The sequence below is a fragment of the Bradyrhizobium embrapense genome, from assembly GCF_001189235.2.
GTDB lineage: Bacteria > Pseudomonadota > Alphaproteobacteria > Rhizobiales > Xanthobacteraceae > Bradyrhizobium > Bradyrhizobium embrapense.
In genome coordinates this window covers 1-114,063 of the sequence record NZ_LFIP02000004.1, presented here as the reverse complement: position 1 = coordinate 114,063, position 114,063 = coordinate 1, and the positions used below count along the sequence as shown (strand labels likewise).

The window sequence follows — 114,063 nt, the reverse complement described above, 5'->3', positions numbered from 1 at the left end:
TTACGCCGGCAGTCGCTGAAGGAGCTGGTGCCGTTCGGCAGCCCGCTGCTCGCGCTGATCGAGCAGGTGCGGGCGAGCGGCTCGCCGGTCAACGAATACAAGGTCGATCTCGGCACGCCGCGGATCGGCGGCGATCGTCAGGTTGATCTGCACGTCGCGCCGCTGACCGAGCGGCCCGGGCATATCGTGGTGATGCTGCAGGAGCGCACCATCGCCGACAAGATGGACCGCCAGCTCACCCATCGCAGCGCGGCGCGCTCGGTGATCGCGCTGGCGGCGATGCTCGCACACGAGATCAAGAACCCGCTGTCGGGCATCCGCGGCGCCGCGCAGCTGCTGGAGCAGCAGGCGTCCTCCGAGGACCGGCTGCTGACGCGGCTGATCTGCGACGAGGCGGACCGTATCGTGACGCTGGTCGACCGCATGGAAGTGTTCGGCGACGACCGTCCGGTGGCGCGCGGCCCGGTCAACATCCATTCCGTGCTCGACCATGTGAAGCGGCTGGCGCAGTCCGGGTTCGCCCGCAACGTCCGCTTCATCGAGGATTACGATCCGTCGCTGCCGCCGGTTCTGGCCAATCAGGACCAGCTGATCCAGGTGTTCCTCAACCTCGTGAAGAACGCGGCCGAAGCGGTCGCCGATCTCGGCACCGATGCCGAGATCCACCTCACTACGGCGTTCCGGCCGGGCGTGCGGCTGTCGGTGCCCGGCAAAAAATCGCGGGTCTCGCTGCCGCTGGAATTCTGCGTCAAGGACAACGGCTCAGGCGTGCCGGAAGATCTGCTGCCGAACCTGTTCGATCCCTTCGTCACCACCAAGCAGACCGGAAGCGGGCTCGGCCTCGCGCTGGTCGCCAAGATCGTCGGCGATCACGGCGGCATCATCGAATGCGAGTCGCAGCCGCGCAAGACCATCTTCCGCGTGCTGATGCCGATGTACAGCGCCGCCAAACACCACGACCAAAGCAACCGCGATGACGTTCCGGGTACGTCCTCGCCTGCCTCTCAGGATACACGATGAGGAACACCAATGCCTGCAGGTAGCATACTTGTCGCTGACGACGACACCGCCATCCGGACCGTCCTGAACCAGGCGCTGTCACGCGCCGGCTACGAGGTGCGTCTGACTGGCAACGCTGCCACGCTGTGGCGCTGGGTCAGCCAGGGCGAGGGCGATCTCGTCATCACCGACGTGGTGATGCCGGACGAGAACGCGTTCGACCTGCTGCCGCGCATCAAGAAAATGCGGCCGAATCTGCCTGTCATCGTGATGAGCGCGCAGAACACCTTCATGACCGCGATCCGCGCCTCCGAGCGCGGCGCCTATGAATATCTGCCGAAGCCGTTCGACCTGAAGGAACTGATCACCATCGTCGGCCGCGCGCTGGCCGAGCCGAAGGAGCGGGTCTCCAGTCCCGCCGACGATGGCGAGTTCGACTCGATCCCGCTGGTCGGCCGCTCGCCTGCGATGCAGGAAATCTACCGCGTGCTGGCGCGGTTGATGCAGACCGATCTCACGGTGATGATCTCCGGCGAGTCCGGCACCGGCAAGGAGCTGGTCGCCCGCGCGCTGCACGATTACGGCCGGCGCCGCAACGGCCCGTTCGTCGCGGTCAACATGGCGGCGATCCCGCGCGACCTCATTGAGTCCGAGCTGTTCGGCCATGAGCGCGGCGCGTTCACCGGGGCCAATACTCGCGCCTCCGGCCGCTTCGAGCAGGCCGAGGGCGGCACGCTGTTCCTCGACGAGATCGGCGACATGCCGATGGAGGCGCAGACCCGTCTGCTGCGCGTGCTGCAGCAGGGCGAATACACCACCGTCGGCGGCCGGACCCCGATCAAGACCGACGTTCGCATCGTCGCGGCCTCCAACAAGGACCTGCGCATCCTGATTCAGCAGGGCTTGTTCCGCGAGGATCTGTTTTTCCGCCTCAACGTGGTACCGCTGCGGCTGCCGCCGTTGCGCGAGCGCATCGAGGATTTGCCCGACCTGATCCGGCATTTCTTCTCGCTTGCCGAGAAGGACGGCCTGCCGCCGAAGAAGCTCGATGCCCAAGCGCTGGAGCGGCTCAAGCAGCACCGCTGGCCGGGCAACGTCCGCGAACTGGAGAACCTCGCCCGACGGCTCGCCGCGCTCTATCCGCAGGACGTCATCACCGCCTCGGTCATCGACGGCGAGCTGGCGCCGCCGGCGGTGACCTCGGGCAGCACCGCGACTGTTGGCGTCGACAACCTCGGCGGCGCGGTCGAGGCCTATCTGTCCTCGCACTTCTCCGGCTTCCCGAACGGCGTGCCGCCGCCGGGCCTCTACCATCGCATCCTCAAGGAGATCGAGATCCCGCTGTTGACCGCCGCGCTGGCGGCGACCCGCGGCAACCAGATCCGGGCCGCCGACCTGCTCGGATTGAACCGCAACACCCTGCGCAAGAAGATCCGCGACCTCGACATCCAGGTCTACCGGAGCGGCGGGTAGCGGGCGCGGGCGCGAGGACGCACGCCAGTCATTGACTAGTCACAAATGGTTTTGCGGACACCGCGCTGCACCGCGGTTTGCGCCGCGGAAATGTCGCAATTCGGCAACATTGTGATATGATTGCATCAGTTCGCAATTCCCGCGGGCGATCGCACTCAGCTCAATTGCCGGTATGACCAGCGCAGAGACCACCGCTTCAACGTTACACGCGTCTACGGCCGAGCCCACAGCAGAGGCGCGGGGCTTCCCGCTGCGGCGCTGGCTGGCGCCGTTCGCCGTTGCGATCGCGCTGTTATCGGCCTTCCTGACCTTCGTGGTGCTGACCGGCCTGACCCCGATCGAACCGACTTCCGAGGTTGTCCGCTCCTTCCTGATGATCAACGCCGCCACCATCCTGCTGCTGGTCGGCATCATCGTCCGGGAAGTCTGGCAGATGGTGCAGGCGAGGCGGCGGGGCCGGGCGGCGGCAAGGCTGCACGTCCAGATCGTCGGCCTGTTCTCGGTGATCGCGGTCTTGCCGGCCGTGCTGGTGTCGATCGTCGCCAACGTCACCATCGAGCGCGGCCTCGACCGGCTGTTCTCCGGCCCCACCAAGCAGGTGATCCAGAACTCCCTGACGATTGCCAGCGCCTACATGCAGGAGCACGCGCAACTCATCAACGGCGACACGCTGGCGATGGCCAACGATCTCGCCCATGCGCGGCCGCTTTACGACCAGGATCGCATGACGTTCCTGCAGCTGATGACGGCCGGCGCCGAGGCGCGCAACCTGCCGGTCGCGGTGCTGATGGACAAGGACGGCAAGATCGTCGCCAGCGCCGAAACCGGCGTCCGCCTGAACTATGAAGCGCCGCCGCCGGACATCCTCAAGGACATCAACGAGACCGAGCCGAAGATCTCGGTCTTCCCCGAGAACTACGTCGCCTCCGTGGTCCGCCTGCGGGCCTATGACGACATGTTCCTGTACGTGGCGCGGCTGCTCGATCCGGCTGTCGTAGCCCAGCTCAAGCAGACCCAGACCAGCGCGGCCGAATACGCCCAGCTCGAGACCCGCCGGCTCGGCATCCAGGTGGCGTTCGCGCTGATGTTCGCCGTGATCGCGCTGACCATCCTGATGGCCTCGGTGCTGATCGGCCTCAACTTCGCCAACGGGCTGGTATCGCCGATCCGCCAGCTGATGGGGGCGGCGAGTGAGGTCTCGACCGGCAACCTCAATGTCCAGGTGCCGGTCCACAAATCGGCGAGCGACCTCGCGCTGCTCGGCGAGATCTTCAACAAGATGACCCAGGAGCTGCGCACCCAGCGCAACGAGCTGGTCGACGCCAGCGAGACCATCGACAGCCGCCGCCGCTTCATCGAAGCGGTGCTGTCGTCGGCCAGCGCAGGGATCATCGGGGTCGATGCCTCCGGCAGCGTCGGCATTCTCAACCGCTCAGCGGAGAAGCTGATCGGGCATGCCGAGTCGGAGACGCTCGGCCATCCGCTCTCGGACGTGCTGCCCGAGCTCGACGAGATGATGAAGACGGCGCGCGAGGGCACGCAGCGCCTGGTGCAGGGACAGGTCACGATCCTGCGCGACGGCAATGAGCGCAATCTGTCGGTCCGCGTCTCGGCAGAGCAGACCAGCCAGTCGCGCGACAGCTACATCATCACCCTCGACGACATCACCGAATTGGTCTCCGCGCAGCGCACTTCGGCCTGGGGCGACGTCGCCCGCCGCATTGCGCATGAGATCAAGAATCCGCTGACGCCGATCCAGCTGTCCGCCGAGCGGATTCGCCGCAAGTTCGGCAAGACCATCACCGAGGAAAAGGACAAGTCGATCTTCGAGCAATGCACCGATACCATCGTGCGGCAGGTCGACGACATCAGGCGCATGGTCGACGAGTTCTCGCGCTTTGCCCGAATGCCGAAGCCCGTGATGGAAGGCGAGGACGTCGCCGACGTGGTGCGCCAGGCGGTGTTCCTGATGAAGGTCGCCCATCCCGACCTCGACATCGAGGCCGACATCAAGCAGTCGCCGCTGCCGGCGCAGTTCGATCGCAGGCTGATCTCGCAGGCGCTGACCAACATCATCAAGAACGCGACCGAGGCGATCGAGCAGGTGCCGCGCGAGGAGCTCGGCAAGGGCCGCATCGACGTCGTGGCGCAGCGCGAAGGCGACGACATCCTGATCGATGTCGTCGATAACGGCATCGGCCTGCCGAAGGTCGCCCGCGCGCGTCTGCTCGAGCCCTACGTCACGACGCGGGCGAAGGGGACCGGCCTCGGCCTTGCGATCGTCGGCCGCGTTCTGGAGGACCATGGCGGCCGCATCGAGCTCAAGGACGCGTCCGATTTCCGCGAGGGCCAGCGCGGTGCCTGGATGCGGCTGCGCTTTGCCGTCACGGGCCAGGCGGCCAAACCTGAGAACAAACCGGAGCACAAGGAACAAAGGCCGGACGTGACTTCATCCGACCCCGACAGTGAAAAAAATCCACTGCAAGAGCCGACCAACGGCCCGGCACAGGCGACCAACAATGAGCCAAAATCCGATCAGCAAGAACCAAATAACCAAGAGCCAAATGCGCAAGAGCCAACAAGCCAAGAGCCAAAAATCAAAGCCGCGACGGGCGACTGACAACGCAGGTGTAACCCATGGCAAGTGACATTCTGATTGTCGACGACGAAGCTGACATTCGTGACCTCGTTGCGGGTATCCTGGACGATGAGGGGTTCTCCACGCGCACCGCGCGCGACAGCGATTCGGCGCTTGCCGAGATCGCCAACCGCCGCCCGAACCTGGTCTTCCTCGACATCTGGCTGCAGGGCTCCAAGCTCGACGGCCTGCAGCTGCTCGAGCAGATCAAGAAGGACAACGCCGATCTGCCGGTCGTGATGATCTCCGGCCACGGCAACATCGAAACCGCCGTCGCCGCGATCAAGCGCGGCGCCTATGACTTCATCGAGAAGCCGTTCAAGTCGGACCGGCTGATCCTGGTCGCGACACGGGCGCTGGAGACCTCGCGGCTGAAGCGCGAGGTCAAGGAGCTCAAGCAATTGGCGCCGGCGGCCAGCGTCCTGACCGGGCGCTCGGCCTGCATGAACCAGCTGCGCCAGACAATCGACCGCGCCGCCAAGGCCAACAGCCGCATCCTGATCGTCGGACCCTCCGGCGCCGGCAAGGAACTCGCCGCGCGCACGCTGCATCATGCATCGGGACGCGCCGAAGGACCGTTCGTGGTGATCAACGCGGCCGCGATCACGCCGGAGCGCATGGAGATCGAGCTGTTCGGCATCGAGGGATCGAACGGCGAACAGCAGCGCAAGGCCGGCGCGCTCGAGGAGGCGCATGGCGGCACGCTGTTCATCGACGAGATCGCGGACATGCCGCGCGAGACCCAGAACAAGATCCTGCGCGTGCTGGTCGATCAGACCTTCCAGCGCCAGGGCGGCACCAGCAAGGTGCATGTTGACGTCCGCATCATCTCTTCGACCGCGCGCAATCTGGAGGAAGAGATCGCCGCGGGCCGTTTCCGCGAGGACCTCTATCATCGCCTCTCGGTGGTGCCGATCCGGGTGCCGCCGCTGTCGGAGCGCCGCGAGGATATCCCCGAGCTGATTGACTACTTCATGGATCAGATCTCGGCCGCCACCGGCCTGCCCAAGCGGCAGATCGGGCAGGACGCGATGGCGGTGCTGCAGTCGCATGTCTGGCCGGGCAACGTCCGCCAGCTCCGCAATAACGTCGAGCGGGTGATGATCCTGGCCGGCGGCGGCCCTGAGGCGATCATCACCGCCGACATGCTGCCGCAGGACGTCGGCTCCATGGTGCCGGCGATGCCGACCTCCAACAACGGCGAGCACATCATGGGCCTGCCGTTGCGCGAGGCGCGCGAGGTGTTCGAGCGCGATTACCTGATCGCCCAGATCAGCCGCTTCTCCGGCAACATTTCGCGTACAGCCGAGTTCGTCGGCATGGAGCGCTCTGCGCTGCACCGCAAATTGAAAGCGCTCGGGGTCGGCTGACGCTGATATACCTGGGCCGGCAATTGCCGGCGGCTCGGCGCGAAGCCCCGGCGGTCACCCCGCCGGGAAAAAAGGACAGTTGAGCCGGCCAGCGAGGTAGGGCAGGGCCGGTACAACCGGGGGATTTATCCACTCTCCACGAGAATATTCGTCTCTTTCCCTGCACTTTCTTAGAATTGCCACCGTGTTCCTACCGACTGCACCGCGAACCGGCTTGCCTAAAAAGCGCGCGTGGCCTCTAATCCTACCGCTACGCCTGCCAGAGGGGGATCTCAGGGCAGGCGGGCAGCCGGAGGAGGCTCCGTCAGAGAGCCGCAACCGGTTCAATAAAAAGAAGCACAAGCTTGCGGGACAAAAACAATGGCGGCAGACCGCGCACAAAATCTACAAGACACCTTCCTTAATCACGTTCGTAAAACAAAGACGCCACTGACGATATTTCTGGTCAACGGGGTAAAGCTGCAAGGCATTGTCACATGGTTCGACAATTTCTGCTTGCTGCTGCGGCGCGACGGTCACTCGCAGCTTGTCTACAAGCACGCGATCTCGACCATCATGCCGGGAGCTCCGATTCAGCTGTTCGAAGGTGGCGAGGACGCACCGGCTTGAGAGTGAACTGATTGGAACCCTTCAATCGTGAAGGGGGCGCCGACCGGACCAAGTCTAGGCCTGGGTCGGCGGGGGACTTGAGCACCGGGCGGGTGATCGTCATCGGCCCGTACATGCGCGCGCGCCGTGACGACGGCGGTGCGCAAACGGATTCGTCTGTCCGCGACTATGAAGCGCGGATCGAGGAGGCCGCAGGCCTCGCCGGTGCAATCGACCTCATCGTGGTGGAATCCGTCGTCGCACCGATCAGCCAGATCCGGCCGGCAACCTATCTCGGCAAGGGCAAGGTCGAGGAAATCAAGGGCCTCGTCGCCGGCGACAAGGTCGAGCTCGTGGTGATGGATTGCGCGCTGTCGCCGATCCAGCAGCGCAATCTCGAGAAGGCCTGGAGCACCAAGGTGCTCGACCGCACCGGCCTGATCCTGGAAATCTTCGGCCGCCGCGCCAAGACCAAGGAAGGCGCGCTACAGGTCGAGCTCGCCCATCTCAATTACCAGCGCAGCCGCCTGGTGCGGTCGTGGACCCATCTCGAGCGCCAGCGCGGCGGCTTCGGCTTCATGGGCGGCCCCGGCGAAACCCAGATCGAGGCCGACCGCCGCCTGATCAGCGAACGCATCACCAAGCTCGAAGGCGAGTTGAAGAAGGTGCAGGCGACGCGGCGGTTGCATCGCGCCGGACGCCAGCGCGTGCCGTACCGCGTGGTGGCGCTGGTCGGCTACACCAATGCCGGCAAATCGACCCTGTTCAATCGCCTGACGCGCGCCGACGTGCAGGCTGCCGACATGCTGTTTGCGACGCTCGACCCCACCCTGCGCGCGCTCAACCTGCCGCATGGCGGCAAGGCGATGCTGTCGGACACGGTCGGTTTCATCTCCAATCTGCCGACCCAGCTGGTAGCTGCTTTTCGCGCCACGCTGGAGGAGGTGCTGGAAGCCGACATCATCCTGCATGTCCGCGACATCTCCCACGAGGATGCGGAGGCGCAGGAGCGCGACGTCGAGGCGGTGCTGCACCAGCTCGGCATCGATTCCGACGCCGATGGCGGCGAGCGCATCATCGAGGTCTGGAACAAGATCGACCGCTTCGACCCCGAGGAGCGTGACAATCTGCGCAACATCGCCGCGCGCCGGCCGCCGGAGCGGCCGTGCTTCCTGGTATCGGCCGTCACTGGCGAGGGAATCGAGCAGCTCCTGACCGCGATCGAGGATCGCCTCGCGGCCAAGCGTATCACGCTCAATCTTTCGATCGACGCCTCCGACGGCGCCGGGATCAGCTGGCTGCATCGCAACGCCGAGGTCCTGAACAAGGAGCTCAAGGGCGAGCGCTTCGACATGACGGTGCGGGTCGACGAGACCAAGCGCGACATCGTCATGTCACGATTCGATGCTCTGCCGCACGGGACGTAAACGTCCCGGACATCCGTGGCGGCAAGGGGAATCGAAGGGGGATCGATGTTCAACCGTCGAACATTGCTCGGCGGTGGCCTGGCGAGCGCTGCGGTCGCAGGGATTTCAACGCGTGGGGTTGCCGACAACGCCGCATTCCTCGATGCACCCGCGCTGCGGCCGGTCCTTGCGCGTCCGGACCGGATGTTTCGTGTCACCGTATGCCTGCGTCCGTTCCGCGCCTCGGGTCCGCGCATCGAAGCGGAATGGATCGACAGTAAATATGTCGTGCACAACTACGGCCACGGCGGCAGCGGCTGGTCGCTGTCCTGGGGCGCCGCGCAAGAGGCCGTGCCGCTCGCCCTGCAATTGAGCGCGCGCAACATCGCCGTGCTCGGCGCCGGCGCGATCGGTCTGACGACCGCGATCACGGCCCAGAGGATGGGCGCGACCGTCACGATCTACGCCAGGGAGCGCTTCCCCCAGGTGCGCTCGGCACGTGCGACCGGGGACTGGTCGCCGGACTCGCGGATCGCGATGGAAGCGGACGTCGCGCCTGATTTTGCCGACCGCTGGGAGCGGATGGCGCGCGCGACCTTTGCCACCCACCAAAGCTATCTGGGCCTTGCCGGCAATCCGATCGAATGGACCGATCGCTATCTGCTCTCCGACGATGCGCCGGACGCCGATGGCCGTCCGCACCGGCGTCAGCATGCCGCCGGGGAGGGTCAGAAGAAATTCCTCGAGCTGCGCGGCCGGATCAGGTCGCTCACGCCGCGATGGGAGTTGCTGGCCGCCGGATCAAATCCGTTTCCCGCGCCATACGCCTGGAAGAGCGCCTCGCTCACCTACAATGTCACGGATCTCTACCGTCAGCTCGAAGCGGAGTTTCAGCGCGCCGGCGGGGTGTTCGTACCGATCGAGTTGCACACCCCGTCCGAACTTTCGAAGATCCGCGAAACCGTCATCGTCAACTGTACCGGCTATGGTGCCCGTGCGTTGTTTCATGACGAGAGCATCGTTCCGGTGCGCGGCCAGATCGCCTGGCTCATTCCCCAGCCGGATGTCAATTACGGCGTCTTCTACCGTAACCTCAGCGTCCTCGGCCGGCGCGACGGCATCGTCGTGCAGCCGGTCGGCGAGAACGACTATTTCGGCTTCAACGACGACAACGAAACCCCGGATATCGCCGCCGCGCGCCAGGCAGTGGACGACGCCGCGAAACTGTTCAGCCGGGCCTGACCGGCCGGCACGGCACCTCGCGATCTCCCGAAATGTGACGATGCCGTGACGCGACCGCACTCGACCGCGCCTGCGACGTGCCGCCGCACTTTCCGTTTGAAATCTGCGCCGCCTTGGTTCATTGCGCTGCCGGACGCAAAGCCGAGGCCGATCGATGCAGGACACCGAAACCATCACCCACGACACGATCGCCGGCCGGGACGGGGATCTCGCTCACGCCCGGGCGCCGGAGATCGTCGATGCCCTCAATGCCCGGGAGCCGGCGGATGCGGCGAAGCTGCTGCAATCGCTGCCGGCCGAGAAGGCGATCGAGGTGCTCGACCTGCCCGGGCTCGACAACACCTGCGAGATCCTCGCCGAGTTGCCGCAGGACGCGGCCGTGTCGCTGCTGTCAGGCGTCTCCGACGACCGCGCCGCCGACATCTTCAAGGAACTGGTCGAGCCGCTGCGCACCACGCTGCTGAACGGCCTCAATCCGGATACCCGCAACGTCATCTCCGGGCTGTTGGCCTATCCCGAGCGCAGCGCCGGCAGCATAATGACCACCGAGTTCGTGAGCGTGCCGTCGAACTGGACCATCGCCGAGGTGCTGCATCACATCCGGATGGTCGAGCGCACCCGCGAGACCGTCTACTCGATCTTCGTGATCGACCCGGTCAAGAAGACCCTGATCCAGGCCGTGCCGTTGCGCCGCCTGATTTCGGCCGATCCGCACGCCAATGTGCTGACCGCGGCGCCGGCACGGAAGCCGCTGATGATCGCGCCCGAGGCCGACCGCATGGAGGCGGCGCGGTTGATCTCGCGCTACGACCTGCTCGCGGTCGCTGTCGTCGACGGCCCCGGCCATATCCTCGGCATCGTCACGGTGGACGACGTCATCGACGCCATCGTCGAGGAATCGACGGAGGACGCCCAGAAGTTCGGCGGCATGGAAGCGATCGACGAGCCATACTTGCGGATCGGTTTCGGCGAGATGATCAAGAAGCGCGCCGGCTGGCTGTGCGCGCTGTTCCTGTCGGAAATGCTGACTGCAACTGCGATGCAGTCGTACCAGAGCGAGCTCGAGAAGGCGATCGTGCTGACGCTGTTCATCCCGCTGATCATGAGCTCCGGCGGCAACTCAGGCTCGCAGGCAACCTCGCTGCTGATCCGTTCGCTGGCGCTCCACGAGGTGCGGCTGCGCGACTGGTGGCGCGTCGCCATCCGCGAACTGCCGACCGGCATCATGCTCGGCTCCATTCTCGGCCTGATCGGCATCATCAGGATCACGCTCTGGCAGACCCTCGGCCTGTTCGACTACGGACCACATTGGGCGCTGGTGGCCGCTACCGTCGGCGGCGCCCTGATCGGCATCGTCACCTTTGGATCGCTGTGCGGCTCGATGCTGCCGTTCATCCTCAAGCGCATCGGCTTCGATCCGGCCAGCGCCTCCGCGCCGTTCGTTGCGACGCTGGTCGACGTCACCGGCCTTGTGATCTATTTCGGCGTAGCGGCAGTCATTTTGCGCGGGACGTTGTTGTGAGGCGAGGGCTTCGCCGGTCGATGACTGGCGCGGTCCTGATATCGTCAACCTATCGATAGATCACACGGTATGGGTCCCTGCTTTCGCAGGGACGACAGCGGCGGCGGCGGTCTTTGCCTCATTCCACAGCGCGTCCATCTCTTCCAGCGACGCGTCGTCGAGTGAACGTCCCTTCGCAGCCAGCGCCTGCTCGATGTACGCAAACCGCAGCTCGAACTTGGCGTTGGTCGCGCGCAGCGCAGTTTCCGGATCGGCATCGACGTGGCGGGCGAGGTTGACCAGTGCGAACATCAGGTCGCCGGTCTCTTCCGCAATCTCCGCCTTGTCGTTGCGGTCGAGCGCGGCCTCGATCTCGTCGGCTTCCTCGCGGATCTTGGCGAGCACGGCGCGCGGGTCGTTCCAATCGAAGCCGACCGTGGACGCCTTGCGCTGCAGCTCCATCGCACGCGTCAGGGCTGGAAGGCCTGCCTTCACGCTGGCCAGCAGGGATGTGTGCGCGGTCTCCTCCGGCGTCCGCCGCGCGGCGCGCTCGGCCTTTTCCTCGGCTTTGATACGCTCCCAGGCGCTCTTGACGCCGGCCGGCTGGATGTTGCCATCCTTGTCGGCAAAGACGTGCGGATGGCGGCGGATCATCTTCTTCGTGATCGCCTCGACCACGTCGCCAAACGCAAAGGCGTTCTGCTCTTCGGCCATCCTGGCGTGATAGACCACCTGCAGCAGCAGGTCGCCGAGCTCCTCGCGCAGATCGTCGAGATCGCCGCGCGTGATCGCATCGGCAACCTCATAGGCTTCCTCGATGGTGTAGGGCGCAATGGTCTCAAAGTTCTGGATGAGATCCCAGGGGCAGCCGGTCACCGGCGTGCGCAGCGCGGCCATGATCTCGATCAGGCGGGAAATGTCGCGGGAAGGGGTCATGGGACACCAGCACGAGTGGGGTTTTGGGTTTATGCCAAAACGTCGCCGCTGATCCCAGCAAAACACGCCGGAAACAGGGCACTGTCCACGGATTGGCCGCGGCATCATCAGGTGCTAAATCGCGTTCCATGACCGATCAGACCAATTCCGACACCGCGCTGGTGCTGTTTTCCGGCGGCCAGGATTCCACCACCTGCCTTGCCTGGGCGTTGGACCGCTTCGCGCGCGTCGAAATGCTCGGCTTCACCTACGGCCAGCGCCATGCGATCGAGCTCGATTGCCGCGACCGGTTGCTGGACGGCATCAGGGCGCTGCGGCCGGACTGGGCAGCAAAGCTCGGCGACAGCCATACACTCGCGATCCCGACGCTGTCGGAGATATCAGACACCGCGCTGACCCGCGACGTCGCCATCGAAATGGGCGCCGACGGCCTGCCGAACACCTTCGTGCCCGGCCGCAACCTCGTGTTCCTCACCTTCGCCGGGGCACTGGCCTATCGGCGCGGCATCCGCCACATCATCGGCGGCATGTGCGAGACCGATTATTCCGGCTATCCGGATTGCCGCGACGAGACCATCAAGGCGTTGCAGTCCGCGCTCAGCCTCGGAATGGCGAGGGACTTCGAACTGAACACGCCGCTGATGTGGCTCGACAAGGCCGCGACCTGGCGGCTCGCGCACGAGCTCGGAGGGGTAGGGCTGGTCGACCTGATCCGCGAGCATTCGCACACATGCTATCTCGGCGAACGCGGCGCGCAGCACGATTGGGGTTATGGCTGCGGCGAATGCCCCGCGTGCAGCCTGCGGGCCAAGGGCTGGCGGGAGTACGTCGCGCAGGGCAGCCCGTAACCGTGGGCCGATCGCCGTCCGCAGGGGCGCACTGCCAAAATATCGAAAACAACCCCATGCACAGTAGCCGGGGGCTGCCGGCGTTCGACGCGGGTGACTGTCCGTAGCGGGTGACTGTCCGTAGCGGGTGACTGTCCGTAGCGGGTGACTTGACACGTCGGGCAACTCAGCGGTAATCTTCTATTATTCCGAAAATGGTGATGTAGCAAATTCAGTGTCGTCCCGGCGAAGGGGAAAGAGCCCCCGCACCACATTGAACCGCTACTCGAAATCCTTGGCCGTCAACACGATCGGCTGGCCGTGCGGGGTACGGTCGGCGGCGTGGCCCCAGGCGTCGCGGTAGCGATGCAGGGTCTCATGCGTCGTGACGCCCTTGGCGGCGACGAGATGTTCGAGCGTCGCCAGCCAATGCTGGTAGTAGGTCTCGCCGGTGTCGGGATCGCCGGCCGCCTGTGCACGCTTGATCTGATCGGCAAGCGCCGCAGCCCATTCGGGCCAGGTGAACACGCCGCGATCATGCAGCGTCAATGCCATGGCGAAGGCCTGCGCCTCCCACGGCGCGCGGAACACCGGACCGTCCTGATCGCGGGGAATGCTGGACACGGCGCTGGTCGCGCGCGCGGCGGCGCCGGCATCCATCAGACCGCCTCCAGATACGGTTCGAACGCGTCGATCGAAACCTTGATGGCTGGGTCAGAGTCCGGTCCCCACAATTCGCGTCCATCGAACACGACGGTGTACAGCCATTGCGGATGCTCGCCGGCATCGTTGGCCACCGTATCGGGGAACACGTGACAGCCATGATCGCGCTCGACCACGCCGACATGCCCTCGGACGTAGCGCGGCAGCCGCGTGTGGGTGGCAGGATGGATGTTCTTCGCCCGCACGCGATCGCCGGCCTTGAATTTCGCCGGCGCCGGGGCGGGGCGGCCGAACTTGCCGCGCACCATGATGCGCTCGACATCGGGAATCGAAAACTTGCCGTGCTTGAGCGATTTCGCCGGCGCCACGGAATGACCGGCCGCGATGTCGTCCTTGGAGATATAGCCCTTGTCGAGCAGCAGCGCTTCCAGCCCGAGCAGCCATTTCCTGTAATAGGAGCTCGACAGATAGACCTGCGGGGGGAGGGTCTCGCGATAGAAGCGCGAGGCGTCGATGTTGAAGGCGCCGGCGGCGCCCATCGCGCGGACCATGGCAAGCACCCGCGACTCCCATTCCTGATGGAACATCGGCTCGTTCGGCTCGGGCTCGACCTTGCCGAACCCGTCCATGCCGCCCATGTCGTGGACGCCGTTCACGATGGGGCTCCCGGGGTCTTCGGGAAGCCGGTGCCGATCATGGAATCGCGCGTCACGAGGTCGGCGAGCTGTTCTTCGCTCCAGCCCTCGGTGCCTGCGGGCCGCATCGGCAGCACCAGGAAGCGTGTTTCAGCCGTCGAATCCCAGACCCGGATTTCCGTCTCCTTCGGCAGGCTGACGCCGAAATCGGCCAGCACGCCGCGCGGATCCTTGACCGCGCGCGAGCGATACGGCGAGGCCTTGTACCAGACCGGCGGCAGACCAAGCATCTCCCAGGGGTAACAGGAGCATAGGGTGCAGACGACCATGTTGTGACGGCCGGGCGTGTTCTCGATCGCGACCAGATGGTCGCCGACCCGGCTGACATGGCCGAGGGTGCCGACCGCCTTGCTGGCGTCCTCGAGCAGCGCCTTCTTGAAGGCGGGATCGCTCCAGGCCTTGGCGACGACCCGGGCGCCGTTATGCGGGCCGATCTTGGTCTCGTAGGCCTGCACGATGGCGTCGAGCGCCGCAGCCTCGACATAGCCCTTTTCGGTCAGGATCGATTCCAGCGCGCGCACGCGCAGTTCGGTCTCCGACAGTTCGGAATGGTCGTGATCGTGGTGGTGATGATCATGTTCGCTCATGCCTACAGAATAGGCGAAATCGCCGTGCTATGTCGAGGCAAGCAGTACACAACAATGCGAGCAGGGAGGTATGCGTGGTTGACGATGTGAACGGTCGCGCCACGGCCTCACCGCGCGCTTCAGGGTACGATGACAGGTGCGCCTAGCGCTTGGTGATGCGATCACGGCCGGCGAGGTCGGCCTCCCAGCCGAACACCGAGCGGCCGTCGAGATCAGGCGAACGCGAGCGCTCGCTGGCGACGTAGGCGTCGAAGGACGGGCCCGTCGCAGTGCGCTCGAGCCTGCGGGCCTGGTCATCCAGGCGCTTCAGCGCCTGCAGCTCCTCGTCGCGGCCGAGCTTGGCCTGCATCACTGCCGATTTCAGCACTCCGATGGTCTCGTCATAGACCTTGATCGGCACCGGAAACGGATGACGGTCCTTGCCGCCATGCGCCAGCGAGAAGCGTGCCGGATCGCGGAAACGGTACGGCGTGCCGTGGACGACCTCGGCGACCATCGCGAGCGACTCCACGGTGCGGGCGCCGACGCCGGGCGTCAGCAGCAGTTCGGGGAAGTCCAGCGGTCCGCGCTCCGCGGCCGCGGCGAGGGTGCCGTGCAGGCGGCGGATGAAGACATCGCTCGAGCGCACGTCGTGATGGGCGGGCATGATCAGGTGCAACAGGTCGCCTTGCGCCTCGACCTGCTCGGTCAGTTCGGCATACTCACGCGCGATGCCGTCGGGACCGAGGCCGGCGAGCAGATCGAGCTGGGCTTGGCGCGAGGCATCGGCGCGGTGGTCGGTCAGATTGACGATCTCGCCCTGCGATGGACCGTCGATCGCGCTGTGCGGCTCGTCGACGAAGCTGCGCAGCCCCTCGGAATGCCAGTGATAGCGCCGCGCTTGCCGCTTGCTGTCGCTCATGCCTTGCTGGACCACGGTCCATTTGCCGTCCACGGTGACGAAGAAACCGTGCAGATAGAGCTCGAAACTATCCTGGACCGCGGCGCTGTCGACCTTGGCGACCAGACGGCTGGCGCGGGTGAGGGCAACCCCATCGAAGCCGGTCCGCTCGCCCAGCGCCATCAGCTCGTCCGGCGTGCGCCGCGAATGCTTGCCGCGGCCGCCGCAGACATAGATGCCGAGCTCGTCCTGCATTGGCGCGAGCCCGCGCTTCAGCGCGCCAATCACGCTCGTGGTGATCCCCGACGAATGCCAGTCCATGCCCATCACGGCGCCGAACGACTGGAACCAGAACGGATGCGAGAGCCGCTGCAGGAATGCGTCGCGGCCGTAGTGATGGACCACCGCCTGCGTGATGATCGCGCCCAGGGTCGCCATGCGCTCCGCCAGCCATGGCGGCACGCGGCCACCATGGAGAGGCAGATCGGCGCTGCCGGTACGTCGGGCCATCGTCGGCAAGCCTCCAAGGAGCGAGAGTCGGGGGCAGACTAACAGGCAAAGCCATTGGCCGTTGCGGATTCCCGCATAAGACCGGCACACAAGATGGAGTTCTTAAGGTTCTTCTGGAAAGGTTCCGCTCACAAAAAAGCGCGAAATCCCCCATAAGAGTGCCGGAACGGGGTGTTTCTCACATAAGATTGCCACGTCTTCCGAAGAAGCTTGGAAAATCCGAAATCATGATCATGGACCCTGGAATTGCCGATGCCGACGCGATGGGCAAGGGCGCTCTGCCTGGGCTTCGGTCGCGGTTCCTCAACCGCCGGGCGTTTCTATTCGGCTCCGCTGCCGGTCTTGCCGCATTCGGCCTGACCGGTTGTGCATCGGACTACATGAGCCTAGCCGAGGCTGAGAAAGTCTACGGGCCCGTGCCTGACGAGAAATTCCCGATCCCTGCGGTCGATGTCAGCAAGGTCAAACCGCAATATTTTCGCAAGACAGTGCGCTACGACAGCGCCGAGGCTGCCGGTACGATCATCATCGATCCCGGCAAGTACTATGTTTACCGCATCGAAGGCGAGGGCAACGCGACCCGCTATGGCGCCAATGTCGGCCGCGATGGCTTCCGCTGGAGCGGCGAGGCTTATGTCGGGCGCAAAGCCGAATGGCCTACCTGGACGCCGCCCAAGGAGATGATCGCGCGCCAGCCGGAAGCGGGCAAATATGCTCGCGGCATGCCGGGAGGTCTCGACAATCCACTCGGTGCCCGCGTGCTCTATCTCTATCAGAACGGGGCGTACACGCTTTACACGATCTATAGCACCAGCGACCCCGAGACCATCGGCAACGGCATTACGAGCGGCTGCACCGGTCTCCTCAGTCAGGACATGATCGACCTCTATTCGCGAACGCCGCTGAAGACCAAGGTGATCGTGCTGCCGGCATAGGCCAACGCCGTCGGCGGCCCAGCGCTGGCTCGGACAGCGCACAGGCGAGGGCCGCTGCCAGAACGGCTCGCTTCATCGCGAATGTCCTCAGGCCGCTTCGGCGTTGATGGCGCTGACGGCGAGCTTGGTGAGGGCTTCATCCGTCTTCTTTTCTTCGGCCAACGTCTGGTCGATGAGCTTGACGGCATCCTTCATGCTGAGCTTGGTGGCCCATGCCTTCAGTGTGCCGTAACGTGCGATCTCGTAATGCTCGACCGCCTGCGCCGCGGAGACCAGGCCCGGATCGAGCGCTGGAGTGTCGGCGTACTCCTCCATGATCTCCTTGCCTTCGTCGAGGATACCCTCGATGGCGTCGCATTTCTTGCCACGCGCCGGCTTGCCCATCAGATCGAAGATCTGCTCCAGCCGATCGATCTGCCCTTCGGTCTCGTCATGATGCTTCTCGAATGCGGCACGCAGCTGGTCCGACCCGGCGGCCTTGGCCATGCGTGGCAGCGCCTTGAGGATCTGCTTTTCGGCGTAGTAGATGTCCTTGAGGGTATCGAGGAAGAGGGCGCTGAGGTCTTTCTCCGACATTGGTGGCTCCGTGAGTTTGGGTGATCCGTACCCAACAACAGGCACTCTGCAACCTCGTTCCTATCTGCGACGGTTCACCCGCGGATCGCGATTGCGTAGCTTTGCCGCAAGCCTTTCAAGGAACGAAGCGTCGGCGCGTCTGTTGGACAGTCTCACCTTTCAACGGAGAACCGCGATGGATTGGAATCGTGTCGAAGGCAACTGGAAGCAGGTCAAGGGCAAGGTCAAGGAGCAGTGGGGCAAGCTGACCGATGACGACCTCGATGTCATTGCCGGCAAGCAGGATCAACTCGAAGGCCGTCTGCAGCAGCGCTACGGCTATGCCAAGGATCAAGCCACGAAGGAAGTGAATGATTGGTACAGCCGCCAGAAATGGTGACCGCTGCGGCATTCGGGGCCCCGCTTGAGCGGGGCCTTTTGCTTTGCGTGGTTTGGAACGGGTGCGAATGGGAAACGTTGAAGAGTTGCCGTCGTCGACGTTAAGCGAGGGCATGCATGCCGATCACGGTCCGACCGACCCAGCCCGATATTGCCATTGCGCGCGCTATCGCGCGGAGCACCACCCCGCCAACAGAACGCGCCGCGTCAATCCTGACGTGGGCCGCGGACGAGCATATCGTCTGCGCCGTGGCACTTGGATGGTGGCTATGGTGTCGGGGCAAGCCCGAGCCGCGGCGCCGGGCGAGTGACCATCTTCTGGTCACGGCGTTGACCGCATCCCTGGTTCCGCATCTGCTCAAATTGGTCTTCAACCAGAAGCGGCCGGACCGGCTCACCGTCGTTGGTCATCTACACGGCATTCCAATCTCAGGCAGGGCCGAGGACTCGTTTCCGTCAGGGCATGCAATTCAGGTCGGCGCCATCAGCTCGGCGGCGAGCCAGCTTCCCGAGGGCCAGCGCGGGATCGTCCGGGCGCTCGGCGCTTGTCTCATATCGACGCGCGTGCTGTTGCTGGCGCATTGGGCCAGTGACGTCGTCGTGGGATCGGCGATCGGGGTTTTGCTCGAGCGGTCGATCCGATGCGTCACGGGGTACGGGCGGCCGGAGCAGGTCTGACACGACCGATCAGCTCAGGTCCGAGTCACAAAATCCATCAGGTCGAGCCAGAGCGAAGCAATGGGATAGCGGCCGGGCGCTTGGCGGCCGCTCCCATATCCATAATTCGCATAAGGTATATTATGGAATATTTATATCTCCAATTAGATCAGATATTTAGTGGGAAATCTTCGCACCAGCCCGCAGCTTGGCGGCTGTCGGGGCTTGTCTCGATCGCTGCTCCGGCTGGTCCAGCCGCGATAGCAATCCACGCCCCACGCGTCTCGGCAGAAAGCCGATATTGCCGCGGCGTACGGACGCTGCAATAAGCGCCAGCTGTGCAGAGATCGCTGGTGACCCCGCGGCATCAGGTCCGTATAGGATTGGCATCTCAGAACAACAACAAGCCTCTCGAGGGAGCAAACCCAATGAGCTTTTCACGACGCACGCTGCTGAAGGCCTCCGCCGCTTCCGCCGTCCTGGGCGGAATTGGCGCGCCGTATGTCGCGCGCGCCCAGTCGGCCGAGTTCTCGTACAAGTTCGCCAACAACCTGCCGGAGTCGCATCCGTTCGTGGCGCGCGCCCGGGAGATGGCCGCGGCGATCAAGACCGAGACCAACGGCCGGTTCGACCTGCAGGTGTTTCCGAACAGCCAGCTCGGCTCCGATACCGACATGCTGAGCCAGGTGCGCTCGGGCGGCGTCGAGTTCTTCACGCTGTCCGGCCTGATCCTGGCGACCCTGGTGCCGGCCGCCTCGATCAACGGCATCGGCTTCGCATTCCCGGACTATCCCACGGTCTGGAAGGCCATGGATGGCGAGCTCGGCGCCTATGTGCGCGGCGAAATCAACAAGGCCGGCCTCGAGGTCATGGACAAGATCTGGGACAACGGCTTCCGCCAGACCACGTCGTCGACCAAGCCGATCACCGGTCCTGACGACCTCAAGGGCTTCAAGATCCGCGTGCCGGTGTCGCCGCTGTGGACCTCGATGTTCAAGGCGTTCGATGCATCGCCCGCCTCGATCAATTTCAGCGAGGTCTATTCGGCGCTGCAGACCAAGATCGTCGAAGGCCAGGAAAACCCGCTGGCGCTGATCTCGGCGGCGAAGCTGTACGAGGTGCAGAAGTACTGCTCGCTGACCAACCACATGTGGGACGGCTTCTGGTTCCTGATGAACCGCCGTGCCTGGGCGGCGCTGCCGGACGATATCAAGGCCATCGTCGCCAAGAACGTCAACGCGGCCGCCGTCAAGGAGCGCGAGGACACCGAGAAGCTCAACGCCACCGTGAAGCAGGAGCTCACCGGCAAGGGCCTCGTGTTCAACCAGCCCGAGGTCGGACCGTTCCGCGACAAGCTCCGCGCTGCCGGCTTCTACGCCGAGTGGAAGAGCAAGTACGGCGAGAAGGCCTGGGATCTGCTCGAGAAGTCAGTCGGCAAACTGTCCTGATCGATCACGCGGGAGGCTTGCCAGGAGGATTGCCATGGCTCATGTCGAGATGACGCCGGCCGTGGCCGGCGAGGCGGCGTCACAGCCCCCTCGCCGCCGCTCCGTTCTCGGTTCCATCGACGCTGCGCTCGGCTGGGTGGTCGAAATCCCGGCGGCGATCCTCGTCGTCGCCGAGGTCGTGATCCTGTTCGCCGGCGTGGTGTCGCGTTACGTGCTGCATGCGCCGCTGATCTGGTCCGACGAGCTGGCGTCGATCCTGTTTCTGTGGCTCGCGATGCTGGGATCGGCGGTCGCGTTCCGCCGCGGCGAGCACATGCGGATGACGGCATTGGTCGCAAGCGCCGGGCCGAAGTTGTGGGCCTATCTCGACGTGGTCGCGACCTGCGCCGCGCTGGCGTTCCTGATCCTGATCGTGCGGCCGGCCTATGAATACGCCTACGAAGAGAGCTTCATCACGACGCCGGCGCTGCAGATATCCAACACCTGGCGCGCGGCGGCGCTGCCGGTCGGCACCTGTCTGATGGGGCTGTTCGCGCTGCTGCGGCTGGCGCGGGTCGGCGATTTCAAGACCTTCCTGCTGGCGGCGCTGACCGTCGTCGCGCTGATCGGCGTATTCTGGCTGGCGCAGCCGATGCTGCGGCCGCTCGGCAACCTCAATTTGATCATCTTCTTCGTCGGCGTGGTCGGCTTCTGCGTGTTCGCCGGCGTGCCGATCGGCTTTGCCTTCGGCATGGCGATCTTCGGCTATCTGGCGCTGACGACGCGGACTCCGTTGATGGTGCTGGTCGGCCGGATGGACGAGGGCATGAGCCATCTGATCCTGCTGTCGGTGCCGCTGTTCGTCTTCCTCGGCCTCTTGATCGAGATGACAGGCATGGCACGCGCGATGGTCGCGTTCCTGGCGAGCCTGCTCGGCCATGTCCGTGGCGGCCTGCATTACGTGCTGGTCGGCGCCATGTACCTGGTCTCCGGCATCTCCGGATCGAAGGCCGCCGACATGGCCGCTGTCGCGCCCGTGCTGTTCCCCGAAATGAAGCAGCGCGGCGCGAGGCCAGGCGATCTGGTCGCGCTGCTCGCCGCGACCGGCGCCCAGACCGAAACCATTCCGCCGAGCCTCGTGCTGATCACCATCGGCTCGGTCACCGGCGTCTCGATCTCGGCGCTGTTCACCGGCGGCCTGCTGCCGGGCGTGGTGCTGGCGATCACGCTGTCGGCGCTGGTGTGGTGGCGCTACCGCGGCGAAGACCTCAGCCACGTCCAGCGCGCCTCCGGCGGCGAGATCGGCAAGGCGCTGGTGTTCGCCTTGCCCGCATTGGCGCTGCCCTTCGTGATCCGCTACGCCGTGGTCGAAGGTATCGCGACCGCCACCGAAGTCTCCACCATCGGCATCGTCTATGCCTTCCTCATCGGCCTTCTGATCTACCGCAAGCTCAACTGGCGGCGGCTGGTGCCGATGCTGATCGACACCGCGTGCCTGTCGGGCGCGATCCTCTTCATCATCGGCACGGCGACCGGCATGGCCTGGGGCCTGACCCAGTCCGGCTTCTCGCGGGCGCTGGCGGCGGCGATGACCGGGCTGCCGGGCGGTTCGGCAGCCTTCATCGCGGTCTCGATCCTGGCTTTCGTGATCCTCGGCAGCGTGCTGGAGGGCATTCCGGCGATCGTGCTGTTCGGGCCGCTGCTGTTTCCGATTGCGCGCCAGGTCGGCGTCCACGAGGTGCACTACGCCATGATCATCATCCTGGCGATGGGCATCGGACTGTTCGCGCCGCCGTTCGGCGTCGGTTACTATGCCGCCTGCGCTATCGGGCGCGTCGATCCGGCCGAGGGTATAAGGCCGATCTGGGGTTACATGCTGGCGCTGTTGATCGGCCTGATCATCGTTGCCATCTTCCCCTGGATATCGATCGGTTTCCTTTAAAGCACCTTGCGGATGGGATAGAGCCATGAGTGCAGCCCAGAACCAGTACTCGATCGGGCTCGACAAGACGCCCGCCAACTACGTGCCGCTGACGCCGCTGAGCTTCCTGGCGCGCTCGGCCGCGGTCTATCCCGACCACGTCAGCGCGGTCTACGAGGGCCGCAGCTTCACCTGGAAACAGACCTTTGAGCGCTGCAAGCGCTTTGCGTCCTATCTCGCAGGCCACGGCATCGGCCATGGCGACACCGTCGCGGCGATGCTGCCGAACGTCCCGGCGATGAATGAATTGCATTTCGCGGTGCCGATGACCGGCGCGGTGCTGAACGCGCTCAACATCCGGCTCGACGCGGCGTCGATCGCGTTCCAGCTCGACCATGGCGGCGCCAGGATCATCCTGGTCGATCCCGAATTCTCCGGCGTGATCGCGGAGGCGTTGACGCTGATGCAGGGCGCAAAGCCGTTCGTGATCGACGTCGACGATGCCACCTTCGCCGGCGGCAAGCGGATCGGCGAGATCGAGTATGAGGCCGCGGTTGCGCAAGGCGATCCGGCTTTCGCCGAGCGGCCGCCGGCCGACGAATGGGACGCGATCGCGCTGAGCTACACGTCGGGCACGACAGGCAATCCGAAGGGCGTCGTGACCCATCACCGCGGCGCGTATCTGAACGCCGTCAGCAACATTCTCGCCGGCAATCTCGGCCAGCATCCGGTCTATCTCTGGACGCTGCCGATGTTCCACTGCAACGGCTGGTGCTTCCCGTGGACCATCGCGGCGACCGCCGGCGTCAATGTCTGCCTGCGCAAGGTGGACCCGGCGAAGATCTTCGAGCTGATCCCGAAGCACGGCGTCACCCACATGTGCGGCGCGCCGATCGTCTACAACACGCTGATCAATGCGCCCGATGCGCCGAAGGGCGGCAAGGCAAAACCCGTCGTCGGCCTGATCGCGGGCGCGGCACCGCCGGTTGCCGTGCTGGAAGGCGCCGAGCGCATCGGCATCAAGCTGACCCATGTCTATGGGCTGACCGAGGTCTACGGCCCCGCCTCGGTCTGCGCCGAGCAGCCCGGCTGGGATGAACTCTCGGCCGATGCCCGTGCGCAGCTGAAGCGCCGCCAGGGCGTGGCCTATCCGCTGCAGGAAGGCGTCACGGTGCTCGATCCCGAGACCATGCGCGAGGTGCCGCGCGACGGCGAGACCATCGGCGAGGTCATGTTCCGCGGCAACATCGTGATGAAGGGCTATCTGAAGAACGAGAAGGCGACGCAGGAAGCCTTTGCCGGCGGCTGGTTTCACACCGGCGATCTCGGCGTGCTCGATGAGCACGGCTACGTCATCATCAAGGACCGCTCCAAGGACATCATCATCTCCGGCGGCGAGAACGTCTCCTCCGTCGAGGTCGAGGATATCCTCTACAAGCACCCCGCGGTGCTGTTCGCTGCGGTGGTGGCAAAACCCGATCCGAAATGGGGCGAAGTGCCCTGCGCCTTCATCGAGCTGAAGGACGGCGCCAAGGCGACCGAGGCCGAGATCATCGCCTATTGCCGCGAGCACATGTCGGGCTTCAAGACGCCGAAATCGGTGGTGTTCGGCGTGATCCCGAAGACATCGACGGGCAAGATCCAGAAGTTCCTGCTGCGCAACACGGTCGGATCGGCCAAGGCGATCTCGGCCTGAGTTTCAGCCTGCCCGATCGAGCGTCAGGCGCATGCCGTCATAGGCCGGGATCACGCCGGCCGGCAGACTCTGCCGCAGCACCTCGTAGTCGAGGTCGGAATGCATGTTGGTGATCACCGCGCGCTTCGGCTTGAAGCGCTCGATCCACGACAGCGCGTCGGCAACGCTGAAATGGCTGGGATGCGGCGCATAGCGCAAGCCGTCGACGATCCATAGCTCGAGTCCTTCGAGCGCCGGCCAGCTCTCCTTGGGAATGTCGTGCAGATCGGGCGTGTAGGCGGCATCGCCGATGCGATAGCCGAGCGCGGGGATCCTGCCATGCTGCACCAGGAAGGCCTCGAGCTCCAGCGGACCGCCCTTCCCCTGCACCGCGTGGCTCTCGCCGGCCTCGATCGAATGCCGGGTCAGGATCGGCGGATAGTCGCTGCCTTCCGGCGAGATGAAGCAATATGAGAACCGCGCCATGATGTCCTTGGCGGTCGACTGGTTGAAGTAGACTGGGATGCGGCGGCGCTGATGCAAAACCACGGAGCGCAGATCGTCGATGCCGTGGGTCTGGTCGGCATGCTCATGCGTCAGGAACACCGCGTCGATATGCTCGACGTTGGCGTCGATCAACTGCTCGCGCAGGTCGGGCGCCGTATCGATCACGACCCGCGTGGTGCCGTGCTCCATGGTGCGCTCGGCCATGATCGAGCAGCGGCGGCGGCGGTTTTTGGGATTGCTCGGATCGCAGGCGCCCCAGCCGAGCGCCGGGCGCGGCACGCCGGCGGATGAGCCGCAGCCCAGGATTGTCAGTGTCAGCGTCATGCAGCAACCTTCGGCGCCGGCACCTTGGAGAACAGCCGGAAGAAGTTTTCGGTGGTCTGCCGCGAGATCTGCTCGAGCGAGACGCCGCGGGTTTCGGCGAGCACCTTGGCGACCTCGACGACGTAGGACGGCTCGTTGCGCTTGCCGCGGAACTTGCCGGGCGCAAGATACGGCGCGTCGGTCTCGACCATGATGCGATCGGCCGGCAGCTCGGCAGCAAGTGCGCGCAGGGCGTCCGACTTCTTGAAGGTCAGGATGCCCGTGAACGAGATCGACAGTCCGAGCGCGATCGCCTTCATGGCGAGCTCGCGGCCGCCGGTGTAGCAGTGCAGCACGGCCTTGAACGGGCCCTTCGCGACTTCGTCCTCCAGGATGCGGCCGCAATCCTCATCGGCCTCCCGGGTGTGGATGACGAGCGGCAGACCGGTTTCGCGCGCCGCCGCGATATGCGCGCGAAAGCCGCGCTCCTGGGCCTCGCGCGAGCCGTGCTCGTAGAAATAATCGAGCCCCGCCTCGCCGAGCGCCACGACCTTGGGATGCCTGGTCAGCTCGATCAGTTCGCTCGCGGGAATGCCGTCCTCTTCGTCGGCATGGTGCGGATGGGTGCCGACCGAACAGTAGACGTCGGGAAACCGCTCCGTGATCGCAAGCAAACCGCCGAGCCGCCTCACCCGGGTCGAGATCGTGACCAGGCGACCGACGCCGGCCGCTGCGGCGCGGCCGACGATCCCGTCGAGATCGTCGGCGAAATCAGGGAAATCGAGATGGCAGTGACTGTCGACCAGCATGAATTTCGAACCACTCATTCGGTCTTCGGTTCCACGTAGCGCGGAAACACGCCGACCGGCGCCGGCAGAACCGTGCCCGGCTTGATCCGCTCCGCGATGGCCGCGAAGTTGCGCGCATCGGCAGGGACGCCGAGGCTGTCGAGCATCTTGCCGCAGGACTCCGGCATCACGGCCTGCGCCATGATCGCGATCTGGCGCACCACTTCAGCGGTGACATACAGCACCGTCTTCTGGCGCGCCGGATCGGTCTTCGCCAAGGCCCACGGCGCCTCGCCGGCAAAGTAGCGGTTGGCCTCGGCGACCACCGCCCACACCGTGTTGAGCCATTGATGGATCTGCTGCGTCGCCATTGCGGTCCGTGACGTCTCCAGCATGGCGTCGGCTTGCGCCAGGATCGCCTTGTCGTTGTCGCTGAACCCGCCCGGCTCCGGCAGCACGCCGCCGAGCTGCTTGGCGATCATCGACAGCGAACGCTGCGCCAGATTGCCGAAATCATTGGCGAGGTCGGCATTGATGCGCGCGACGATGGCCTCGTGGTTGTAGTTGCCGTCCTGGCCGAACGGCACCTCGCGCAGGAAGAAATAGCGCACCTGGTCGACGCCGTACTGATCGGCCAGGTTGAAGGGATCGACCACGTTGCCGACCGACTTCGACATCTTCTCGCCCCTGTTGAACAGGAAGCCGTGCGCATAGACGCGCTTCTGCACGGGAATGCCCGCCGACATCAGGAAGGCCGGCCAGTACACCGCGTGGAAGCGGATGATATCCTTGCCGATGATGTGGACGTCGGCAGGCCAATAGCGCCAGTGCTTGTCGCTCTCGTCGGGAAAGCCGACGCCGGTGATGTAGTTAGTCAGCGCGTCGACCCAGACATACATCACGTGCTCGGGATCATCTGGGACCTTGACGCCCCAGTCGAAGGTGGTGCGTGAGATGGAGAGGTCCTTCAGCCCGCCGCGCACGAAGCTCATCACCTCGTTGCGGCGCGAATCCGGGCCGATGAAATCGGGCTGGCTCTCGTAGAGGTGCAACAGCTTGTCCTGATAGGCCGAGAGCTTGAAGAAATAGCTTTTCTCCTCGACCCAGTCGACCGGCGTGCCCTGCGGACCGCGGCGGACATTGTCCTCGCCGACCGTGGTCTCATCCTCGGCGTAATAGGCTTCGTCGCGGACCGAGTACCAGCCTGCATAGGTGTCGATATAGATGTCGCCGTTGTCAGCCATACGCTGCCAGATTGCCTGGCTGGAGCGGTGGTGCTGTTCTTCCGAGGTGCGGATGAATCGGTTGAACGAGACGTTGAGCCGCTCGTCCATCTCCTTGAAGCGGGCAGCGTTGCGGGTCGCAAGGTCGTGCGGCGTCATGCCCTCGCCGGCCGCGGTCTGGATCATCTTCTGCCCGTGCTCGTCGGTGCCGGTCAGGAAGAACACGTCCTTGCCGTCGAGCCGCTGGAAGCGCGCCAGTGCATCGGTCGCGATCGCCTCATAGGCGTGACCGATGTGAGGTTGGCCGTTCGGGTAGGCGATCGCGGTCGTGATGTAGTAGACGTTGCTGCGGTCCGCAGCAGGTGCCGGGACGGACGCGCGCGGAGTCGCTGCGGGTTTCGGTTGCTTGGGCGCGCGAACCGTTGCCGCCTTGGGAGCCTTCTCGGCGGCCGGAGCTCTCGGCGCCGCAGGCTTCTTTGCGGACGAAGCCACGGCTGCAGCGGCTGGCTTCTTCGGCGGCGCCTTGCGGGCCTTCGCGGCAGCCTTCTTAGCAACCTTCTTGACGGCCTTTTTTGCGACCTTCTTGGCCGCAGATTTCTTCACGCCCTTGGCGCCCGTCTTGGACTTGGCGGCCTTCTTCGCCTTCTTGATGACGCGCACACCCTTCTTGGTCTTGGCAGCGCGCGACTTCGCCGTGGCTTTCCTGGTCGCGCGAGCGGGCGATGCCTTCTTCGTCTTCTTGGCTTTTGTCGACGATGTCTTCTTAGCAGTCGCCACCACGGAATCCTTTGCAGATCGAAACGAGATTGTCGGGAGTGTTGTCAGGCGGATGTGTCTTCGGACGAGTAAGTTTTCGGACGAGTGCGCTTTCAGACTTGGCGTCTATCGGGTCGCGTCCGCGAGCATCGAAAACACCGAGAAAACCAGCGGCTTGCGCTCCAGATTGTAGGCTTCGGTATCGCGCGCGGCGCGGACGATCTTTTCCCATACCTCCGCCAGCCGTGCAAGGCGCGGCAGATTGGCGTTGGCGTCGCTGGTGCGCATGCGCTCGCTCATCCAGCGATCGATGCCGTCGATGAAAGCGGCAAGCGCGACGCGATCGCTGGTACCGAGCGCATCACCCAGTGCATGCAGCTCACGCGGATCGACGCTCGGCAGCGTCGCCAGCAGCGCGGCGGTGCGCTGTTGCAGCTTGAGCGCGTCGCCACCGAGCAACGATAGTGCCCGCCCCACGCTGCCTTCCGAGGCGGCCGCGGCGTCAGCCAGCGCAGGATCATCAGGGGCCATGTCGGTTGCGGCCGCGGCCGCGCGCAACACATCGCCCGTCTCCAGCGGCCGCAGCAGCAATTTGCGGCAGCGGGACAGGATGGTCGGCAGCACCCGTGACGGCGCGTGGCTGACCAAGAGGAACAGCGACTGCTGCGGCGGCTCCTCGAGGATTTTCAGCAGCGCGTTCGCGGCATTGGGATTGAGCTCGTCGACGGTGTCGACGATGCAGACGCGCCAACCATCCACTGCGGCGGTCGAGCCGAAGAACGAGATCGTCTCGCGCGTCTCGTCGACCGTAATCACAGTGCGCATCACGCCGCGGTCGTTGAGGCCGCGCTCCAGCACCAGCAGACCGCCGTGCGCACCGGCGGCAATCTGCCGCGCCACCGGATCGGACGGATCGACCCGCAGCGTCGGCGCTGCCTGGACCTGCGATGACTTCGGATTGCGGAATGCGAGCACAAACCGCGCCATGCGATAGGCCAACGTCGCCTTGCCGATGCCCTGCGCGCCGCCGATCAGCCAGGCATGCGGAATTCGTCCGCTGCGATAGGCATCGAGCAAGGCGGTCTCCGCCTCGCGATGCCCGAACAGATCGGCGGTTTCGCGCGGGTGGCGAGCGGGGCTCTCCTGTTCGACCTTGCGTGCGCTCATGCCGGTGTGTCTGCCGTGAGCGTTGCGCGCAGATGCTCGCGCAGCGCGGCCCATATCCTCGCCGCGACCGTGTCCTGATCCGCCGTCGCATCGATCAGCACGCAGCGCTCCGGGTCTTCGGCCGCGATCCGGCGGTAGGCGTCACGCAAATCCTGATGGAACTTGATGCCCTCGGCTTCGAAACGATCCGCCGTGGCATTGCCGCGGCGCATGGCGGCGCGTTGCAGTCCGACCTCGACCGGCACATCGAGGATGAACGTGAGATCGGGCTTCAGATCGCCGATGGTGACGCGCTGCATGGCATTGACGAGGCCGGCCGGCACCTGCCCGAGCTGGCCTTGATAGGCGCGCGTGGAATCGAAGAAGCGATCGCACAGCACCCAGATGCCCTGGTTGAGCGCCGGCAGGATCACGGTACGGACATGGTCGTCGCGCGCGGCGGCAAACAGCAGCGTCTCGGCCTCCGGTCCCAGCAGTTTGCCCATCCCCGACAGCACGAGGTGGCGGATGATCTCGGCGCCGGGCGAGCCGCCGGGCTCGCGGGTCACGATCACGCGTAGTTTGGCGACGTCGAGCCGTTCGGCGAGCTTGCGGATCTGGGTCGATTTCCCCGATCCCTCGCCGCCTTCAAAGGTGATGAAGCGACCGCGCAAGCTCGGCCGTTGGACTGCTGCTTCCGCCATCTCAGAGCTTCTCGACCCCTGCGCGGAACATTCCGATCACGAGCTCCTGGGCACCGTCGAGCGCGCGGCGCATCGTCGATCCCGTGCCGACGGCATCGGCCGCGAATACCGGAGTCTCCATCGCGACATTGCCGCCGCGCCAGACCCGGACGACGCCGATCTGCTGACCGGCGGTGATCGGGGCCTTGACCGGCCCGCTATAGATGACGCGCGCGAGCAGCTTGTCGTTGCCGTTCTTCGACACCATCACCTTGATCGGATCGGGGCTGACCAGCTTGACCGAGCGGCTCTCGCCGCCGAACACCCGGGCATAGCCGACCGGCTGGTTGGCCGCGATCAGGACCCGGGTCTCGAAGCTGCGGAACCCCCATTCCAGCATCTTCTTGGCTTCGGTGGCGCGGTCTTCGGAATCCTCGAGGCCGTTGACCACGACGATCAGCCGCGTGTCGTTCTGCACGGCCGAGCCGACCATGCCGTAGCCGCCTTCCTTGGTGTAGCCGGTCTTCAGGCCATCGGCGCCGGGCAAGGCGTTCAGCAGCGGATTGCGGTTCTGCTGGCGGATCTTGTTCCAGGTGAACTCCTTCTCGCCGAACAGCTTGTAGCGGTCCGGGTAGGTCAGGATGATGTGACGCGCCAGCACGGCGAGTTCCCGCACCGTCATCTTGTTAGTCGGGTCCGGCAGTCCGTTGGAATTGCCGAAGGTCGACCTGGTCATGCCGAGCTCGCGGGCGCGCTTGGTCATGAAGTCGGTCGCAAAGGTATGCTCGTTACCGGCGATGCCTTCGGCGAGCGCGATGCAGGCGTCGTTGCCGCTCGGGATGATCGCGCCGTGCAGGAGGTCGTCGACCGAGACCTTGCTGTTGATCGCCGCGAACATCGTCGAGGTCCCGGACGGCGCCCCACCCCGCCGCCAGGCATTCTCGCTGATCCGGTACTCATCGGTGAGCTTGATGTCGCCCTTCTTGATGGCGTCGAACACCACCTCGGCGGTCATCAGCTTCATCATGCTGGAGGGCGCGCGCAGCTCGTCGGCGTTCTTCTCGAACAGCACGCTGCCCGAGGATGCCTCGACCAGGATCGCGGTCGGCGCATCGCCGTCGAATCCGCCCTCGTCCTTCTTGGCGCCCTGGACGCTCTGGTTGGCGGCATAGACCAACCCGCCGCAGCCGATCGCCAGCGCGACCGCAGCCGCGACCAGGCCACGCCAGCACCGCCCGGCGCGAGCTGACAACGTGCGGGGAACTGCGGTCTGGGCTGCCATCGGCGATGTCCTGAAAGACTGCGTTCTAACAGCTGGAAGTATCGCAAACAACTGAGGTTTCGCCGCTTGTGCACGGTCGGCTGGATTGCCGGCTGCGCTGAACGCCCGTATCCTTGTTCGTCATCTTTGGAACCAGCTAGCGACAGCAGAACCGGCAAACAAGGCGGAAACGCGAATGTCATCCTCCCGCATCATTTCCGCCAACGGCATCGACATATTCGTGCGCGAGGCCGGGCAAGGTCCACTGGTCGTGCTCTGCCATGGCTGGCCGGAGCTGTCCTACTCATGGCGGCACCAGATCGCAGCACTCGCCGCGGCAGGCTTTCGGGTCGTCGCCCCCGACATGCGCGGCTTCGGCCGGACCACCGCGCCGGCCGATGTCGGCGCCTATACGATCTTCGATACCGTCGGCGACATCGTCGCACTTGTGGCTGCGCTCGGCGAGCAGCAGGCGATGGTCGTCGGCCACGATTGGGGCGCGCCGGTGGCCTGGCACGCGGCCATGTTCCGCCCTGACATCTTCACCAAGGTCGCCGGCCTCAGCGTGCCGCCGCCGTTCCGAGGCCGCGGCCGTCCGTTGGAAACCCTGCGCGAGAACGGCGTCACGAATTTCTATTGGCAGTACTTCCAACCGCCCGGCGTGGCCGAGGCCGAATTCGAGCGCGACATCGCCCACACCATGCGGCTGGTGCTCGGACGCGGTGTCTCCGATCCGAGCTCGATGTTCGTCGACGAAGCTAAGGGCTTCCTCGGCAAGCTGCCGGCCGGAATCCCGCTGCCGGCCTGGCTGACCGAGGCCGACATCGCCGAATTCGCCGAGGGCTACCGGCAGTCCGGCTTTCGCGGCGGCCTGAACTGGTACCGCAATCTCGATCGCAATTGGGAGCTGACCGCGCCCTGGCAGGACGCCCAGATCCATCAGCCGTCGCTGTTCATCGCCGGCTCGAACGATTCGGTGATTACCGGGCTGATCGGTGCGAAGCGCGTCGCGGACATGGAACGTGTGCTGCCGAACCTGCGGCTGAAGCTGATCATCGAGGGCGCCGGCCACTGGATCCAGCAGGAGCGCCCCGACGAGGTCAATGCGGCGCTGATCGCATTTCTGAAGTGATCAGGCCAAAAGCCTGATTCGCAACGACTTGATCCAGTAAGCGGCTTTGTTCAGTAGAGCCCGCGCCCGCTCAGCACTTCAGCCGGCCCACGCGCGTCGATCGGCACATAGGCTGCGGCCGGGCTCGGGGCTGCAGCGTAGCGGGCGTCACCCTCGTAGGAGACTTCGCGCGGATTGTTCGCCACACGGCGGTGCGACCGGCTCGAGGCCGACATTTCCGAGGTGGCGTTGACCGAGGCGTAGTCGGCCTGGGTGTTGCCGAGGCTGTAGGGCCGCCCCTCCGGCAGCGGAACGTCGCCGCGGACCCGGCCCGACGAGGACGACATCTCGGGCACGAACGGCCGGGCCGAGGCGACCCGGACCATCGACGGGGACGGCGCCGGCGTACCGGTGCGCAGGGTCGCCATCAGCTGGCGGTCGTCGGAACCTTCGAGCGGTGCCCGGCCGACATATTCGACCCGCACGCGTGCGACGCCATTGCCTTTGAATTCAAGCAGTTCCGCGGCTTTGTTCGAGACGTCTATGAGGCGATTGCCGTGGTACGGGCCGCGGTCGTTGACGCGAACGACGAGCGATTTGCCGTTGCTCAGATTGGTGACGCGGGCGTAGCTAGGCATCGGCAAGGTCGGATGGGCGGCCGTGAGCGAGCCCATGTCGAACACCTCGCCGTTGGCCGTCAGCCGGCCATGGAAATCATCGCCGTACCAGGACGCCATGCCCTCGGCGCGATAGTTCTCGTTCTCCTCCGGCACATAGGTGCGGCCGGCGACGACATAGGGCTTGCCGATGCGGTAGGTGCCGCCGCCCTTCGGCACGGGGTCACCGAGCGCCACGACGCGCGGGCTCGAGGAGACGCCATATTTGGGATCGATCCGGCTGCTGAGCTGGTTCGAGGAGGCGCAATTGGCAAGCACAAGGCACGAGGCCACCGCAACGGCGCCGCGCGCCGTCCGGATCATCGAATCTGGCCGTCTAATCCCCATCTGCCCCAAGTACCATTCTGCGCGGACCCGCGCCTGCTGCGAGGCGTCGGGATCGATTCTGTCACTGTGCGGCCCACCTCCGCACCGGATGGTGAAGATATCGCAACCGGAACACGGCGGAAATGGGGTGAGCCTTAACGCTATGGCACCTTGGTAAATTGCCTGTTGCGTCGCCTCAGTTGTTCTACGGAGACCGAACCGCCCAAAACGCCCTCGCCTGTCCCGCTATCAGACACACTGTTGCAGCAAATCATCAGTCGGGGCGCTTCTTCAATTCCAACAATTGAATCTTTTTGACTGTGCAAGGCTGCAATCGTTTTCTCTCGGACGTGGGGCGCAAAGGAAGTTTGCGATGATCGAGACGGTTACAGCGGTGATGGGCCTGGTGAGTGCGGCGATCTTCTTGGCGCACGCTGTGGAAGGCTATCGGTACCGGGCCTGACAGTCCGTTGAAGGCGGAAAGACGCGTCACCTCTTTCCAGGAGTGAATGTTCGGAAAGCTTTAATCAATTCGGATGAGCATCGGTTGAAGGCAGGTGTATCATGCGTAGTCACGATTTGGTCTCCGACGGATTTCTGACCCTGACCGCAGCAAGCCTCGTGCTGCTGTGCTCGAGCCTGCTGGCCTTCGCTTTCGGTTGAACCAATGATGCCGTGGGCGCCGTCTGCGCCCATGCGACACGGCCTTGACCACCCTCACCTCATCGCGCGCCGATCGAACCTTGGCTTCAGTCTTCGAGTGCTGGCGATTGCGGCCCAGCACGTGCCGGGCGGTCCGATCTCCACAGCACAGATCCGTGGTCTTTCCCAGCGTCAGTCCTGATGCACCCTCCACCTCCCAGGAGAGCATTCGCGAATGACCGACTCGGTAAGAGAGGGAACGTCCGCCCTGCTCGTCAGCACGGATGGCCGGCTGCTGATGCAATTGCGCGACGACCTTCCCCACGTTACCGATCCCGGCAAGATCAGCCTGTTTGGCGGCCGGCGGGAGGGCAGCGAGACCTTCCTGGAATGCGTGGTGCGCGAGATCCACGAGGAGATCGGCTATTACCTGCCGCCCGAGCGTTTTGAGCTGATCGGTCGCTATTTCGGACCGGATCATTCGACGCCGGGCGGCACCCTTCGCGGCGAGGTATTCCTTGCGCGGGACGTGCCGATCGACCGGTTGAAGGTCACTGAAGGCCGCCTCGAGATCGTGGCCGTGGGTGGCCTCGAGCGCATCAGCGGCAGGCTCGCACGGCCGGCGGAATATGCGCTGGCGATCTTCCTGAAGCGCGAACCGACTACCTGAGCGATGAAACCAGGCCGCGGACGAGATCGTCGATCATCGGCAGCGCGACCGCGGGCTGGGCAACATCGATATCGTGCACATGCCAGTAGGTTACCTTGTCGGCGACCTCGGGGAACCGCCGCTCGATGAGCGGACGATGCTCGGCCTCCTTGAGCGCGATCACCAGGTCCACGCCGTCGAAATCAGCCAATGAACATGGCTGCGGATAGCGCGCCGCGCCCTCCGGAACGATGCCGTTGGCGCGAAGCCGGTCATCAGCAAACACCGACATGGCGCCGACATTGTCGGGCGAGCCCCGTTCGGCGGCGCCTCTCGATGAGGCGCGCCACGGCAGGTTTTCGCCGCGCGCAAGATGATTGAACAACTCCTCTGCGTATCGACTGCGGTAGTAGTTGCCGGTGCAAAGGAAGAGGATGCGCTTCATGGACATCATGATGGCCAATGGCGGTGGTTGCGGTCAACCGTGGTGCGTGCAGGCTTGTCGTCGCGCTCACACGCGGTCGGTTCGCCGCTGGCGGACCGAGCAGACGGCCCACTTCGCTCCGACGTTCTCGCCACGTTCGCGTTGGTTCGGCGGCGCCCGATCCGAATGATCCGGAAGGGTGGCCGCGTAACGGAAACGGCCTCAGCATGGGGATTGCTGAGGCCGTCATTCCGTCTGCTGGGGGCGCGGGCGCCAGTCAGTAGGCCGCCTCGATTCAGCAGAGCGCCGGTACATCCGCGGCAGCCCGAATTGTACTCGACGTCGGAGCGTGCTTGCCGAGGTCTCACGGGGTACCCCGCAGGGCGCATCCGGCAGCCCATGTCCTGCGTCGCACTACTACCGCAACGTAAGTCCCCAGAAGGCGATGAGCAGCAAGGCGCAGGCGCCCAGTCCCATCAGCGGCACGACGGCTTCCAGCATCATGGCCGAATCAACTCCGCCCGTAGCCCAAGCATGCGCGCGAGCGCAGCGTTTGTCGTCGTCCACCTCTGACGCCACCGCAATAAAAACGGCCTCGACGCAGGGCGCATCGAGGCCTCATGCAATCTCCCGCAGTCGGAGTTGGGGCAACTGAGACGGCCAGCTTAGGTCGATCGCAAAGCAGGCCGACGGATAGCCCCTCGGATGGCGTCAGCCAGCACGACCCCTCCGTCGACCTGGTGGCCGGGCGAGCGATCGCGAACGATGACGAAAATGAAGGGAGGAACGCTCCTGGGCCGTTCCAGCGAGCGCTGCTCGCAGAATCATGGCGCACGCTCGAGCATTCGAGGCGACGGGTACGCCTAAAACTTACGTCCGGAGGAGTCCATCTTTTTGCATTCCCCGCTGACTGTGAGGGATTTCCGTTCCGTCGACAGGGTTTTGGTAGCCTTGCCTGACTGCCGGGAAATAGTGATCGAAAGCGAAGCCGTGTGATCCTTTCCACCGATGGTAATGTCTGTCGGGCCATCGAATGAGAAGGAATCTGGGTTCACTCGCCAGCCCGTTGCTGTATCGACGTAGTACTGGAGGGTCGATGCGGCCATGGTCCAATCATCGGTAGAGGCAAGCGGAAAATCGCACTCCAATGATGCGACCAGCGTTTGCGCGTGACCTTCCAAGGTCAACGCTCCCAAGGCCAGAAGCGATAGAAATCCATTCCGTATGACTTGCACCTAACAACTCCTCGAAGCGGCTTATCGTCAAATCGATCGGCGATCTCCTTGTGGCGCGCCTGAAGCGCCCCACTCCATGTAAGCAATCTTGCCCTCTGCATCGAATTCCATATTCGCAGTCGTCGCTCCACGCGGTGTACGAACGATATCGACGTCCCGTTCAGGACTGGCTTGAGATCGCTCAGCCCGGACGGAACGCAGTCGTCCAAACGCTCTTTCCAGAAGGCCATCAATAGGCGTCCGGCCAATCGATCGCTGCGGCCATCGGCTCAAAGGACATATTTCCTCACCTACATCCGTATCGTAGCTGAGGAATAGAGCGCTTCCAGGAGGAACCGATACCTGGAAAAATACTGCCCGGGTGAAAGCTACCTCAGCTGGCGGCGGCGTTCAAAAGCCGCTGCTGGAAATCAATTGGTCGCGCGCCCGCTACGCCCGACCGAACCCACCGTCGGCGGCATCGCAGTTTCGTGAGAAATCCCCGATGTGCACATACTCCGAATTTGACGGTCGCTGCGAACCGACAGTCATCGTGGCGTCGATTCTTGCTTGTAGAGTGATGACGGTAACCGGCGCGAAAGCGCCTCCGAGACACAGGGGGCGTAAATGGATGAACGAAAGATTGCGATGTTGCGCGTGCATGAGCAAAACATCGAGCATTACCGAGGGTTGCTTCGCACCAGGCTTAGCGAAGTCGAGACTCACTTCATCGAGCAGCGCTTATCCGAAGAGCGTTTCGCAATCGAGATGCTGAAGTTTATGACCCGTGGGGACACATCACCCAGGACGGATCTGTTCGTATAAGACGACACCACATACCCCTTCGGTAGTAACCCGTTTTGCGAGGCGAACCCTGGCACGCCTTGTGCCAACCCCTCACATGTCGGGATTTTGCACATCCTTCCCGGGGGCCAGGATCAACGCCGCCAGCGAGCATTTTAAGTCTGGCGGCATTGTTGCGCGTAAGCTCAGGTCATGCCCCTCACGCGAAAGCCGATCGATCCGGCCGCAATTCGCCGGCCAGTTCGCAGCGGACACGCACGCCGATCAAGAAGCGCTACGGCAAAGAATGGCCCGGAGCGACTTCCCAGCCCAACGCGGGTTCCACAACCTCCGGCAATCCGTGCATCCGAGCTGATCGATGCCAGCGTAATACGTTACTGTCTCAATGCGCTTTGGGCATGTGAGGCCGGACATCACCTTGCGCGTCTACGTCCACTTGTTTAGGAACGACGACGGCAAGGCGGCGGCGATCCATGCGATGCTGGCGCGTTAGCTGCCCAAATCGGGTGCCAATTTCGCGGTTCGTGCTCTTGAGTCTGCCGCTAAGCACTTGAAACTGTTGGTTTGGAAGGGTGGCCGAGTGGTTTAAGGCACCGGTCTTGAAAACCGGCGTGCCCGCAAGGGTACCGTGGGTTCGAATCCCACCCCTTCCGCCAGTACGTCCATCCTCCACACGCTGTTGATTTCGTTACATTCTACGACAATTGGCTAGAAACCCACGGTCGAAATCCACGGTGGAAGTGAAGATCGGTAGCCATACTTCAGTTTTGCCTTAAGCTCTGTCCCCAAATTCGATGCAACCCATGAGGGGCAAAGATGAATCGGAGCGGCACTATTGGTGTTGTGACGATTGTTGCAGGATGGTCTTTCTGCGGTCTGCTTGTGTCGGCGCAGGCTACGACGTTCCAAAGTTATCATTGCTCCGACGACACCCGGTTCACCGTCGGATTCTATCCACACGACCCGCACGCATATGTGCATTTCCTCGATGGGCGAGAGACGTTTAGGTTGCGGAAACGGCTTGCGTTTTCCGGTGCGCGCTACTCGGCAAACCGCGTCGTTTTGAAGATCTCGAAGTCGGGTCACACCACAATCAAGCGTCCAAGGCGCCCAGAAACCGCCTGTGAATTGATGTCCACGCGTGGCAGCTAGCGCACGCCGATGCACATCACTGGCTTAGCTAACCACGAGCACACGGCCCACGCCTTGATGCAAAACTGCTGTGTGCTCAGGGTTTCGTCGAAGAGGCTTGCCCGCCCGTCACCTCGGAAATTCGCCTTACAATCCCGTCTAGCGCGGTGCGAACGGAATCGTTGGTATAGGGATCGTCTGGGTGCGGCGGAGACCCCTCCCTGTTGAAATAAGGCCGCTCTCCCATACGTCGTCCCCATTCGACGTCGGCTTGGCGGACAAGTTCTTCAAGGCGATCATCTGAGGCTAGAACCCGCTGGCAATAGTCGGCCAAGGCGCGGAGCGGCTGATCTAGGTTGTTAAGCAGCAGCACGCTTCCTTTGAGTTGGCGCGGTAGGAGTGCCTGCAATGCTCCCGTCGAATCGATAAGATTGCTTCGCAACCATGTATCGATCTCTATCTCGGCCGCCTGCACTCTGGAAACCGCGGAGCCGCCTTTCATCGCGCCCGGACCAAGCATCCGCCCGATGGCTTCCTTCGCCGTGAACTTTCGCCCTTGGCGGATTTCGCGTTCAAGTTCGGCTTCCGCTTTGGAACGCTTGTCGTCATCGCTCATCGAATTGCCCTTTCGCAAGCCCAAGGCCGAGTGCGGCAATGCGGCGGAAGCACACCCTTTCGCCTAGCATGTGACGCCGTCTCTGATCGCTTCGAGCCCGCCGTTTGAATACCGGCGATCGTGCGAGATAATGCCGCCACCGCCGTGTACAAGAGCACACCTTCACCCCCCCTTAACATGAGGGGGCGCTAAGGCTCGTCGAACGTCTCATTTGGCTGAGACCGTTCGTGACTTGTCCTCTCCGAGTTGCTGTCCTTGCGCAAGTCTGCGCTCCAACATGCCCATGACGGTGTTTATTGCGTCGAACGCTCTCGAATGGGAGTCGTCTCCTCCCAGATGCGTCAGATCGAACACCAGGATTTTCTGGCGCGCAATCGCACTCCTGTATGGTTCCTCCTCTGGATTGATGTCTCCCACGCGGTTTGTCCCTCCCGAAATCGACTTTGGGATTTTTAGGGCGACATCATCCTGGGACAAGAACAAGCCGATGCGGGGGCGCCGGGAGCCCATTCCTTCGACAACGTTGATGAACTCGTCAAATGCAACGTCGGGCGCGACCATCGCTACGTTCTTCAGCTTCGACATCGTTCCCCTGCGCGGTGCTTTCACGCGGAGTGCATCAAGAGTCACCAGGCAGCCCATGGAGTGGCACACAAGGGTGATCTCGTTGACGCTGAGATTCAAGGTCACGACATCCAACAGCAGGGCCAACGACACGCCCGATTGCATCGCGACCTTGCGGTCGTGCTCATATGAACCAAGGTTTGCCGCTCCCTGCGACGGCCACGAAAAAAGAACTGGAATAACTGGAAGCCCGCCGTCCTGGACGAACTGGGCGTAGCGGTACACCGCGTCATCGAAGCGATTGTTGAATCCATGAATGAAGATCATTGCCTTGCTGCGATGCTTTGACCTGGCCACGGTAGTGACGGCTTTTTCGAACGCGGCGCGATCCAGATAGTCCGCCGACGTCGTCACGAAGTCTTTGCGTGGGTCGCCTGGAGGGGATATCGGCCACTGTATTTCACCGACCGTACGAGAACCATCTGATGGAATGGAAATCGTGACTTGGCCAAACGCCAGCTCGTTCGACGCCTCTCGGCTAAACATCTCACCAGCGTCGCCGCTAGATCGAGCCCGCGTCGTTCCGACAAGGATGGGTACTTGCGTGGCGGCTTCGACCATCTCGTCGCTTGGCACCAGAACCCCTTGCAGGGGCCGGATCGAGCAAGAGCAGCAGGTCGAGACCGCCAGCAAGGCAATTGCAACTTGAAAGGAAGCGACAGTTCGGACCCGTAGATGCATCCGTCGTGCGCCTTTCCCGTTCGGCTGTTGTCGCTTCGCAGATCTATAAATCCCCGACTTTACGGACGGCCCTCAGCTGTTCCGCTCGCTTATTCCGCTAAAGCAGGCGCCAAAATAGCCGGCGTAGAGCGGAGGCATTTCCAGATTCATTGAGTGGCCGACGCCCGGCACTACGGCAAGCCGGCAGTCAGGCATCGCCGCGGTCATCTTCTGAAGGTCGGCTAGCGCAATCCAGCCATCTCGCTCTCCCCAGACAACGAGATGGGAGTGCCTGATTTCGGACATCCGCCGCTCGAGCTCGCGGCTCTCCCGTTCGCGCGTGAGATTGACTGGGGTGCCAATCCAGACTCCTTCAGAGACGCCAGCCGTCTGATCCAGGATTCGCTCGAACAGGAATTGGATTGCCCCCAGTCCGTCGCGGAACTTGGGCACACCATTCGGCACCATGCTATCTGGAAGGAACAAAGATGATGCAGCCGTTGCCATCACCGCGCGCGTCAACTCACGGCTCGCCATCATCGCACGAAAAAGGTCGATCTGCTCTGCGTTGAAAGCCAACCCGAGGGGCGTCACAGGATCGAGCGCAAGCACTCGCCCGAACCGCTCTGGCTGCATCAGCAGCATGCGCGTCGCGATGATGCCGCCGGTGGAGTGTGTTGCCAGATGACAGAACGGGATCTGCAGCGCATCGAGCGCGGCCAGCATGTCGAGCGCGTGTTGCTGCATTGAGTAGTTGGCGTAGCCGAGCGACGCGGCTGGGCGATCGCTGTCGCCACAACCACGCCAATCGATCCCGACGACCCGAAGGCCGGTCGGGAACAAGGGAGCAGCGAGCTCGATCCAGTCCTTGCTGGCGAGATTGCCATGGATAAAGACGACGGTGGTGTCGCCCTCGCCCCACTCCCGCCAGCCAAGGCTGACATCTCCGGCACGGACTTTGGGCATCGCTACGGACTTGTTCTCTCAATTCGCGACACAGCTTCAGATCTACTTGTTCAACCCGGCGGTCGGATTCGGTCCATCCGGCGTTGGTGCCACAGCCATCGCCGAAACCACACCGTTGATGAGGCGGTCTGTCTCGATCGGTGAACTGGTGTCGAGATTGCCCGTGAGCACGAAATCAGTGACGTCGGCGGGAAACTCCACCGGGTTGTCGGTATGGATGAAATGCCCCGTATCCGGATAGATCTTCAGGAGTGGGCGATTGTTGGCGCGCGTCATCCGCGTCATGAACGGCGTGATGATGTCACGACCCAGGTCCTTCAACCCATTGAAGGGGGTCCCAGGAATGAAAGGTTCCTTGTCGCCGAAGGCTAGAAAGATCGGGGCCTTGATATCGGTCAGCCGCCGATAAAGGTTCTTCGGATCATCCTGCTGCAGCTCGGAAACCATGCCGTAGATGTCGAGGATGTACACATTGGCCCATTGCTCGAGCTCTTTCGGATTCGCCTTGGTCAGGCCGACGCGCTGCTCGGTATGGAACCGTGCATACTCGCTGTCGTTCATGAAGTAGCCACTCTTGCTGCGGCCAACCACGCCGGTGACCGGATCGCGTTTCTTGAAATAGAAGAAGTCGCGAACATTCTGCTCCGGACGAGCGATTTCGTTCGCCAGTATCTGCGTCGGTCCCCACACTTCCTTCCATTTCTCGAAATTGCCCGCAAGCGAGGCGTCGAACAGCTTTGCGGTCTTGCCCGGCGCAATCGTGACTTCGCGCGGATATTCCTCAAGGCCCGCAGGCGCTTCGAGCACCAGGCTCCTGACGGCTCCGGGATATGTCAACGCATAGCCCAGGATCAGTTGGCCACCCAGGGAATGCCCAAGGTAGGTCGCCTGCTTGACCTTGAGCTGGTCGACGACGAGGTCGTAGACCACTTCCCGCATGTCCTGCATGGTCCGCGCCGGGCTCTTGTCGAGGTTTCCGGGACCTGACATGCCATAGTGCGGCAGATCGGGTGCGATCACCCGCAGCCCGCTGCGCAGCGCATACTGCATGATATTGCCGTAGTGGCCGGCGAATGCTCCCTTTCCGTGGATGATGACCAGGACCTTCGGATCCTTGTCGGTGCCGTAGTATTCATCCATGTAGCCGATCTGCCAGGTGGTGCCCTTGGCGTCCTTGGCGTTGGCGTATTTTACGGGATAGGGATAGGTGACGTAGTCCTTCCAGAAGGATTTCTTTGGATCGATGTCGGATGCCACGCCCGGCGTACGGAAGTTCTTGTCGACAAATTGCTGCGCCTTATCGAGGCTGGCAACATCATCCATGAACGACACAAATTTCGGATCGTTCTTGTGGCCATTGATGATAGAAAATACGCCGTAGTGGGCGACCGGGCTCTCCTCGGCAATCAGATCAGCGCCCGGGATGTTTTCGACCGCCTTCTCGGCGAGCTTGAAGTTGAGCCACAGGTCGTTCTTGATGTGCATGACCAGCGTGCGCGACTGGATGCGGCCGAGATCATTATTAATGTTGTGGAGCTCGCCAACCCGATTGCGCCATACCAGATCAACGGCATCATACAGCTTCGATCGATTGATCACGCTGAGTCCGGCCTTCTCGTTCGGCGGATCCCAATAGAAGATTTCGGGCTGCACCGCGGTGAACGACTGCGTGGTCCGGTACGACAAATCATAGCCGGTCAAGCCGAGTACCGACCAGCCGAACGCCATACCCATCAGCGGGTGCTTCTCTTTGGGCAGGTTGTAGTAGTCCCCCTTGGTCTGCTGCCAGACCGGATCGGACTGGATCGCCGCTGTCATCAACTGGAACGTCCAATTTCCGACGGGATCGCCGGCGTCCGACTGCGTGGTGCCGCCGATCGGCATCAGCGCGCTGACATATTCCGGATGCATGACGCCCCAGACGTAAGTCTGCGTGCCACCCATCGAGACACCAGCGGCGAGCGCGACCCTTGCGATCTTCAGATGATCGCGAAGCATTCGGTAGTTTGCCTGCACCATATCGAAATAAGTGTACTGCGGGAATTTGATCCCAAGACCATCCGAGGGCTTGCTCGCACCCCAGGTGCCGAGCGGATCGACCATGACGACGTAATAGCGATCGGTATCGATCGGACGGCCCGGTCCGATGATCGGGACGCCGCCCGAAAGCGCGGCACCCTTGACCCACTGCTCGTACATATCGGTGGAATCGCCGGAGTAATAGGAATTGATAACTACCGCGTTGGTGATCTCGCCAGCAGCGTTGCGCCGTGGCGTACCGATCGCGATGTAAGCGGTACGCAGCTTTCCTCCGCCCAGTGATTCAAGGGTGACGCCCCCCTCACCACCATTCTCCCACTTGGCAGGATTGGCCAGGTCATACTTGCCGCCGAGCTTGAAGTTGGCAATCTCGTAATATTGCTTTAGGCCGTCATGCTGGACTTGCGACGAGCGGCGCGTAAATGGCTGGGCGGTCGCGACCGAGGCGCTTACGGCGAGCAACAACAATCCAATGAAAAGACGCTTCATGGAAAGCCTCCCTGACCAGATTTTAACGAGATTTCTGCCGGATGTGCGCGACCGACATTGACCTAGGTCAAGGGAGTGATCATGCGGCCATCCCAGTTTGGCGATAGAAAGCATCGGGCAAGTGAAGCGAATGCCGTTCCTGTCGCATGGCTCGCACCGCATCCGTTACGAACTGGACGGCCCGACGGACGCGCCGGCCTATGTGCTAGTTAACGGGCTTACCCAGTATTCAGAGCTTTGGGCGGCCTATCGGGACGCGCTGATCGGCAAGGGATTCCGCGTCGCGACTTTCGATCTGCTTGGCCAAGGCGCCTCGACAAAGCCGGAACTGTTCATCAGCCAGCACGATCAGGTTGAGGCACTTGAGCACCTGATTGAAGCACTTGGCTCCGGTCCAATATTCCTCGGCGGCATCAGTTTCGGTGCACTGATCGCGCTGCGCTACGCGATCCTGCGCAGCGACAGGCTGTCGGGGCTGGTGCCCATGAGCGCCTTTGCAGAAATGTCGCCGCAGCTCCTTTTGCTAGGCAATGCGCTGCGCACCGGACTGATCCTGGGCGGAACCAGCTATCTGCAGGACCTGCTGCTTCCGATGAATCTCTCAGACGCGTGGCTCAAGCCACTGCTCGGCAATCTCGACGCAGTGAAGCGACAGGGCTGGTTGATCAACGATGTCTATGCCGTGCAGAACTTGATGGAATCCTTCCTTGATTTTGAGCCTCTTACGCCACAACTGGCGTCAATCAAGACGCCGACGATGATCCTCAATGGTGAATTTGACTTCCTCACCCCACGTTCGCTGCACGAAACCCTGCGCACTCACATTGCCGACAGCTCACTGGTCATCGTCCCCAATGCCTATCACGCCTTCACACTCGAAAAAGCCGCACTGACCGCCGACCTGCTCGCACGCTTCGCCGAAGACGTCCTGGCCGGGCGCTGGCAGGGCAGACAGGCGGTATGGATTGCACCCGACGAAGCGGGTGGCGAGATGACGCCGTTTCCGGCCGGCTTCGATCACCTGCGCGCAATTCCCGTGCAGAGGGCGGCGTCATGAATCCGTTTCTCGGTCCGCTCGACTCTTTAGGGCGCGTGCCGGCGCTGCAACAAACCCGGGTCGCTTCATTCCTGGTCTCGTTGCATGGCGCACTTGCGCGGCAGCTCGCTCTCACCCTGCCGGGTCAGTTCAATGCCGGCTGGCAAACAGAACTGAACACACAGCTGCATCGCGAGACGGAGATCGTTTCCCTTCTCTTGCGCGCGACCTCATGGATGCCGGATATCATGGTTTTCTACAACACCTTGATCTGGGAGGCCGCTTGGGTACCCACCCCGACGGCCGGCATCGCCGATCGGCGCCTTGCCACCACCATCGACATTGCGGCCCTTGGGCATGCCGCGCACGGCGCGATCCGGCCCGCCGCCCTCCTACCCGTCGAAGCGTCCACAGATGATCCATTTGTCGCCGCTTTGCGCCGGATCGAATTTGAAAGCAGCCGTCTGATCCAGGCACAGATCTATTTTCTGAAGAGTGACGAACTCAAATCCGTCCGCGACGCCGTCGGCGCGGCCGTGAATGACCGGCATCGACTGGTACGCAAATTGTGGGCGGATGTGCTGGAAAGCATCGGGATCAAGCCCCGCGCCGATGACGAATGACGCGGGCCTTGACCCAGATCAACGTTGCCGTCGTACCAAGCAGCAGTGTTCGCTGGATCATCCCACCTTTGATCGATTGCGGAGTCTGATCATGAAGGCCGTTTCCGCCGAAGAAGCCGTCGCGATGATCCCGAACAATGCGCGCGTCATGGTCGGCGGTTTCATGGGCGTGGGCACGCCCGAGCGCCTGCTCGACGAATTGGTCCGGCAAAAGAAGTCGGGCCTGACGTTGATCAGCAATGATGCGGCCACGCCTGGCAAGGGCGTCGGCAAGCTGTTCGATGGGGCGCAGGTATCGAGCATGATCGGCACCCATATAGGGCTAAATCCGAAGGCGCAGCAGCAGATGTTGGGCAAGCAGATCACGGTCGACCTGATTCCACAGGGCACTTTCGTTGAACGTATCCGTGCGGGAGGCTGCGGTCTTGGCGGCGTCCTGACGCCCACCGGCGTTGGTACCCTTGTCGAGGAAGGTAAGCAGAAGATCGAAGTCGACGGCAAACCGTATCTGCTTGAGACCGCCCTGCGGGCCGATTTCGCGCTGGTACACGCCTTCTTGGCCGACTACGCCGGCAACCTGTCCTATGCCCTCACCGCGCGGAATTTCAATCCGGTCATGGCGATGGCGGCAGACACCGTCATCGTCACTACCGAACACATTGTTCCGGTCGGCGTGATTGCTCCCGATCACGTCGTCACGCCAGGACCTCTGGTCGACTATCTCGTCGCGAATGGGTGAACCATGGATGCACAAACCATCATCGCGCGTCGCGTAGCGAAGGAATTGCAGCCGGGTAACCTTGTCAATCTCGGCATTGGGATTCCGACCTTGGTAGCGAACTACGTTCCAGCCGGGCTCAGGGTGTTCTTTCAGTCCGAGAATGGCTTGATCGGGACTGGCCCAATTCCCGAACAGGGCTTGGCCCATCCACTACTGACTGATGCCGGCGGCAAGCCCATCAGCGCATTGCCTGGCGCGGCGACCTTCGATAGTGCCATGTCGTTCGGCCTGATCCGTGGCGGCCATGTCGATATCACGGTGCTGGGTGGCCTCCAGGTCGATGCCGGCGGCCAGCTGGCCAACTGGATGATCCCGGGCAAGATGGTGCCGGGCATGGGCGGCGCAATGGACCTCGTCAGCGGTGCCAAGCGCGTCATCGTCGCGATGCAGCATGCGGCAAAGGGAAAGTCGAAGATCGTAGCCAGATGCAACCTGCCACTCACATCAGCGCGTTCAGTTGATCTTGTAGTGACAGATTTGGCGGTGATCGCGTTCCCCGGCGGCAAAGCGACCCTGCTTGAAACAGCGCCCGGCCTGACGGTCGCGGAGGTGCTGGCGGTGACGGAAGCAGAACTCGTGATTCCCGATACCGTCCCCGAAATGACGTTCTGACCAAAGCGAGCCGAAGCCATGAGGATTTTCAACGGATTCAACGAGCTCAAGTCGGCGGTTGGCACCGAAGTCGGAGTCAGCGACTGGATCGAGATCACCCAGGAGCGCATCGACAAGTTTGCCGACGCCACCTGCGACGAACAATGGATCCATGTCGACCAGGAGCGGGCCAAGGCCGAAATGCCCGGAGGTAAGACCATCGCCCACGGCCTCTTGTCACTGAGCCTGACCCCAATGTTCATTCGCTCGGTGATGGGCCTGAAGGGGTTGAAGAACACGCTGAACTATGGCGCGGACCGGATCCGGTATCTGGCGCCTGTTCCGGCTGGATCAAAGCTGCGTGGGCGGGTCGGCATTGCGGAAGCCGAAGACGTGCCGCCGAACGGCCTGAGGGTTCATTACCGCGTGGTGATCGAGATGGAGGGCGGTACCCGCCCTGCCTGCGTCGCGGAAGTCATCGGTCTGCACTACGCCTGAACCGTCACGGTGCGGCTCAGTCGATGATGTGGTAACCGCCATCGATATAGAGCACGCTGCCGGTGATCAGTTTTGCACCGTCGAGAGCCAGGAATGCCGTGGCGTTGCCGACGTCGTCGATGCTGACGAGGCTGCGCGTCGGCGCCTGCGACTGAGCCTTGTCCATCAGCTCGTCGAATTCAGGGATGCCGGATGCCGCGCGCGTGGCGAGCGGACCGGGCGAAATAGCGTGAACCCGAATGCCTTTCGGCCCAAGCTCGGCTGCGACGTAGCGTACCGCGGCCTCGAGAGCGGCCTTCGCGACACCCATGACATTGTAGTTCTTCACCACCATCTGGCTGCCGTAATAAGTCATGGTGAAGATCGTGCCGCCGTTCTTCATCAACGGCTCGGCCAGGTGCGCCATCCGCAGGAACGACCAGCAGGACACATCCATAGTCTTCTGGAAGCCCTCACGATCGACGTCGACGACGCGGCCATGCAGGGCGCCCTTCGGCGAGAAGGCGATCGAATGAAGCAGGAAATCAAGCTGGCCCCACTCCTTCTCGATCCGCTCGAACACCTTCTCGGTCTCTCCTTCGCCCATCACGTCGAGCGGCATGAAAATCGGGGATTCCAGCGCCTTGGCCAGCGGTTCGACGTGCTTCTTGGCCTTCTCGTTCAGATAGGTGACGGCGAGCTCGGCGCCGAGCGCCCGGAACGCCTTGGCACAGCCCCAGGCGATCGACTGGTCGTTGGCTATGCCGACGATCAACCCCTTCTTGCCTTTCAGCGCAACCTTGGTCTCGGGAAATACCGGGATGGTCATGACACTCTCCCGCGGTTCGGGTTTAGCGATTGCTGGTTCATCAGCAGCGTCAGCGTATGCTGCGCGATCATCAACTCTTCATCGGTCGGCACAACGTAGACCGGAATGCGACTGTCCGACCGTGAGATCCTAGTCGCATGCTTGCCATTCTCGACCGGATCGAGCGCGACGCCGAGCCAGGCCAGCCGCTCGGCGACCCGGCCGCGGATCGAAACGGAGTTTTCGCCGATCCCCGCGGTGAAGACGAAACCGTCGAGTCCTTCCATCGCAGCTGCCAGCATGCCGGCGCTGAGGCCGATGCGATAGACGAAATAGTCGATCGCGAATGCTGCGCGCGGGTCGGCGCTGGCCTCAAGCTCGCGCATGTCGTTGCTGACACCGGACAGGCCCTTTAAGCCGCAATCGCGGTAGAGGAAATCCTGAACCTGCGAAACCGACATTCCCTTCAGGGCGATCATGTATAGGACAACGCCAGGATCGATCTGGCCGGGCCGCGTTCCCATCGCGAGACCGTCAAGTGCTGTGAATCCCATCGTGCTCTCGACGCTCTTGCCTGTCTTGATCGCACACATCGAGGCCCCGCTGCCGAGATGGGCGACGATGATTCGTCCGCCGGCAATCTCGGGAGCCACCTGTGGCAGCCGCTTGGACACGTATTCGTAGGACAGGCCGTGGAAGCCGTAGCGCCTGATCCCTTCGTCGTAGAGCGCATGCGGAACGGCGTAATGGTCAGCCAGAGGATGATGGTCTCGGTGGAATGCTGTATCGAAGCAGGCGACCTGGGGCAGGCCAGGGAAATTGGTGAGCAGTGATTTGATAGGCGCCAGATTATGCGGCTGGTGCAACGGCGCCAGCGGCGCGTAGCGTTCCAGCCGGGTCACGACCGCGGGATCGATTAGCACCGGGCGCGCATGATCCGGCCCGCCGTGCACCACACGATGGCCGACGGCGACCGGTTTGATGTTGAGCTCGTCTCTCAGCCAGGCGCCGGCGACCGACATGGCGGCCGGAACATCGGCGACCGTCTTGACCGGATAGGCACGGTCGGCAACAGGCTCACCACTCGAACCGCTAGCGCGCAGCCGCGGCCGGCTGCCGATCCCGTCCATCTGGCCTTTCAGCTGCCGGCGAAGCCTGCCCTCGCCTTCCACCGCGAAGACCTGAAACTTCACGCTGGAGGAGCCGGCATTGACGACGAGGATCGTATCCATGGCGGTCACGCAGCGGCGATGGGCGCGCTGCGGCGTCGCGCATCCGCATAGAGTGCCGCTACCGCGGCTGAAGCCATACGGGACCGTGCGGAGTCGGCGCGCGAGGTCAGCACGACCGGCACACGGGCGCCGAGGACGATGCCGGCGCCGTCGGCCTTGGCAAAATAGGCCAGATTTTTCGCCAGCATATTGCCTGACTCCAGGTCGGGCACGACCAGGATTTGCGCCCTGCCCGCAACCTCCGACTTGATGCCCTTGATCCGCGCCGCCTCCATGTCGATCGCATTGTCAAAGGCGAGCGGGCCGTCGAGCAGGGCGCCGGTGATCTGCTTGCGGTCCGCCATCTTGCAAAGCGCAGCCGCTTCGATGGTTGACGGGATCTTCGACGTCACGGTCTCGACAGCCGACAGGATCGCGACGCGCGGCGTGGTACCGAAACCGGCCTGATTGTAGAGGTCGACAGCGTTCTGGATGATGTCGCGCTTGCCGTCGAGATCCGGGAAGATGTTGATGGCGGCGTCGGTAACGAACACCGTATCGGTGTAGGCCGGCACATCCATGACGAACACATGACTGATGCGTCGGTCGGTGCGGAGACCGCCGACCTTGGCTGTCACGCTGCGCATCAGTTCGTCGGTGTGCAGGCTCCCCTTCATCAGGACCTCGCCCCGGCCCTCATGGATCAGCTCGACGCCTCTGGCCGCCGCGGCGGCTTCCGTCGGCGGCGTATCGACAATCTCGTAACCGGAGATGTCCAGGTCATGCTTCGCTGCCATATCCCGAATCCGTGCCGCCGGGCCGACAAGGATCGCCTTGATGATCCCGGCTTGCGCGGAATCGATCGCACCGCGCAGCGAGCTCTCGTCGCAGGGATGCACGACGACGGTGGAAACTGACGGAACTCCCTTCGCCGTCGTGATCAAGCGATCGTACTTCGATCCCGGCCGGTTCTCGCTCGTTCCGGCTGCCGTGACATCCATTGCTCTGCTCCGCGTAGCTATGAAGCCCGGGCTTTCGGATCGAAAGGGACCGTGTTGTCCTGGCCGTCGAGCCCGAACAGCCCGGCGACCTGTTTCAACCGCCTGGCCACCTCGCCGGATATGTCCGCGCTGGCCGACAACACCTCCTGGATGGCAGCAAACGCCCTGCGGCGCTCGTCCATGTTGTCAGGCAGGAGTTTTGGAATGGCCGCCAGTGCGGCATCCCGGTTGAGCAGCAGCATGAAGAACTGCTCGCGCACCAACTTCTTGAATTCCGCGAGCGTCATCCGCCCGGACTCGTCGCTTCGCCGAAGACGCCGCAACGCCTCAAGGCTACGCTCGTCGACCATGCCACGGGCCGATCCGACATAGACCAAGGCGCGAACGCCGGCCTCTCGGAGGCCGCCGGAGCCCGTTTTCGACGACAGTTCCGCGACGCGGGCTTGCAGACGCTCGCGGTGTCTTGGATCCATCTCGCGCCGTTGTGAGGGTATCGCCTGCGGATCAACACCGACTGCCGCCTGCAATGCGGGCGAACCGTAGATCGCAAGGAACATCGCTTCGCTCAGCGCCTCTTGCAAGTCACGCCACTGATCGAGAGAACCGACGATCTGCTTCGATATCTGCTCCTGGAACGTTAGGAACGGATTGTCCTTGGTGGCAGGTTTGCGCGCGTCGCGCGCCTTGTCCGCGGCATTCTCGACCATCTTCATCCATGGGTTTTCGCTGCTGAACGCCTCGTATTGGAGGCGGAGCGGATGCCAATTGCGCATCATCTCCGCCATCTGCGGCGTCACCATCGATTTGACCCAAGGCTGCAGGTATTTCCGATAGGCGGCGAGATTCATCTCCGATACACGCTTTGCGGTCTCGAACCGCCGTTCATCTTCGGGCGAATTCCCTCCCATCGCCCGGATGTCGTCCAGCGTGCGGGCCTCGCAGCGCATCACCCATTGTCCGACAGCAAGCTCATCATTGAGCGTATCGGCTCCCCTCGCTTCGAATGTGGCCTCGTAGAGGCCGGGTGGCAGGACGTCGATCAAGTCGATGTTGCTCGAGAACTCTGCGTGCTCCTTCTTCGCGACGCCGCCGGAAACGAAAATGCCGAGATGGCCGACCGTCTCATGAACGGTGTAGACGATGGTCTGCCCATGGGCCCTGATTTCGTCGACATCCGCATAAAGATCCAGAATCCAGTTCAGCGCCTGTTGCGGAGGCGTGATATTGTCGCCTTTTGAGCAGAACACCACGATTGGCGACCGGATATTGCGCAGGTCGACTGCGGTTCCGTCGGACATCGTGACGCGACCGGCAGCAAGATTGTTGCCGATGAAGAGTTCATCGACAATGAACTGGATCTCCTCGGCGTTGAGGTTTACGTGCCCGCCCCACCACCGTTCGAACTCCAGATAGCGATCGGCCTCGGTGTCGACCTTGGAGTACACGTTGTACTGCTTGGTCCACAGCGTGTTCGACGGATTCTGGTTCTCGAAGTTCTGGACCAGCCAGGCACCATCGAACTTGCCGGCGCCGAGGTCGCTGGAGAGTGCTGTCAACCAGCTGCCACCGAGCAGCCCCCCGGAGTAACGCATCGGATATTTGCCATGCACGCCAGCCCAATAAGCCAGTGGCGCGCCCGCCACGATCACCGGACCGAATAGTTCCGGACGTAGCGACGCAAGGATCATGATCGCCCATCCGGCCTGGCAATTGCCAATTACGCACGGTTTGCCATCAGCCTCGGGATGCCGCTCGATGACCTTCTCGATGAAGATGGCTTCAGCGCGCGCTATGCGCTCGATGGTCTGGCCCGGCATCGGCTCCGGCAGGAAACCGATAAAGTAGCAGGGATGCCCTGCCCTCATCGCGACGCCAATCTCGCTGTCGGCCTTGAAGCCACCGATCCCCGGCCCATGTCCCGCGCGCGGGTCGACGACGACGAACGGCCGCCGCTCGAGGTCGATCTCCACGCCCTCTGGCGGGATTATGCGCACCAACGCATAGTTGACCGGATGCTCCAGCTTGCGGCCATCCAGGATGAGCTCGGCGGCATAGCTCAGGACGTGGGGTGCCGTCTGGGCAACATGCTCACGATACTGGTCACCGCGCTGGCGCAGGATGTCCAGAAGCAGCACGCTGCGTTGCCCGGCGTCCACCATATATTCCACGGCCTTAGCGACGACTCCTGACATAGGGCCGCCCGGGATTTGCCGATTGTCCAGCGACATCGTTTCGATCCTTCCGCCGAGCCTGAATAGAACCGTTTGGCGCGCCCGGAGCGTTGACTTAAGTCAAGCCACGATCGAGTTCCTGCGCTCTTCCTTGACTCGGGAGTACTGGTCGCGACGATGCCCGAAAATTATGCAGTGAACGAACGTCTGCACGATGGCCGAGTTGTCACCATCCGCGCCTTACGGCCCGACGACAAGGACGACATGTTGTGCGCGATCAGCCGAACCGGCGACCAATCGCTTCAACGCCGCTTTTTCGTTCCCAAACGCCGCTTTTCGGAGAGCGAGGTCGCCTTCTTCCTGAACATCGATTTTGCCAACCACGTCGCCTTAGTCGCGCTTACTGACGAGGACGGACACGAGGTGATCATCGGCGGAGGTCGGTATGTCGTCGCGACGGCCGGAATGGCAGAGGTCGCTTTCGTGGTGATCGATGACTACCAGGGACAGGGCGTCGCTACCTTGCTGATGCACAATCTTGCGATCCTCGCACGCAAGGCTGAGCTCGAGAAGCTAGTGGCTGAAGTCCTGCCGGAGAACACGGCGATGCGAAGGGTTTTCGCCAAATTCGGCTTCGTGTCCGGCCCGGAACGGACCCGCAGGTCGTGCACCTGGCTCTGTCTCTCTAGTGAGGCAGGAATTCCTCACCGAGGAGTTCAAGATCGAGAATTGCTCCTCGAATGCTCACCAATCACCCCGGAGGAACACACCATGAAGAAATCACCTGCCGAAGAACGAACCGGGCGCAGCTTCCCGAAGGCACATCGAAACGAGACGAATAACCTGCCGGAGAGCATTGACGTTCCGCCCAGCATCGAGCCTTGGGATTGTGCGACCGTCGATTTGACTGGATGGCTTCGTGAAAACAGCACTTGGCAAGTCCATCTCGCTAAGCCGCCGCGCGCCCGTCGTTAGTTGTGCATTCACGCCACACCCGAATGCCACAAAATGCACCTTAAAAGGGAGAAGTTTCCGGGCTACGCTTAAGGTACCTCTATTAAGTCATTGGGGTGTGCTTATGGCCGAAATTCTTTTCCGCTCGAGCATCATCATTTTGGGACTTTTCCCTATCGCGCTGGCCGCCCTTGCCTTGTTTGTTTGAAAGTACGGGCGCCACTCGGCTCGTTGCCTGAATCGGGTTGGCAGCGGCCCAGCACTGCCACCCAAGACCCCCAAGGGTTGCTGGGGCTGTGGCAGCCAAAGCGGGCGCTCTACGGGCCGCCGGCATCGCCGCCCGGCAACGATAGGAGCTGCCGCAGCCGAACGCGCTTGCTCGTCGCAAGCCTGGATGGGCTTTCGAATGCGTCCTTGACCGTAGCAGTGACCGTAGCTTCTGAATCGATCATTTCAAAAAGGCGAATCGCTCAATGGGGTTGACGGGACACCCCTTCCGCCAAATCACAGCGACGGTCGCGACTGCTCGGCAACGACCGGGAAGCTCCGTAGAGTCCCGGGTTGCCCTTCGCTCTCGGGTGCGGGAGCCTTTCTGCTCCTCCTGAAGGCGGGGCAAGATGGATATTGCTGCCATCGGCGATCAATGAGCACGGAACGCAAAGCTCAGTCCGACCGTTCCGAACCGCTCGATGCGCTGAGGGGGCTGGCCATTTCGATGGTCATCGCCCGGCACTATTTCGGCTTCAAATACGGCATGCTGGGCGTTGATCTGTTCTTCGTCCTCAGCGGATTTCTGATCGGCGGCATCCTGCTGGATAGCCGCGAACAGCCCGGCTATTTCTCGTCCTTCTATGGGCGGAGAGCGTTTCGGATCCTGCCGCTCTATTGGCTGCTGCTGGCGCTCGTGCCGCCGGATCACTGGGGCTACTATTTGTTCTTCATCCAGGCCATCCCGTGGCTGGAGTTCGGCTACCCGCAGTCCGATTTGACCTTCGTCACCTGGACGCTCGCCATCGAAGAGCAGTTCTACCTGATCCTGCCGATCCTGATTTACTGGCTGCCGCGCCGATGGCTGATCCGCACCATTTGGACAGGCGTGCTGCTGGCGCCGGTCTGGCGCTGGCTGTTTCACGCCTATCTGCCGGACCATTCCTGGCAGTTTCTGCTGCCCGGTCGCCTCGACGAACTGTTCGGCGGCGTCCTTCTCGCCTGCTTCATGCGCGGCTACTGCCGCTCCCGCATTTTGTGGATGGTGCTGGCCTGCGTGCCGCCGCTCTGCGATGTGGCGTATGCCGTCATGGTTGCCCCCTTCGGCTTTCTCTCCATCGCAGCATGGGCTTGCTGCGCGATTGTCTGGCTTGGCGCCAACATGGAACGGACAGAGCTGCTCCGTCCGTTCGTGTGGCCGGGACGCAGATGCTATTCGCTCTATCTATTCCACATGGTCGTCTACGACGTGTTCTTTGACCTCGGCCGCCCGCTGGCAGGGTGCCTTGCGCTTCCGGTCGTCTGCATCCTGGCGGAGATCACCTGGCGTACGATCGAGTCTCCGCTGATCAACTTCGCGAAGCGACGATTTGCGCGAGCCGAGCCGGGGTTGGTCAGGGTCGCTGGAGTCGCTTAGAGCAAATGCAAGGCTGTGACCGGAGCAGCGGCCATGCCAAATGGCCGGGCCCTCATCCTGGTGCCGCGGTTGAATCTCCTGCCGGAACAGACAATTAACGAATCAGCTTAAAATGCGGGGATCATCGCCGGTCTGGCGCTTGGCACCGAGAGGCTGAAATGAATTGGGTCAAGGCACTGCTGCTGCTTTCCGTACTGCTCCTTGGATGCGCAGACCTTGCGACCACCAACAGGATTTTGGAGCTTGGATTCGGCGAGGCGAACCCGTTCATGGAGATGGCGCAGGCCTGGCTCGGTGCCTGGTGGCTGATCCCGAAACTGGGTTTGACGTACCTCGTCATCGCGCTGCTTTGGCGCAGCGAAAGCCTTTCCAAGATTGCCCTTGTGGCGGCGTTCTGCGCAACGCCCGTCATCAACAACCTCGTCATTCTCGCAGGCGCGAGCTGAACCACGCACACGCCAATCGAGATTTGGCGACGTGAGCGCCCTGCCCGTCGCATGCGACAGGGCATTGCCGTCAGGTCTGCCGGATAAATTCCGCGATCAATCGGACGATTTCCTCCGGAGCATCCTCAAAACAGTAATGCCCGACGCCGGCAAGACGCCTGATCGGTGCCGCCGGGAAGATCGCGGAAAACAGCGGCAGGAAATGCTCTGCGTGCAGCGTGCGATCCGCCTCGCCCCAGATGGCGAGCGCAGCCTTGCCGCGGATCGCGCGGTCGGCTGCGGGATCCGGCGCCTCGAACCTGTGCGCGCCGGTCGCAAAGCCTTTGGCCCATCCGATCGCACCGAGGCAATCGGCCGGACGAGCGAAGGGGGCACCGTAGGCGGCTAGCCAGGCGTCGGTGATGACGGCGTTGTTCTCGAAGCCGTTGAGCTTGAGCGTGCTCAGGATGTTGTAGCCGAGTTGGCCGAGCACTGGCTCGAGCTCACCATTGGCTTCGGCTTTTACGATCCATTGAAACCACGGCGAAGTCAGCGCATTGGCGGTGACGCGCTCGAACAGGTCGCTTTGCCCGAACGGCGTCGGCCCGTTGGCCGAGATGATGCGGCGGATCCGATCCGGATGCCTCGATGCGAACCCCATGCCGACCGGCCCGCCGAAGTCATGCATGACCAGCGTGATGTCGGAGAGATCGAGTGCAAGCACCAGCGCTTCGAGATTGTCGACATGGTCCTGCAGCCAATAGCTGCGCTCTGCCGGCGTCGCGCTCTTGCCGAACCCCATGTGATCCGGAACGACCACGCGGTGGGTGGTGCTGAGCGCCGGCACCAGATGGCGAAACAGATAGCCCCAGGTCGGTTCGCCGTGGAGGCACAGCACCACCTCCCCGTCCCGCGGGCCTTCGTCGAGATAGTGCATCCGGAAGCCCGGCGCCGTGCTGAAATGCGGTGTGAACGGAAAGGTGCCGTCAAAGGCGGCGTCGGGCTGGATCATGGCGTGGCCTGCATGGTTTTAATTTGAAACCATGGTGTAGCGCTTGAGGTTTTACTTTGCAACCAGTATATCGGACCCACGACCGGGCGGTCCTTCGGGCCTCCCCTCCGATCAGTGCGCGTGAGGAACGACAGGTGACCGCGATGGCCAAGAGAGTGAGCCACAGGGACTCGATGTGCGGCGTGGCGCGGCCGCTGGATGCGATCGGCGACTGGTGGTCGCTGCTGATCGTCCGCGATGCCTTCGACGGAAAGCGCCGGTTCGGCGAATTCCAGAAGAGCCTCGGGCTTGCCAAGAACATCCTCGCCGCCCGGCTCCGCAATCTCTTGGCGCATGGGATCATGGAGGCCGTGCCGGCAGCCGACGGCAGTGCGTACCAGGACTATGTGCTGACCGAAAAGGGCCGCGGGCTCTTCCCGCTCCTCGTCGCGCTCCGGCAGTGGGGCGAGGATTTCTTCTTCGAGCCCGACGAGTCGCATGTGCTGCTGGTTGATCGAAAGAATGGACTGCCGGTGCGCCGGCTCGAGCTGCGAGCGCAGGATGGACGCGTCGTTGGTGCAGAGGACACGATGGTGCGGCTGCCGTAGGCTTCATATGAGAGCGGCGGCGCACAAGACGCGCGTGCGCCGCGCCGGACCGCTACCAGCAAACCGGATGTTAACCGTCGCTGCCGCAGCATCCGCGCGTGGAGGTTCGAGCAATGCAGACATTCCGGATTTCGTTGAGCGATGGGGAGCGGAAATTCCACACGGCGATTCAGGCGCCGGATCCCGCGTCCGCACGCATCAAGGCTGCCTATTTCTTCGATATATCGAAGTGGCGAATCCTGAGTGTATCGCTGAGCGGAGCCAGCGCCGCCGCGGCGTAGCCGCTGCGCGCCTATGCCATCCGGTCGAGCTCGGCCGTAGCAAGGTTTGCGATCTGCAGGTTGATTTCGGCGAGCGGATCGTCATCGCCGAGCAACAATGCTGCCGACAAGCCGGTCCAGGCGACGATCCATGACAGCAGGCGCCGACGATCCAGCCTCGCTGCTTGCACGACGATGTCGAGACGCCGCGCAAAACGTCCGGGTTCGGTCGCGACCGGCCGTGCCGGATCGGCAAGATCCGGATTGGTGAAGATGTTGGCGTAGTCGAAACCTCGCTCGCCGACGAGGTGCTTGGGATCGATCGCGAGCCAACCGCGCGCCGCCGCCACGCTGGTTCCCTGCGACGCATCGCGGCGGGGCCGTGCCAACCGGTTCCTGACCACCTTGGCCATGTTGGCTGATGACAGCCCCCACCCTTCTCGCGCTACAATGTTGCAGCCGGAGCGACGGAGGGTGTGGTGATGCCGCGAAAGGGAATTACCGGACACGACGAATGGGTGGTCACGGAAGCTCTGGCCACCGCGCTGGTCGCGCTCGAACAGTTGCCATCGAAGCATCAGCCGCGCGCCCATATGGAGGATGTCCGGAAGATCCTGACTGCGAGATGTGAGGCCGGAGCGGTCACGCTGCATCTTGCGCAAGCCAAGTGCCGGTTGTTTCCCGATACCGATCCCCTGACCATCTACGAGGAATACGGCCTCAAGGACGGACTAGGCTAGCAGCCGTCGACCAACGGCTAGGGCATTTTCGCTTCTGATTGAAGCAGAACCGAAGCTCTGGATTCTTGTTTTGACGCGTTTTCTTCGCGCGAACCGGTGTCCACTTCGGTGGGAAACGCTCTAGTCGTGGCTGACGCGCCAGATCGTGCCGTTGCCGTCTTCGGAGACCAGCAGCGCGCCGTCTCGCGCTACGGTGACACCCACCGGGCGGCCCCAGACCTCATTGTCGCCGACGACGAAGCCGGTGACGAAGTCCTCGTACTCGCCGGTCGGCACGCCGTCCTTCAATCTGATACGAATGACCTTGTAGCCGGTGCGCTTCGCGCGATTCCACGAACCATGTTCGGCTGCAAACGCATCGCCGCGATATTCGGCCGGAAAACTGCTGCCGGTGTAGAAGGTGAGGCCGAGCGAGGCCGAGTGCGCCTGCAACAGCACGTCGGGAATGGTCACCTTGTCCTTGAGGTCGGGCCGCGCGCCGGCATGCGCGGGGTCTTCGTTGGCGCCGATATAGTACCAGGGCCAGCCGTAAAACGCGCCCTCGCGGATCCGCGTCACATAATCGGGGACGAGATTGTCACCGCGGCCGTCGCGCTCGTTGGTGGAGCACCAGGGCGTGCCACTTCCGGGCTGGATCGCAAGTCCGACGCAGTTGCGGATACCGGTGGCGAACAGTTTCTGGTTCTTGCCGTCGGGATCGAAGGCGAGCACGGCCGCGCGGTCGGTTTCCGATCCCCAGGCAGCGCCAAGCGCGTGATCGCGGCTCCAGGCCTCGATGCCCTCCGGAGGTCTGCCCAGCCCCTCGCCCGCGTTCCCGGCGGAGCCGACCGACACCAGCATGCGCTTGCCGTCAGATGTGAACACGATGTCACGCGTGGAATGGCCGTAGCCGTGAGGAAGGTTTGCGACAATGGTCTCGGGCTTTCCCGACGGGTTGAGATCGCCGTTGCGATAGGCGAAGCGCACGACGCTGTCGGTGTTGGCGACATAGAGCCATTGCGGATTGTCGCCGCTTGGAAAGAACGCGATGCCGAACGGCCGGTTCAGTCCGGTTGTGTAGACCTCGTTGGTCGCCGGCCTGGTGGCACCGTCGGGGCTGCGCAAGACGCGGATGCGGCCGGAGCCGGTTTCGACGACGAAGATATCGCCATTGGGCGCGGTCCGGACAATACGCGGACCGCTCAACCCGCTCGCAAACAGCTCGATCTTGAAGCCTGCCGGCACCTGCGGCACCGCCGATGCGGGGCGCGGCACGACGCGTGACGAATTGCTGCTGGAGGCTGTGGCGCCTGGTTTGGGCAGGTCTTGCGGTGCGATGAGACGCACCGTGCCCGGCCTGTCGCGCTGCCAGTCACCAAACGCCTCGGCGCCTTTCAGCACAGGCTCGGCGGCCGACCGGGTGATGCCGGTCGCTGCGAGGAAGACAACTGTCAGAGTCACACCGGCAAGCTTGGTCTTCAGCATGTGCTCCTCGCCTGGTGTCCGTTTCCGGCTATGCAGGTCATAGCGCGGTTCGACCGCTAGCTGAGTTCACAATGTCGTCTGCTCTAATCTCCCTCAATGTCCTCTGGGCGACGACGTCTGGTCGACCGGCTTGATGATCAAAGCGAGTGGAACCATCGCAAGGCCGATGAGCGAGAGCAGCCAGAACACATCGATATAGGCGAGAAGATCAACCTGCCGCTGCAAGGTCTGGCCTACCCAGGCGATCGCCTGAGATGCGGCGTCCGATGCATTCGATCCCTGCGACTGGAAGTAGCGCGTCATGGTATCGATGGTCTGCTGATACCCGAGATCGGAGGGCGCGGCATGCTCGATGAGCCGGCTCTGGTGGAATTGTTGGCGTTGCGCCAGCGCGGTCTGGGCCAGCGCAACGCCCATCGACCCGCCGATGTTGCGCGCGACATTGATCAGCGCCGACGCCTGGTTGGTCTTGTCCGGCGGCACGCCATCGTAGGACGCCGTCGTGACCGGCAGAAACAGGAACGGCAGTCCTGCGGAGAGGAAGATGCGGGCCAGCGCGGCGTAGCCATAGGTGATGTCGCCGTTCAGTCCCGTCAGGTGCCACATCGAGAACGCGACGATGCAGCCGCCGATCGCGATCAGGTATTTCGGCTGGACACGACTGACGAGATTTCCGACCACCGGCATCAGGATCAGCGTGACGATGCCGCCGGGCGACAACGCGAGCCCCGCCAGCAGCGCGGTATAATTCAGCTCGGTCTGCAACAACTGGGGCAAGATCTGCGTCGAAGCGATCAGCACCGCGCCGGTGCACAGCATCACCAGAAAGCACGATCCGAACTGGCGCCGTCCCAGCAGGCGAAGATCGACGATCGGCTCCTCACGCGTCAGCTCCCATGGGATCAGCGCAATCAGGCAAACCGCCGAAGCCAATGCGAAGCCCGTGATCATGTCGGAGCCGAACCAGTCCTTGCGCTGGCCTTCGTCGAGCACGAATTCGAGCGAGCCGAGCCCGATCGCGACCAGCACGAATCCGACGTAGTCGACGCGCAGGCCGCCCTTGAGCAGTTCCTTGCGCTCCTCTTCGGCGCCGGACGGCTCCTTGACCAGCGTCCCGACCAGGAACAGCGAGATCAAGCCCATCGGCACGTTGATCAGGAAGATCCAGTGCCAGGTATAGGTGTCGGTGATCCAGCCGCCGAGGGTCGGCCCGATCACAGGGGCCACCACGACCGCCACGCCGTAGATCGCAAACGCCTGGCCACGCTTGGCCGGCGGAAAGGAGTCGGCGAGGATCGCCTGCTCGCTGGTCGCCATCCCGCCGCCGCCGAGGCCCTGGATGATCCGGAACAGGACCAGTGCTTCCAGGCTCCAGGCCAATCCGCACAGCAGCGAGGCGAATGCGAACGTGCCGACGCAGATCATGTAGAAGCGCTTGCGCCCGATCACGGTCGAGAGCCAGCCCGAGATCGACAGTACGATGGCGTTGGCGACGAGATAGCTGGTGATGACATAGGTGCTTTCGTCGAGGCCGACGGCGAGGCCACCCGCGATATGGCGTAGCGCCACATTGGCGATCGTGGTGTCGAGCACTTCCATGAACGTTGCGATTGAGACGACGAAGGCGATCAGATAGGGATTATGCCCGCCGGCAGCCGACCGCTCCGGCGACCACGATGCGCCGCCGCCTGCGGCGACGTCGCTCATCGCACTTTGGTCCAGGGCACGACCGACATGCCCGGCCCGACCGGCACATCCGCCGGCCAGTTGTCGACCACGATCTTCACGGGGACGCGCTGCACGACCTTGACGAAATTGCCGGTCGCGTTCTCCGCCGGCAGCAGGCTGAACGCGGTGCCCGAGCCAGGCTGAACCGAAGCCACGTGGCCGGCGAGCTTGCGCCCCGGATAAGCATCGATCCTGACCTCGACCGGCTGGCCCGGCCGCATGTCGGTCAGCTGGGTTTCCTTGTAGTTGGCGGTGATCCAGATATCGTCGGGAACCAGCATCATGACGCTCTGCGCCGGCGCCACAAAGGTGCCGACCGCGCCGCTCAGTTTGACGACGCGTCCGGACTGGGCCGCAACGATGCGGGTATATTGCAGGTTCAGATTGGCCTGATCGAGCTGCGTCTGCGCCTGCTCCAGCGATGCGTTGCTGCTCCTGAGCTGTGCCTCGAGCGTCTTGACGCCGAGTTCGGCCGCGGTGACCGCCGTTCTGGTCCGGCTGGTATTGGCCTGCTGGGCGTCGAGGTCGGAGCGCGTCTGCTGCTGCCGCTGCACCGTGCCAGCGCCCTTCTCCACGAGGTCTTGGGCCCGCGCGGCCTCCTCCTGCGCGAACTTCAGTTGCGCCTCGGCTTGCTGCTGCTGCGCCTTGGCTTGCTTGATCTGCTCCTGCTGACTGTCGATCTGCGCCTGGACATTGGCAACATTGGCCTGGGCAGCCGCGACTTGCGCGCCGGCCTGATCGACCGCGATCTTGTAGTCGCGCTCGTCGATCCTCGCGAGCAGATCTCCGGCATTGACGTGCTGGTTGTCGGTGACGGGGATCTCGACGACATAGCCGCCGACCTTCGAGGCCACGGCAAAGCTGCGCGCCGCGATGAACGCGTCGTCGGTCGATTCATAGTGGCGGACATTGAGCCAGTAGGCCACGCCACCGACCAGCGCAATCAGGAGCAGACAAGCGCCGGCCGCCGCAAGCATCCAGTGCTCGCGCAACCGGTCGCGCACCGGCGGCTTGCGGTCAGTCTCCTGTTGCGGTGAAGACGAATGCTCGGGCCGCGACTGTTGTTCTTGGGCGCGCTCAAGCTGCCGCGGCTCCTCCACGGACGGCCCGCGCTCTCGGGTTTGGGCATCCACGGCAGCACCTCAGGCTACGAACGGAAGCGATTGTCCCTCGTTAACCGCAGCGTCCGGCGCTTGGTTCCTGTTTCGGAGGACGCGCTACACGGCCCTAGAACCGACCATGGGCTTGCGCTCGGCCGCCGACAGATCGCGGTAAGCCGCCGCCTCTCCAACCGGCGCCTTGAGCGGAACCGTGAGCCGGCAGATCAGGCCCTCGGCACGCCAATCGAAATCGGCCCGTCCGCCTAGTTGGGTCTCGATGCTGGCGATGACACTTCGTGTGCCGAAGCCCTTCTGCTTCGGTTTGGTCACCGCAGGCCCGCCGGATTCCACCCAGGCTAGGATTAGCGCATCGTCATGCACCTCCCAGGTGATCGCGAGACGGCCTGACAGCACCGACAGGCTGCCGTATTTGGCGGAGTTGGTGACGAGCTCGTGCAGCGCCAGCGCCAGCGTCTGCGCCGTCGCGGGCTGCAACTGCACTTCCGCGCCATCGATCTGGATCTGCCCGGCCTCCGAATAGGGCGCGATCTCCTCGGTCACCAGCCGCCGCATCTCGGCGCCCTGCCAGCTCGACAGCGACAGCACGGTGTGAACGCGCGCCAGCGCCGTGATGCGGCCCTCGACCGCGCGCACATAGGCGGTGACGTTCTGGGCGCGCGTCAGCCGCACGATCGACTGCGCCAGCGCGAGCGCGTTCTTGGCGCGATGATCGACCTCGCGGGTCAAGAGGCTCTGCCGTTCCTCGGCCTTCTTGCGATCGGTGATGTCGACGGTGACGCCGCTGACCCGCACCACCCTGCCGCTCCTGTCGCTGGTCGCCGCAGCCGTGCCAACGCACCAGCGGATCTCGCCGTCCGGCCGCACCACACGGAATTCAGCCTCATAGGAGGTTTGGCCGTTGCCGAAGCCGGTCCAGCCCTGGCGGAGTTGCTCGACATCGTCGGGATGAAACAGAGCCTGGATATTGTCCGACGTGAGCTTGAAGGATTTCGGGTCGACGCCGAAGATCTTGTATTGCCCCTCGTCCCACATCCAGTCGCCGTTAACCCAGTCCCAGTCCCACGAGCCCATCTTGCCGGCGGCAATCGCCATGCTGCGACGTGCTTCGCTCTCGACCAGCCGCGTGGTCGACTGCTCGAGCTCGGCGGTGCGCGCGCGGACCCGGTCTTCGAGCTCGGCATTGAGGCGTTCGAGTTGCCGCGTCTTGCGGTACAGCTCGGCGAACACGCGGATCTTTGCGCGCAGCACTTCCGGCACGACAGGCACGGGCACGTAGTCGACCGCGCCCATCTCGTAGCCGCGCAGCCGGTCGATATCGCTGACCTGGATTGCCGAGATGAAGATCATCGCGGTCTTCTGGAAGCGTGGATGCTCGCGGATCATCGCCGCGAGCTCGAAACCGTCGAGCTCGGGCATGCAGACATCGACCAGGATGACCGCGACTTCGTTCTTGAGCAGGAACTCGAGCGCCTCGCGGCCCGACGAGGCGGCGACCAGCGTCTCGCCGAGCTCCTTCAGGATGACCTCATAAGCCAGCAGCTTGGCCGGCTGGTCATCGACCAGAAGGATGTTCACCTTTTCATGGTCCATCATGTTCGATCACCGATCAGCGGTGCAGCCACATGCGGATCGCCAGCAGCAGTTGCTCTGTGTTCACGGGTTTCGCCAGATAGTCGGATGCGCCTGCCTCCAGGCATTTCTCGCGGTCGCCTTTCATCGCTTTCGCGGTCAGCGCGATGATCGGTAGCCGCGCAAAGGCCGGATTTTGCCGGATAGCGCCGATGGTCTGGTAACCGTCCATCTGCGGCATCATGATGTCCATCAGCACGATCGCGATCTTCGGATTGGACTCGACCAGCGAGATCGCCTCGTGACCTGTTGTCGCAGTCAACACCTTCATACCTCGCCGCTCCAGCACGCTCGACAGCGCGAAGATGTTGCGGGCGTCGTCGTCGACCAGGAGCGCGGTCTTGCCAATCAGATCCTCATCGGAACTGTTGAGCTTCTCCAGCATCCTCTGTTTTTCGATCGGCAATTCCGTGATCACACGGTGCAGGAACAGTGACGTTTCGTCGAGCAGACGTTCCGGCGACTCCACACCCTTGACGACGATGCTGCGCGCCATCGTGTGCAGTTCCGCGTCCTCTTCGGCCGAAAGTTCCCGCCCCGTGAACACCACAACCGGAATATTAGAGAGCGTTTCGTCCTTGCGGATCTGATCCAGCACCTCGAAGCCGCTCATGTCCGGCAGGCGCAGATCGAGCACGACGCAGTCGCACGGATGCTCGCGCAACGTCGACAGCGCCCCTGCCCCGGTTCCGCTGGTTACGATCTCGATATCCTCGTGGCCGAGCAACTCGGTGATGCTGAGCTGCTCCGCTGCATTGTCCTCCACGATCAGCAGCCGCTTGCGACGCGGTTTGGCGTATTCCTTGATCTGCGACAGCGCGGCGCTGACGCCCTCGGTCGTGGTCGGCTTGTTGACGAAGGAGAAGGCGCCGCGCGCCAGCGCATGCTGCCGGTCCTCGTCGAGCGTAATGATCTGGACCGGAATGTGACGGGTCAGCGGATTGTGCTTGAGCTGGCTCAGCACCGTCCAGCCCAGCATGTCGGGCAGGAAGACGTCGAGCGAAACCGCGCTCGGCTGGAACTGCTTGGCGAGGTCAAGCGCCTCGGCGCCGCGGCTTGCGACCAGCACCTTGAAGCCCTTGTCGCGAGCTAGATCGATCAGCACCCGCGCGTAATGCGGGTCGTCCTCGACGATCAAGAGGATCGTGTCGCCGGGCTCGAGATCGAGCCGGTCGTCCGGCAGCTGCTCGATCACGCGCTCTTGCACGCTGGACGATTGCAGCGCCGGTGCCGCGGTGTGCGGCATCGCCAGCGCCTGCGGACGCAAGGCCGCCGACGGTCCGGCATATTTCAGCGGCAGATAGAGCGTGAAGGTCGAACCCTTGCCCGGCGCACTGCGCAGATGGATCTCGCCGCCGAGCAGGCCGGCCAGCTCGCGGCTGATGGCAAGGCCAAGCCCGGTGCCGCCATACTTGCGGCTGGTGCCGGCGTCGGCCTGCTGGAACGCCTCGAAGATCAGCTTCTGCTTGTCCTGGGGGATGCCGATGCCGGTATCCGACACTTCGAACGCGACGACGGCGGGTGCTGCGTTCAGGATCGGATGCTCGGCGCTCCAGCCGCCGAGCGCGGCCGACACGGTCAGGCTGACGCCGCCGTCCGCGGTGAACTTGAATGCGTTCGACAGCAGGTTCTTGAGCACCTGCTGCAATCGCTTGGAGTCGGTCACCATGCTGCGCGCGAGATTGGCGTCGACATCGATGCTGAAGGAGAGATGGCGGTTCTCCGCCTCGTGCCGGAACGGCCGCCCGACGGTCTCGAGCAGGCTCGAGGTGAGGATTTCCTCGGCATCAACCGTCACCGTGCCGGACTCGATCTTGGAGAGGTCGAGGATGTCGCTGATCAGGTTCAGCAGGTCGGTGCCGGCGCCGTGAATGGTGCGGGCGAACTCGACCTGCTTGCCGGTCAGGTTGCCGTCCGGATTCTCGGTGAGCTGCTGGCCGAGGATCAGGATCGAGTTCAGCGGCGTGCGCAGCTCGTGCGACATGTTGGCGAGGAATTCGGACTTGTATTTCGAGGTCAGCGACAGCTCGGTCGCCTTCTCTTCCAGAGCGCGGCGGGCCTGCTCGATTTCCTGGTTCTTGCGCTCGACGTCGACGTTGCGTTCGGCGAGCTGCTGGGCCTTCTGCTCGAGCTGGTCGTTGGTCTGCTGCAATTCCTTCTGCTGGGTCTGCAACTCGCCGGCGAGCTGCTGCGACTGCTTGAGCAGCGCCTCGGTCTGCATCGTCGCCTCGATACTGTTGAGCACGATGCCGATGCTGTCGGTGAGCTGTTCGAGGAACGTAATCTGCGAGGTCGTGAACGACGAGATCGAGGACAGCTCGATCACGGCCTTGACCTGGTTCTCGAACAGCACCGGCAACACGACGAGGTTCTTCGGCATGATCCGCATCAAGGCCGAGTTGACCGGCACCGCATCGCCGGGAATATCCGAGACGAGGCGCTGCCGCTTGTCGAGTGCGCATTGGCCGATCAGTCCCTCGCCGAACTGGACGATCTGCGGATGCGGATTGCTGCTGTCGCTGGCATAGGCCGACAGCAGGCGCAGCTGCGCATTCTCGGGATTGTCGACCTGGTAGATCACGCCCATATGCGCGTTGATCAGTGGCGCCAGCTCGGTCAGCAGCAGGCGGCCGACGGTCGCGAGATCCCGCTGGCCCTGCAGCATGTTGGTGAAGCGCGCCAGATTGGTCTTCAGCCAGTCCTGCTCGGTGTTGCGCTCCGTGGTGAGACGGAGGTTGCCGATCATGGTGTTGATGTTGTCCTTGAGCTCGGCAACTTCGCCGCGCACGTCGACCTGGATCGAGCGCGTCAGGTCGCCCTTGGTCACCGCGGTCGCCACCTCCGCGATCGCACGCACCTGGGAGGTCAGGTTGGCCGCGAGCAGGTTGACGTTGCCGGTGAGATCCTTCCAGGTCCCGGCAGCGCCGGGCACATTGGCCTGGCCGCCGAGCCGTCCCTCGACGCCGACTTCGCGCGCCACGCTGGTGACCTGCTCGGCGAAAGTCGCGAGCGTCTCCGTCATGTTGTTGATGGTTTCGGCGAGCGCGGCCACCTCGCCCTTCGACTTCACCGTCAAATTCTGCTTCAGGTCGCCATTGGCGACTGCGGTGACCACCTTGACGATGCCGCGCACCTGCTCGGTCAGATTCGCCGCCATGAAGTTGACGGTGTCGGTGAGGTCCTTCCAGGTGCCGGCGACGCCGCGCACCTCGGCCTGGCCGCCCAGCTTGCCCTCGGTGCCGACCTCGCGCGCCACGCGCGTCACCTCGCCGGCGAAGGCGTTGAGCTGGTCGACCATCGTATTGATGGTGTTCTTCAGCTCGAGGATTTCGCCCTTCACGTCGACCGTGATCTTGCGCGACAGGTCGCCGCGCGCCACGGCCGTGGTCACTTCGGCGATGTTGCGGACCTGGGTGGTCAGGTTGGCGGCGAGCAGGTTGACGTTGTCGGTGAGATCCTTCCAGGTGCCGCCGACGCCTGGCACCACGGCCTGGCCGCCGAGCCGTCCCTCGGTGCCGACCTCACGCGCCACGCGCGTCACTTCGGCGGCGAACGAGCGCAGCTGTTCCACCATCGTGTTCAGGGTGTCCTTGAGCAGCAGGATCTCGCCACGCACGTCCACCGTGATCTTCTTCGACAGGTCGCCGCCGGCGATCGCGGTCGCGACCTCGGCGATGTTGCGGACCTGCGCCGTGAGGTTCGACGCCATGAAGTTGACGTTGTCGGTCAAATCCTTCCAGGTGCCAGCGACGCCGGGCACTTCGGCCTGGCCGCCGAGCTTACCCTCGGTGCCGACTTCGCGCGCGACACGCGTCACCTCGCCAGCGAAGGCGTTGAGCTGGTCGACCATCGTGTTGATGGTGTTCTTCAGCTCGAGGATTTCGCCCTTCACGTCGACCGTGATCTTGCGCGACAGGTCGCCGCGCGCCACCGCGGTGGTGACTTCGGCGATGTTGCGGACCTGCGCGGTCAGGTTGCCGGCCATCGAGTTGACGCTGTCGGTCAGGTCCTTCCAGGTGCCGGCGACGCCGGGCACGTTGGCCTGGCCGCCGAGACTGCCGTCGGTGCCGACCTCGCGCGCCACGCGCGTCACCTCGCCCGCGAAGCGGTTGAGCTGGTCTACCATCGTGTTCAGCGTTTCCTTCAGCTGAAGGATCTCGCCGCGCACGTCGACCGTGATCTTGCGCGACAGGTCGCCCCCGGCGATCGCGGTCGCGACCTCGGCGATGTTGCGGACCTGCGCCGTCAGGTTGCCGGCCATCGAGTTGACGCTGTCGGTCAGGTCCTTCCAGGTGCCGGCGACGCCGGGCACCTCGGCCTGGCCGCCGAGCTTGCCGTCGGTGCCGACCTCGCGCGCCACCCGCGTGACTTCGCCGGCGAAGGCGTTGAGCTGGTCGACCATCGTGTTCAGCGTTTCCTTCAGCTGAAGGATTTCGCCCGACACGTTCACGGTGATCTTCTTCGACAGGTCGCCCTTTGCCACGGCGGTCGCGACCTCGGCGATGTTGCGGACCTGCGCGGTCAGGTTCGAGGCCATCGAGTTGACGCTGTCGGTCAGGTCCTTCCAGGTGCCGGCGACGCCGCGCACCTCGGCCTGGCCGCCCAGCTTGCCCTCGGTGCCGACCTCGCGCGCCACGCGCGTCACCTCGCCGGCGAAGGCGTTGAGCTGGTCCACCATCGTGTTGATGGTGTCCTTCAGCTCGAGAATCTCGCCGCGCACGTCGACCGTGATCTTCTTCGACAAGTCGCCGTTGGCGACCGCGGTGGTGACCCCGGCGATGTTGCGGACCTGCGCGGTCAGGTTCGAGGCCATGAAGTTGACGTTGTCGGTCAGGTCCTTCCAGGTGCCGGCAACGCCGAGCACGTTGGCCTGGCCGCCGAGCTTGCCTTCGGTGCCGACCTCGCGCGCCACGCGCGTCACTTCCGAGGCGAAGGCGTTGAGCTGGTCCACCATCGTGTTGAGCGTTTCCTTCAGCTGAAGGATCTCGCCCGACACGTTCACCGTGATCTTCTTCGAGAGGTCGCCGCCGGCGATCGCGGTCGCGACGTCGGCGATGTTGCGGACCTGCGCGGTCAGGTTCGACGCCATGAAGTTGACGTTGTCGGTCAGATCCTTCCATGTGCCGGCGACGCCGGGCACCTGGGCCTGACCGCCGAGCTTGCCTTCGGTGCCGACCTCGCGCGCCACGCGCGTCACTTCCGAGGCGAACGAGTTGAGCTGGTCCACCATCGTGTTGATGGTGTCCTTCAGTTCGAGAATTTCGCCTCTGACGTCCACCGTGATCTTGCGCGACAGGTCGCCGCGCGCCACGGCGGTGGTCACGTTGGCGATGTTGCGGACCTGGGCGGTCAGGTTGCCGCACATCGCGTTCACGGAGTCGGTCAGGTCCTTCCAGGTGCCGGCGACACCGGGCACGATCGCCTGGCCGCCGAGCTTGCCGTCGGTACCGACCTCGCGCGCCACGCGCGTCACTTCCGAGGCGAATGAACGCAGCTGATCGACCATCGTGTTGATGGCCTCTTTCAGCTGCAGGATCTCGCCGCGGACGTCGACCGTGATCTTCTTGGACAAGTCGCCGTTGGCGACCGCGATCGTCACCTCGGCGATGTTGCGGACCTGGCCGGTCAGATTGTTGGCCATCGAGTTGACGCTCTCGGTCAGGTCCTTCCAGACGCCGGTCACTTCCGGCACCTGGGCCTGGCCGCCGAGCTTGCCCTCGGTGCCGACCTCGCGGGCAACGCGGGTGACTTCCGAGGTGAACACCGAGAGCTGCTTGATCATCGTGTTGACGATGTTCGCCGACTGCAGGAATTCGCCGCGCAGCGGCCTGCCCTCGACGTCGAGCTGCACGGTCTGCAGCAGGTCGCCCTGTGCCACCGCGGCGACCGCCCGGGTGACTTCGCGGGTCGGCCACAGCAAATCGTCGATCAGCGTGTTGACCGAGCTCTCCATATCGGCCCAGGCGCCGCTGGCGAGGCCGAAATTGACGCGCTGGCGGGTCTGTCCCTCGCGGCCAACGACCTGTCCGACGCGCGCCAATTGCTGGGCCATGCGCTCGTTGGCGGCTGCGATTTCGTTGAAGGCGTCCGCGATCTTGCCGTCGATACCGAGATAGTCGCCACGCATCCGGACCGAGAAGTCGCCGCCGCGCATCGCCTGCAGCGATTGCAGCAGATCGTGCGAGGAGTCGAGGCTTCCATTCGATGGTTGGGCGCGGCGTGTATCAGCACGGGGACGAGGCGGCGAACCGAGATCGGTCATGGAATTTCCCCTACGCGCTAGCCACGAATCCGTAGACTCGGAAACGCCAGTGTGACCATAAGAAGGACTGCCTTTGATCTATTCAAGCGGGAAAACGCCAAAACCACGATTTGTGACGCAAACCGAGGACCTTAATCGCCAACGGAACCAAAGGTTCCAATGCTCATTGGAACTTTTCGCCGGCCGGCGGCAGCCTAAGGTCTTGCTCGGTCCGCGCGGCCGCGTGCGAGCGTCTTGGAACATCGGCCCGCGCCCGGCGTTTAGGGCGGGGCAGGACTGATAATGATCAAGCAAACAGATCGTCTCAAGCGGGACATTTTCGAAAGCGAGCGCAGATTTCGGCTGTTGGCCGGAGGGGCGATCGACTACGCCATCTGCATGCTTGGCGCCGATGGCCGGGTGACCAATTGGAATAAGGGCGCCGAGCGGATCACCGGCTATTCGGCCAAGGCGATCCTCGGTAAGCACTTCTCGATCTTCTATCCCGATGATGATCGCGACTCGGGTATCCCCGCCAGGGCGCTGCAAGTCGCACGCAAGGAAAAGCATGTGGCTGCCGAAGGCTGGTGGGTCCGCAAGGATGGATCACAATTCTTCGCCGCTGTCGTCATCGACCCGGTTTACGAGAAGCGCAGGCTGGTCGGCTACGCGATGGTCATCCGCGACATAACCGAGCGGCAGCAGGCGCGCGCGGATCTCGAGGCCAGCGAAAGCCAGTTTCGTCTGCTGGTCAGCAACGTCACTGATTATGCGCTGTATATGCTGACGCCGGACGGCATCGTCGCCAACTGGAACACCGGCGGCGAGCGCATCAAGGGCTACTCCCCCGCCGAAATCATCGGCCAGAGTTTCGCGCGATTCTACACGCCGGCCGACCAGGCCGCGGGCAAGCCGGCCCGTGCGCTCAAGATCGCCGAGGAAAGCGGACACTATGTCGAGGAAGGCTGGCGGGTGCGCAAAGACGGCTCGTTCTTCTGGGCGAGTGTCGTAATTGATCCGATCCGCGACAACCACGGCAAGCTGGTCGGCTTCGCCAAGATCACTCGGGACATCTCCGAGCGCCGCGAAGCCCAGCAGAAGCTCGAGCAGGTGCAGCGTCAGCTCGCGGAATCGCAGAAGATGGATGCGCTGGGCCAATTGACTGGCGGGGTCGCGCACGATTTCAACAACTTGTTGATGATCATTTCAGGCAATTTGCACCGGATCAAACGCGAGGTGATGAGCGAACGCGGCCGGCTTGCGCTAGGCGCGATCGAAACCGCATCGCAGCGTGCGGCATCGCTGACCAGCCAGCTCCTCACCTTCGCACGCAGGCAAAGCGTCAACCCACAGTCCATCAACGTTACCGACAGGATCACGTCGCTGCGTGAGGTCTTGATCAGCGCGCTTGGCGGCGCGATCCGGCTCGACATTGATGTCGAGCCGGCCGTCTGGCCGGTTTTCGCCGATCCGACCGAGTTCGAGACGGCGCTGATCAACCTGGTGGTCAATGCGAGAGACGCAATGGTCGACGGCGGAACTCTCACCATCGCTGCCCGCAATGTGCCTCACCAGGCCCAGGTCGTCGTGAGCGTGACCGACACCGGCGCAGGCATTCCCGACGACGTCCTGAGCAAGGTCTTCGATCCATTCTTCACCACGAAGCCGGTCGGCAAGGGCACCGGCCTCGGACTGTCCCAGGTTCACGGCTTCGCCCACCAGGCCGATGGCCGAGTCGAAATCAGGAGCGCGCTGGGCAAGGGTACCACGGTCAGCATCTATCTGCCCCGGGGAACCGGCAGCGCCGCGATTGCCCCGGTCGACGCTACGGAGCATGGCCCGGCCACTGTTCTGTTGATCGAGGACAATCCCGCGGTCGCGGACGCAAGCATGGGTCTGCTCGAGCAACTCGGCTACGCGGTGCGCTGGGTGTCAAGCGCGGAGGCAGCCTTGTCGGAGATCGATGCAAACGGGATCGACGTGGTGTTCAGTGACATCGTCATGCCTGGCCGGATGGATGGGCTGAAGCTGGCGCGTACGATCCGGGACAGGAAGCCCGATCTTCCGATCCTGCTCACGACAGGCTACAGCGACAGTGCACGCAACGTCAGGTCCGATTTCCCGGTGCTGCGCAAGCCGTATCACATACACGACCTCAGCCGCGAACTCTCGAAGCTGACAGGGCAACGATCTGAAAGTCTGTCAGGCGAGATTGATCCCGCAGGGCAATATGCGCCGAGCAGCGCGCGAGCACGTCGGTAAGAAGAACTTAAGGTTGCTTGTCCGGCCAGCTTCGCCGCACCAGCAGCACCCGTTCAATGCGGCTGCACTGCTCGCAGCGGTATTGGAGAATATCCCTGCCCTTGCTACCCGGAGAGCTGCTCTCAAGCCGCATCGTCCTGATGCAGCTGATGCACGAGATCAGCGTCAGCAGCGGACTGCGATCGTCATTCATCGATTCCCGCGGCGGCGCAGTCGGATCGGCGATCATGGCGCTGGGCGATGCTATGGTGTTGGCTCTCACCACAAGAAAATGCCCACCCCGTGGCTCGGGTTCCCGTCTCGAAACCAGATTTGGGCGCGGGCCCACGCGACGCGCCCGCCCGCTCGTTCGGGTCGATCAAACCCTCGCGTTGCTGTGGCCCGGCCTCCCCTTGCCCTTGTCCGATTTGGCGTGGCTCGGCTTGGCGGTTGCGACCGGACGATCGCCGTAGCTTCGGCTCAGCCGCTCCCGAACCGTGGGGAGACGCTCGCCGCCGCCGGCGGCCTTCCAGCGGCCGACGAGCTCGGCCACTTCGGCGCGCATCGCCATCAGCCGGTATGACGCCTCGCTGCAATCCAGATCGCGGTTGACCTGGTCCCGGATCGACGCCTCGACCAAGGTCATCTCAGCGCGCAAAGTGCTGATCCTGCGACGAATTTCATTGATCTTGTTGTCCATGGCTTGTTAGAACAAAAATAGAACATATTGTCAAGTCACGATCCGGCAAGCGAGGTGAGCGATGAGCATGGCAGCGGTGAGATTTGGCGGGGTTGCGGAGCGGCTTGGCGGGCTGATGTCGCGTGCCCAGGCGCTGCGGTTGAGGAGCCTGGCCGAGGAGGCCTATCAGCCGAACCAGTACGCGCGCGACCTGACATCGGAGGAAGCCGAACGGCGCATCGATGCCCTGAAGGCGGAGATCGCACTGGCGGATTCTTTCTGAACCACCGCACCGGCCGAGCCGGACACTCCCTTAAGGCTTTGATATAGCGGCGCAGCCAGCTCTGTTCTGGTATTGCTGCTTGGGTCTTTGGGGGAGCTTTCGTGCTGGAGTTGGAGAAGCGGTCGCCGCTTGCGTTCCCGATCACGCTGAAAGACGGGCGAACGCTCGCAACCGTCGGCGACGCGGCGGACTATTTGTCAGCATTGAACGTGGATCAGCGCGAGCGCGGGTACTGGAAGATTGCGATCATGATGTTCAACAACGCCATGCGCGAGCCCAGCTATCTGAGGATCGCAACGATCAACTTGCGCTCTGCCCTTGTGTACGACCGCCTCGCTGACGACGACGGCCACTGATTGTGGTGTTGCAGCTACAGCCGAATCGGCGCGCCTTTCGTAAAGCCCGCTCGTTATGGCCGCAAACAAGGTAACGGCGGTACACGCGACGGCCGGGTGCGCATTGCGCTTTCGGCCGGACTCTCGGGCCGCCTCGGAGGGCCAAGGCGGCCCATTTCTTTTCAAAGCAATTTGGCGCGGACGAACAGCGTCCGGAGCGCGTTGGTTGCCTGCACCGTCAGCATGGCATTGCCGGCTGCGCGCTCCAGCGCGACCAAGGCATCGTCATGCAGTGAGCGGAACTCCATCCATTCGACGGCGCTGAGATTGCTGATGAAGCGATAGGCTTGGCCAACGGTCGCGAGCGTTACCGTCTCGCCGTTCAGCCGCACCTTGAATGTCGCCTTCAGCGGCGTGTCGGATTTGGAAGGGTCACCCATGGCGCGGTTGTGCGCCGTGCCGCGTTAATGTCAATCGAATTTCTCTGCTCGGACGCGGGTGCGCCGGCCCCACTGAATCGCAATGTCTGTTAGCGTTTCGTGGGGGTGATTCGTGCCTGATCTTGCCAACACAGCCTATCTCGATGCGCTCAATTCCGAGCAGCGCCGCGCCGTCGAGCACGGCGTCGGCAAGGACGGCATTGTCGGCGCGCCGCTGCTGGTGATCGCCGGTGCAGGCTCCGGCAAGACCAACACGCTCGCCCATCGGGTCGCGCATCTGATCGTCGCGGGTGCCGATCCGCGCCGCATCCTGTTGATGACCTTTTCGCGGCGCGCCGCCGCCGAGATGGCCGGCCGTGTCGAGCGCATCGCGCGGCGCGTGCTCGGCGATCGCGCCTCGATCATGACCGATGCGCTGAGTTGGGCCGGCACCTTCCACGGCATCGGCGCGCGGCTGCTCCGTGAATTCGCCGAACGTATCGCGCTCGACCCGGCCTTCACGATCCATGACCGTGAGGACTCCGCCGACCTGATCAACCTGGTCCGCCACGATCTCGGCTTCTCCCGCACCGAAAGCCGGTTCCCGACCAAAGGCACCTGCCTTGCGATCTATTCGCGCTGCGTCAACGCGGAGATGCCGATCGAGGCCGTGCTGGGCCAGTTCTTCCCGTGGTGCTCCGGCTGGGCCAGCGAGTTGAAGCAATTGTTCGCGGCCTATGTCGAAGCCAAGCAGTGCCAGAACGTGCTCGATTATGACGACCTCCTGCTCTACTGGGCGCAGATGGTGACGGATACGGCGCTCGCAGAAGAGATCGGCGGCCGCTTCGACCATGTGATGGTCGACGAATATCAGGACACCAACCGCCTGCAGTCCTCCATCCTGCTCGCGCTCAAGCCGGCCGGACGCGGGCTCACCGTCGTCGGCGACGACGCACAGTCGATCTACTCGTTCCGCGCCGCCACCGTGCGAAACATCCTCGACTTCCCGAGCCAGTTCAGCCCGGCCGCCGAGATCATCACGCTCGACCGCAACTACCGCTCGACGCAGCCGATCCTGTCGGCCGCCAATGGCGTGATCTCGTTCGCCAAGGAACGCTTCACCAAGAACCTGTGGACCGATCGGACCTCGACCCGCAAGCCTCTGCTCGTCACGATCCGCGATGAAGCCGACCAGGCCCGTTACATCGTCGAGCAGGTGCTGGCCAACCGTGAGGAAGGCACGCTGTTGAAGCATCAGGCGGTGTTGTTCCGCACCTCATCGCACAGCGGACCGCTGGAGGTCGAGCTGACCCGCCGCAACATTCCGTTCGTGAAATTCGGCGGCCTCAAATTCCTCGACGCTGCGCACGTCAAGGACATGCTGGCACTGCTGCGCTTCACCGCCAATCCGCGCGACCGGGTCGCCGGCTTTCGCATCCTGCATCTGTTGCCCGGTGTCGGGCCGGCCTCGGCGCAGCGCGTGCTCGACCGCATGAGCGAGGCGGCCGATCCGATCGCCGCGCTCGCAGCGCTGCCCGCCCCGCCCCGCGCCGGCGCCGACTGGCGGCTGTTCGTCGAGGCAATCGAGAACCTCCGCTACTCGGAATGGCCTGTCGACGTCGAACGCGCGCGCCTGTGGTACGAGCCGCATCTCGATCGCATCCACGAGGACAGCGAGGTGCGCCGCGCCGACCTCATTCAGCTCGAGCAGATCGCCGCCGGCTATCCGTCACGCGAACGCTTCCTCACCGAGCTCACGCTCGATCCGCCCGACGCCACCAGCGATCAGGCCGGCGTGCCGCTGCTCGACGAGGACTATCTGATCCTGTCGACGATCCACTCCGCCAAGGGGCAGGAATGGAAATCCGTCTACGTGCTCAATGTCGTCGACGGCTGCATGCCCTCCGATCTCGGTGCCGGCACCTCGGCCGAGCTCGAGGAGGAACGCCGCCTGCTCTATGTCGCGATGACCCGCGCCAAGGACGATCTGCATCTGATGGTACCGCAGCGCTTTTTCGTCCACGGCCAGGCCGCCAAGGGCGACCGCCACATGTACGCCTCGCGCACCCGTTTCATCCCGGAGCGGCTGCTGCCGATGTTCGAGCGGACCAGCTGGCCGCGAGCCGGCGCCGCGCAGGCCTCCTCCGCCAACCGCGCGCCGCCGATCGACGTCGGCGCCCGGATGCGCGGCATGTGGCGCTGACGCCGGTCCGAAAAGATTCTCCGACCGCCGGGAACGAAGCTGTCGGTCTCGCGTTGAACCCGCGTTCGTAATCGGCAAACGACCATCCCAAACGGCTCCGCCGCGAAAGCGCGGAGCCTTTTTTTGCGCCGCGTCAAGCCGTGCGGAACAGCGTGACAGGCCAGTCGACGCGTTTCGGAACGTGGTCGGAACCGGCGTACGGCGCTCAGGCGGTCGGCACGAAGCTCAGCCCAATTCGCGTCTTCTTGCTCCAGATCACCTGGCACTCGTAGACCACCGAGGCGTCGTTGGCCATCACCAGGCGGAATCTGTGCGGGACGAAGGCCGGATTCTCGACCTCGATGGCGGCGCCCTCCGGCGATATGTTCACGATCGTGCAATGCATGACCGATCCGCCCGACGAGACATAGCCGGGTTCATCGATCTCGGTTCGTGGATGCTTGCGCTTTTCGTCCACCCGGCCTGCCCCTCGGTTTTCGTCACGCGAACGTGGGCGATCGGCATTGCAGGAGTCAACGGCTCCCGCGGCTTACATCGGGCTTTCGCACCACGATTTGTGCGCAGCGGTAAGGCAGATTGCTTGTGCGCCCGTGCAGATGAGCCCCGCGTCGGTGTGGGCTTGCCGTTAGCGACAGCGAGGATAGCCTCACCCTATGGGCGATGCGCTGGCGCGACGCACGCACCCAACAGCAACGAACAGGCGCCATGGGGAGACGCGCCATGTTCGAGATTCTCGATCGCCGGACGACTCTGACCGGCAACCAGATCAAGATCCTTGCGGCGGCCATCATCGGCGATGCGCTGGAGTTCTTCGACTACTTCCTGATCGGCTTTGTGCTCGCGTTCCTGATCGGGCCGTGGAAACTCACCTTCGGCCAATCGGCCACCGTGCTGATGAGTTCCGGCATCGGCGCCATCCTCGGTGCCTATCTCTGGGGCTGGCTCGCCGACCGGGTCGGGCGCCGCATCGTCTTCACCGGCACCGTCCTGAACTTCTCGATCGCGACCGGGCTGCTCTATTTCACGCCCGATAACGGCTGGGTCTATCTGGCGATCCTGCGCTTCTTCGTCGGCACCGGTGTCGGCGGCCTCTATTGCGTCGACCTGCCGCTGGTGCAGGAGTTCATGCCCTCGCACAAGCGCGGCTGGGTCGGCGGCCTCGTCACCTGCGTGATCCCGCTCGGCGTCGGCCTCGGCGCGGTGCTGGGCGCGATCATGGGCACTGATCAGTGGCGGCTGCTGTTTGCGATCGGCGTGCTGCCGTCGGTGATGGTGCTGCTGATCCGGCTCTGGGTCCCGGAATCGCCGCGCTGGCTGTGCCGGCACGGACGCTATGACGAAGCCCGCAAGTCGCTGGCCTGGGCCCTCGAGGTGCCGCCTTCGGAACTGCCATTGCCGAGCGCGGCCGACGCCGGCCCGATCGTCAAGACCAGTTGGTTCGACCTGTTCAAATATCCGCGCAGCCTCATCGTCTCCTGGCTTGGCAATGCGGGTGCGCAGACCGGCGTCTACGGCATCACGCTGTGGGCGCCCGCGCTGTTCGTGCTGCTCTTGAAGGTCACGCCGCAGGAGGCCGCCAAGATGATGATCCTGCTCAGCATCACCGGCTTCCTCGGCCGCATCTCGTTCTCGTATTTCTCGGAACTGCTGGGACGGCGCGTCGCCGGCGGCCTGCTCGGCTTCGGCGCCGGCGCGCTGACCATTATTGCCGGCTACCACTACGACGCGACGCTGTTCGGCATGTCGGCGTTCTGGCTGCTGCTCGGCGCCGCGTTCTTCTTCGCCGACGGCGGCTTTGCGATCGTTGGGCCCTATGCCGCGGAGGTCTGGCCGTCACATCTTCGCACCACCGGCATGGGATCGGCCTATGGCTTCGGCGGCATCGGCAAGATCATCGGGCCGGTCGGGCTTGCCCTGATCGTCGGCTCGAACAACTATCTCAAGCCGGACGTGCCGCTGACCCAGATCCCGACCGCCTTCGTCTATCTCGGCTGCTGGTTCCTGATGGCGGGTGCCGTCTATCTGTTCTTCGGGCTCGAGACGCGGGGCAAGTCGATCGAGCAGATCGACAAGGAGCTCAACGCGGCAGCTGACGTCGCGGCCTCCGCCACCATCCGGCGCGCCTGAGGGAGGCCAGCATGGGCGTGACTTCAGCCGATCTTGCCGGTGATCGCGACGTGATCGCCCGCGCCGAGGCGGTCAGCGACGCGGTTGCAGCGGCCTCCGACACGATCGAGACGACGCGCCGCCTGCCGCCCGACCTGCTCGACCGGCTGCACGAGGCGCGGCTGTTCCGCCTGCTCTTGCCGCGCTCGACGAACGGGATCGAGACCGATCCCGTCACCTTCTTCCATGTCATCGAAACCATCGCCAAGGCCGATGCCTCGACGGCGTGGTGCCTGAGCCAGGCTGGTGGCTGCGCGATGTCGGCGGCCTATCTCGACCTGCCGGTCGCGCAGGAGATGTTCGCCGACCCGCGCGCCGTGTTGGCCTGGGGACCCGGTCCGAAGGTCCAGGCGATCGAATGCGCGGGCGGCTACCGCGTCACCGGGGTGTGGTCGTTTGCATCAGGCGGCCGGCACGCCACCTGGCTCGGCGCCCACTGCCCGATCTATGCCGCGGACGGCTCGCCGCGTCGCGACGCCAATGGCGAACAGGTCGAGCGCACCATGCTGGTGCGGACCGAAGACGTCGAATGGACCGATATCTGGAACACGGTCGGGCTGCGCGGCACCGCCAGCGACCAGTTCGCGCTGAACGATTTCTTCGTCCGTTCGGACCATTCGATCACGCGCGAGTTCGATCGCGAATGCCGCGAGAACGGGCCGCTGTACCGGATGAGCAACCACACCTGCTACCAGGTCGGCTTCGCCGGCGTTGCCTGCGGCATCGCCCGTAGCGCGCTGGACAATTTCGTCGACGTCGCCCGCAACAAGGTGCCGCGCGGCATGCAGAAGGCGCTGCGCGACAATGCCGTGGTGCAATCGGGCCTCGCCCAGGCCGAGGTCAATCTGCGCGCCGCCCGCGGCTTCCTGCTGCAGTCGATGGCGGACATCTGGAAGGACCTGGTTGCCGGCTACAGCATCACGGTCGCTCAGCGCATCACGATCCGGATGGCGGCAACCCACGCCATCCACAAGGCGCGGGAGGCCGTCGACTTCGCCTACAACACGGCCGGCGCCACCGCGATCTTCGACGGCCATCCGCTGGAACGGCGCTTCCGCGACATCCACACCGTGACCCAGCAACTGCAGGGCCGCTTCAGTCATTTCGAGACCGTCGGCGCCTGGATGCTGGGCGTCGAGGCCGATCTCAGCTTCGTCTAACCCTAATTCTCAAGGAGAAGAACCATGCCATTGGGCGGACTGCAGCATTACACAATCGAGCCGCAGGATCTGGAAAAGACCAAAGCGTTCTATTGCGACGTGCTCGGCCTCGAGAACGGCGATCGTCCGCCGCTCGATTTCCCCGGCTACTGGCTCTATTCCGGCGGCCAGGCCACCGTCCATTTGATGGGCAACCGGAAGCCGCGCGACGGCATCGTGGTGCGCGGCACCGAGAAGAAATATGAAGACACCGGCCGGCTCGATCATATTGCCTTCGCAGCCACCGACGTCGACGCCGTGCGCAAGCGCCTGCAGGCGAACAACATCAGCTTCCGCGAGCAGATCGTGCCGCGCACTGGCGACACCCAGATCTTCCTCTACGATCCCGATGGCGGCGGCGTGGAGCTGAACTTCCCGAAGACCTGAACCGGTCTTCGCCGGATTATCCCGCTGCTCAATAGATGGCCGGTGCATGTGCCGGCCACTTTTCACGTCGGCAAAACGGTTCCTGACAAGGCCCCGACTCGGCCATCACTCGGGCGTGATCCGGTCCGTTTTTCTTCAACATTGAATGACGAATTAACCGGGCCGCGCCGCTGCGGCAGAATAGCCGGGTGCTGCGCCTTTAACCTACCCCAGGGCCTGGTGGCCCGGCTATTCGTCCCCACTTCGCCGACGATGGATCCTCAATCGAGCCCGCGTTCGTGGCTGAGGCGGACCATTTCGTTGATGAAGATTTGTTTCTGCTTGTCGTCGAGGCTCGCATAGAGCGGTTCGGCGGCGTCGGCGACGCTGCGCTGGTCGACGGCGCGGTCGTTGAGGAACTGGGCCTCGTTGCGCATCTGCTCGATGATATCGTCAGGCGGATCGCGCTGCGCCCGTGCAATGCGCAGGTTGAGACGGTCGGCGCCGTTGTGCCCGAGATAGTGCATCGCACTGTTGAAGCCGGCCCAATTCTTCTCCTGCTCCGGCGTCAGGTTGAGCTCCTTCTTGATCCGCTCGATGTTGGCGTCGCTGTTGGCGACGATCTGTTCGGCCGTGAGCTGCGGTGCGCCGGCCTGGGTCAGCACGGTCGGCGCTTGCTTTGCGCCCTTGTCCTTGGCGGCGGTGTCTTTGGTACCAGCCTTGGCCGATTTCGCAGCCTTGGCACCCTGTTTGTCACCGGACGCCGGAGCCTGTGCATTCCTGCCGTTGCCGGCATTGGGGGTGGCGTTGTTGTTGCCGGTGAGCACCCCGGTCACGCCGGTCACCACTCCGACGACGCCGCCGATTGCTCCGCCCAGAACGCCGCCGACCGGTCCGGCGGCCTTGTTGCCTTCGCGCGCGCCATTTTCGACGCCCTGCACGATCTGCGCATCGACCATATGAGGCACTGCAAGCAGCGTGACGGTGGCGGCCCCAACCGCGGCGCACAATCTCCATTGTGCTCGCAGCTTCGCAACCGGAATGAGCATGATCGGGTCTCCGTGATCGGTGGTGGATTGCAGGACTGACTCGGCGGGCAGGTTCGACGAATCCGGACTTTATCGTTTCCGACTTCGGCAAGTCTATCGGTCGCGCTCGCCATCAACATGACGGAACACGGCTCGATCCGGCACGGCCGGAAACCTGCGGCTCAACGCCGGTCCGCGTGCGAGCGTCGCTGCGCCGATCTCCGCGTGCGTCGCAGCATGATCATCGGAAGCGCGGCAAACCACGGGCAACTACGGTGATGCCGATGACACTGCCTGCGATTTGACCACAACGTTAGTACTAGTTGGCACAGGCATCTCGTTTCTCGACAGCAGCCGGCAATTCTGTTCTGATCGGTGTGAATGAAATCCCGCGACGTCGCGCGAACGCGACGCACAAAAACAACAACGGGATTCAAAAAAGCCTTTTGTCCGTCGGCTACCAGGGAGGGAATGCCATGTCACGGAAGAAGCTTTCGCGCCGGGAATTCGTTGCAGCGACAGCGCTGTCATCGGCGGCGCTCATTACAGCCCCCTACGTCCGCGGCGCCTACGCAGCCGGCAAGCTCTCGATGGGCTTCTGGGATCACTGGGTGCCGGGAGCGAACAGCGCCTCCACCGAACTCGTCAATGAATGGGCCGCCAAGGAAAAGGTCGAGGTCCAGCTCGACTACATCACCAGCCAGGGCAACAAGAACATCGTCACCATCGCCGCCGAGGCGCAGGCCAAATCCGGTCACGATATCTTCCAGATGCCGACCTGGTGGCCACAGTCCAATGCCGAGCTGCTCGAGCCGGTCAACGACATCATGGAGCCGCTGATCAAGCTGAACGGCGAAGTCAACGGCACGGTTAAGTATCTCGGCCAGGCCGACGGCAAATGGCTCGGCGTTCCCGCCAGCGTCGGCAGCCAGATCAAGGGTCCCTGCTCGCGCATCGACCTGATGAAGAAGTACGCCAACATCGACGTCCAGGAGATGTATCCGGCCGGCAGCCCGCCGAAAGCGGACAACTGGACGCTGGATACGTTCCTCAAGGCGGCTGAGGCCTGCCACAAGGCTGGATTCCCGTTCGGCATCGGTCTCGGCGAAACCAGCGACAGTGTCGATACCGCGGGCGCGATCTTCCAATCGTTCGGCGCGCAACTCGTCGACGCCAAGGGAAATTTGACCGTCAAGACCGACGCGGTGCGCACGGCGCTCGACTACTACAAGAAGCTTCTGGCCTTCTTGCCGCCCGACGTTGCCGCATGGGACGATGCCTCCAACAACAAGTGGCTGGTCGCCGGCAAGGGCGCGATGATCATGAACCCGCCGAGCGCGTGGGCGGTCGCCAAGCGCGATGCGCCGCAAGTCGCGGAGCAATGCTGGACGCACGGGTTCCCGGCCGGGCCGAAGGGACGCTTCGCGCCCTATCTGCCGTTTTTCTGGTCGATCTGGTCGTTCTCGAAGAACAAGGAAGCGGCGAAGAGCCTGCTGTCCTTCCTGTCGCAGCCGGCGTCGATCGAGAAGATGGTGGTGGCGAGCGGCGGATACGACTTGCCGGCCTACGAGAAGCTCACGACGTTGAAGGTCTGGGAGGAGCAAGGGCCGCCGAAGGGCACGCTCTATCACTACCCGAACCCCTACAAGCACCAGACGCTGTCGATCGCGGCCTCGCCTGCGCCGCCAAAGGTCGCGCAGCAGATCTACTTCCAGGCCACCCTGACCAAGATGTGCCTGCGCTACTACCAGGGTGAAAGCATGGAGAAGACGCTCGCCTGGGCCGAGGGCGAGTGCGAAGGCTTCATGCGAAGCTGACGAACGGACGAGCTCGCGCGCGGCCGCCGGTCGTGCCGGCCGCGCGAGGTCTCGTCCTCGTAACCCAACCGCCGAACCGGCGAGCCGTGCAACCAACCCGCGCGAGGGACCAGCGTCATGGTTGATGTCGCATTCCAATCCAGCCGCACCGCTGCGGCCCAGGCAGGGCGAAGGCGCGTCGGCCTGCGCAACGCCTTGCGGCGCAAGTCGATGTCGGCGTTCCTGATGACGCTGCCGCTGATCCTGCTGATCGCCATCCTGGTGATCTATCCGGCGATCTACTCGCTGCATCTGGCGACGCTGAACAAGGCGATGACGAAGTTCGTCGGTTTCGGCAATTTCGAGTTCCTGTTCAAGCGCGACACCTTTTGGCTGGTGGTCAAGCAATCCTGCATCTTCGCGATCTCGGCGGTGATCTTCAAAGCGCTGATCGGTTTCATCGTCGCGCATTTCGTGCACAACGTCCCCGCCAACAAGCAGCGCAAATGGCGCGGCATGCTGCTGGTGCCATGGGTGATTCCGCCGGCGATGAGCACATTGGCCTGGCTGTGGCTGTTCGACCCCTCCTACAGCGCCTTCAACTACACGCTGTCATTCTTCGGCCTCGGGCCGATCCCTTGGACCGGCGACGCGATGTGGGCGCGCTTTTCGGTGATCCTGGTCAACGTGTGGTACGGCGCGCCGTTCTTTATGATCATGTATCTGGCGGCGCTGAAATCGGTGCCCGAGCAGCTCTACGAGGCGGCGGCGATCGACGGCGCCAATTGGTGGCAGCGCATCTGGTACGTGACCCTGCCGATGATGCGCAACATCATCGCGATCACGACGCTGTTCTCGCTGATCGTGACTTTCGCCAATTTCGACATCGTGCGCATTCTGACCGCAGGCGGGCCGCTCGACCACACCCACATCTTCGCGACCTGGGCGTTCCGGGTCGGCATCGAGGGTAGCGACATTCCACTCGGCGCCAGCGTCTCGTTGTTCATGGTGCCGATCCTCGCGATCGCGGCGATCTTCATCCTGCGCGACATCACAAAACGCGGGAACGAATCCTGATGAGCATGGTGACGATCGACAAGTCGGGGCCGACCCGCAAGGTCAAATACGGCAGCATGAGTCGCGACCGGACCTGGGCGCTGCGCTGGTCCTACTTCTTCCTGACGCTGTTTGCGGTCTTCTCACTGGTGCCGCCGTTCTACATGCTGATCACTTCGCTGAAGGGCAGCGCGGAGATCTCGGCGGCGACCAATCCGTGGTGGGTTTATCATCCGACATTCGAGAACTACATCCAGCTCCTGACCTCAAACCAGTTCCTGCGCTTCTTCTGGAACTCGGCCTGGGTCTCGATCATCGTGGTCACCATCACGATGCTGATCAGCGTGCCGGCGGCCTTTGCGCTGGCGCGGATGAAGTTCTGGGGCTCGGCGACGCTCGCGACCGGCGTGTTCCTCACTTATCTCATTCCCGACAGCCTGCTGTTCATTCCGCTGTTCAAGATGTTCGCGGTGTTCGGCGACTGGACCGGAATCCAGCTGGTCAATCGCTGGTACGTGCTGCTGTTCATCTACCCGACGCTGACGGTGCCGTTCTGCACCTGGATCATGATCGGCTATTTCGCCTCGATCCCGAAGGAGCTCGACGAGGCCGCGATCATCGACGGCGCCAGCTGGTTCCAGACCCTGACCCGAATCTTCATTCCGGTCGCCCTGCCCGGCCTGATCGCGGCGACGATCTTCGCCTTCACCGTCTCCTGGGCGCAGTTCCTCTATCCGCTCGTCTTCACCACCTCGACCGATCAGCTCGTGCTGCCGGTCGGCATCATCACGACCCTGATCAAGGGCGACGTGTTCAACTGGGGCCAGATCATGACCGGCGCCCTGCTCGGCGCCGCGCCGCCGCTGATCATCTATGCCTTCTTGATGGACTACTACATTGCCGGCCTGACCGCCGGTGCGACAAAGGGTTGAACGCGACAAAGGTAGGACAAGGGTAGGATTCATGGCCGACGTCAGTTTGCGCAAGGTGGTTAAACGTTACGACGAGGTCGAAGCGGTGCGCGGCATCGATCTCGACATCGCCGACCATGAGTTCGTGGTGCTGGTCGGGCCGAGCGGCTGCGGCAAGTCGACGACGCTGCGGATGATCGCCGGCCTCGAGGACATCTCCGACGGCGACATCATGATCGGCGGCGATGTCGTCAACGACGTGCCGCCGAAGGACCGCGACATCGCCATGGTGTTCCAGAACTACGCGCTGTATCCGCACATGACCGTCGCCGAGAACATGTCATTCGGGCTGCGGCTGAAGCACTACCCCAAGGCCGAGATAAAGAGCCGGGTGACGGAAGCCGCTAGGATGCTCGACATCACCGACCTGATCGACCGCAAGCCGAAGCAGCTTTCCGGCGGCCAGCGCCAGCGTGTCGCGATGGGACGCGCCATCGTCCGCAATCCGAAGGTTTTCCTGTTTGACGAGCCGCTGTCCAACCTCGATGCCAAGCTGCGCGTCCAGATGCGGATCGAGATCAAGAAGGTGCACCAGAAGGTCCGCACCACGACTGTCTACGTTACCCATGACCAGGTCGAGGCGATGACGCTGGCCGACCGCGTGGTGGTGATGAACTACGGCAAGATCGAGCAGATCGGCACGCCCAACGAGCTTTACCACAAGCCGGCGACCCGGTTCGTCGCAAGCTTCATCGGCTCGCCCGCGATGAACTTCGTGCCGTGCCGGCTCGAGGAGGTCGGCGGCAAGCTCAACGTGCGGCTGACCGACCGCCGCGCCTTCCCGCTGCCGCCAACGCGCGCCGCCCGCTACCAGGCCATTTCCCGCACCGACAAGCTGTTGCTGGGCCTCCGGCCCGAGCATGTCATGGAGGCCCGGCCGCATGCCGAGCCCGGCGTCGAGCCGTTCGACGCGGTGCTCGACGTTACCGAGCCGATGGGCATGGAGACGCTGGTCTACTTCACGCTCGAGGGCTCCCAGCTCTGCGGCCGGGTCAGTCCCAACGCAGGCGCGCAGGATGGCAGCCCGCTCCGATTGGCTGTGGACCTCAACAATATGCATTTGCTAAACGAGGTGACCGGCGCCGTCCTTTGACGGCGCACAAGAAACCGCAAGGGCAGGAAATGGCCACCAACAAGAAGAAGATTTTCATCACCCAGACTCTGTCTCAGGGGGCCCGCGTCCTCCTCAATGAACGGGACGATGTAGAACTCGTCGAATTTCCCAACCTGATCTCGGCCAAGGACTTCCAGGCGATGCTCGAGCAGCATGCACCGGTCCATGGCGTGGCGCTCGGCGCGACCCGCTTCGGCGAGGCGGAGCTCGAGGCATCCAAGGGCATGTTGGTGGTGACCCGGATCGGCGTCGGTTACGACGCCGTCGACGTGCCGGCACTGTCACGCCGCAAGGTGCCGCTGATGGTCGCAGGCACCGCGAACTCGCCGTCGGTCGCCGAGCACGCCGTGTTCATGATGCTGACGCTGGCCAAGCGTGCGCAGGAGATGCACGCCATGGTCAAGGAAGGCACCTGGGCGAGCCGCCTCGGCGGGTTGCCGTTCGACCTCTATGGAAAGACGGTCCTGATCGTCGGCTTCGGCCGCATCGGCACCCGCACCGCCAAGCGCTGCCTCGCGATGGAAATGAACGTGCTGGTCTATGATCCCTACAAGCCCGCCAGCGAGATCACCGCGGCCGGCTGTGAGGCGGTGCCGAGCCTGGAGGCTGCGCTGCCGCGGGCGGATTTTGTCACGATCCACTGCCCGAAATCGCCCGAGACGGTCGGCTTATTCAACGCCGCGCGGATCAGGCTGATGAAGCCGACCGCCTATCTCATCAACACCGCCCGCGGCGGCATCGTGGACGAGAAGGCGCTGCACGACGCGCTGGTGTCGGGCAAGCTCGCCGGCGCCGGCCTCGACGTGTTCGAGGTCGAGCCGCCGCCGGTCGGCCAGCCTCTGCATGCCCTGCCGAATGTGATCATGGCACCGCATGTCGCGGGCGTGACCGTCGAGGCTGTCGATCGCATGAGCGAGCAGACCGCGCGCAATATCCTGAGCGTGCTGGACGGCAATCCGCTGCGCCAGAACGTGATCAATCAGGACGTCCTCGGCTGAGCTTTCAGCCTTTCTCGTTGGCGCCGTGGCCGATCCCGCGAGGTCGGCCCGGCGATGCGGAGCACGCACATGGCATTCAAGGAATTCGGCAACTACGATGCGGTCGGTCTCGCCGAGCTCGTCCGCAACAAGGACGTGACGGCAAAGGAACTGCTCGACGAGGCGATCGCGCGCACCGCCGCCGTCGATCCTGACATCAACGCGGTCGTGGTCAAGCACTACGACTACGCCGAGCGCCAGATCGCCAAGGGATTGCCCGACGGCCCCTTCACCGGCGTGCCGTTCCTGCTGAAGGATCTCGATCTGCTCGAAGGCACCCGCACCACGTCGGGCGCCAGCCTGCTGAAGGACTTCGTCGCCGACCACAATGGCACGCTGGCCCAGCGCTTCCTCGATGCCGGTCTTGCGATCTTCGGCAAGAGCGCGAGCCCGGAATTCGGTCTGATGCCGACGACGGAATCCCGCCTGTTCGGCCCGACCCGCAATCCCTGGAATCTCGACCATTCCTCCGGCGGCTCGTCCGGCGGCGCGGGCGCTGCGGTCGCCGCACGCATCCTGCCCGTCGCGCATGCCAGCGACGGCGGCGGCTCGATCCGGATTCCGGCCTCCGCCTCCGGCGTGTTCGGCATGAAGCCGACGCGGGCCCGCAACCCCTGCGGTCCCGATCGCGGCGAGGGCTGGGGCGGCTTCTCCGTGGGCCATGTGCTGAGCATCAGCGTCCGCGACAGCGCGGTCATGATGGATGCGATCCATGGTCCGGAGCCATCGAGCCTCTACGTCGCGCCGGCGCCGGAGCGGCCGTTTTCCCAGGAGGTCGGCCGCGACCCCGGCCACCTGCGCATCAGCTTCACCGACAAGTCGCCCTATGGCGATGCTATCGATCCCGAGATCGCCGCGGCGGTCCGCGACGTCGCCAAGTTGCTCGCGGGCCTCGGCCACCATGTCGAGGAGCGCGCACCGCCGCTTGCCGCCGATCCCGCCACGGTTATGACGACCATCGTCGGCGGCAACACGGCGCTGACCATCCGGCTGCTCGAGCAGCGCGTCGGACGCACGCTGACGTCCGATGACGTCGAGCGGCTGACGCTCGCCAGCGGCCAGAACTCGGTCAAGATGACCCCGGCCGACTACGTCGCAGCCCAGCTTGCGGCGTTCCAGATCTCGCGCGGGCTCGCGACCTTCTTCGAAGGCTGCGACGTCTTCCTCAGCCCGACGCTGTGTGCGCCGCCGCTTCGCATTGGCGAATTGAACACGATGTCCGAGGACCTGACTCACATCGCGCCGGTGCTGCGCCGCTACATGCCAGGCACCTCGATGTTCAACATGTCCGGCCAGCCGGCGATGTCGGTGCCGCTGGCCTGGAACCAGGCCGGTCTGCCGCTCGGCATGATGTTCGCGGCCAAGCTCGGCGAGGAAGGACTGCTGTTCCGTCTGGCCGGCCAGCTCGAGCAGGTCCGGCCCTGGAAGGACCGGCGGCCGCCGGTTTGCGCCTAGCTGACAAAGGGCAGTCAGATCAGGTAGATAGGAAGGACGCTGGCACGATTCCACCGGCGCCATGCCTGGGAGACCGAACCGTGAGTGACCCGACCGACAATGCGCTCGCCGCCATCGCGAGCATTCTCGATCAGACGACGATGCCTCCCGAGAAGTCCAAATCGTCCCATGCCAGGTCGTCCGACAAGACGGCGGACAAGGCGTCTGCGCCTGTCGAAGAGCCGCCTGTCTCGATAGCGATGCCGCCGCCTCTGCCATCATCCGTCGAGGTCATTACCGTCGAGACAGTATCCATCACGACGGTGGCCGTGGAGTCCCCGCCTGCCGAGCCGACGACAGTCGAGCCGCCGTCGCTTGATCAATCCGAGTTAGCGGTCGAACAGTCCGAGCCGAGTGAGGCGAAGCTCAGCGAACCCGAGCCGAGCGAGCCGGAGCCGGTCCAGCCGCCCCGACCGATCGAGGCCAACGGCTATTCCAAGTCCGGCCCCGGCCCGATGGCCGCATTGCGCTTCCGCTGGACGGTGCGCGAGGACGGCGCCCAATACTATGTCGACGAGACCATCGGCGAAGGCTCGACACCGCTGGTCAACGGGCCGATGGACAGAGATGCTGCGATCAAGTTCGTCGACGATCGCGAGGCCGAAGCGCGGCAGCGCTTCGAGCATTTCAAGCACGAGATCGCCAGCCGCACCGCAGCCGCGCTTCAGCTGCGCAGCGACCGCAACGAGGCCTAGAGCCCCGGTTCTGATTGGACCAGAACCGAAGCTCTAGGTTCTTGTCTTGACGCGTTTTCTTCACGCGAACGGGCCTCCACTTCGCTCGAAAACGCACTAGCCCTGTGGCGGTCTCGGTGGTCCCAGAAAGTCCTTCTTCGCGAGATCGACGCCGGCATGGCGCAGGATGTCGTAGGCCGTCGCAACATGGAAGAAGAACTGCGGCACGCTGAAGGTCAGGATCAGCGACTTGCCGATGAACGGTCGGGTCGCACCGCTCCGGAATGTGAACACGACATCCTTGTCGATGGCGCCGTCGATCGTCTCCCGCGGCAGGCCCTGCGCAAAATCAATCGCGGCGGCAATCTGCGCCTTCAGCCCCGCGATGCCGGGCGCCGTGTCGGCCAAGGCCGGCGGCGCGCACCCCGCAAGCAACGCGCAGCTCAGCACGACATGCCGGTTCGCCTCCCCGACCTGCTGGCGCAGGCGGTACATGTTCGGTGAAAGCCGCATGTCGAGCAGCACGTTCGGATCGATCCTGCGAACCCCGGCATGGGCCTCGGCATGATCGAGCAGCGCGGAAAGATTGCGCAGAAACGGCACAAGGACGCCGACGGATGCTTCGTGGAGCGAGATGGTCACTGTTGCGCCCGCTATGCTGGCCCGATCGTCTCATCTGGTCTAAACGGTCCGCAACGACATGTCATCGGAATTGAGGGAGACGTCTGATGTTTCGCGCGCTGGCCGGCCTCGCTCTCGCACTGCTCCTCTCCACCGCGCATGCGCAGCAGGCGCCGTCCCGGCTCGATGAGATCGTCAAGCGCGGCACGCTGCGCGTCGGCATAACCGGCGACTATTTGCCCTTCACGGCGCTCGACAAGGAGACCAAGGCGTTTCGCGGCTTCGACGTCGACATGGCGCAATCGCTCGGCAAGGCGCTCGGCGTCAAAGTCGAGTTCGTGCCGACGTCGTGGCCGCAGATGACCAGGGATTTCGAGGCCGACAATTTCGACATCGCGATGGGCGGCGTCTCCATCACCTTCGACCGGCAGAAGAAGGGCCTGTTCTCGACACCGATCATGCGCGAGGGCAAGACGCCGATCGCGCGCTGCGCCGACAAGGGCAAGTTCGAGACGATTGCCGAGATCGACAGACCCGGCACCCGTGTCATCGTCAATCCTGGCGGTACCAATGAGCGCTTCGCGCGCGCCAATGTGAAGGCCGCCGATATCCGTGTCTTCAACGACAACACCAAAATCTTCGACGAGATCGCCAAGGGTGATGCCGACCTGATGATGACCGACGCGTCCGAGACGCGCTATCAGCAGAAACTGCATCCCGGCGTGCTTTGCGCCGTGCATCCCGACAAGCCCTTCGACTTCGCGGAAAAGGCCTACTGGATGCAGCGCGACGTCGCCTTGAAGGCGTTCGTCGACCAGTGGCTCCACATCGCGCGCGAAGACGGCAGCTACGCGAAGATCTATGCCGCGTGGTTTGAATAGCCTGCGCCAGGTTTGCTGCACCCGTGATGAAAATTGATACGCGCGGTCTGAAACCAGATCGCAATCCGGTGATTTGAACCTGGGGCGCGAGGCCACGACTCATGTTTCTGACCGTGAATTGGGGCACGTTCAGCGAGGCGGCCACCAGATAGCCTTGCGAACGGGGTTCCCTGCACTGGAGGTCGAGATGAGAAAGCTTCTGGCGATCGCCACGCTCGTGCTGGCGAGCACGGCGACAGCGCAGGCGCAATACACGTTCGATTACGGCGGCCGTACCATTCGCATCGATCCGGATCGCGGAACGGTTTCGATCCCGGGTGTCTATGACAACACCGGGCGCAGCACCAAGCGCGCCAAGCACAAAGACGCCGAGCAGAAGCGCGAGACGGCTCCGAAGGACGCCAAGACGGATTCTCCGTCCCTGCCTGCCACGCCACCCGCAGCCGCTGCCTCACCTTCTCCGCCTGCCGTTGATCAGTCGGCGGCTTCGGCAACGACCACACCGCCGGCGCCGCCAGTTGTGCAGCAAAACGCAGCACCGCCGGCGGCAGATCCAATCCCGGCGCCGACGGTCGGCACCGCATCGCCTGTGCCCAAGCCGGCGGCGAACTCGGCGCAACAGGCCAACTCGCCGCTCGGCGTCTGGTTGACCGAAGAGAAGGAAGGCAAGGTCCGCATCGAGCAATGCGGCGCCAATCTCTGCGGTTACTCCGTCGACAAGAAATCGAACGCCAACGGCGAGCAGGTTCTGATCAACATGAAGCCGGGCAAGGACAAATGGAGCGGCCGCATCTTCGATCCGAACAGCGGCAGCACCTACGATTCCACCATCGCGCTGAAAAGCCCCGATACGCTACGTGTCCAAGGCTGCGCGTTCGGCGGCATGTTCTGCGGCGGACAGACCTGGACGCGGGTGAATTGATCGACGGGAAACGGCAACCCGGACTCAAAAAGCCCCGCTTCATCAGCGGGGCTTTTCGTTTTCGCCAGCAACGCCGTCAGCCGAGCTTGCCGTTATACTCCTCGTCGGTGACGTGCTCCATCCAGGTCGAGAATACGCCATCGAGCGCCTCCTGCATGGCGATATGGGTCATGCTGTTGTCGGGCGAAGCGCCGTGCCAGTGCTTCTCGTTCGGCGGAATCCAGACGACGTCGCCGGGGCGGATTTCACGGATCGGGCCACCCTTGGCCTGCACGCGACCGATGCCCGAGATCACGTACAGCGTCTGTCCGAGCGGATGGGTGTGCCAGGCGGTGCGGGCACCCGGCTCAAACGACACGCGCGAGGCATTCAGCCGGGCCGGCGCCGGCGCCATGTTGATCGGGTCCTGCAGCACGCTGCCGGTGAAATGCTCGTTCGGCGCGCGGCGAGTCGGCCGCGAGCCCGAAACGTGGATATCCATGGGGTTACCTCCCTCTCTTGACGTTATTTCTTGGATGCGGCGTAGCGCGCCTTGGTCTCGGCGTTCATCGGATACAGGCCGGGCAGCTGGGCGCCATTGTTCACCTCGTTGACGATCCAGGCTTCCATCCGCTCCTGCTCGGGTCCCTCGGCGAGCACATGGTCGAGGAACGCCTGCGGGATCAGCACCGCGCCGTCCTGGTCGGCCACCACCACGTCGTTCGGAAACACGGCAACGCCGCCGCAGCCGATCGGTTCACCCCAGCCGACGAAGGTCAGCCCTGCAACCGACGGCGGCGCGGCGTAGCCGTCGCACCACACCGGCAGGCCGGTGCCGAGCACGCCCTCGACGTCACGCACCACGCCATCGGTGATCAGCGCGGTTACCCCGCGCTTGACCATGCGGGCGCACAGGATGTCGCCAAAAATGCCGGCATCGGTAATGCCCATGGCATCGACCACGGCAATGCAGCCTGCCGGCATCGCCTCGATCGCGGTACGGGTCGAGATCGGCGACGACCAGGATTCCGGCGTCGCCAGATCCTCGCGGGCCGGCACGAAGCGGAGCGTGAAGGCCGGTCCGACCAACCGCTTCTGCCCGGGCTTCAAGGGTTTGGTGCCGCGCATCCAGATGTTGCGCAGGCCCTTCTTGAGCAGGACCGTAGTGATGGTGGCGGTGGACACGTGCGACAGCGTCGCGATTGCCTCAGTGGACAGTGACATCTGGAAAGCTTGCTCCGATGGAGGAAAAGACCGGCGCATGTTGCCGGGCGAAGGCCCTGCGTCAAGGGCCGTGCGAAAAACCTGCGATCATCCAAATTTATCGCCGGCATGCCGATTACTTTATTGAAGTTGCTGCATCATTTTGCACGAAGCGAATTCCGTTTTTAATCGAAACACGCTAGCTTGATGGCGACCAAAGTCTGCTTGATCCGATGGCCGAACCCTTAAGTCCTCCCCGCCTTTTGCCGAGTGGCGACAGCGCCATCACGGTGGAATTCAGCCGCACCATCGATGACGCCGCCAACCGGCGGGTGCTCGCGCTCGACCGTGTGATTGCGGCCGAGCCGATCTCCGGCATCAGCGAGACCGTGCCGACCTACCGCTCGCTGCTGGTGCATTACGATCCCGTGCAGATCGGCTTCGATGCGCTGGGCGAGCAACTGCTGGCGCGCGCCGCCAAGGCGCCGCCAAGCGAAACCGGCGCGCGGCGCTGGCGCGTTCCCGTCACCTATGGCGGCGAGCATGGCATCGATCTCGAGGATGTGGCGAAGGCACTGCAGACCACGCCCGATGACATCGTCGCACGCCACGCCGCCGGCGACTATCGCGTCGCCATGATCGGCTTCACGCCCGGCTGGTCCTATCTCAGCGGGCTCGACAAGTTCCTGCATATGTCGAGGCGCAAGGACCCGCGGCTCCTGACCCCTGCCGGCACCATCTCGATCGGCGGCATTCAGACCGGCGTGCAGTGCCTGGCCGGCCCGAGCGGCTGGCACCTGCTCGGCCGCACCCCGGTGCGAACCTACCAATTGCATCGCGATCCGACCTTCCTGCTGGAGCCGGGCGATGCCGTCACCTTCACGGCGGTGGATGCCAAGACCTTTGCCGAACAGGACCGCGCCGCCGAAGCCGGCGAATTCGTCGCAGAACTGGTGACGCCATGAGCAAGCTCGTCGTCGCCTCGATCGGCCCGGCCAGTTCGGTGCAGGACGGCGGACGTCCGGGCTCGCAGCGCTATGGCCTGACGCCGAGCGGCGCGATGGACCGGTTGTCGCTCGCGGCCGCCAATGCGCTGGTCGGCAACGAGCCGTTCGCTGCCGTGGTCGAGATCGGCCCGTTCGGCGCCAGCTTCACCGCGCGCGGTGGCGCGGTCCGCGTCGGGCTCGCCGGCGCATCGCGCAATGCCGATATCGGCGGCCGGCCGGTCGCCTTCGACAGTTCGGCAACGCTCGCCGAAGGTGAGACGCTCAATCTCGGTTTTGCGCGCGGCGGCTCGTTCAGCTATCTCGCGATCGAGCACGGCATCGAAGGCGAGCCGATGTTCGGCAGCCTCGCCGTCAACGCCCGCGCAGGGCTCGGCAGCCCTTACCCTCGGCCGCTGCAAAGCGGCGACGAGCTGACGACGAAAGCCGCGAGCGGCGCCGCCGAGCGCCGCATCGAATTGCCGATAGCCAGCGATGCGCCGATCCGCGTCGTGTTCGGCCCGCAGGACGACGAGTTCAGCGAGGAAAACAAGCAGCTGTTCCTCGACAGCGAGTGGACAATCTCGGCCACCAGCGACCGCATGGGCTACCGGCTTGAAGGGGCTGTCATCAAACACCGCGACGGCCATAACATCGTCTCCGACGGCACCGTCAACGGCAGCATCCAGGTGCCCGGCAACGGCCAGCCGATCGTGCTGATGCCGGACCGCGGCACCAGCGGTGGCTATCCAAAGATCGCGACAGTCATCACGGCCGATCTCGGCCGCTTCGCGCAGATCTCCGCCGGCCGGCCGTTCCGCTTCAAGGCCGTGTCGATGGCGGAAGCGCAGGCCGAGGCGGTCAAGTTCCACGCGCTGCTGCACTCCCTGCCCGATCGCCTCCGCGGCATCGACGATTTCGGTCTCAACATCGAGGCGCTGCGGGATGCGAATGTCGCGGGTCAGGCCGTCAGCGCCGTCGATGTGTCGACCTGGCAAGTTGCGTTACCCTGAATCACTGCGAACAACGGACGGATCGATCGTCATGACCTCAACCATCGACCTCAATTGCGATCTCGGCGAAAGTTTTGGACCCTGGGAGATGGGCAATGATGCCGCGATGATCGAGCTTGCGACCTCGGTCAACGTCGCCTGCGGCTTCCATGCCGGCGACGCCGACATCATGCGCAAGACGGTCGAGCTCGCGAAGGCGCGCGGCGTCAGCGTCGGCGCCCACCCTGGCTATCGCGACCTGCATGGTTTCGGCCGCCGCCCGATGCCAGGGCTGACATCCTCCGAGATCGAGAACCTGATCGCCTATCAGATCGGGGCTTTGCAGGCGATCGCAACCGCGGCCGGCCATAAGGTCACCCATGTGAAGGCACACGGCGCGATCTCCAACGTCGCCTGCGAGGACGACATGACCGCACGCGCGATCGCCAACGCGATCAAGGCGGTCGACCGCAATCTCGTCTTCGTGGTGCTCGCCAACTCGAAGCTGGTGCGCGCCGGTGAAGCCGCCAATCTGCGGATGGCGCATGAAGTGTTTGCCGACCGCGCCTACGAGGACGACGGCAATCTGGTGTCGCGCAAGAAGCCCGGCGCGGTGCTGCACGATCCCAAGGCGATCGCCGAACGCGTGGTGCGGATGGTGCAGGATGGCGCGGTCGTCTCGGTCACCGGCAAGGTGATCAAGATGCAGACCGACACCGTCTGCATCCACGGCGACACGCATGGCGCCGTCGAGATCGCGCGCGGACTGCGCGAGGCGCTGAGCAAGGCCGGCATCACGGTCGCGCCGTTCAAGACCGCGCACTGAGCCACGAACGTATCGATCACGAGGGACGGCCACAGCGCCGGCCCTTTAGATTCCGTTAAGAGTCTTCTTAAACCCAAACTTGCCGTTTTGATTGCTAGGTGCAGCTTCCGAGCCTTTGATTGTCCTCTCAGGAAAATTGGGTACGAAAGCATGTTCCGCACCAGCCTCTCCCTCGCAATTGCTGCGGTGGCCACGGCCGCCTTCACCAGTGCCGCCTCTGCCAGCTGCTACAGCTGCTATACGCCGCCGCCGCAGCCCTGCACGACCTGCTATCAGGTGCAGACCGTGCCGCCGCAATATCGCACCGTGCAGGAGACCGTGATGGTATCGCCGGGCCGCGTCATCGCGCATCGCACGCCGGCGCAGTATCGTACCGTGATGGTGCCGAAGACCGTGATGGTTGCGCCCGAGGGCGTCGCCTATGAGCGCATCGCGCCGCAATACGCGACGCAAGAGCGCACCGAGATGGTGTCGCCGGGCTATTCCTACTACGCGCCGGTCCAGCAGACCTGCAGCACCTGCGGCGGTGGCTACGGCTACGGCTACGGGTATGGTCGCGGCTACGGCTACTGAGCCGTCAGCATCCCGACAGCACAAAGCCGCCGCCTGAGGACATCAGACGGCGGCTTTGCAGTTCTCTCAGGGCCTCAGAACGGGTGGACGGAAAGCGTGCCGAACACGATGGCCGCGATCACCGCAAAGGCGCTGTAAAGCGCCGCAGTGTGAATTCCGGTCCCGGACTTCCTTGAAACGTGTCGCGCGTAAAAGTGCAGGCGGGCTTCCGCCGATAGCTCGCGCATGGTCGATCTCCAACGCCCCATTCTCGGGCATATGGAATATCGTTCGCGAGCCAGTTCAAGCGGGTCGAAAAAATAGCGACGCCGTCGCCGCGGTGAACCGGGTTCCCAGAGGAATATTCTTTCCCGCGGGCTCGCCCGAGAAACTTATTCGCTGCAATTCGAGGCGCCGGGAACCCGCACCCGCCCCGTAAACCGAAAAACTCGAAAACAACCCCATGCACAGTAGCCGGAGTGAGACGCTGGCCCGTTCAGGGTTTCCAGCGCCCGATCTTGAAGGCCGCCAGATGGCCGGGAACATCGTTCGGATCGAACGGCGGACCGGCGAACGCGCCGATCGCGCTGGAGGCATCGGCCGATCGCCCGGACGCGGTGTCGTAGAGGTCGGGCCTGAACACCGCCATGGCAGCCTTCAGCGCCTCCGGCCGGTACGGCGTCTGGCCCCAGCGAACCATCTGCGCGTAGAGCCAGGCCGCCTGCCCCGGGTCCGGCCGCGCGGCCGCCTCGCGCCCGACCAGCAGGTAGCGACCGCTTTCGCGCATGGTGCCGTCGGGCGAAATCTTCAGCCGACCGTCGAGCGTCCGCTGGATGACGCTGGCGTCGACGCCGAGCCGCTCGGGCTGCGCCAGGATCTGCGCCACCTCGGCCCTGTTGCCGGGCTGCTCGATGAAGTCAGCGGCGCGCAGATGCGCGCGCACCAGCGCCGCCACGATGTCGGGATGCTTCTCCGACCAGTTCTGGCGCACCGCCAGCACCTTCTCTACCGCGCTCAGCAAAATGTCGGAGACGAAATGCAGGATGTGGCCGACGCCGAGATCGACCGCGATCGAATTCCAGGGCGCGCCGACGCAGAACGCATCGACAAGGCCGTTGGCGAGACTGTCCACCATGTAGGGCGGCGGCAGCACCACGAGCTGGACGTCCTCGTCCGGATCGACGCCGCCGGCGGCCATCCAGAACCGCAATTGATAATTGTGGGTCGAGAACGGGAAGGTCATGCCGAAGGTCAGCGGCTCGGCCCCGCTCTTCCGCCGTTTTGCAACCACGCGCGCGAGCGCTTGCGCGGTCGCCATCGGATCGAAGCGGTCGCCGTCGATCTCCTCCATCAGCGCGGCACGCAGCGCCGGCGACACGGTGATGGCATTGCCGTTGAGCCCGAGATTGAAGGGCGCCGCGATCGGCACCCTGACGTGGCCGAGCCCAAGACTCGAGGCTATGGCCACCGGCGCCAGCAGATGGGCCGCGTCGAACAGGCCGATATTGAGCTTGTCGCGGACATTCGACCACGACACTTCGCGCAGCAGCGTGACGTCGAGGCCCTCAGTCGCCGCGAACCCCTTGTCGACCGCGACAATCAGAGCGGCGGCGTCCACCAGCGGAATGAACCCGATGCGCAGGGATGTGGTCATTTCAGCAGCTCCGACGCCGTCAGGATCGATTGCGCGATCTCGCCGATCTTCTTCTTCTCGCGCATGGCGGTCGAGCGCATCAGCACGTAGGCCTCTTCCTCGGTCAGCCCCTTCACCTTCATCAGGATGCCCTTGGCGCGGTCGATCACCTTGCGCTCTTCCAGCGCATGCTTGGTGCGGTCGAGCTCGTCCTGCAGCTTGGCGAAGGCATTGAAGCGGGAGACGCAGAGATCGAGGATCGGCTTCATCCGCTCCTTCTTGAGGCCGTCGACGATGTAGGCGGAGACGCCGGCTTCGACCGAGGCCTGGATCGAGGCGGCGTCGCTCTGGTCGACGAACATCGCAATCGGTCGGCGCACCGCCCGGCTGACCTGGAACATTTGTTCCAGCACGTCGCGGCTCGGGTTCTCGAGATCGATGACGATGATCTCGGGATCGAGCGCATAGATCCGAGACAGCAGGCTCTGCATCTCGCTGATATGGACAACGTCCGTATAGCCGGCCTCCCGCAGCCCCTCCTCCAGGATGGCCGCACGGATCGGGCTCTCGTCGACTATGACGATCTTGGGAGACGACTCAGCGCTCATCGACCACTCTTAAAGCCCGGCAGACGCATCCATATCATGCCGAACGGCCCGGGAAAGGGTTGTAATTCTCGGCAATTGGGACTAGCTCCTGCCCGTCAATCAGGCAGATTTGGGAAGATATGCAAGAGGCCGCCGCGCCGAAAGTGAGCTTTGTGTCCTTGGGTTGCCCCAAGGCGCTGGTCGATTCCGAGCGCATCATCACCCGGCTGCGCGCTGAGGGCTATGAGCTGGCGCGCAAGCATGACGGCGCCGACATCGTCATCGTCAACACCTGCGGCTTCCTCGACAGCGCCAAGCAGGAATCGCTCGCCGCGATCGGCGAGGCCATGGCCGAGAACGGCAAGGTCATCGTCACCGGCTGCATGGGCGCCGAGCCCGAGCAGATCGCGAGCGCCTATCCCGGCGTGCTCTCGATATCAGGCCCGCAGCAATATGAGAGCGTGCTGGACGCCGTGCACCGCGCGCTGCCGCCGGCGCACAATCCGCACATCGACCTGGTGCCGCCGCAGGGCGTCAAGCTGACGCCGCGCCACTACGCTTACTTGAAGATTTCCGAAGGCTGCAACAACCGCTGCAGCTTCTGCATCATCCCGAAGCTGCGCGGCGATCTGGTGTCGCGGCCGGCCAATGACGTGCTGCGCGAAGCCGAGAAGCTGGTGAAGGCCGGCGTCAAGGAATTGCTCGTCATCTCGCAGGACACCTCGGCCTATGGCGTCGATCTGAAATACGCCGAAAGCCCGTGGCAGGATCGCGCCGTGCGCGCGAAATTCTACGATCTCGCTAAGGAGCTCGGCGAGCTCGGCGCCTGGGTCCGGCTGCAATACGTCTACCCCTACCCGCATGTCGACGAGGTCATCGGCTTGATGACCGAGGGCAAGGTGCTGCCCTATCTCGACATCCCCTTCCAGCATGCGAGCCCCGACGTGCTGCGCGCGATGAAGCGCCCGGCCGCCCAGGAGAAGACGCTGGCGCGGATCCAGAAGTGGCGCGAGCAATGCCCGGAGCTGACGCTGCGCTCGACCTTCATCGTCGGCTTCCCCGGCGAGACCGATTCCGATTTCGCTTATCTGCTCGACTGGCTCGACGAGGCCGGGATCGACCGTCTCGGCTGCTTCAAATACGAGCCGGTCGCTGGCGCGACGTCGAACGCGATTCCAAACGCCGTGCCCGACGAGGTCAAGCAGGAGCGCTGGAATGCGCTGATGGCGCGGCAGCAGAAGATTTCGGCGCGGCGCCTGAAGCGCAAGGTCGGTACCCGCCAGCAGGTGATCATCGACGAGATCGGCCCGACGGTCGCCAAGGGCCGGTCAAAGGCCGATGCGCCAGAGATCGACGGCGCGGTCTATCTCACCAGCCGCCGCCCGCTGAAGGTCGGCGAGATCGTCACCGCGAAGATCGAGCGCTCCGACCAATACGATCTGCACGGCAGTGTCGCCGGATTCTGACGCTTGACACGATCTGGCGTTCGGCTGTATGGGCCTGCGCCATGAAGCTGAACCGGACCCACCGCCGCGCCATTAACCGTCGTCGCACCCGCGACGATGCTGGGCTGCGCCGTGTCCGACGCCATCGCTGATTAGCTAAAATCAGCCAAGGTTTTCGAGAAGGCCGCGCCCGCAAAGCGCGGCCTTCTTGCTTTTCGGCCTGACCATCATCCCCACACCAACCCCAGAGGAGATCGATATGACCAACGCCGCCCATCCGTTCGATGCGCTGATGGACATCACCGCCCGCCCCGAGGTCGTGTTCGTGCGCGGCGCGGGCTCGTATTTGTGGGACAGCAACCGCAACCGCTATCTCGATTTCGTGCAGGGCTGGGCCGTCAATCCGCTCGGCCACTCGCCGGTCATCGTGGCCGACGCGCTGGCCGCGCAGGCCAGGCGGCTGCTCACGCCGAGCCCGGCGTTCTACAACGAGCAGAGCCTGAAGCTGGCCAAGGCGCTGGTCGACAGCAGTTGCTTCGATCAGGTGTTCTTCGCCAATTCCGGCGCGGAGGCCAATGAGGGCGCGATCAAGCTCGCACGGAAATATGGCGCCAAGTACAAGGGTGGCGCGCACGAGATCATCACCTTCGAAGGCGCCTTTCACGGCCGCACGCTCGCGACCATGTCGGCCTCGGGCAAGAAGGCGTTCGAGCCGCTGTTCGAGCCGAAGGTCTCGGGCTTTCGGAAAGCCAGGCTCAACGATATCGAGTCGGTGCGGAAGTTGATTTCGTCGTCGACGGTCGCGGTCATGCTGGAGCCGATCCAGGGCGAAGCCGGCGTGTGGCCGGCGACCGACGCGTTCCTGCAAGAGTTGCGGGCGCTGACCCAGCAGCGTGGCCTGCTCCTGATCGTCGACGAGATCCAGACCGGCATCGGCCGGACCGGAAAGCTGTTCGGCTATCAGCACGCCGGAATCGCGCCCGACATCATGACGCTCGGCAAGGGCATCGGCGGCGGCGTGCCGCTCGCAGCGCTGCTCGCGACCGAACATGCCTCGTGCTTCGATCACGGCGATCAGGGCGGCACCTTCAACGGCAATCCCCTGATGTGCGCCGCGGGGCTTGTCGTGCTCGATCAGATCAGCCGGCCCGACTTCCTGAAATCGGTCGTCGACGCCGGCCTGCTGCTCGAGCGCGAATTGCAGCGGCTGTCGGCGCGGCACGGGCTCGGTGAGATCAGGGGCCGTGGCCTGCTGCTCGCGCTCGATCTCAAGATGCCGATCGGCGCGGCCGTCGTCGCCGAGGCGTTCGCGGCCGGCGTGCTGGTCAATTCGCCCCAACCGGACACGCTGCGCTTCATGCCAGCGCTCAACGTCACGCGGGAGGAGATATCGGCGATGATCGATTGTCTGGATGGAGTGCTGACGAAGGTCGGCGCGGCGCGGCGGGTGGCGTAACGACCGCTGCGCCCGTCATTGCGAGCGAAGCGAATCAATCCACCTTTCCACTCGGGGAAAGAATGGATTGCTTCGTCGCTTCGCTCCTCGCAATGACGGCCGAAACTACGGCCGCAAAATCGCCGCGCCAGTCGTCGCCCGGCTCTCCAGGTCGCTATGCGCCTTCGCCGCATCCTTCAGCGCATAGGCGTGGTTGATCGGCACGTGCAGCTTGCCGTTGATCACGGCGGCGAACAGCGTGTCGGCGCCTTCGAGCAGCTCCTTGCGGGTGCCGACATAGTCGTTCAGCTTGGGCCGCGTCGCGAACAGCGAGCCGTGGTTGTTGAGCTCGGCGAGCGGGAACGGCGGCACCGGACCCGAGGCGTTGCCGAACGAGACGAACAGGCCGCGTGGCCTGAGGCACGACAGCGATCCCGGAAACGTGGTCTTGCCGACGCCATCATAGACGACGTCGCAGAGCTCGCCGCGGCTGATCTGCTTGACGCGTTCGACGAAGTTCTCCTCGTTGTAGAGGATGACGTGGTCGCAGCCATTGGCGAGCGCGAGATCGGCCTTCGCCTTCGAGCCGACGGTGCCGATGACATGCGCGCCGAGCGCGTGGGCCCACTGGCAGGCCAGCAGTCCGATGCCGCCGGCCGCGGCGTGGATCAGCACCCGATGGCCCTGCTCGACCTTGAAGGTCTTGTGCAGGAGGTACCAGACCGTGAGCCCCTTGAGCATCAGCACGGCACCCTGCTCGTAGGTGATGTGGTCGGGCAGTTTGACGAGCTTGTCGGCCGGGATCACGCGCTCCGAGGCGTAACCGCCCAGGTTGTAGTAATAGGCGACGCGATCGCCGGGGTGGAAATTGGTCACCCCGGGGCCGACCGCCAAAACCTCGCCGGCGGCCTCATTGCCGGCGATGAACGGCAGGCCGGGCGCCTTGTAGAGGCCGGTGCGGAAATAAACGTCGATGAAGTTCAGCCCGACAGCATGCTGGCGGATGCGGACCTCGCCGGTCCCCGGCGCCGCCACCTCGACATCCTCATAGGTCAGGACCTCAGGGCCCCCCACCTTGTGCACCCGCACAGCCTTGGTCATGTCGTCGCTCCCTCAGATCTCAGCGTCAGCCGAGCGAATGCCATCGGCGCCGGCTTGTCAACCGAGCTGCCCGGACCAGCCATATCGCCCGCTAGGCCTTCTTACGGTTGCGCTTGGCCATGATGTTGAATGCCTCGACCGCAGCCGAGAACGCGATTGCGAAATAGATGTAGCCGCGCGGAATGTGGAATTTGAAACCGTCAGCCACCAGCGCGACGCCGATCAGCACCAGGAAGGCCAGCGCCAGCATCTTGGTGGTGGGATGCTCCGCGACGAACCGCGCCACCGGTCCCGACGAGACGTACATGATGATACAGGCGATCACGACCGCCGCGATCATGATCTCGAGGTCCTGCGCCATGCCGATCGCGGTGATGATCGAATCCAGCGAGAACACCAGGTCGATGATGATGATCTGCACGATCACCCAGAAGAACGCGTTGGGGCTCGGCTTGTCCTGCTCCTCGACATCGCGCGCCTCGACCTCGGCGTGGATCTCGTGGGTCGCTTTCGCAATCAGGAACAGGCCGCCGCCGATCAGGATGATGTCGCGCCAGGACAGCGCGACACTCTCGATGGTGATCACCGGCTGCGTCAGCCCAATCAGCCAGACCAGGACGCTGAGCAGGATGATGCGGAACACCAGCGCCAGCAGCAGGCCGATCTGCCGCGCGCGGTTGGCCTGGGGTTGGGGAATCCGCGAGACGAGCACCGAGAGGAAGATGACATTGTCGATGCCGAGCACGATCTCGAGCGCAGTCAGGGTCAACAGCGCAGCCCAGGCTTCCGGGCTGGTGATCAATTGCATCATGCTCTGAAGGCTTTCATCCGGCGGATCACGGTATCGCTACCGACGATATAGACGGCAATCGCACAGAGACCGAACGTGATCGGCGCGCCAACCACGAAATCATTGGCGAGCGTATACATGCCGAGCAGCGCCCAGGCGCCGAGCAGCCACAGCGTCAGCCAGCGCAGCCGTACCACGCGGAACGGGTGCAGCACATGGAATGGCGCAAAGGTCAGCGCGATCAGCAGCGCGACCACGATCGTCGACAGCACCGGCGGCAGATGCAGCAGGAACAGGTAGAACGCCGCCGCATTCCACAGCGCCGGGAAGCCGCGGAAATGGTTGTCGTCGGCCTTCATGCGGCGGTCGGCGAAATACAGCGCGCTGGAAACCACGATGCCGATGCCGAGGATCGGTGCGGCCAGCGGCAGCAGCATGCCGCTCGCGGTGATCGCGTAGGCCGGCACGAACACATAGGTGACGAAATCGACCACCAGGTCGAGCACCTCGCCCGACCAGTTCGGCTGCAGTCGCACCACGTCGAGCCGGCGCGCCAGCGGGCCGTCGATCCCGTCGATGATCAGCGCGACCCCGAGCCAGGCGAACATGTTGGCCCAGTGCTCGCGCACCGCCTCCAGCATCGCCAGCAGCGCGACCCCGGCACCGAGCGCCGTGAAAATATGAACGGAGAATGCGGCGGTCCGCATCCGCTCTGGCAACGCATCCGGCTGGCTCGAGTGCTCCATCGGCCGAGTGCTATCAGGAATCGGCCCCGTTTGCATATGCGGTCTTGCGACGTTCCGCCGCGCAGATCGCTGAAAACTCCTGGTGGTTACCGATGGCTTGAAAATCGGGCCAGGCATGTCAAATGTCCTGATATGACCGACAGCTCGCAGGATTATGACGTTATCGTAATAGGCGGTGGTCCGGCCGGATTGACGGCTGCGATTGCCCTCGCCGACGCCGGCGCGCGCACCGCGCTCCTGGCGCGCCGCGCCCCCTATGCCGACAACCGCACCACCGCGCTGCTCGGCGCCTCGACCGAGATCCTGGAGCGGCTCGACGTCTGGCGCCGCTGCAGCGACCAGGCTGCGGCGCTCAAGACCATGCGCCTCGTCGACGACACCGGCCGCCTGATCCGCGCGCCCGAGGTGCGGTTCTCCTCCGACGAGATCGGCCGCGAGCAGTTCGGCTTCAACATCGACAATCGCTCGCTGGTCTTAGCGCTCGAGGAGCGCACCGGCGAGATGGCCGCGCTGACGAGGTTCGACGACGAAGCCGCCTCGGTGCAGCCGGATGACGCAGGGGTCACCGTGGTGACGCGGCAGGGCCAATCATTGCGGGCCCGGCTCGTGGTCGGCGCCGACGGCCGCAATTCGCTGTCCCGCGAGGCCGCCGGCATCGAGGTGGTCAGCCGCGAGCTCGGGCAGTCCGCCCTCACCTTCAACATCAGCCACAGCCGGCCGCACCACAACATCTCGACCGAGTTTCACACCGAGCACGGCCCATGCGTGTTCGTGCCGCTGAGCGGCAACCGCAGCAGCGTGGTCTGGGTCTCGGCGCCGAAGGAGGCCGAACGGCTGAAGGCGCTTGGCGATGTCGAATTGTCCGATGCGGCCGAGCGGCAGTCGCATTCGATCCTCGGCCGCGTCGAGGTCCAGGGTGGTCGTCACGTGTTTCCACTCGCCATCGAGCGGCCTAGGCAATTCGCCAAGGACCGGATCGCGCTGGTCGGAGAATCCGCCCATGTGCTGCCGCCGATCGGCGCGCAGGGCCTCAACATGGGACTGCGCGATGCCGCCGATATCGCCGAGATCACAGGCCAGGCGATCGGCCGCGGCGAGGATCCCGGCGCACCGAACGTGCTGGCGCGCTACCAGGCGGCGCGGCGGCCCGACGTTGCCAGCCGGACCTGGGCGATCGATATCGCCAACCGCTCGCTGCTCAGCGATTTCCTCGGCGTGCAGACGGCGCGGGCCGCCGGCCTGCATCTACTCGGCGCCTTCGGCCCGCTGCGGCGGCTCGCCATGCGCGAGGGCCTCGCGCCGTCGTGGCGGCGATAAAGCGTTTTCGAGCGAAGTGGGCACCGGTTCGCGTTAAGAAAACGCGTCAAATAAAGGCGGCTCGTCTCAGGGAAACACCAGCCGTCCGCTCTGGATGAACCACATCACGCTGGTCAGCGTGACGACCGAGGCGAAGGTGCCGATCAGCACCGCGACCGATGCCGGCTCGATCCAGGTATCGTTCTGCCGTGCGATCACGAACACGTTGAGCGCCGGCGGCAGCGAGGCCATCAGCACCGCAGTCGCGGCCCAGGGCTGCGCGAACGGACCGAACAGCAGCATCAGACCGAACGCCACCAGCGGGTGGATCAGCAGCTTGATTGCGATCACACCCGGCACCTCCCACGGCACCCGCTCGAACGGCCGCAGCGCCACGGTGACGCCGAGCGCGAACAGCGCCATCGGCGCGGCAGCGTTCTGCAGGAACTGGATGGTGCGGTCGAGCGCGACCGGGATCGGGATGTGGAACGCCGCCACCAGCGCCCCGAACACCGCCGACATGATCAGCGGGTTCTGCACGATCTGCCGCAGCACCACGCCGAACGCGTGCAACAGGGAGGGATGGTCGCGGTCGGTGAGTTCGATCAAAAGCGGCACGATCGAGAACAGGAAGATGCTGTCGCAGCAGAAGATCAGCGCGGTGGGCGCCGCCGCCTTGGTGCCGAGCACGGCGAGCGCCAGGCCAGGCCCCATGTAGCCGATATTGCCGTAGGCGCCGGACAGGCCGGCCAGAGTCGCCTCGCGCAGCGTTAAGCCCCCCATCAATTTGCCCGCGATCACCGCCAGGAAGAACGCGATCACGGTTCCGAGCGTGGTGGCGACGAGGAACGGCGGGTTGTTCAGCTCGGCGAACGGCGTCTTCGACATGATTCCGAACAGCAGCGCCGGCAACGAAACGTAAAGCAGGAAGAAATTCATCCAGGCGAGCCCATTCTCGGGCAAACCCTTGGCTTTTCCGCATGCGTAGCCAATGAAGATCAAGCCGAAATACGGTAACGCCAGATTGAGGATATCGATCATTCTGAAAGTAGTTTCTCGGCCGGATTTCGGGTCGTTCTTGCAGGGCGGGAATCGGTAAAGCAGAGGTTAATTCGCAGCTTAGCCCCTAGCATCGGCCACAATGTTGGTCTATCGACGAACCATGATCAAAGCGCGCACCGCCAAGTTTCAGATCGGGCAGATCGTCCGTCACCGGGTGTTCTCCTTCCGGGGCGTGATTTTTGATATCGACCCGGAGTTCAACAACACCGAGGAATGGTGGCTGTCGATCCCCGAGGACATGCGGCCGCACAAGGACCAGCCGTTCTATCACCTGCTCGCGGAAAACTCGGAGACCGAGTACGTCGCCTACGTATCCGAGCAGAACCTCTTGCCCGACGATTCCGGCGAACCGATCCGGCACTCGCAGGTCGCGGAGATCTTCATCAAGGACAAGTCGGGCGGCTACCGTCCGCGCAATCCGTCGCTGAACTGACAGCGGACGCGGGGCGCTCACACGCCCTCGTGCTTGGCCAGCGCCATCGCGATCGCCCAGACCACAAAACCCGCCAATGCCAGTCCAGCGCCGACGACGCCGGTCGACGTCCAGCCGTAGCCGGCCGCAACCGCCATTCCGCCGAGCCACGGCCCCAGCGCATTGGCGATGTTGAAGGCGGAATGGTTGAGCGCGGCGGCGAGGCTCTGCGCCTCGCCCGCGACATCCATCAGCCGGGTCTGCAGCACGGTGGCGAGCGCGCCGCCCAGCCCGATCAGGAACACGTCGGCGCTCAGCGTCCAGAAATTCATCGCCGCCAGCGGATACAGCGCCAGCGTCGCGGCCGACCACAGCAAGAGCCCGCCCGCGGTTGCCATCAGCGCGCGATCGGCGAAGCGCGGCACGATGATGTTGCCGGCGGTGAGGCCGGCGCCGAACACGCATAGCGTGACGGGCACCAGCGCGGGCGAGGTGTGCGTCACCGCCAGCATGGTCGACGCCAGATACGTGTAGACTGAGAACAGCCCGCCGAAGCCGATGGCCCCGATCCCGAGCGTCAGCCAGACATGCTTGCGCCCGAGTGCCGAGAGCTCGCGCAACGGGCTCGCCTTGCGGTCGGCGACGTCACGCGGCGCGAAGATCAGGACCAGGATCGACGTCAGCAGCGCGAGGCCGGCAACGATCGCGAAGGCCCAGCGCCAGCCGATCGCCTGCCCCACGCCATTGGCGAGCGGCACGCCGATCGTCGTCGCGATGGTGAGGCCGAGCAGCACGCGGCCGACCGCCGCCGTGCGCTTGTCGGTCGGGACCAGCGAGGCCGCGACCAGCATGGCGATGCCGAAATAGGCGCCATGCGGCAGCCCGGCGAGGAAGCGCAGCACCAGCATGGTGTGGTAGTCGGGCGCGAGCCCGGAGAGGCCGTTCATCAGCGCAAAGAAGCCCATCAGCGCGATCAAGAGCGTTCGCCGCGTCATCCGCGCCGAGAGCACGGCAATCACCGGCGCGCCCACCACGACGCCGAGCGCGTAGGCGCTGATCGCGTGACCGGCCTGGGGCTCGCTGATGTTGAGGTCGTGAGCGAAGAACGGCAGCAGGCTCATGGTCGCAAATTCGGCGATGCCGATCGCGAACCCGCCCATTGCCAGCGCCAGATGGACGATGCCCGGATGAAAGCTACCGGCGACGTTGTCCTGGTTGAGGCGCCCGCCGGCATCCACCGAAGCGCGGGCGCTCGGTTGCTCCGAAGGCCGGGAAAGCGGTTCCCGCCGCTGCGTGTTGGCTCGCTGGGACATTGCGCGACTTCCATGACTGCGAACGGCGGCCAGGGTTCGCACGGAACCACGCGCGCATCTGCGCACCGAAGGCGCGCTCTCCGCGCTTTCGTCTGGCCTCCCGTGGCGGATTTATGATTGTGTTTCGACGCGGTGTGGCGCGATCGATTTGAGCAACCATCGCACACGAGGCGCGCCCTCACCAGCGCAGCAGGCTGCCACCAGCCAGTCGGTTTCGCATGACAAAAAAGGCGCCCTTCCGGGCGCCTTTTGATTTGCAATGATCTCGCGATCTCGTGAGCGGTTGCTCGAAAGTTTACTTGAAATTCTACTTGGCTGCCGGATTGGCCGGAGCCGCCGGCGCTGCGCCCCCGCCCGCGCCTTCAAGCTTCTTGCGCTGTTCTTCGGCGCGCTTCTGCAGCTCTTCCTGCAGCTTCTTCGAGTTTTCCTCGAACACCTTCGGATCGGTCGGCGGGCCGTCATAGGCCTTGGCGAATTCGGTGTTGAGCGGCAGCGGCAGCGTCAGCGGCGCGCCGTTCGAATTGATCGCCTGGACCACGAGGTTCTGGCCCTTCTTCATGTTGGCGATCAGCTCGGGGGTTGCTTCATAGTCGGACATGCAGCCGTTCTGGAAGCAGATCACATAGGGTGCCTGCTGCGGCGGGTTGCCGTCGACGATGATGCGGGTGCCGTGCACGAGTTGCATACCGAGCGGCAGGGTGACACGCAGGATCTTCTTCGGCTCGCCTTCCGGCTCGATGATCACCGCGGCGATCACCGGCTGGCCGGACTCGATGCGGCCGTCCTTACCGGTGAAGCAAACCTGCTTGGCGTTGGCTTCCTGGCCCTTCAGGCAGAACTTGGTCCAGGGCGCGTAGATGAGCTGGATCTGCTGATCCTGGGGCGGCTGCTGGGCGGCCGCGGCGGGCGCCTGACCTGCGGCCGGTGCTTGGGCGGCTGGTGCCTGGGCTGCCGGAGCCGGCGCCTTCGGAGCTGCCTTCGGTGCCGCCTTGGGCGCAGCCTTCGGTGCCGCAGGCGCTGCCGGCTGCTGGGCCCGAGCGGCAGGAACCAGGAGCGCTGCAGAGAATGCCGTCGCCGCCATCAGGGCGACAATTCGCCCATGCGGCCGGACCGGGGCGGCCAAGATACGGAAATTCATTGCGGAAAACCCTTTCTGAACGGCAGCGCCCGAAACCGCTGCAGGCGCCGACACATAGCCGTTTGGGCGGCTGTCTCCTAGTCAATTGAGGCGGATACGTGACAGGCGTTCCCGCCCTCGAATTGCACGCCTTCAATACAGCGGCGCGCGGAAAGATCAATGCCGACAAAGCGCAATTGCGCACCTGTCACGGCGAGTTTCAGCGCCCTGTGATAAACCTTTGGCGTGACGTTTCGCGAATCAAATCCGGCGCCTGATGTACGTGTTCCCGGTCACGTTTGGCGCGCCGCATTGGCTGCCATCTGCCTCGTGCTGACATCGGTCGTGGGTCTGCTGACGACCGCACTTGCCCCTGCGGCCGCCACCGAGAGCCACGCCATCGCGATGCATGGCGCGCCCGCCCTGGCTGCCGACTTTAGCCATCTACCCTACGCCAATCCTGACGCCCCCAAGGGCGGCCGTCTGGTCCTGAGCCCCCGGGAGGGCACTTTCGACAGCCTCAATCCCCTGATCGTCAGGGGTCTCGCCGTGCAGCAGCTCCGGGGCTACGCCTATGAGCGCGGCTATGTCTACGAGAGCCTGCTGGTACGGAACAATGACGAGCCGTTCACGCTGTACGGCCTGCTCGCCCGCAGCGTCGAGACCGACGATGCCAGAAGCTATGTGACATTCCACATTGATCCACGCGCGCGCTTCTCCGACGGGCACGAGGTCACGGCCGACGACGTCGTGTTCTCGCTCCAACTGCTGCGCGATCACGGCCGTCCGCTGCATCACCAGTATTATTCGAAAGTCGCAAAGGCGGAGGTGCTCGACCCGCTCACGGTGCGGTTCGACTTCGGCGGCGTTCCCGACCGCGAATTGCCGCTGATCCTCGGCCTGATGCCGATCCTGCCGCGCCACGCCACCGACGTCGCCAAATTCGAGGAGACCACATTGGCGCCGCCGATCGGCTCCGGCCCGTATCGCGTGACGGCGGTCAAGCCCGGCACCAGCGTGACCTTCACCCGCAATCCGGACTACTGGGGGCGCGACCTTCCGGTGAACCGCGGGTTCTGGAATTTCGACGAGATCAGGCTCGATTACTACCGCGACGCCAACGGCCAGTTCGAGGCATTCAAGCGCGGCCTCTATGACTTCCGGACCGAGCCCGAGCCGCTGCGCTGGCATGACGGCTACGACTTTCCCGCCGCGAGAAGCGGCGAAGTGATCCGCGACACCATCAAGATCGGCACGCCCGATCCGTCCGAATTCCTGGTGTTCAACACCAGGCGGCCGAAATTCGCGGACGTCAGGGTGCGCCAGGCGCTGCTGATGCTGTTCGATTTCGAATGGATCAACCGCAATTACTATTTCGGACTCTATTCGCGCGCCGGCGGTTACTTCGCCGGCTCGGATTTGTCGGCCTATGGCCACCCGGCCGATGACCGCGAGCGCGAGCTCCTCAAGCCGTATCTGTCGCATATCGCGCCTGACATCCTCGACGGCCGCTATCGCCTCCCTATTACCGATGGCTCGGGCCGCGACCGCACCGTCCTGCGCGACGCGCTCGCGCTTCTGTCGGACGCCGGCTACGCGCTCGACGGCACCGTGCTGAAGCAGCGCGCGACCGGGACGCCGCTCCGGATCGAGATCCTGGTGACGACACGCGAGCATGAGCGGATCGCCCTCGCCTATCAGCGCGACCTGAAGCGGGCCGGCATCGACGCTGCGGTCCGGGTGGTCGACGCGGTGCAGTTCGAGCAGCGCCGCGTCGCCTATGATTTCGACATGATCCCCATTCGCTGGGACCAGTCGCTGTCGCCGGGCAACGAGCAGTGGTTCTACTGGGGCAGCCAGGCCGCCGATGTGCCGGGCACCCGGAACTACATGGGCGCCAAGGATCCGGCGATCGACGCCACGATCGCGGCGCTGCTTGCGGCGCGGGAGCGGCCCGACTTCGTCTCGGCGGTGCGGGCGCTGGACCGGGCCCTGATGTCGGGCTTCTACGCTATCCCCCTATTTAACTTGGGAGAGCAATGGATCGCGCGCTGGAATCGGATAGAACGGCCTTCGGCCACGGCGTTGACGGGCTACCTGCCGGAGACCTGGTGGCAGAAGCCCGGCGCGCAATCCAATTGAGCTGCCGAGTTGAGCGACCAAGTGATTTGCGACCCGACGCGGCATGACCCGGTCCGATCGAAGCGATGCAACCGACGTTGAACCTGTGAACCAGTCGATCACCTCGCCCACGCTCGATACGCTGTTCAAGCGCAGCCTGGCGCGACACCCCGAGGCGCTGGCACTGGTCGACCCGATCAACAAGCAGCGCGTCACCGGACAGACCCGCAAGCGCCTGACTTATGCCCAGGCCGACCGCGCGATCTCGGCGATCGCCGCCCACTTCGTCGAGAGCGGATTGCCGGCCAATACCGTGATCGCGGTTCAGCTTCCCTCGACGATCGAATTCGCCCTGACCGTGCTCGCCGCCCATCGGGTCGGCCTCGTGGTGGCGCCGTTGCCTCTATTGTGGCGGCAGGCCGAGCTGACCGCCGTCCTCAACCGCACCGCGGCGCGGGCAATCGTCACCTGCGGCAGGATCGACGGCGTGTCCTACGCCGACATCGCGATGAATGCCGCGGCGGAAGCCTTTTCGATCCGCCATGTCTGCGGGTTCGGCACCGATCTGCCCGAAGGCATGGCATCGCTCGATGATGCGATCCTGCAGGACTCCCGGACCTCGCGCCCGATGATCCAGGACGGCCGCAAGCCGGCGCTGATCTCCTTCGACGTCACCAGCGAGGGCTTTCGTCCGGTGCCGCGCGCGCATTTCGGCCTGATCGCCGGCGGGCTCGCGATGTCGCTGGAGAGCGACCTGGCCCAGGGCGCGACCATCATGTCGGCCTTCGCGCCGATGTCGTTTGCCGGCATTTGTTCGTCGCTGGTAATCTGGTTGCTGTCGGGCGGAACGCTCGTCATGCATCACCCGTTCGACGAAGAAGCGTTCGAAGCCCAGTTCAACGATCACGGCTGCGACACGCTGATCGCGCCGGCGCAACTCGCGCTGCGGCTCGACGAGTGCGGCCTGTCGGAGCGCCTGCCGACGTTGCGCAACGCGATCGGCCTGTGGCGGACACCGGAGCAGGTTGCCTCCAGCGCGCACTGGACGTCGCGGCGGGTGAGCTTGACCGACGTCTATCTGTTCGGCGAGGCCGGGCTGTTCGGCGCCCGCCGCAATGCCGAGGATGGATCGCCGGCCCCGATCAAGCCCGGCCCGCACAGCGCGCCGCGCGAAGCTCCCGGCGCATCAATCGCCGGCGAGATCCTGCTGACCCCGAAAGGCACGCTGGGCCTGCGCGGCCCGATGGTGCCGGTCGCTGCCTATGCGCCGCCGCCGCCCCCGGGCGACACCCTGATTGCGCCGCCGGCGCGCGATTACGTCGACACCGAATATGCCGCGCGGATCGACCGCGCGACCGGCGCGATCAACATCACCGCCCCGCCGTCAGGGGTCATGACGGTCGGCGGCTACCGCTTCCTCGCCGGGGAGTTGCAGGAGTGGTCGCGCCGTCTCGGCCAGGGCGCCATGTTGACGGCACTGCCCGACCGCCTCAGCGGCCACCGGCTGGCCGGCCGGGCTCAGGACAATGCGCGGGCCCGCGACGCCCTGACAGAACTTGGTCTTAACCCATTGATGGTCGAGGCATTTCGCGACCGCAGCGGCACCGGGGCGCCTTGAGATCTTATCATTGCGTTAGTCTTAGCATTGTGTTGACGCCGCATTAAGCCATGCCGACTAGCATCGCAGCCGTTTGCTGATCTTAAGCATTGGTTTCGAGCGTTCGAATGTCTCAACAAGGTCCGGTCCTCATCGTATCGGCGTCGGCAAAGCCGCCGTTCGCCGCGGTCCTCGATGAGACGAAGCTGTTCCCGGTCGTGCTCACCGATTGGAACGAGGTCGGACGCGCCATCGAACAGGTCAAGCCGGCAGCGATCATCGCAGCCGCCGAGGGTGTCGACTTCGTCACCCTTTCGGGCCTCGCCAAGCGCGCTGCCGCCCGCGCGCCCTATCTGCCGCTGATCGCGGTCGATCCCGCGACCACCCTGCCCGACACGGTCATCGCGTTCTTCCAGCACAAGGGCATGCCGGATCGCCTGGTCGCTCGGCTCAATGCGTCCTTACGCGTTCGTGCCCTGCATGCGACCGTGATGCGCCGCCTGGTGCCCCCGGCGCCGATCGCATTATCGGACATCGATCCGGTCGGCGAGGCCACCGCTCTCCTGATCGGCCGCGGCGGCGCCTACCCGGCCCTGTCGGTCGCGCTCGGCGAGCGCGCCGGCGTGGTCGGTGCGCTGAGCATCGAGGCGGCCGCAAAACATCTTTCCAACCGCGACATCGACGGCATCGTGCTGGCCGAAGGCTTCACCCCGCGCGTGATGGATGCGTTCCTGACGGTGCTGACCGAGGATGTCCGCTTCCGTCCGTTGCCGGTGATCGTCGCTTCCGGCGAGCTGACGCCGCGCTACGAGCTGCCCAATCTCGAGATCGTCACGGCCGGGCCGGCGCGCGTCGGCGACATGGTATTGCCGATGATCCGCCAGCACGCCTTCGAGGCGCGGCTTGGCCGCATGCTCAAGGCGATCGATGCCAAGGGCCTGATCGATCCCCGCACCGGCCTGCTCACCAAGGCCGCGTTCGAGCGCGACTTCGCGACCGCCGTCTACCAGACCGCCGAGCGCGGCGGCGCGCTCTCGGTGGCGCGCTTCACCTTCGACAACACGCAGCCGCGCGCGCAATTCGACGGCGCGCGGATCATCAGCCGGCTGATGCGGCAGGCTGACTTCGGCGCGGTGTACGATGATCGTTCACTCGTCGTGGCATTCGCCGGCACCGACCTGCGCAACGCGCAGGCGATCACGCGGCGCCTGGCGAGCGTGATGCGCCACACCCAGAACGGCCGCCGCGACAAAGCCGAGCCCGCCGTCAGCGTCGCAACGCTGCTGCCCGGTGACTCCGCGCATTCGCTGCTCGGGCGCCTGTTCGGCACGCCGGAGCGCGCGGCGTCGTAACTAGAGCGTGATCGTTTTGGTCTGAATCGATTGGGGATTCCCAAATCAGCGGGGTTCTGATTCAAGATGCTGGCTGGAGGAGGCCAGCATCTGATGGGACGGGCCTATTCTCTTGATTTGCGCGAGCGCGTTGTTGCCGCGGTAGCGGCGGGAGAGAGCTGCCGGTCGGTGGCTGCCACCTTCAAGGTCAGTGTTGCGAGCGTGGTGAAGTGGTCGCAGCGGTTTCGCGCGACCGGAAGCGCGGCGGCGCGGCAGATGGGCGGCAATCGTCCCTACGCGCTACGAAGGCATCAGCTTCAAAAAAAAGCCTGCACGCCAGCGAGCAGGATCGCCCCGATGTCGCCCGGCGGCGGGCGCAATGGCGAAAATATCAAGGACGGCTTGATCCTTCCCGGCTGGTCTTCATCGACGAAACCTGGGCCAAAACCAACATGACGCGCACCCACGGCCGTGCGCCACGTGGCGAGCGACTGATCGCCAAGGCCCCGCATGGCCGCTGGCGGACGCTGACCTTCCTGGCCGCCCTGCGCCATGATCGCATCGAGGCGCCCTGCGTGATCGATGGTCCGATCAATGGCGAGAGCTTCCTGGCTTACGTCGAGCAAATGCTGGTTCCGACACTTAAGCCTGGCGACATTGTCATCATCG

Annotated in this window: 102 protein-coding genes, 1 tRNA gene and 2 pseudogenes (1 of these 105 only partly in view); 58 read left to right on the top strand and 47 right to left on the bottom strand. The window is 64.0% G+C overall.

Annotation, left to right across the window (positions count from 1 at the left end; all coding sequences use genetic code 11):
* From AKN83_RS19375 to mgtE, 8 genes are all read left to right on the top strand, one after another.
* A protein-coding gene (locus AKN83_RS19375; RefSeq protein WP_050404527.1) for a two-component system sensor histidine kinase NtrB crosses the window boundary here: on the top strand, nt 1–1,020 show its 3' portion. It extends 156 nt beyond the left edge of the window; the window shows 1,020 of its 1,176 coding nt (coding positions 157–1,176); its start codon lies off the left edge, out of view; it ends in the stop codon at nt 1,018–1,020.
* A gap of 9 nt (nt 1,021–1,029) precedes the next feature.
* A complete protein-coding gene (gene ntrC, locus AKN83_RS19370) occupies nt 1,030–2,472 on the top strand; it encodes a nitrogen regulation protein NR(I) (protein ID WP_021079341.1) in 1,443 nt (480 codons plus the stop codon).
* 172 nt (nt 2,473–2,644) lie between these two features.
* Nucleotides 2,645–5,092 carry a sensor histidine kinase NtrY-like gene (locus AKN83_RS19365; RefSeq protein ID WP_050404526.1) on the top strand — a complete coding sequence of 816 codons (2,448 nt, stop codon included), beginning with the start codon at nt 2,645–2,647 and terminating at the stop codon, nt 5,090–5,092.
* A gap of 17 nt (nt 5,093–5,109) precedes the next feature.
* Complete coding sequence (gene ntrX / locus AKN83_RS19360; protein WP_021079343.1) at nt 5,110–6,480, top strand: nitrogen assimilation response regulator NtrX; 1,371 nt, start codon at nt 5,110–5,112, stop codon at nt 6,478–6,480.
* Between the two features lie 360 nt (nt 6,481–6,840).
* Entirely contained in the window at nt 6,841–7,089 is a 249-nt protein-coding gene (gene hfq, locus AKN83_RS19355) for an RNA chaperone Hfq (protein ID WP_006020546.1), read from the top strand.
* An 11-nt stretch (nt 7,090–7,100) separates the two neighbouring features.
* Nucleotides 7,101–8,495 (top strand): GTPase HflX, encoded by a 1,395-nt coding sequence (gene hflX, locus AKN83_RS19350; RefSeq protein WP_050404525.1) that lies wholly within the window; start codon nt 7,101–7,103, stop codon nt 8,493–8,495.
* Between the two features lie 45 nt (nt 8,496–8,540).
* On the top strand, nt 8,541–9,716 hold the full coding sequence (locus AKN83_RS19345; protein WP_050404524.1) for an FAD-dependent oxidoreductase: 1,176 nt from the start codon (nt 8,541–8,543) through the stop codon (nt 9,714–9,716).
* A gap of 154 nt (nt 9,717–9,870) precedes the next feature.
* Nucleotides 9,871–11,238, top strand: a complete 1,368-nt coding sequence (gene mgtE, locus AKN83_RS19340) for a magnesium transporter (protein WP_050404523.1) — start codon at nt 9,871–9,873, stop codon at nt 11,236–11,238.
* Between the two features lie 60 nt (nt 11,239–11,298).
* Here mgtE and mazG read toward each other — a convergent pair whose 3' ends face one another.
* Nucleotides 11,299–12,153, bottom strand: coding sequence for a nucleoside triphosphate pyrophosphohydrolase (gene mazG, locus AKN83_RS19335; RefSeq protein ID WP_050404522.1), 855 nt, complete (start codon nt 12,151–12,153; stop codon nt 11,299–11,301).
* A gap of 128 nt (nt 12,154–12,281) precedes the next feature.
* On the opposite strand from mazG, the gene queC reads away from it, so the two are divergent.
* The gene (gene queC, locus AKN83_RS19330; protein WP_050404521.1) at nt 12,282–13,001 is read left to right on the top strand and encodes a 7-cyano-7-deazaguanine synthase QueC; all 720 of its coding nucleotides are present in this window, start codon (nt 12,282–12,284) and stop codon (nt 12,999–13,001) included.
* A 261-nt stretch (nt 13,002–13,262) separates the two neighbouring features.
* Here the strand turns inward: queC and AKN83_RS19325 are convergent, their stop codons facing one another.
* The 4 genes from AKN83_RS19325 to AKN83_RS19310 form a co-directional block, all read right to left on the bottom strand.
* Nucleotides 13,263–13,640 carry a nitrile hydratase accessory protein gene (locus AKN83_RS19325; protein WP_050404520.1) on the bottom strand — a complete coding sequence of 126 codons (378 nt, stop codon included), beginning with the start codon at nt 13,638–13,640 and terminating at the stop codon, nt 13,263–13,265.
* Nucleotides 13,640–14,299: a nitrile hydratase subunit beta gene (gene nthB, locus AKN83_RS19320; protein WP_050404519.1), complete on the bottom strand. Its 660-nt coding sequence runs from the start codon at nt 14,297–14,299 to the stop codon at nt 13,640–13,642. Before nthB ends, AKN83_RS19325 begins: the two co-directional genes overlap by 1 nt.
* Nucleotides 14,296–14,925: a nitrile hydratase subunit alpha gene (nthA, locus tag AKN83_RS19315; RefSeq protein WP_050404518.1), complete on the bottom strand. Its 630-nt coding sequence runs from the start codon at nt 14,923–14,925 to the stop codon at nt 14,296–14,298. Before nthA ends, nthB begins: the two co-directional genes overlap by 4 nt.
* A gap of 142 nt (nt 14,926–15,067) precedes the next feature.
* On the bottom strand, nt 15,068–16,315 hold the full coding sequence (locus tag AKN83_RS19310) for a DUF763 domain-containing protein (RefSeq protein WP_050404517.1): 1,248 nt from the start codon (nt 16,313–16,315) through the stop codon (nt 15,068–15,070).
* 227 nt (nt 16,316–16,542) lie between these two features.
* On the opposite strand from AKN83_RS19310, the gene AKN83_RS19305 reads away from it, so the two are divergent.
* A complete protein-coding gene (locus tag AKN83_RS19305; RefSeq protein WP_050404516.1) occupies nt 16,543–17,250 on the top strand; it encodes a L,D-transpeptidase in 708 nt (235 codons plus the stop codon).
* An 87-nt stretch (nt 17,251–17,337) separates the two neighbouring features.
* Here the strand turns inward: AKN83_RS19305 and AKN83_RS19300 are convergent, their stop codons facing one another.
* Entirely contained in the window at nt 17,338–17,826 is a 489-nt protein-coding gene (locus tag AKN83_RS19300) for a YciE/YciF ferroxidase family protein (protein WP_050404515.1), read from the bottom strand.
* Nucleotides 17,827–18,001: 175 nt separating this feature from the next.
* Between AKN83_RS19300 and AKN83_RS19295 the strand changes: the two genes are divergently transcribed.
* The 5 genes from AKN83_RS19295 to AKN83_RS19275 all read left to right on the top strand — a co-directional run bounded on the left by AKN83_RS19295 (nt 18,002) and on the right by AKN83_RS19275 (nt 23,905).
* On the top strand, nt 18,002–18,205 hold the full coding sequence (locus AKN83_RS19295; protein ID WP_050404514.1) for a CsbD family protein: 204 nt from the start codon (nt 18,002–18,004) through the stop codon (nt 18,203–18,205).
* Nucleotides 18,206–18,321: 116 nt separating this feature from the next.
* Complete coding sequence (locus AKN83_RS19290; RefSeq protein WP_050404513.1) at nt 18,322–18,882, top strand: phosphatase PAP2 family protein; 561 nt, start codon at nt 18,322–18,324, stop codon at nt 18,880–18,882.
* A gap of 407 nt (nt 18,883–19,289) precedes the next feature.
* Nucleotides 19,290–20,309: a TRAP transporter substrate-binding protein gene (locus tag AKN83_RS19285; RefSeq protein ID WP_050404512.1), complete on the top strand. Its 1,020-nt coding sequence runs from the start codon at nt 19,290–19,292 to the stop codon at nt 20,307–20,309.
* A gap of 34 nt (nt 20,310–20,343) precedes the next feature.
* On the top strand, nt 20,344–22,230 hold the full coding sequence (locus AKN83_RS19280) for a TRAP transporter large permease (protein WP_050404511.1): 1,887 nt from the start codon (nt 20,344–20,346) through the stop codon (nt 22,228–22,230).
* Between the two features lie 25 nt (nt 22,231–22,255).
* The gene (locus tag AKN83_RS19275; RefSeq protein WP_050404510.1) at nt 22,256–23,905 is read left to right on the top strand and encodes an acyl-CoA synthetase; all 1,650 of its coding nucleotides are present in this window, start codon (nt 22,256–22,258) and stop codon (nt 23,903–23,905) included.
* 3 nt (nt 23,906–23,908) lie between these two features.
* Here AKN83_RS19275 and AKN83_RS19270 read toward each other — a convergent pair whose 3' ends face one another.
* From AKN83_RS19270 to AKN83_RS19245, 6 genes are all read right to left on the bottom strand, one after another.
* Nucleotides 23,909–24,715 (bottom strand): MBL fold metallo-hydrolase, encoded by an 807-nt coding sequence (locus tag AKN83_RS19270; RefSeq protein WP_050404509.1) that lies wholly within the window; start codon nt 24,713–24,715, stop codon nt 23,909–23,911.
* Nucleotides 24,712–25,503, bottom strand: a complete 792-nt coding sequence (locus tag AKN83_RS19265; RefSeq protein WP_050404508.1) for a TatD family hydrolase — start codon at nt 25,501–25,503, stop codon at nt 24,712–24,714. The genes AKN83_RS19270 and AKN83_RS19265 overlap by 4 nt, the downstream gene beginning before the upstream one ends.
* A gap of 14 nt (nt 25,504–25,517) precedes the next feature.
* A complete protein-coding gene (metG, locus tag AKN83_RS19260) occupies nt 25,518–27,485 on the bottom strand; it encodes a methionine--tRNA ligase (RefSeq protein ID WP_157113468.1) in 1,968 nt (655 codons plus the stop codon).
* 102 nt (nt 27,486–27,587) lie between these two features.
* Nucleotides 27,588–28,628: a DNA polymerase III subunit delta' gene (locus AKN83_RS19255; protein WP_050404507.1), complete on the bottom strand. Its 1,041-nt coding sequence runs from the start codon at nt 28,626–28,628 to the stop codon at nt 27,588–27,590.
* Nucleotides 28,625–29,311 (bottom strand): dTMP kinase, encoded by a 687-nt coding sequence (tmk, locus tag AKN83_RS19250; RefSeq protein ID WP_050404506.1) that lies wholly within the window; start codon nt 29,309–29,311, stop codon nt 28,625–28,627. The genes AKN83_RS19255 and tmk overlap by 4 nt, the downstream gene beginning before the upstream one ends.
* 1 nt (nt 29,312) lies before the next feature.
* Entirely contained in the window at nt 29,313–30,572 is a 1,260-nt protein-coding gene (locus AKN83_RS19245; protein ID WP_050404505.1) for a D-alanyl-D-alanine carboxypeptidase family protein, read from the bottom strand.
* Nucleotides 30,573–30,747: 175 nt separating this feature from the next.
* Between AKN83_RS19245 and AKN83_RS19240 the strand changes: the two genes are divergently transcribed.
* Complete coding sequence (locus AKN83_RS19240; protein WP_050404504.1) at nt 30,748–31,683, top strand: alpha/beta fold hydrolase; 936 nt, start codon at nt 30,748–30,750, stop codon at nt 31,681–31,683.
* Nucleotides 31,684–31,733: 50 nt separating this feature from the next.
* Here the strand turns inward: AKN83_RS19240 and AKN83_RS19235 are convergent, their stop codons facing one another.
* Nucleotides 31,734–32,666, bottom strand: coding sequence for a septal ring lytic transglycosylase RlpA family protein (locus AKN83_RS19235; RefSeq protein WP_083992136.1), 933 nt, complete (start codon nt 32,664–32,666; stop codon nt 31,734–31,736).
* 856 nt (nt 32,667–33,522) lie between these two features.
* On the opposite strand from AKN83_RS19235, the gene AKN83_RS19230 reads away from it, so the two are divergent.
* Entirely contained in the window at nt 33,523–33,957 is a 435-nt protein-coding gene (locus AKN83_RS19230; protein WP_050404503.1) for an NUDIX domain-containing protein, read from the top strand.
* On the opposite strand, the gene AKN83_RS19225 is transcribed toward AKN83_RS19230, so the two are convergent.
* Nucleotides 33,950–34,390 carry an arsenate-mycothiol transferase ArsC gene (locus tag AKN83_RS19225; RefSeq protein ID WP_050404546.1) on the bottom strand — a complete coding sequence of 147 codons (441 nt, stop codon included), beginning with the start codon at nt 34,388–34,390 and terminating at the stop codon, nt 33,950–33,952. The genes AKN83_RS19230 and AKN83_RS19225 overlap by 8 nt on opposite strands.
* A gap of 833 nt (nt 34,391–35,223) precedes the next feature.
* Nucleotides 35,224–35,595: a hypothetical protein gene (locus AKN83_RS19220; protein ID WP_157113467.1), complete on the bottom strand. Its 372-nt coding sequence runs from the start codon at nt 35,593–35,595 to the stop codon at nt 35,224–35,226.
* A 606-nt stretch (nt 35,596–36,201) separates the two neighbouring features.
* Between AKN83_RS19220 and AKN83_RS39770 the strand changes: the two genes are divergently transcribed.
* The 3 genes from AKN83_RS39770 to AKN83_RS42050 all read left to right on the top strand — a co-directional run bounded on the left by AKN83_RS39770 (nt 36,202) and on the right by AKN83_RS42050 (nt 37,530).
* Nucleotides 36,202–36,399: a hypothetical protein gene (locus AKN83_RS39770; protein ID WP_050404502.1), complete on the top strand. Its 198-nt coding sequence runs from the start codon at nt 36,202–36,204 to the stop codon at nt 36,397–36,399.
* Between the two features lie 545 nt (nt 36,400–36,944).
* A tRNA-Ser gene (locus tag AKN83_RS19215) sits at nt 36,945–37,034 on the top strand.
* 160 nt (nt 37,035–37,194) lie between these two features.
* Nucleotides 37,195–37,530, top strand: a complete 336-nt coding sequence (locus AKN83_RS42050) for an MliC family protein (protein WP_083992135.1) — start codon at nt 37,195–37,197, stop codon at nt 37,528–37,530.
* 76 nt (nt 37,531–37,606) lie between these two features.
* Here AKN83_RS42050 and AKN83_RS19210 read toward each other — a convergent pair whose 3' ends face one another.
* From AKN83_RS19210 to AKN83_RS19195, 4 genes are all read right to left on the bottom strand, one after another.
* On the bottom strand, nt 37,607–38,125 hold the full coding sequence (locus tag AKN83_RS19210; protein WP_050404501.1) for a hypothetical protein: 519 nt from the start codon (nt 38,123–38,125) through the stop codon (nt 37,607–37,609).
* A 207-nt stretch (nt 38,126–38,332) separates the two neighbouring features.
* The gene (locus tag AKN83_RS19205; RefSeq protein WP_244522027.1) at nt 38,333–39,310 is read right to left on the bottom strand and encodes an alpha/beta hydrolase; all 978 of its coding nucleotides are present in this window, start codon (nt 39,308–39,310) and stop codon (nt 38,333–38,335) included.
* 192 nt (nt 39,311–39,502) lie between these two features.
* The gene (locus AKN83_RS19200) at nt 39,503–40,375 is read right to left on the bottom strand and encodes an alpha/beta fold hydrolase (RefSeq protein ID WP_050404499.1); all 873 of its coding nucleotides are present in this window, start codon (nt 40,373–40,375) and stop codon (nt 39,503–39,505) included.
* Nucleotides 40,376–40,417: 42 nt separating this feature from the next.
* The gene (locus tag AKN83_RS19195; protein WP_050404498.1) at nt 40,418–42,904 is read right to left on the bottom strand and encodes an alpha/beta hydrolase; all 2,487 of its coding nucleotides are present in this window, start codon (nt 42,902–42,904) and stop codon (nt 40,418–40,420) included.
* Between the two features lie 130 nt (nt 42,905–43,034).
* Here AKN83_RS19195 and AKN83_RS19190 point away from each other — a divergent pair, with 130 nt between their 5' ends.
* From AKN83_RS19190 to AKN83_RS19170, 5 genes are all read left to right on the top strand, one after another.
* Nucleotides 43,035–43,961 (top strand): alpha/beta fold hydrolase, encoded by a 927-nt coding sequence (locus AKN83_RS19190; RefSeq protein WP_050404497.1) that lies wholly within the window; start codon nt 43,035–43,037, stop codon nt 43,959–43,961.
* The gene (locus AKN83_RS19185; protein WP_050404496.1) at nt 43,958–44,563 is read left to right on the top strand and encodes a hypothetical protein; all 606 of its coding nucleotides are present in this window, start codon (nt 43,958–43,960) and stop codon (nt 44,561–44,563) included. Before AKN83_RS19190 ends, AKN83_RS19185 begins: the two co-directional genes overlap by 4 nt.
* Before the next feature lie 91 nt (nt 44,564–44,654).
* A complete protein-coding gene (locus AKN83_RS19180) occupies nt 44,655–45,302 on the top strand; it encodes a CoA transferase subunit A (RefSeq protein WP_050404495.1) in 648 nt (215 codons plus the stop codon).
* 3 nt (nt 45,303–45,305) lie between these two features.
* On the top strand, nt 45,306–45,956 hold the full coding sequence (locus tag AKN83_RS19175) for a 3-oxoacid CoA-transferase subunit B (RefSeq protein ID WP_050404494.1): 651 nt from the start codon (nt 45,306–45,308) through the stop codon (nt 45,954–45,956).
* Nucleotides 45,957–45,974: 18 nt separating this feature from the next.
* Complete coding sequence (locus AKN83_RS19170) at nt 45,975–46,433, top strand: MaoC family dehydratase (RefSeq protein ID WP_050404493.1); 459 nt, start codon at nt 45,975–45,977, stop codon at nt 46,431–46,433.
* 16 nt (nt 46,434–46,449) lie between these two features.
* Here AKN83_RS19170 and fabI read toward each other — a convergent pair whose 3' ends face one another.
* From fabI to AKN83_RS19150, 4 genes are read right to left on the bottom strand one after another with little or no spacing between them, the layout of a single operon-like run.
* Nucleotides 46,450–47,241, bottom strand: a complete 792-nt coding sequence (gene fabI, locus AKN83_RS19165) for an enoyl-ACP reductase FabI (protein WP_050404492.1) — start codon at nt 47,239–47,241, stop codon at nt 46,450–46,452.
* Nucleotides 47,238–48,452 carry an acetate/propionate family kinase gene (locus tag AKN83_RS19160; RefSeq protein ID WP_050404491.1) on the bottom strand — a complete coding sequence of 405 codons (1,215 nt, stop codon included), beginning with the start codon at nt 48,450–48,452 and terminating at the stop codon, nt 47,238–47,240. The genes fabI and AKN83_RS19160 overlap by 4 nt, the downstream gene beginning before the upstream one ends.
* 5 nt (nt 48,453–48,457) lie before the next feature.
* Nucleotides 48,458–49,432: a phosphate acetyltransferase gene (locus tag AKN83_RS19155; protein WP_050404490.1), complete on the bottom strand. Its 975-nt coding sequence runs from the start codon at nt 49,430–49,432 to the stop codon at nt 48,458–48,460.
* Between the two features lie 17 nt (nt 49,433–49,449).
* The gene (locus AKN83_RS19150) at nt 49,450–51,660 is read right to left on the bottom strand and encodes a DUF3141 domain-containing protein (protein ID WP_050404489.1); all 2,211 of its coding nucleotides are present in this window, start codon (nt 51,658–51,660) and stop codon (nt 49,450–49,452) included.
* A 120-nt stretch (nt 51,661–51,780) separates the two neighbouring features.
* Between AKN83_RS19150 and AKN83_RS41875 the strand changes: the two genes are divergently transcribed.
* The 3 genes from AKN83_RS41875 (at nt 51,781) to AKN83_RS19135 (ending at nt 54,627) form a co-directional block, all read left to right on the top strand.
* Nucleotides 51,781–52,578 (top strand): GNAT family N-acetyltransferase, encoded by a 798-nt coding sequence (locus AKN83_RS41875; protein WP_083992134.1) that lies wholly within the window; start codon nt 51,781–51,783, stop codon nt 52,576–52,578.
* A 622-nt stretch (nt 52,579–53,200) separates the two neighbouring features.
* Entirely contained in the window at nt 53,201–54,181 is a 981-nt protein-coding gene (locus tag AKN83_RS19140; RefSeq protein WP_050404488.1) for an acyltransferase family protein, read from the top strand.
* 158 nt (nt 54,182–54,339) lie between these two features.
* On the top strand, nt 54,340–54,627 hold the full coding sequence (locus AKN83_RS19135) for a DUF5658 family protein (protein ID WP_244522025.1): 288 nt from the start codon (nt 54,340–54,342) through the stop codon (nt 54,625–54,627).
* A 70-nt stretch (nt 54,628–54,697) separates the two neighbouring features.
* Here AKN83_RS19135 and AKN83_RS19130 read toward each other — a convergent pair whose 3' ends face one another.
* Nucleotides 54,698–55,618 (bottom strand): alpha/beta fold hydrolase, encoded by a 921-nt coding sequence (locus tag AKN83_RS19130; RefSeq protein WP_050404487.1) that lies wholly within the window; start codon nt 55,616–55,618, stop codon nt 54,698–54,700.
* 143 nt (nt 55,619–55,761) lie between these two features.
* Between AKN83_RS19130 and AKN83_RS19125 the strand changes: the two genes are divergently transcribed.
* Nucleotides 55,762–56,205, top strand: coding sequence for a winged helix-turn-helix transcriptional regulator (locus AKN83_RS19125; protein WP_050404486.1), 444 nt, complete (start codon nt 55,762–55,764; stop codon nt 56,203–56,205).
* A 292-nt stretch (nt 56,206–56,497) separates the two neighbouring features.
* On the opposite strand, the pseudogene AKN83_RS19120 reads toward AKN83_RS19125, so the two are convergent.
* Nucleotides 56,498–56,806: pseudogene (locus AKN83_RS19120) on the bottom strand (aminoglycoside phosphotransferase family protein); the annotation flags it as partial.
* Between the two features lie 141 nt (nt 56,807–56,947).
* Between AKN83_RS19120 and AKN83_RS19115 the strand changes: the two are divergent.
* Nucleotides 56,948–57,205: a hypothetical protein gene (locus AKN83_RS19115; protein WP_028340659.1), complete on the top strand. Its 258-nt coding sequence runs from the start codon at nt 56,948–56,950 to the stop codon at nt 57,203–57,205.
* Nucleotides 57,206–57,325: 120 nt separating this feature from the next.
* Here the strand turns inward: AKN83_RS19115 and AKN83_RS19110 are convergent, their stop codons facing one another.
* The 5 genes from AKN83_RS19110 to AKN83_RS19090 form a co-directional block, all read right to left on the bottom strand.
* Nucleotides 57,326–58,669: a PQQ-dependent sugar dehydrogenase gene (locus tag AKN83_RS19110; RefSeq protein ID WP_063695426.1), complete on the bottom strand. Its 1,344-nt coding sequence runs from the start codon at nt 58,667–58,669 to the stop codon at nt 57,326–57,328.
* 93 nt (nt 58,670–58,762) lie between these two features.
* Nucleotides 58,763–60,376: a DHA2 family efflux MFS transporter permease subunit gene (locus tag AKN83_RS19105; protein WP_050404075.1), complete on the bottom strand. Its 1,614-nt coding sequence runs from the start codon at nt 60,374–60,376 to the stop codon at nt 58,763–58,765.
* Nucleotides 60,373–61,530, bottom strand: a complete 1,158-nt coding sequence (locus tag AKN83_RS19100; RefSeq protein WP_050404076.1) for an HlyD family secretion protein — start codon at nt 61,528–61,530, stop codon at nt 60,373–60,375. The genes AKN83_RS19105 and AKN83_RS19100 overlap by 4 nt, the downstream gene beginning before the upstream one ends.
* 84 nt (nt 61,531–61,614) lie before the next feature.
* Entirely contained in the window at nt 61,615–63,108 is a 1,494-nt protein-coding gene (locus tag AKN83_RS19095) for a sensor histidine kinase (RefSeq protein ID WP_244522049.1), read from the bottom strand.
* Nucleotides 63,109–63,124: 16 nt separating this feature from the next.
* Complete coding sequence (locus AKN83_RS19090; protein ID WP_063695425.1) at nt 63,125–69,409, bottom strand: HAMP domain-containing protein; 6,285 nt, start codon at nt 69,407–69,409, stop codon at nt 63,125–63,127.
* Between the two features lie 282 nt (nt 69,410–69,691).
* Here AKN83_RS19090 and AKN83_RS19085 point away from each other — a divergent pair, with 282 nt between their 5' ends.
* Nucleotides 69,692–71,650 carry a PAS domain S-box protein gene (locus AKN83_RS19085; RefSeq protein WP_083992133.1) on the top strand — a complete coding sequence of 653 codons (1,959 nt, stop codon included), beginning with the start codon at nt 69,692–69,694 and terminating at the stop codon, nt 71,648–71,650.
* 7 nt (nt 71,651–71,657) lie between these two features.
* On the opposite strand, the gene AKN83_RS19080 is transcribed toward AKN83_RS19085, so the two are convergent.
* Entirely contained in the window at nt 71,658–71,879 is a 222-nt protein-coding gene (locus tag AKN83_RS19080) for a hypothetical protein (RefSeq protein WP_050406674.1), read from the bottom strand.
* Nucleotides 71,880–72,008: 129 nt separating this feature from the next.
* Entirely contained in the window at nt 72,009–72,287 is a 279-nt protein-coding gene (locus AKN83_RS19075; RefSeq protein WP_157113466.1) for a hypothetical protein, read from the bottom strand.
* A gap of 103 nt (nt 72,288–72,390) precedes the next feature.
* Here AKN83_RS19075 and AKN83_RS19070 point away from each other — a divergent pair, with 103 nt between their 5' ends.
* Entirely contained in the window at nt 72,391–72,591 is a 201-nt protein-coding gene (locus AKN83_RS19070; RefSeq protein ID WP_063695424.1) for a DUF3072 domain-containing protein, read from the top strand.
* Nucleotides 72,592–72,692: 101 nt separating this feature from the next.
* A complete protein-coding gene (locus tag AKN83_RS19065) occupies nt 72,693–72,947 on the top strand; it encodes a hypothetical protein (RefSeq protein ID WP_050406671.1) in 255 nt (84 codons plus the stop codon).
* Between the two features lie 161 nt (nt 72,948–73,108).
* On the opposite strand, the gene AKN83_RS19060 is transcribed toward AKN83_RS19065, so the two are convergent.
* The gene (locus AKN83_RS19060; RefSeq protein ID WP_050406670.1) at nt 73,109–73,366 is read right to left on the bottom strand and encodes a hypothetical protein; all 258 of its coding nucleotides are present in this window, start codon (nt 73,364–73,366) and stop codon (nt 73,109–73,111) included.
* Between the two features lie 112 nt (nt 73,367–73,478).
* On the opposite strand from AKN83_RS19060, the gene AKN83_RS19055 reads away from it, so the two are divergent.
* Complete coding sequence (locus tag AKN83_RS19055) at nt 73,479–75,548, top strand: ATP-dependent helicase (RefSeq protein ID WP_050406669.1); 2,070 nt, start codon at nt 73,479–73,481, stop codon at nt 75,546–75,548.
* 205 nt (nt 75,549–75,753) lie between these two features.
* Here AKN83_RS19055 and AKN83_RS19050 read toward each other — a convergent pair whose 3' ends face one another.
* Nucleotides 75,754–76,005, bottom strand: a complete 252-nt coding sequence (locus tag AKN83_RS19050; protein WP_050406668.1) for a PilZ domain-containing protein — start codon at nt 76,003–76,005, stop codon at nt 75,754–75,756.
* Nucleotides 76,006–76,268: 263 nt separating this feature from the next.
* On the opposite strand from AKN83_RS19050, the gene AKN83_RS19045 reads away from it, so the two are divergent.
* The 3 genes from AKN83_RS19045 to AKN83_RS19035 are packed head-to-tail and all read left to right on the top strand — an operon-like array spanning nt 76,269 to nt 79,300.
* Nucleotides 76,269–77,675: an MFS transporter gene (locus tag AKN83_RS19045; RefSeq protein WP_050406667.1), complete on the top strand. Its 1,407-nt coding sequence runs from the start codon at nt 76,269–76,271 to the stop codon at nt 77,673–77,675.
* An 11-nt stretch (nt 77,676–77,686) separates the two neighbouring features.
* A complete protein-coding gene (locus AKN83_RS19040) occupies nt 77,687–78,874 on the top strand; it encodes an acyl-CoA dehydrogenase family protein (protein ID WP_050406666.1) in 1,188 nt (395 codons plus the stop codon).
* 24 nt (nt 78,875–78,898) lie between these two features.
* Entirely contained in the window at nt 78,899–79,300 is a 402-nt protein-coding gene (locus AKN83_RS19035) for a VOC family protein (RefSeq protein ID WP_050406665.1), read from the top strand.
* Between the two features lie 260 nt (nt 79,301–79,560).
* On the opposite strand, the gene AKN83_RS19030 is transcribed toward AKN83_RS19035, so the two are convergent.
* A complete protein-coding gene (locus tag AKN83_RS19030; protein WP_050406664.1) occupies nt 79,561–80,328 on the bottom strand; it encodes a Spy/CpxP family protein refolding chaperone in 768 nt (255 codons plus the stop codon).
* A 455-nt stretch (nt 80,329–80,783) separates the two neighbouring features.
* Between AKN83_RS19030 and AKN83_RS19025 the strand changes: the two genes are divergently transcribed.
* From AKN83_RS19025 to AKN83_RS18995, 7 genes are all read left to right on the top strand, one after another.
* Nucleotides 80,784–82,124 carry an ABC transporter substrate-binding protein gene (locus AKN83_RS19025; protein WP_050406663.1) on the top strand — a complete coding sequence of 447 codons (1,341 nt, stop codon included), beginning with the start codon at nt 80,784–80,786 and terminating at the stop codon, nt 82,122–82,124.
* Nucleotides 82,125–82,241: 117 nt separating this feature from the next.
* Nucleotides 82,242–83,180 (top strand): carbohydrate ABC transporter permease, encoded by a 939-nt coding sequence (locus AKN83_RS19020; RefSeq protein WP_050406662.1) that lies wholly within the window; start codon nt 82,242–82,244, stop codon nt 83,178–83,180.
* Nucleotides 83,180–84,091: a carbohydrate ABC transporter permease gene (locus tag AKN83_RS19015; protein WP_050406661.1), complete on the top strand. Its 912-nt coding sequence runs from the start codon at nt 83,180–83,182 to the stop codon at nt 84,089–84,091. Before AKN83_RS19020 ends, AKN83_RS19015 begins: the two co-directional genes overlap by 1 nt.
* Nucleotides 84,092–84,122: 31 nt before the next feature.
* Nucleotides 84,123–85,223: an ABC transporter ATP-binding protein gene (locus AKN83_RS19010; protein WP_050406660.1), complete on the top strand. Its 1,101-nt coding sequence runs from the start codon at nt 84,123–84,125 to the stop codon at nt 85,221–85,223.
* Nucleotides 85,224–85,252: 29 nt separating this feature from the next.
* Nucleotides 85,253–86,242 carry a hydroxyacid dehydrogenase gene (locus tag AKN83_RS19005; protein WP_050406659.1) on the top strand — a complete coding sequence of 330 codons (990 nt, stop codon included), beginning with the start codon at nt 85,253–85,255 and terminating at the stop codon, nt 86,240–86,242.
* Between the two features lie 69 nt (nt 86,243–86,311).
* Complete coding sequence (locus AKN83_RS19000; protein ID WP_050406658.1) at nt 86,312–87,736, top strand: amidase; 1,425 nt, start codon at nt 86,312–86,314, stop codon at nt 87,734–87,736.
* A gap of 80 nt (nt 87,737–87,816) precedes the next feature.
* On the top strand, nt 87,817–88,470 hold the full coding sequence (locus AKN83_RS18995) for a hypothetical protein (RefSeq protein WP_050406657.1): 654 nt from the start codon (nt 87,817–87,819) through the stop codon (nt 88,468–88,470).
* Between the two features lie 96 nt (nt 88,471–88,566).
* Here AKN83_RS18995 and AKN83_RS18990 read toward each other — a convergent pair whose 3' ends face one another.
* Nucleotides 88,567–89,091 (bottom strand): DUF1993 domain-containing protein, encoded by a 525-nt coding sequence (locus AKN83_RS18990; protein ID WP_050406656.1) that lies wholly within the window; start codon nt 89,089–89,091, stop codon nt 88,567–88,569.
* An 86-nt stretch (nt 89,092–89,177) separates the two neighbouring features.
* Between AKN83_RS18990 and AKN83_RS18985 the strand changes: the two genes are divergently transcribed.
* Nucleotides 89,178–89,951, top strand: coding sequence for a transporter substrate-binding domain-containing protein (locus AKN83_RS18985; RefSeq protein WP_050406655.1), 774 nt, complete (start codon nt 89,178–89,180; stop codon nt 89,949–89,951).
* Between the two features lie 187 nt (nt 89,952–90,138).
* Nucleotides 90,139–90,873 (top strand): DUF2147 domain-containing protein, encoded by a 735-nt coding sequence (locus tag AKN83_RS18980; protein WP_050406654.1) that lies wholly within the window; start codon nt 90,139–90,141, stop codon nt 90,871–90,873.
* Nucleotides 90,874–90,949: 76 nt separating this feature from the next.
* Here AKN83_RS18980 and AKN83_RS18975 read toward each other — a convergent pair whose 3' ends face one another.
* Entirely contained in the window at nt 90,950–91,354 is a 405-nt protein-coding gene (locus AKN83_RS18975; protein ID WP_050406653.1) for a (R)-mandelonitrile lyase, read from the bottom strand.
* 23 nt (nt 91,355–91,377) lie between these two features.
* Nucleotides 91,378–92,076: a ribonuclease activity regulator RraA gene (locus AKN83_RS18970; protein ID WP_050406652.1), complete on the bottom strand. Its 699-nt coding sequence runs from the start codon at nt 92,074–92,076 to the stop codon at nt 91,378–91,380.
* 212 nt (nt 92,077–92,288) lie between these two features.
* Here AKN83_RS18970 and pxpB point away from each other — a divergent pair, with 212 nt between their 5' ends.
* The 4 genes from pxpB to AKN83_RS18950 all read left to right on the top strand — a co-directional run bounded on the left by pxpB (nt 92,289) and on the right by AKN83_RS18950 (nt 95,429).
* Nucleotides 92,289–93,020, top strand: a complete 732-nt coding sequence (gene pxpB / locus AKN83_RS18965) for a 5-oxoprolinase subunit PxpB (RefSeq protein WP_050406651.1) — start codon at nt 92,289–92,291, stop codon at nt 93,018–93,020.
* Nucleotides 93,017–94,051: a 5-oxoprolinase subunit C family protein gene (locus AKN83_RS18960; protein ID WP_050406650.1), complete on the top strand. Its 1,035-nt coding sequence runs from the start codon at nt 93,017–93,019 to the stop codon at nt 94,049–94,051. Before pxpB ends, AKN83_RS18960 begins: the two co-directional genes overlap by 4 nt.
* A 31-nt stretch (nt 94,052–94,082) precedes the next feature.
* A complete protein-coding gene (locus AKN83_RS18955; protein ID WP_050406649.1) occupies nt 94,083–94,856 on the top strand; it encodes a LamB/YcsF family protein in 774 nt (257 codons plus the stop codon).
* Nucleotides 94,857–95,006: 150 nt separating this feature from the next.
* Nucleotides 95,007–95,429, top strand: a complete 423-nt coding sequence (locus AKN83_RS18950) for a hypothetical protein (protein WP_050406648.1) — start codon at nt 95,007–95,009, stop codon at nt 95,427–95,429.
* Nucleotides 95,430–95,503: 74 nt separating this feature from the next.
* On the opposite strand, the gene AKN83_RS39765 is transcribed toward AKN83_RS18950, so the two are convergent.
* From AKN83_RS39765 to AKN83_RS18940, 3 genes are all read right to left on the bottom strand, one after another.
* Nucleotides 95,504–95,656 (bottom strand): hypothetical protein, encoded by a 153-nt coding sequence (locus tag AKN83_RS39765; RefSeq protein ID WP_172803580.1) that lies wholly within the window; start codon nt 95,654–95,656, stop codon nt 95,504–95,506.
* A 248-nt stretch (nt 95,657–95,904) separates the two neighbouring features.
* The gene (locus tag AKN83_RS18945) at nt 95,905–97,062 is read right to left on the bottom strand and encodes a CmpA/NrtA family ABC transporter substrate-binding protein (protein WP_050406647.1); all 1,158 of its coding nucleotides are present in this window, start codon (nt 97,060–97,062) and stop codon (nt 95,905–95,907) included.
* A complete protein-coding gene (locus AKN83_RS18940; RefSeq protein WP_028332037.1) occupies nt 97,059–97,649 on the bottom strand; it encodes an ANTAR domain-containing response regulator in 591 nt (196 codons plus the stop codon). Before AKN83_RS18940 ends, AKN83_RS18945 begins: the two co-directional genes overlap by 4 nt.
* Before the next feature lie 119 nt (nt 97,650–97,768).
* Between AKN83_RS18940 and rimO the strand changes: the two genes are divergently transcribed.
* Together rimO and AKN83_RS18930 are read left to right on the top strand one after the other, a co-directional pair.
* Nucleotides 97,769–99,094: a 30S ribosomal protein S12 methylthiotransferase RimO gene (gene rimO, locus AKN83_RS18935; protein ID WP_050406646.1), complete on the top strand. Its 1,326-nt coding sequence runs from the start codon at nt 97,769–97,771 to the stop codon at nt 99,092–99,094.
* 238 nt (nt 99,095–99,332) lie between these two features.
* Nucleotides 99,333–100,529 (top strand): acetylornithine transaminase, encoded by a 1,197-nt coding sequence (locus AKN83_RS18930; protein WP_050406645.1) that lies wholly within the window; start codon nt 99,333–99,335, stop codon nt 100,527–100,529.
* Nucleotides 100,530–100,634: 105 nt separating this feature from the next.
* On the opposite strand, the gene AKN83_RS18925 is transcribed toward AKN83_RS18930, so the two are convergent.
* From AKN83_RS18925 to pcsA, 3 genes are all read right to left on the bottom strand, one after another.
* The gene (locus AKN83_RS18925; RefSeq protein ID WP_050406644.1) at nt 100,635–101,609 is read right to left on the bottom strand and encodes a quinone oxidoreductase family protein; all 975 of its coding nucleotides are present in this window, start codon (nt 101,607–101,609) and stop codon (nt 100,635–100,637) included.
* Between the two features lie 91 nt (nt 101,610–101,700).
* On the bottom strand, nt 101,701–102,420 hold the full coding sequence (locus tag AKN83_RS18920; RefSeq protein ID WP_050406643.1) for a TerC family protein: 720 nt from the start codon (nt 102,418–102,420) through the stop codon (nt 101,701–101,703).
* On the bottom strand, nt 102,417–103,145 hold the full coding sequence (pcsA, locus tag AKN83_RS18915; RefSeq protein WP_050406642.1) for a phosphatidylcholine synthase: 729 nt from the start codon (nt 103,143–103,145) through the stop codon (nt 102,417–102,419). Before pcsA ends, AKN83_RS18920 begins: the two co-directional genes overlap by 4 nt.
* Before the next feature lie 132 nt (nt 103,146–103,277).
* Between pcsA and AKN83_RS18910 the strand changes: the two genes are divergently transcribed.
* Nucleotides 103,278–104,462, top strand: coding sequence for a UbiH/UbiF family hydroxylase (locus tag AKN83_RS18910; RefSeq protein ID WP_050406641.1), 1,185 nt, complete (start codon nt 103,278–103,280; stop codon nt 104,460–104,462).
* A gap of 66 nt (nt 104,463–104,528) precedes the next feature.
* Here the strand turns inward: AKN83_RS18910 and AKN83_RS18905 are convergent, their stop codons facing one another.
* On the bottom strand, nt 104,529–105,482 hold the full coding sequence (locus AKN83_RS18905) for an AEC family transporter (RefSeq protein WP_050406640.1): 954 nt from the start codon (nt 105,480–105,482) through the stop codon (nt 104,529–104,531).
* Between the two features lie 121 nt (nt 105,483–105,603).
* On the opposite strand from AKN83_RS18905, the gene hspQ reads away from it, so the two are divergent.
* Nucleotides 105,604–105,936: a heat shock protein HspQ gene (hspQ, locus tag AKN83_RS18900; protein ID WP_050406639.1), complete on the top strand. Its 333-nt coding sequence runs from the start codon at nt 105,604–105,606 to the stop codon at nt 105,934–105,936.
* A gap of 17 nt (nt 105,937–105,953) precedes the next feature.
* Here the strand turns inward: hspQ and AKN83_RS18895 are convergent, their stop codons facing one another.
* Both AKN83_RS18895 and AKN83_RS18890 read right to left on the bottom strand, forming a co-directional pair.
* Nucleotides 105,954–107,228 (bottom strand): MFS transporter, encoded by a 1,275-nt coding sequence (locus AKN83_RS18895; protein ID WP_206600794.1) that lies wholly within the window; start codon nt 107,226–107,228, stop codon nt 105,954–105,956.
* 307 nt (nt 107,229–107,535) lie between these two features.
* A complete protein-coding gene (locus AKN83_RS18890) occupies nt 107,536–108,366 on the bottom strand; it encodes an invasion associated locus B family protein (RefSeq protein ID WP_050406638.1) in 831 nt (276 codons plus the stop codon).
* Nucleotides 108,367–108,750: 384 nt separating this feature from the next.
* Here AKN83_RS18890 and AKN83_RS18885 point away from each other — a divergent pair, with 384 nt between their 5' ends.
* The 4 genes and pseudogenes from AKN83_RS18885 to AKN83_RS41250 all read left to right on the top strand — a co-directional run.
* Complete coding sequence (locus AKN83_RS18885) at nt 108,751–110,487, top strand: extracellular solute-binding protein (RefSeq protein WP_083992167.1); 1,737 nt, start codon at nt 108,751–108,753, stop codon at nt 110,485–110,487.
* Nucleotides 110,488–110,572: 85 nt separating this feature from the next.
* On the top strand, nt 110,573–112,084 hold the full coding sequence (locus AKN83_RS18880) for a class I adenylate-forming enzyme family protein (protein WP_050406636.1): 1,512 nt from the start codon (nt 110,573–110,575) through the stop codon (nt 112,082–112,084).
* Between the two features lie 107 nt (nt 112,085–112,191).
* The gene (locus AKN83_RS18875) at nt 112,192–113,415 is read left to right on the top strand and encodes a hypothetical protein (protein WP_050406635.1); all 1,224 of its coding nucleotides are present in this window, start codon (nt 112,192–112,194) and stop codon (nt 113,413–113,415) included.
* 93 nt (nt 113,416–113,508) lie between these two features.
* Nucleotides 113,509–114,063 (top strand): annotated as a pseudogene (locus tag AKN83_RS41250) (transposase); the annotation flags it as partial.

Bases quoted from the DNA above. Each gene is read 5' to 3' on its own strand.
- ntrC (WP_021079341.1), top strand. From the start codon at position 1,030: ATGCCTGCAGGTAGCATACTTGTCGCTGACGACGACACCGCCATCCGG.
- AKN83_RS19365 (WP_050404526.1), top strand. From the start codon at position 2,645: ATGACCAGCGCAGAGACCACCGCTTCAACGTTACACGCGTCTACGGCC.
- ntrX (WP_021079343.1), top strand. From the start codon at position 5,110: ATGGCAAGTGACATTCTGATTGTCGACGACGAAGCTGACATTCGTGAC.
- hfq (WP_006020546.1), top strand. From the start codon at position 6,841: ATGGCGGCAGACCGCGCACAAAATCTACAAGACACCTTCCTTAATCAC.
- AKN83_RS19345 (WP_050404524.1), top strand. From the start codon at position 8,541: ATGTTCAACCGTCGAACATTGCTCGGCGGTGGCCTGGCGAGCGCTGCG.
- mgtE (WP_050404523.1), top strand. From the start codon at position 9,871: ATGCAGGACACCGAAACCATCACCCACGACACGATCGCCGGCCGGGAC.
- mazG (WP_050404522.1), bottom strand. From the start codon at position 12,153: ATGACCCCTTCCCGCGACATTTCCCGCCTGATCGAGATCATGGCCGCG.
- queC (WP_050404521.1), top strand. From the start codon at position 12,282: ATGACCGATCAGACCAATTCCGACACCGCGCTGGTGCTGTTTTCCGGC.
- AKN83_RS19325 (WP_050404520.1), bottom strand. From the start codon at position 13,640: ATGGATGCCGGCGCCGCCGCGCGCGCGACCAGCGCCGTGTCCAGCATT.
- nthA (WP_050404518.1), bottom strand. From the start codon at position 14,925: ATGAGCGAACATGATCATCACCACCACGATCACGACCATTCCGAACTG.
- AKN83_RS19310 (WP_050404517.1), bottom strand. From the start codon at position 16,315: ATGGCCCGACGTACCGGCAGCGCCGATCTGCCTCTCCATGGTGGCCGC.
- AKN83_RS19305 (WP_050404516.1), top strand. From the start codon at position 16,543: ATGATCATGGACCCTGGAATTGCCGATGCCGACGCGATGGGCAAGGGC.
- AKN83_RS19300 (WP_050404515.1), bottom strand. From the start codon at position 17,826: ATGTCGGAGAAAGACCTCAGCGCCCTCTTCCTCGATACCCTCAAGGAC.
- AKN83_RS19295 (WP_050404514.1), top strand. From the start codon at position 18,002: ATGGATTGGAATCGTGTCGAAGGCAACTGGAAGCAGGTCAAGGGCAAG.
- AKN83_RS19290 (WP_050404513.1), top strand. From the start codon at position 18,322: ATGCCGATCACGGTCCGACCGACCCAGCCCGATATTGCCATTGCGCGC.
- AKN83_RS19285 (WP_050404512.1), top strand. From the start codon at position 19,290: ATGAGCTTTTCACGACGCACGCTGCTGAAGGCCTCCGCCGCTTCCGCC.
- AKN83_RS19280 (WP_050404511.1), top strand. From the start codon at position 20,344: ATGGCTCATGTCGAGATGACGCCGGCCGTGGCCGGCGAGGCGGCGTCA.
- AKN83_RS19275 (WP_050404510.1), top strand. From the start codon at position 22,256: ATGAGTGCAGCCCAGAACCAGTACTCGATCGGGCTCGACAAGACGCCC.
- AKN83_RS19270 (WP_050404509.1), bottom strand. From the start codon at position 24,715: ATGACGCTGACACTGACAATCCTGGGCTGCGGCTCATCCGCCGGCGTG.
- AKN83_RS19265 (WP_050404508.1), bottom strand. From the start codon at position 25,503: ATGCTGGTCGACAGTCACTGCCATCTCGATTTCCCTGATTTCGCCGAC.
- AKN83_RS19255 (WP_050404507.1), bottom strand. From the start codon at position 28,628: ATGAGCGCACGCAAGGTCGAACAGGAGAGCCCCGCTCGCCACCCGCGC.
- tmk (WP_050404506.1), bottom strand. From the start codon at position 29,311: ATGGCGGAAGCAGCAGTCCAACGGCCGAGCTTGCGCGGTCGCTTCATC.
- AKN83_RS19245 (WP_050404505.1), bottom strand. From the start codon at position 30,572: ATGGCAGCCCAGACCGCAGTTCCCCGCACGTTGTCAGCTCGCGCCGGG.
- AKN83_RS19240 (WP_050404504.1), top strand. From the start codon at position 30,748: ATGTCATCCTCCCGCATCATTTCCGCCAACGGCATCGACATATTCGTG.
- AKN83_RS19235 (WP_083992136.1), bottom strand. From the start codon at position 32,666: ATGGGGATTAGACGGCCAGATTCGATGATCCGGACGGCGCGCGGCGCC.
- AKN83_RS19230 (WP_050404503.1), top strand. From the start codon at position 33,523: ATGACCGACTCGGTAAGAGAGGGAACGTCCGCCCTGCTCGTCAGCACG.
- AKN83_RS19225 (WP_050404546.1), bottom strand. From the start codon at position 34,390: ATGATGTCCATGAAGCGCATCCTCTTCCTTTGCACCGGCAACTACTAC.
- AKN83_RS39770 (WP_050404502.1), top strand. From the start codon at position 36,202: ATGGATGAACGAAAGATTGCGATGTTGCGCGTGCATGAGCAAAACATC.
- AKN83_RS42050 (WP_083992135.1), top strand. From the start codon at position 37,195: ATGAATCGGAGCGGCACTATTGGTGTTGTGACGATTGTTGCAGGATGG.
- AKN83_RS19210 (WP_050404501.1), bottom strand. From the start codon at position 38,125: ATGAGCGATGACGACAAGCGTTCCAAAGCGGAAGCCGAACTTGAACGC.
- AKN83_RS19205 (WP_244522027.1), bottom strand. From the start codon at position 39,310: ATGGTCGAAGCCGCCACGCAAGTACCCATCCTTGTCGGAACGACGCGG.
- AKN83_RS19200 (WP_050404499.1), bottom strand. From the start codon at position 40,375: ATGCCCAAAGTCCGTGCCGGAGATGTCAGCCTTGGCTGGCGGGAGTGG.
- AKN83_RS19195 (WP_050404498.1), bottom strand. From the start codon at position 42,904: ATGAAGCGTCTTTTCATTGGATTGTTGTTGCTCGCCGTAAGCGCCTCG.
- AKN83_RS19190 (WP_050404497.1), top strand. From the start codon at position 43,035: ATGCCGTTCCTGTCGCATGGCTCGCACCGCATCCGTTACGAACTGGAC.
- AKN83_RS19185 (WP_050404496.1), top strand. From the start codon at position 43,958: ATGAATCCGTTTCTCGGTCCGCTCGACTCTTTAGGGCGCGTGCCGGCG.
- AKN83_RS19180 (WP_050404495.1), top strand. From the start codon at position 44,655: ATGAAGGCCGTTTCCGCCGAAGAAGCCGTCGCGATGATCCCGAACAAT.
- AKN83_RS19175 (WP_050404494.1), top strand. From the start codon at position 45,306: ATGGATGCACAAACCATCATCGCGCGTCGCGTAGCGAAGGAATTGCAG.
- AKN83_RS19170 (WP_050404493.1), top strand. From the start codon at position 45,975: ATGAGGATTTTCAACGGATTCAACGAGCTCAAGTCGGCGGTTGGCACC.
- fabI (WP_050404492.1), bottom strand. From the start codon at position 47,241: ATGACCATCCCGGTATTTCCCGAGACCAAGGTTGCGCTGAAAGGCAAG.
- AKN83_RS19160 (WP_050404491.1), bottom strand. From the start codon at position 48,452: ATGGATACGATCCTCGTCGTCAATGCCGGCTCCTCCAGCGTGAAGTTT.
- AKN83_RS19155 (WP_050404490.1), bottom strand. From the start codon at position 49,432: ATGGATGTCACGGCAGCCGGAACGAGCGAGAACCGGCCGGGATCGAAG.
- AKN83_RS19150 (WP_050404489.1), bottom strand. From the start codon at position 51,660: ATGTCGCTGGACAATCGGCAAATCCCGGGCGGCCCTATGTCAGGAGTC.
- AKN83_RS41875 (WP_083992134.1), top strand. From the start codon at position 51,781: ATGCCCGAAAATTATGCAGTGAACGAACGTCTGCACGATGGCCGAGTT.
- AKN83_RS19140 (WP_050404488.1), top strand. From the start codon at position 53,201: ATGAGCACGGAACGCAAAGCTCAGTCCGACCGTTCCGAACCGCTCGAT.
- AKN83_RS19135 (WP_244522025.1), top strand. From the start codon at position 54,340: ATGAATTGGGTCAAGGCACTGCTGCTGCTTTCCGTACTGCTCCTTGGA.
- AKN83_RS19130 (WP_050404487.1), bottom strand. From the start codon at position 55,618: ATGATCCAGCCCGACGCCGCCTTTGACGGCACCTTTCCGTTCACACCG.
- AKN83_RS19125 (WP_050404486.1), top strand. From the start codon at position 55,762: ATGGCCAAGAGAGTGAGCCACAGGGACTCGATGTGCGGCGTGGCGCGG.
- AKN83_RS19115 (WP_028340659.1), top strand. From the start codon at position 56,948: ATGCCGCGAAAGGGAATTACCGGACACGACGAATGGGTGGTCACGGAA.
- AKN83_RS19110 (WP_063695426.1), bottom strand. From the start codon at position 58,669: ATGCTGAAGACCAAGCTTGCCGGTGTGACTCTGACAGTTGTCTTCCTC.
- AKN83_RS19105 (WP_050404075.1), bottom strand. From the start codon at position 60,376: ATGAGCGACGTCGCCGCAGGCGGCGGCGCATCGTGGTCGCCGGAGCGG.
- AKN83_RS19095 (WP_244522049.1), bottom strand. From the start codon at position 63,108: ATGGACCATGAAAAGGTGAACATCCTTCTGGTCGATGACCAGCCGGCC.
- AKN83_RS19090 (WP_063695425.1), bottom strand. From the start codon at position 69,409: ATGACCGATCTCGGTTCGCCGCCTCGTCCCCGTGCTGATACACGCCGC.
- AKN83_RS19085 (WP_083992133.1), top strand. From the start codon at position 69,692: ATGATCAAGCAAACAGATCGTCTCAAGCGGGACATTTTCGAAAGCGAG.
- AKN83_RS19080 (WP_050406674.1), bottom strand. From the start codon at position 71,879: ATGATCGCCGATCCGACTGCGCCGCCGCGGGAATCGATGAATGACGAT.
- AKN83_RS19070 (WP_063695424.1), top strand. From the start codon at position 72,391: ATGAGCATGGCAGCGGTGAGATTTGGCGGGGTTGCGGAGCGGCTTGGC.
- AKN83_RS19060 (WP_050406670.1), bottom strand. From the start codon at position 73,366: ATGGGTGACCCTTCCAAATCCGACACGCCGCTGAAGGCGACATTCAAG.
- AKN83_RS19045 (WP_050406667.1), top strand. From the start codon at position 76,269: ATGTTCGAGATTCTCGATCGCCGGACGACTCTGACCGGCAACCAGATC.
- AKN83_RS19040 (WP_050406666.1), top strand. From the start codon at position 77,687: ATGGGCGTGACTTCAGCCGATCTTGCCGGTGATCGCGACGTGATCGCC.
- AKN83_RS19035 (WP_050406665.1), top strand. From the start codon at position 78,899: ATGCCATTGGGCGGACTGCAGCATTACACAATCGAGCCGCAGGATCTG.
- AKN83_RS19030 (WP_050406664.1), bottom strand. From the start codon at position 80,328: ATGCTCATTCCGGTTGCGAAGCTGCGAGCACAATGGAGATTGTGCGCC.
- AKN83_RS19025 (WP_050406663.1), top strand. From the start codon at position 80,784: ATGTCACGGAAGAAGCTTTCGCGCCGGGAATTCGTTGCAGCGACAGCG.
- AKN83_RS19020 (WP_050406662.1), top strand. From the start codon at position 82,242: ATGGTTGATGTCGCATTCCAATCCAGCCGCACCGCTGCGGCCCAGGCA.
- AKN83_RS19015 (WP_050406661.1), top strand. From the start codon at position 83,180: ATGAGCATGGTGACGATCGACAAGTCGGGGCCGACCCGCAAGGTCAAA.
- AKN83_RS19010 (WP_050406660.1), top strand. From the start codon at position 84,123: ATGGCCGACGTCAGTTTGCGCAAGGTGGTTAAACGTTACGACGAGGTC.
- AKN83_RS19005 (WP_050406659.1), top strand. From the start codon at position 85,253: ATGGCCACCAACAAGAAGAAGATTTTCATCACCCAGACTCTGTCTCAG.
- AKN83_RS19000 (WP_050406658.1), top strand. From the start codon at position 86,312: ATGGCATTCAAGGAATTCGGCAACTACGATGCGGTCGGTCTCGCCGAG.
- AKN83_RS18985 (WP_050406655.1), top strand. From the start codon at position 89,178: ATGTTTCGCGCGCTGGCCGGCCTCGCTCTCGCACTGCTCCTCTCCACC.
- AKN83_RS18980 (WP_050406654.1), top strand. From the start codon at position 90,139: ATGAGAAAGCTTCTGGCGATCGCCACGCTCGTGCTGGCGAGCACGGCG.
- AKN83_RS18975 (WP_050406653.1), bottom strand. From the start codon at position 91,354: ATGGATATCCACGTTTCGGGCTCGCGGCCGACTCGCCGCGCGCCGAAC.
- AKN83_RS18970 (WP_050406652.1), bottom strand. From the start codon at position 92,076: ATGTCACTGTCCACTGAGGCAATCGCGACGCTGTCGCACGTGTCCACC.
- pxpB (WP_050406651.1), top strand. From the start codon at position 92,289: ATGGCCGAACCCTTAAGTCCTCCCCGCCTTTTGCCGAGTGGCGACAGC.
- AKN83_RS18960 (WP_050406650.1), top strand. From the start codon at position 93,017: ATGAGCAAGCTCGTCGTCGCCTCGATCGGCCCGGCCAGTTCGGTGCAG.
- AKN83_RS18955 (WP_050406649.1), top strand. From the start codon at position 94,083: ATGACCTCAACCATCGACCTCAATTGCGATCTCGGCGAAAGTTTTGGA.
- AKN83_RS18950 (WP_050406648.1), top strand. From the start codon at position 95,007: ATGTTCCGCACCAGCCTCTCCCTCGCAATTGCTGCGGTGGCCACGGCC.
- AKN83_RS39765 (WP_172803580.1), bottom strand. From the start codon at position 95,656: ATGCGCGAGCTATCGGCGGAAGCCCGCCTGCACTTTTACGCGCGACAC.
- AKN83_RS18945 (WP_050406647.1), bottom strand. From the start codon at position 97,062: ATGACCACATCCCTGCGCATCGGGTTCATTCCGCTGGTGGACGCCGCC.
- AKN83_RS18940 (WP_028332037.1), bottom strand. From the start codon at position 97,649: ATGAGCGCTGAGTCGTCTCCCAAGATCGTCATAGTCGACGAGAGCCCG.
- rimO (WP_050406646.1), top strand. From the start codon at position 97,769: ATGCAAGAGGCCGCCGCGCCGAAAGTGAGCTTTGTGTCCTTGGGTTGC.
- AKN83_RS18930 (WP_050406645.1), top strand. From the start codon at position 99,333: ATGACCAACGCCGCCCATCCGTTCGATGCGCTGATGGACATCACCGCC.
- AKN83_RS18925 (WP_050406644.1), bottom strand. From the start codon at position 101,609: ATGACCAAGGCTGTGCGGGTGCACAAGGTGGGGGGCCCTGAGGTCCTG.
- AKN83_RS18920 (WP_050406643.1), bottom strand. From the start codon at position 102,420: ATGATGCAATTGATCACCAGCCCGGAAGCCTGGGCTGCGCTGTTGACC.
- pcsA (WP_050406642.1), bottom strand. From the start codon at position 103,145: ATGGAGCACTCGAGCCAGCCGGATGCGTTGCCAGAGCGGATGCGGACC.
- AKN83_RS18910 (WP_050406641.1), top strand. From the start codon at position 103,278: ATGACCGACAGCTCGCAGGATTATGACGTTATCGTAATAGGCGGTGGT.
- AKN83_RS18905 (WP_050406640.1), bottom strand. From the start codon at position 105,482: ATGATCGATATCCTCAATCTGGCGTTACCGTATTTCGGCTTGATCTTC.
- hspQ (WP_050406639.1), top strand. From the start codon at position 105,604: ATGATCAAAGCGCGCACCGCCAAGTTTCAGATCGGGCAGATCGTCCGT.
- AKN83_RS18895 (WP_206600794.1), bottom strand. From the start codon at position 107,228: ATGTCCCAGCGAGCCAACACGCAGCGGCGGGAACCGCTTTCCCGGCCT.
- AKN83_RS18890 (WP_050406638.1), bottom strand. From the start codon at position 108,366: ATGAATTTCCGTATCTTGGCCGCCCCGGTCCGGCCGCATGGGCGAATT.
- AKN83_RS18885 (WP_083992167.1), top strand. From the start codon at position 108,751: ATGCATGGCGCGCCCGCCCTGGCTGCCGACTTTAGCCATCTACCCTAC.
- AKN83_RS18875 (WP_050406635.1), top strand. From the start codon at position 112,192: ATGTCTCAACAAGGTCCGGTCCTCATCGTATCGGCGTCGGCAAAGCCG.